This is a genomic window from Prochlorococcus sp. MIT 1223, assembly GCF_034092465.1.
GTDB lineage: Bacteria > Cyanobacteriota > Cyanobacteriia > PCC-6307 > Cyanobiaceae > AG-402-N21.
Window position 1 is genome coordinate 625849 of record NZ_CP139303.1, and the last position, 115343, is coordinate 741191.

The 115343-nt window shown below is 32.7% G+C and carries 104 protein-coding genes and 2 tRNA genes (2 of these 106 only partly in view); 57 read left to right on the forward strand and 49 right to left on the reverse strand.

The genetic code is table 11. The features are described 5' to 3' along the window. A protein-coding gene (locus tag SOI85_RS03440; protein ID WP_320664834.1) for a nucleoside triphosphate pyrophosphatase crosses the window boundary here: on the reverse strand, positions 1-591 show its 5' portion. The gene continues 51 nt to the left of window position 1, outside the view; only the first 591 of its 642 coding nucleotides appear in the window; it begins with the start codon at positions 589-591; its stop codon lies beyond the left edge, outside the window. An 85-nt stretch (positions 592-676) separates the two neighbouring features. Here SOI85_RS03440 and SOI85_RS03445 point away from each other — a divergent pair, with 85 nt between their 5' ends. The 5 genes from SOI85_RS03445 (at position 677) to SOI85_RS03465 (ending at position 5786) form a co-directional block, all read left to right on the forward strand. Further along, positions 677-1057 (forward strand): Npun_F0494 family protein, encoded by a 381-nt coding sequence (locus tag SOI85_RS03445; RefSeq protein ID WP_320664835.1) that lies wholly within the window; start codon positions 677-679, stop codon positions 1055-1057. A 23-nt stretch (positions 1058-1080) separates the two neighbouring features. Then, positions 1081-2562: a cobyric acid synthase gene (locus SOI85_RS03450; protein ID WP_320665106.1), complete on the forward strand. Its 1482-nt coding sequence runs from the start codon at positions 1081-1083 to the stop codon at positions 2560-2562. Between the two features lie 433 nt (positions 2563-2995). Next, on the forward strand, positions 2996-3877 hold the full coding sequence (locus SOI85_RS03455; RefSeq protein WP_320664836.1) for an N-acetylneuraminate synthase family protein: 882 nt from the start codon (positions 2996-2998) through the stop codon (positions 3875-3877). Next, the gene (locus tag SOI85_RS03460) at positions 3874-4773 is read left to right on the forward strand and encodes an SIS domain-containing protein (protein ID WP_320664837.1); all 900 of its coding nucleotides are present in this window, start codon (positions 3874-3876) and stop codon (positions 4771-4773) included. Before SOI85_RS03455 ends, SOI85_RS03460 begins: the two co-directional genes overlap by 4 nt. A 209-nt stretch (positions 4774-4982) precedes the next feature. Continuing rightward, positions 4983-5786 (forward strand): hypothetical protein, encoded by an 804-nt coding sequence (locus SOI85_RS03465; protein WP_320664838.1) that lies wholly within the window; start codon positions 4983-4985, stop codon positions 5784-5786. A gap of 100 nt (positions 5787-5886) precedes the next feature. Here the strand turns inward: SOI85_RS03465 and SOI85_RS03470 are convergent, their stop codons facing one another. The 5 genes from SOI85_RS03470 to SOI85_RS03490 all read right to left on the reverse strand — a co-directional run bounded on the left by SOI85_RS03470 (position 5887) and on the right by SOI85_RS03490 (position 10801). After that, complete coding sequence (locus SOI85_RS03470; protein WP_320664839.1) at positions 5887-7260, reverse strand: hypothetical protein; 1374 nt, start codon at positions 7258-7260, stop codon at positions 5887-5889. Positions 7261-7282: 22 nt separating this feature from the next. Next, positions 7283-8020: a cytidylyltransferase domain-containing protein gene (locus SOI85_RS03475; RefSeq protein ID WP_320664840.1), complete on the reverse strand. Its 738-nt coding sequence runs from the start codon at positions 8018-8020 to the stop codon at positions 7283-7285. Between the two features lie 165 nt (positions 8021-8185). Further along, positions 8186-8941 (reverse strand): SDR family oxidoreductase, encoded by a 756-nt coding sequence (locus SOI85_RS03480; protein ID WP_320664841.1) that lies wholly within the window; start codon positions 8939-8941, stop codon positions 8186-8188. Positions 8942-8967: 26 nt separating this feature from the next. Beyond that, complete coding sequence (locus SOI85_RS03485) at positions 8968-9810, reverse strand: sugar phosphate isomerase/epimerase (RefSeq protein ID WP_320664842.1); 843 nt, start codon at positions 9808-9810, stop codon at positions 8968-8970. Continuing rightward, on the reverse strand, positions 9803-10801 hold the full coding sequence (locus SOI85_RS03490; protein WP_320664843.1) for an aminotransferase class IV: 999 nt from the start codon (positions 10799-10801) through the stop codon (positions 9803-9805). Before SOI85_RS03490 ends, SOI85_RS03485 begins: the two co-directional genes overlap by 8 nt. A gap of 662 nt (positions 10802-11463) precedes the next feature. On the opposite strand from SOI85_RS03490, the gene SOI85_RS03495 reads away from it, so the two are divergent. Both SOI85_RS03495 and SOI85_RS03500 read left to right on the forward strand, forming a co-directional pair. Further along, positions 11464-13251 (forward strand): ABC transporter ATP-binding protein, encoded by a 1788-nt coding sequence (locus SOI85_RS03495; RefSeq protein WP_320664844.1) that lies wholly within the window; start codon positions 11464-11466, stop codon positions 13249-13251. 4 nt (positions 13252-13255) lie between these two features. Next, positions 13256-14104, forward strand: coding sequence for a phytanoyl-CoA dioxygenase family protein (locus SOI85_RS03500; RefSeq protein ID WP_320664845.1), 849 nt, complete (start codon positions 13256-13258; stop codon positions 14102-14104). Between the two features lie 32 nt (positions 14105-14136). Here SOI85_RS03500 and SOI85_RS03505 read toward each other — a convergent pair whose 3' ends face one another. Then, a complete protein-coding gene (locus SOI85_RS03505) occupies positions 14137-14382 on the reverse strand; it encodes a 2Fe-2S iron-sulfur cluster-binding protein (RefSeq protein WP_320664846.1) in 246 nt (81 codons plus the stop codon). Between the two features lie 154 nt (positions 14383-14536). Here SOI85_RS03505 and SOI85_RS03510 point away from each other — a divergent pair, with 154 nt between their 5' ends. After that, positions 14537-15430: a glycosyltransferase gene (locus SOI85_RS03510; protein WP_320664847.1), complete on the forward strand. Its 894-nt coding sequence runs from the start codon at positions 14537-14539 to the stop codon at positions 15428-15430. A 41-nt stretch (positions 15431-15471) separates the two neighbouring features. On the opposite strand, the gene SOI85_RS03515 is transcribed toward SOI85_RS03510, so the two are convergent. Beyond that, positions 15472-16323, reverse strand: coding sequence for a 2OG-Fe(II) oxygenase (locus SOI85_RS03515; RefSeq protein WP_320664848.1), 852 nt, complete (start codon positions 16321-16323; stop codon positions 15472-15474). A gap of 416 nt (positions 16324-16739) precedes the next feature. Here SOI85_RS03515 and pseB point away from each other — a divergent pair, with 416 nt between their 5' ends. Then, positions 16740-17732: a UDP-N-acetylglucosamine 4,6-dehydratase (inverting) gene (gene pseB / locus SOI85_RS03520; RefSeq protein WP_320664849.1), complete on the forward strand. Its 993-nt coding sequence runs from the start codon at positions 16740-16742 to the stop codon at positions 17730-17732. Positions 17733-17739: 7 nt separating this feature from the next. Next, entirely contained in the window at positions 17740-19809 is a 2070-nt protein-coding gene (gene pseC, locus SOI85_RS03525; RefSeq protein WP_320664850.1) for a UDP-4-amino-4,6-dideoxy-N-acetyl-beta-L-altrosamine transaminase, read from the forward strand. Between the two features lie 44 nt (positions 19810-19853). Here the strand turns inward: pseC and SOI85_RS03530 are convergent, their stop codons facing one another. From SOI85_RS03530 to SOI85_RS03540, 3 genes are all read right to left on the reverse strand, one after another. Beyond that, positions 19854-20747, reverse strand: a complete 894-nt coding sequence (locus SOI85_RS03530; protein WP_320664851.1) for an aldo/keto reductase — start codon at positions 20745-20747, stop codon at positions 19854-19856. A gap of 154 nt (positions 20748-20901) precedes the next feature. Continuing rightward, a complete protein-coding gene (locus tag SOI85_RS03535; RefSeq protein WP_320664852.1) occupies positions 20902-22212 on the reverse strand; it encodes an aminotransferase class III-fold pyridoxal phosphate-dependent enzyme in 1311 nt (436 codons plus the stop codon). Positions 22213-22392: 180 nt separating this feature from the next. Beyond that, complete coding sequence (locus SOI85_RS03540; RefSeq protein WP_320664853.1) at positions 22393-23004, reverse strand: 4'-phosphopantetheinyl transferase superfamily protein; 612 nt, start codon at positions 23002-23004, stop codon at positions 22393-22395. Between the two features lie 221 nt (positions 23005-23225). On the opposite strand from SOI85_RS03540, the gene SOI85_RS03545 reads away from it, so the two are divergent. Then, complete coding sequence (locus tag SOI85_RS03545) at positions 23226-24554, forward strand: DUF4910 domain-containing protein (protein ID WP_320664854.1); 1329 nt, start codon at positions 23226-23228, stop codon at positions 24552-24554. Positions 24555-24582: 28 nt separating this feature from the next. On the opposite strand, the gene SOI85_RS03550 is transcribed toward SOI85_RS03545, so the two are convergent. From SOI85_RS03550 to SOI85_RS03565, 4 genes are all read right to left on the reverse strand, one after another. Next, positions 24583-25341, reverse strand: a complete 759-nt coding sequence (locus tag SOI85_RS03550; RefSeq protein WP_320664855.1) for a glycosyltransferase family protein — start codon at positions 25339-25341, stop codon at positions 24583-24585. Positions 25342-25574: 233 nt separating this feature from the next. Further along, on the reverse strand, positions 25575-26297 hold the full coding sequence (locus SOI85_RS03555) for a WbqC family protein (RefSeq protein ID WP_320664856.1): 723 nt from the start codon (positions 26295-26297) through the stop codon (positions 25575-25577). 22 nt (positions 26298-26319) lie between these two features. Continuing rightward, positions 26320-27393 carry a pseudaminic acid synthase gene (gene pseI / locus SOI85_RS03560; RefSeq protein ID WP_320664857.1) on the reverse strand — a complete coding sequence of 358 codons (1074 nt, stop codon included), beginning with the start codon at positions 27391-27393 and terminating at the stop codon, positions 26320-26322. Positions 27394-27403: 10 nt separating this feature from the next. Further along, positions 27404-28444, reverse strand: coding sequence for a hypothetical protein (locus tag SOI85_RS03565; protein WP_320664858.1), 1041 nt, complete (start codon positions 28442-28444; stop codon positions 27404-27406). A gap of 696 nt (positions 28445-29140) precedes the next feature. On the opposite strand from SOI85_RS03565, the gene SOI85_RS03570 reads away from it, so the two are divergent. Next, a complete protein-coding gene (locus SOI85_RS03570; protein ID WP_320664859.1) occupies positions 29141-30073 on the forward strand; it encodes a hypothetical protein in 933 nt (310 codons plus the stop codon). 497 nt (positions 30074-30570) lie between these two features. Here SOI85_RS03570 and SOI85_RS03575 read toward each other — a convergent pair whose 3' ends face one another. The 3 genes from SOI85_RS03575 to kdsB all read right to left on the reverse strand — a co-directional run bounded on the left by SOI85_RS03575 (position 30571) and on the right by kdsB (position 34073). After that, positions 30571-32085 (reverse strand): hypothetical protein, encoded by a 1515-nt coding sequence (locus tag SOI85_RS03575; protein ID WP_320664860.1) that lies wholly within the window; start codon positions 32083-32085, stop codon positions 30571-30573. Between the two features lie 614 nt (positions 32086-32699). Further along, positions 32700-33329, reverse strand: a complete 630-nt coding sequence (locus tag SOI85_RS03580; protein WP_320664861.1) for an HAD-IA family hydrolase — start codon at positions 33327-33329, stop codon at positions 32700-32702. Beyond that, positions 33330-34073, reverse strand: coding sequence for a 3-deoxy-manno-octulosonate cytidylyltransferase (kdsB, locus tag SOI85_RS03585; RefSeq protein ID WP_320664862.1), 744 nt, complete (start codon positions 34071-34073; stop codon positions 33330-33332). It abuts the gene before it with no gap. A 330-nt stretch (positions 34074-34403) separates the two neighbouring features. Between kdsB and SOI85_RS03590 the strand changes: the two genes are divergently transcribed. The 4 genes from SOI85_RS03590 to SOI85_RS03605 all read left to right on the forward strand — a co-directional run bounded on the left by SOI85_RS03590 (position 34404) and on the right by SOI85_RS03605 (position 38188). After that, entirely contained in the window at positions 34404-35237 is an 834-nt protein-coding gene (locus tag SOI85_RS03590) for an SDR family oxidoreductase (RefSeq protein WP_320664863.1), read from the forward strand. 176 nt (positions 35238-35413) lie between these two features. Then, positions 35414-37210: an HAD-IIIC family phosphatase gene (locus SOI85_RS03595; protein WP_320664864.1), complete on the forward strand. Its 1797-nt coding sequence runs from the start codon at positions 35414-35416 to the stop codon at positions 37208-37210. A gap of 107 nt (positions 37211-37317) precedes the next feature. Further along, complete coding sequence (locus tag SOI85_RS03600) at positions 37318-37515, forward strand: acyl carrier protein (protein WP_320664865.1); 198 nt, start codon at positions 37318-37320, stop codon at positions 37513-37515. Positions 37516-37615: 100 nt separating this feature from the next. Then, complete coding sequence (locus SOI85_RS03605; RefSeq protein ID WP_320664866.1) at positions 37616-38188, forward strand: GNAT family N-acetyltransferase; 573 nt, start codon at positions 37616-37618, stop codon at positions 38186-38188. A 13-nt stretch (positions 38189-38201) separates the two neighbouring features. On the opposite strand, the gene SOI85_RS03610 is transcribed toward SOI85_RS03605, so the two are convergent. After that, positions 38202-39647: a MaoC/PaaZ C-terminal domain-containing protein gene (locus SOI85_RS03610; protein ID WP_320664867.1), complete on the reverse strand. Its 1446-nt coding sequence runs from the start codon at positions 39645-39647 to the stop codon at positions 38202-38204. Positions 39648-39995: 348 nt separating this feature from the next. Between SOI85_RS03610 and SOI85_RS03615 the strand changes: the two genes are divergently transcribed. Continuing rightward, entirely contained in the window at positions 39996-41258 is a 1263-nt protein-coding gene (locus SOI85_RS03615; RefSeq protein ID WP_320664868.1) for a DNA methyltransferase, read from the forward strand. Here SOI85_RS03615 and SOI85_RS03620 read toward each other — a convergent pair. Continuing rightward, a complete protein-coding gene (locus SOI85_RS03620) occupies positions 41248-41403 on the reverse strand; it encodes a hypothetical protein (protein WP_320664869.1) in 156 nt (51 codons plus the stop codon). The genes SOI85_RS03615 and SOI85_RS03620 overlap by 11 nt on opposite strands. A 9-nt stretch (positions 41404-41412) precedes the next feature. After that, positions 41413-42351, reverse strand: a complete 939-nt coding sequence (locus SOI85_RS03625) for a hypothetical protein (protein WP_320664870.1) — start codon at positions 42349-42351, stop codon at positions 41413-41415. An 839-nt stretch (positions 42352-43190) separates the two neighbouring features. On the opposite strand from SOI85_RS03625, the gene SOI85_RS03630 reads away from it, so the two are divergent. Together SOI85_RS03630 and SOI85_RS03635 are read left to right on the forward strand one after the other, a co-directional pair. Continuing rightward, positions 43191-43886, forward strand: coding sequence for an acetyltransferase (locus SOI85_RS03630; RefSeq protein ID WP_320664871.1), 696 nt, complete (start codon positions 43191-43193; stop codon positions 43884-43886). Between the two features lies 1 nt (position 43887). Continuing rightward, entirely contained in the window at positions 43888-44853 is a 966-nt protein-coding gene (locus SOI85_RS03635) for a hypothetical protein (protein ID WP_320664872.1), read from the forward strand. A gap of 194 nt (positions 44854-45047) precedes the next feature. On the opposite strand, the gene SOI85_RS03640 is transcribed toward SOI85_RS03635, so the two are convergent. From SOI85_RS03640 to SOI85_RS03650, 3 genes are read right to left on the reverse strand one after another with little or no spacing between them, the layout of a single operon-like run. After that, complete coding sequence (locus SOI85_RS03640) at positions 45048-45875, reverse strand: hypothetical protein (protein WP_320664873.1); 828 nt, start codon at positions 45873-45875, stop codon at positions 45048-45050. After that, positions 45866-46711: a hypothetical protein gene (locus tag SOI85_RS03645; RefSeq protein WP_320664874.1), complete on the reverse strand. Its 846-nt coding sequence runs from the start codon at positions 46709-46711 to the stop codon at positions 45866-45868. Before SOI85_RS03645 ends, SOI85_RS03640 begins: the two co-directional genes overlap by 10 nt. A 1-nt stretch (position 46712) precedes the next feature. Beyond that, complete coding sequence (locus SOI85_RS03650) at positions 46713-47516, reverse strand: FkbM family methyltransferase (protein ID WP_320664875.1); 804 nt, start codon at positions 47514-47516, stop codon at positions 46713-46715. A 371-nt stretch (positions 47517-47887) separates the two neighbouring features. Here SOI85_RS03650 and SOI85_RS03655 point away from each other — a divergent pair, with 371 nt between their 5' ends. After that, a complete protein-coding gene (locus tag SOI85_RS03655; protein ID WP_320664876.1) occupies positions 47888-48250 on the forward strand; it encodes a hypothetical protein in 363 nt (120 codons plus the stop codon). 134 nt (positions 48251-48384) lie between these two features. On the opposite strand, the gene SOI85_RS03660 is transcribed toward SOI85_RS03655, so the two are convergent. The 3 genes from SOI85_RS03660 to SOI85_RS03670 all read right to left on the reverse strand — a co-directional run bounded on the left by SOI85_RS03660 (position 48385) and on the right by SOI85_RS03670 (position 55493). Next, the gene (locus tag SOI85_RS03660; protein ID WP_320664877.1) at positions 48385-49155 is read right to left on the reverse strand and encodes a DUF805 domain-containing protein; all 771 of its coding nucleotides are present in this window, start codon (positions 49153-49155) and stop codon (positions 48385-48387) included. Between the two features lie 372 nt (positions 49156-49527). Next, positions 49528-54219, reverse strand: coding sequence for a tetratricopeptide repeat protein (locus SOI85_RS03665; RefSeq protein ID WP_320664878.1), 4692 nt, complete (start codon positions 54217-54219; stop codon positions 49528-49530). Next, positions 54216-55493, reverse strand: coding sequence for a hypothetical protein (locus SOI85_RS03670; protein WP_320664879.1), 1278 nt, complete (start codon positions 55491-55493; stop codon positions 54216-54218). The genes SOI85_RS03665 and SOI85_RS03670 overlap by 4 nt, the downstream gene beginning before the upstream one ends. 433 nt (positions 55494-55926) lie before the next feature. Between SOI85_RS03670 and SOI85_RS09735 the strand changes: the two genes are divergently transcribed. Together SOI85_RS09735 and SOI85_RS03675 are read left to right on the forward strand one after the other, a co-directional pair. After that, entirely contained in the window at positions 55927-56124 is a 198-nt protein-coding gene (locus tag SOI85_RS09735; RefSeq protein ID WP_414477806.1) for a helix-turn-helix transcriptional regulator, read from the forward strand. Further along, on the forward strand, positions 56121-57416 hold the full coding sequence (locus SOI85_RS03675; protein ID WP_320664880.1) for a tyrosine-type recombinase/integrase: 1296 nt from the start codon (positions 56121-56123) through the stop codon (positions 57414-57416). Before SOI85_RS09735 ends, SOI85_RS03675 begins: the two co-directional genes overlap by 4 nt. A 15-nt stretch (positions 57417-57431) precedes the next feature. Here the strand turns inward: SOI85_RS03675 and SOI85_RS03680 are convergent, their stop codons facing one another. From SOI85_RS03680 to SOI85_RS03695, 4 genes are read right to left on the reverse strand one after another with little or no spacing between them, the layout of a single operon-like run. Continuing rightward, a complete protein-coding gene (locus SOI85_RS03680) occupies positions 57432-58292 on the reverse strand; it encodes a PD-(D/E)XK nuclease family protein (RefSeq protein ID WP_320664881.1) in 861 nt (286 codons plus the stop codon). A 4-nt stretch (positions 58293-58296) separates the two neighbouring features. Beyond that, complete coding sequence (locus tag SOI85_RS03685) at positions 58297-58479, reverse strand: hypothetical protein (RefSeq protein WP_320664882.1); 183 nt, start codon at positions 58477-58479, stop codon at positions 58297-58299. After that, on the reverse strand, positions 58476-60530 hold the full coding sequence (locus SOI85_RS03690) for a tetratricopeptide repeat protein (RefSeq protein ID WP_320664883.1): 2055 nt from the start codon (positions 60528-60530) through the stop codon (positions 58476-58478). Before SOI85_RS03690 ends, SOI85_RS03685 begins: the two co-directional genes overlap by 4 nt. Further along, positions 60527-64252 carry a tetratricopeptide repeat protein gene (locus tag SOI85_RS03695; RefSeq protein WP_320664884.1) on the reverse strand — a complete coding sequence of 1242 codons (3726 nt, stop codon included), beginning with the start codon at positions 64250-64252 and terminating at the stop codon, positions 60527-60529. The genes SOI85_RS03690 and SOI85_RS03695 overlap by 4 nt, the downstream gene beginning before the upstream one ends. 279 nt (positions 64253-64531) lie before the next feature. On the opposite strand from SOI85_RS03695, the gene SOI85_RS03700 reads away from it, so the two are divergent. Beyond that, a complete protein-coding gene (locus tag SOI85_RS03700; protein ID WP_320664885.1) occupies positions 64532-65113 on the forward strand; it encodes a recombinase family protein in 582 nt (193 codons plus the stop codon). Then, entirely contained in the window at positions 65110-65283 is a 174-nt protein-coding gene (locus tag SOI85_RS03705) for a hypothetical protein (protein WP_320664886.1), read from the forward strand. Before SOI85_RS03700 ends, SOI85_RS03705 begins: the two co-directional genes overlap by 4 nt. A gap of 270 nt (positions 65284-65553) precedes the next feature. Here the strand turns inward: SOI85_RS03705 and SOI85_RS03710 are convergent, their stop codons facing one another. The 5 genes from SOI85_RS03710 to SOI85_RS03730 all read right to left on the reverse strand — a co-directional run bounded on the left by SOI85_RS03710 (position 65554) and on the right by SOI85_RS03730 (position 68704). Beyond that, complete coding sequence (locus tag SOI85_RS03710) at positions 65554-65712, reverse strand: hypothetical protein (RefSeq protein ID WP_320664887.1); 159 nt, start codon at positions 65710-65712, stop codon at positions 65554-65556. Then, the gene (locus tag SOI85_RS03715) at positions 65709-66041 is read right to left on the reverse strand and encodes a hypothetical protein (protein WP_320664888.1); all 333 of its coding nucleotides are present in this window, start codon (positions 66039-66041) and stop codon (positions 65709-65711) included. Before SOI85_RS03715 ends, SOI85_RS03710 begins: the two co-directional genes overlap by 4 nt. Next, positions 66038-66313, reverse strand: a complete 276-nt coding sequence (locus SOI85_RS03720) for a hypothetical protein (RefSeq protein ID WP_320664889.1) — start codon at positions 66311-66313, stop codon at positions 66038-66040. The genes SOI85_RS03715 and SOI85_RS03720 overlap by 4 nt, the downstream gene beginning before the upstream one ends. Positions 66314-67520: 1207 nt before the next feature. Next, positions 67521-67605: transfer RNA gene (locus SOI85_RS03725), tRNA-Ser, on the reverse strand. Between the two features lie 70 nt (positions 67606-67675). Next, positions 67676-68704, reverse strand: coding sequence for an extracellular solute-binding protein (locus SOI85_RS03730; protein WP_320664890.1), 1029 nt, complete (start codon positions 68702-68704; stop codon positions 67676-67678). Between the two features lie 146 nt (positions 68705-68850). Between SOI85_RS03730 and SOI85_RS03735 the strand changes: the two genes are divergently transcribed. After that, on the forward strand, positions 68851-69516 hold the full coding sequence (locus tag SOI85_RS03735; RefSeq protein WP_320664891.1) for a Fe2+-dependent dioxygenase: 666 nt from the start codon (positions 68851-68853) through the stop codon (positions 69514-69516). Between the two features lie 93 nt (positions 69517-69609). Beyond that, the gene (locus SOI85_RS03740) at positions 69610-69855 is read left to right on the forward strand and encodes a hypothetical protein (protein ID WP_320664892.1); all 246 of its coding nucleotides are present in this window, start codon (positions 69610-69612) and stop codon (positions 69853-69855) included. 88 nt (positions 69856-69943) lie between these two features. On the opposite strand, the gene SOI85_RS03745 is transcribed toward SOI85_RS03740, so the two are convergent. Continuing rightward, on the reverse strand, positions 69944-71458 hold the full coding sequence (locus SOI85_RS03745; protein ID WP_320664893.1) for an iron uptake porin: 1515 nt from the start codon (positions 71456-71458) through the stop codon (positions 69944-69946). 193 nt (positions 71459-71651) lie between these two features. Next, positions 71652-72527, reverse strand: a complete 876-nt coding sequence (glyQ, locus tag SOI85_RS03750; RefSeq protein ID WP_320664894.1) for a glycine--tRNA ligase subunit alpha — start codon at positions 72525-72527, stop codon at positions 71652-71654. 818 nt (positions 72528-73345) lie between these two features. Here glyQ and SOI85_RS03755 point away from each other — a divergent pair. Then, on the forward strand, positions 73346-73495 hold the full coding sequence (locus SOI85_RS03755) for a hypothetical protein (protein ID WP_320664895.1): 150 nt from the start codon (positions 73346-73348) through the stop codon (positions 73493-73495). A gap of 636 nt (positions 73496-74131) precedes the next feature. Here SOI85_RS03755 and SOI85_RS03760 read toward each other — a convergent pair. Both SOI85_RS03760 and psbF read right to left on the reverse strand, forming a co-directional pair. Continuing rightward, complete coding sequence (locus SOI85_RS03760; protein ID WP_320664896.1) at positions 74132-74728, reverse strand: hypothetical protein; 597 nt, start codon at positions 74726-74728, stop codon at positions 74132-74134. A 104-nt stretch (positions 74729-74832) separates the two neighbouring features. Then, positions 74833-75138: a cytochrome b559 subunit beta, long form gene (psbF, locus tag SOI85_RS03765; RefSeq protein WP_320664897.1), complete on the reverse strand. Its 306-nt coding sequence runs from the start codon at positions 75136-75138 to the stop codon at positions 74833-74835. 177 nt (positions 75139-75315) lie between these two features. Between psbF and SOI85_RS03770 the strand changes: the two genes are divergently transcribed. The 3 genes from SOI85_RS03770 to SOI85_RS03780 all read left to right on the forward strand — a co-directional run bounded on the left by SOI85_RS03770 (position 75316) and on the right by SOI85_RS03780 (position 76955). After that, positions 75316-75717: a hypothetical protein gene (locus SOI85_RS03770; protein ID WP_320664898.1), complete on the forward strand. Its 402-nt coding sequence runs from the start codon at positions 75316-75318 to the stop codon at positions 75715-75717. A gap of 324 nt (positions 75718-76041) precedes the next feature. Beyond that, positions 76042-76563: a flavodoxin FldA gene (gene fldA, locus SOI85_RS03775; RefSeq protein ID WP_320664899.1), complete on the forward strand. Its 522-nt coding sequence runs from the start codon at positions 76042-76044 to the stop codon at positions 76561-76563. Between the two features lie 152 nt (positions 76564-76715). Beyond that, entirely contained in the window at positions 76716-76955 is a 240-nt protein-coding gene (locus tag SOI85_RS03780) for a CopG family transcriptional regulator (RefSeq protein ID WP_320664900.1), read from the forward strand. A gap of 56 nt (positions 76956-77011) precedes the next feature. Here SOI85_RS03780 and SOI85_RS03785 read toward each other — a convergent pair whose 3' ends face one another. From SOI85_RS03785 to SOI85_RS03795, 3 genes are read right to left on the reverse strand one after another with little or no spacing between them, the layout of a single operon-like run. Next, positions 77012-78844 carry a glycosyltransferase family 39 protein gene (locus SOI85_RS03785; protein WP_320664901.1) on the reverse strand — a complete coding sequence of 611 codons (1833 nt, stop codon included), beginning with the start codon at positions 78842-78844 and terminating at the stop codon, positions 77012-77014. Continuing rightward, the gene (locus SOI85_RS03790) at positions 78845-79954 is read right to left on the reverse strand and encodes a glycosyltransferase family 4 protein (protein WP_320664902.1); all 1110 of its coding nucleotides are present in this window, start codon (positions 79952-79954) and stop codon (positions 78845-78847) included. Further along, entirely contained in the window at positions 79954-80913 is a 960-nt protein-coding gene (locus tag SOI85_RS03795; protein ID WP_320664903.1) for a DMT family transporter, read from the reverse strand. Before SOI85_RS03795 ends, SOI85_RS03790 begins: the two co-directional genes overlap by 1 nt. A gap of 53 nt (positions 80914-80966) precedes the next feature. On the opposite strand from SOI85_RS03795, the gene sppA reads away from it, so the two are divergent. From sppA to SOI85_RS03855, 12 genes are all read left to right on the forward strand, one after another. Continuing rightward, complete coding sequence (gene sppA / locus SOI85_RS03800; RefSeq protein WP_320664904.1) at positions 80967-81776, forward strand: signal peptide peptidase SppA; 810 nt, start codon at positions 80967-80969, stop codon at positions 81774-81776. A gap of 3 nt (positions 81777-81779) precedes the next feature. Next, the gene (gene aroH, locus SOI85_RS03805; protein WP_320664905.1) at positions 81780-82154 is read left to right on the forward strand and encodes a chorismate mutase; all 375 of its coding nucleotides are present in this window, start codon (positions 81780-81782) and stop codon (positions 82152-82154) included. Positions 82155-82254: 100 nt separating this feature from the next. Continuing rightward, the gene (locus tag SOI85_RS03810) at positions 82255-82839 is read left to right on the forward strand and encodes a DUF2808 domain-containing protein (protein WP_320664906.1); all 585 of its coding nucleotides are present in this window, start codon (positions 82255-82257) and stop codon (positions 82837-82839) included. A gap of 55 nt (positions 82840-82894) precedes the next feature. Further along, positions 82895-83032 carry a 50S ribosomal protein L34 gene (gene rpmH / locus SOI85_RS03815; RefSeq protein ID WP_320664907.1) on the forward strand — a complete coding sequence of 46 codons (138 nt, stop codon included), beginning with the start codon at positions 82895-82897 and terminating at the stop codon, positions 83030-83032. Between the two features lie 39 nt (positions 83033-83071). Next, positions 83072-83467 (forward strand): ribonuclease P protein component, encoded by a 396-nt coding sequence (gene rnpA, locus SOI85_RS03820; RefSeq protein ID WP_320664908.1) that lies wholly within the window; start codon positions 83072-83074, stop codon positions 83465-83467. Continuing rightward, the gene (locus SOI85_RS03825; protein ID WP_320664909.1) at positions 83464-83871 is read left to right on the forward strand and encodes a PH domain-containing protein; all 408 of its coding nucleotides are present in this window, start codon (positions 83464-83466) and stop codon (positions 83869-83871) included. The genes rnpA and SOI85_RS03825 overlap by 4 nt, the downstream gene beginning before the upstream one ends. Before the next feature lie 84 nt (positions 83872-83955). Further along, positions 83956-85104, forward strand: coding sequence for a membrane protein insertase YidC (gene yidC / locus SOI85_RS03830; protein WP_320664910.1), 1149 nt, complete (start codon positions 83956-83958; stop codon positions 85102-85104). A gap of 61 nt (positions 85105-85165) precedes the next feature. Next, complete coding sequence (locus tag SOI85_RS03835) at positions 85166-86647, forward strand: AAA family ATPase (protein WP_320664911.1); 1482 nt, start codon at positions 85166-85168, stop codon at positions 86645-86647. 127 nt (positions 86648-86774) lie between these two features. Then, positions 86775-88052 (forward strand): serine--tRNA ligase, encoded by a 1278-nt coding sequence (gene serS / locus SOI85_RS03840; RefSeq protein WP_320664912.1) that lies wholly within the window; start codon positions 86775-86777, stop codon positions 88050-88052. A 10-nt stretch (positions 88053-88062) separates the two neighbouring features. After that, on the forward strand, positions 88063-89133 hold the full coding sequence (locus SOI85_RS03845; RefSeq protein WP_320664913.1) for a M50 family metallopeptidase: 1071 nt from the start codon (positions 88063-88065) through the stop codon (positions 89131-89133). 152 nt (positions 89134-89285) lie between these two features. Further along, the gene (gene rpsN / locus SOI85_RS03850; protein ID WP_320665107.1) at positions 89286-89588 is read left to right on the forward strand and encodes a 30S ribosomal protein S14; all 303 of its coding nucleotides are present in this window, start codon (positions 89286-89288) and stop codon (positions 89586-89588) included. 180 nt (positions 89589-89768) lie between these two features. Next, positions 89769-91940, forward strand: a complete 2172-nt coding sequence (locus SOI85_RS03855; RefSeq protein ID WP_320664914.1) for a polyribonucleotide nucleotidyltransferase — start codon at positions 89769-89771, stop codon at positions 91938-91940. On the opposite strand, the gene SOI85_RS03860 is transcribed toward SOI85_RS03855, so the two are convergent. Next, positions 91937-92854: a 3'(2'),5'-bisphosphate nucleotidase CysQ gene (locus SOI85_RS03860; protein ID WP_414477807.1), complete on the reverse strand. Its 918-nt coding sequence runs from the start codon at positions 92852-92854 to the stop codon at positions 91937-91939. The two genes, SOI85_RS03855 and SOI85_RS03860, sit on opposite strands and share 4 nt — an antisense overlap. Here SOI85_RS03860 and rsmI point away from each other — a divergent pair. Next, the gene (gene rsmI / locus SOI85_RS03865; protein ID WP_320664916.1) at positions 92853-93596 is read left to right on the forward strand and encodes a 16S rRNA (cytidine(1402)-2'-O)-methyltransferase; all 744 of its coding nucleotides are present in this window, start codon (positions 92853-92855) and stop codon (positions 93594-93596) included. The two genes, SOI85_RS03860 and rsmI, sit on opposite strands and share 2 nt — an antisense overlap. A gap of 216 nt (positions 93597-93812) precedes the next feature. After that, entirely contained in the window at positions 93813-94034 is a 222-nt protein-coding gene (locus SOI85_RS03870) for a hypothetical protein (protein WP_320664917.1), read from the forward strand. Here the strand turns inward: SOI85_RS03870 and SOI85_RS03875 are convergent. Then, a complete protein-coding gene (locus SOI85_RS03875; protein ID WP_320664918.1) occupies positions 94031-94813 on the reverse strand; it encodes a hypothetical protein in 783 nt (260 codons plus the stop codon). The two genes, SOI85_RS03870 and SOI85_RS03875, sit on opposite strands and share 4 nt — an antisense overlap. Positions 94814-95218: 405 nt before the next feature. Between SOI85_RS03875 and SOI85_RS03880 the strand changes: the two genes are divergently transcribed. The 8 genes from SOI85_RS03880 (at position 95219) to SOI85_RS03915 (ending at position 105844) form a co-directional block, all read left to right on the forward strand. Then, on the forward strand, positions 95219-96763 hold the full coding sequence (locus tag SOI85_RS03880; RefSeq protein WP_320664919.1) for a hypothetical protein: 1545 nt from the start codon (positions 95219-95221) through the stop codon (positions 96761-96763). Between the two features lie 474 nt (positions 96764-97237). Next, a tRNA-Arg gene (locus tag SOI85_RS03885) sits at positions 97238-97311 on the forward strand. A gap of 542 nt (positions 97312-97853) precedes the next feature. Continuing rightward, the gene (locus SOI85_RS03890) at positions 97854-99737 is read left to right on the forward strand and encodes a hypothetical protein (protein WP_320664920.1); all 1884 of its coding nucleotides are present in this window, start codon (positions 97854-97856) and stop codon (positions 99735-99737) included. A 27-nt stretch (positions 99738-99764) separates the two neighbouring features. After that, positions 99765-100901, forward strand: a complete 1137-nt coding sequence (gmd, locus tag SOI85_RS03895) for a GDP-mannose 4,6-dehydratase (protein ID WP_320664921.1) — start codon at positions 99765-99767, stop codon at positions 100899-100901. A 135-nt stretch (positions 100902-101036) separates the two neighbouring features. Next, on the forward strand, positions 101037-102053 hold the full coding sequence (locus SOI85_RS03900) for an NAD-dependent epimerase/dehydratase family protein (RefSeq protein WP_320664922.1): 1017 nt from the start codon (positions 101037-101039) through the stop codon (positions 102051-102053). A 24-nt stretch (positions 102054-102077) separates the two neighbouring features. Further along, positions 102078-103745 carry a methyltransferase, TIGR04325 family gene (locus SOI85_RS03905; RefSeq protein WP_320664923.1) on the forward strand — a complete coding sequence of 556 codons (1668 nt, stop codon included), beginning with the start codon at positions 102078-102080 and terminating at the stop codon, positions 103743-103745. Positions 103746-103751: 6 nt separating this feature from the next. Further along, entirely contained in the window at positions 103752-104717 is a 966-nt protein-coding gene (locus SOI85_RS03910) for an NAD-dependent epimerase/dehydratase family protein (protein WP_320664924.1), read from the forward strand. Next, positions 104714-105844 carry a DegT/DnrJ/EryC1/StrS family aminotransferase gene (locus SOI85_RS03915; RefSeq protein ID WP_320664925.1) on the forward strand — a complete coding sequence of 377 codons (1131 nt, stop codon included), beginning with the start codon at positions 104714-104716 and terminating at the stop codon, positions 105842-105844. The genes SOI85_RS03910 and SOI85_RS03915 overlap by 4 nt, the downstream gene beginning before the upstream one ends. 13 nt (positions 105845-105857) lie before the next feature. On the opposite strand, the gene SOI85_RS03920 is transcribed toward SOI85_RS03915, so the two are convergent. The 4 genes from SOI85_RS03920 to SOI85_RS03935 all read right to left on the reverse strand — a co-directional run bounded on the left by SOI85_RS03920 (position 105858) and on the right by SOI85_RS03935 (position 111129). Further along, entirely contained in the window at positions 105858-106838 is a 981-nt protein-coding gene (locus SOI85_RS03920) for an NAD-dependent epimerase/dehydratase family protein (RefSeq protein WP_320664926.1), read from the reverse strand. Beyond that, positions 106838-108175: a nucleotide sugar dehydrogenase gene (locus tag SOI85_RS03925; RefSeq protein ID WP_320664927.1), complete on the reverse strand. Its 1338-nt coding sequence runs from the start codon at positions 108173-108175 to the stop codon at positions 106838-106840. Before SOI85_RS03925 ends, SOI85_RS03920 begins: the two co-directional genes overlap by 1 nt. Positions 108176-108286: 111 nt before the next feature. Further along, positions 108287-108754 (reverse strand): dual specificity protein phosphatase, encoded by a 468-nt coding sequence (locus SOI85_RS03930; protein WP_320664928.1) that lies wholly within the window; start codon positions 108752-108754, stop codon positions 108287-108289. A gap of 8 nt (positions 108755-108762) precedes the next feature. Then, a complete protein-coding gene (locus SOI85_RS03935; protein ID WP_320664929.1) occupies positions 108763-111129 on the reverse strand; it encodes a polysaccharide biosynthesis tyrosine autokinase in 2367 nt (788 codons plus the stop codon). A 178-nt stretch (positions 111130-111307) separates the two neighbouring features. Between SOI85_RS03935 and SOI85_RS03940 the strand changes: the two genes are divergently transcribed. The 5 genes from SOI85_RS03940 to SOI85_RS03960 form a co-directional block, all read left to right on the forward strand. After that, the gene (locus SOI85_RS03940; RefSeq protein WP_320664930.1) at positions 111308-112384 is read left to right on the forward strand and encodes an SLBB domain-containing protein; all 1077 of its coding nucleotides are present in this window, start codon (positions 111308-111310) and stop codon (positions 112382-112384) included. Positions 112385-112413: 29 nt separating this feature from the next. After that, a complete protein-coding gene (locus tag SOI85_RS03945) occupies positions 112414-113154 on the forward strand; it encodes a glycosyltransferase (RefSeq protein ID WP_320664931.1) in 741 nt (246 codons plus the stop codon). Between the two features lie 262 nt (positions 113155-113416). After that, on the forward strand, positions 113417-114268 hold the full coding sequence (locus tag SOI85_RS03950) for a glycosyltransferase (protein ID WP_320664932.1): 852 nt from the start codon (positions 113417-113419) through the stop codon (positions 114266-114268). 19 nt (positions 114269-114287) lie between these two features. Then, positions 114288-114893: a sugar transferase gene (locus SOI85_RS03955; protein WP_320664933.1), complete on the forward strand. Its 606-nt coding sequence runs from the start codon at positions 114288-114290 to the stop codon at positions 114891-114893. A 21-nt stretch (positions 114894-114914) separates the two neighbouring features. Beyond that, positions 114915-115343 carry the 5' portion of an acetyltransferase gene (locus SOI85_RS03960; protein ID WP_320664934.1) on the forward strand. It continues 207 nt past the right edge of the window, so 429 of the gene's 636 nt are visible here — the first part of the coding sequence; its start codon is at positions 114915-114917; the stop codon falls past the right edge of the window.

The window sequence follows — 115343 nt, forward strand, 5'->3', positions numbered from 1 at the left end:
CCAAGGCAAACTCAATCCAATTACATTGCTATAACAGCCATTTATTCTATTGATAAATAATCCTCCCATCCCTTCAAGATTGAAAGATCCTGCACATTTTATAGGTTCTCCGGAATTAATATATCTCCAAATTTCTTCAGAGCTAATTTCTCCAAATTCAATTTGAGTAGAAACAACCTCTCTAATACATCCATTAAAAAGGATATTTCCCTCATTTTGAGTACAGGCAGATGAATCAGTAAAGAGTAAACAATGACCAGTATGAAGATAACCAATAGAAGAAGACATTTTTTTTAATCTTTCAAATGCCTCTAATGAATTCTTAGGCTTTCCAAAAACTTCACCTCCTAGTTCAAATAAAGAATCACAACCCAGAATGACAGAGACATCCATTGATTCATTATCACCTTTTTCCTTATTTAATAACTTAGAAGATACAGATTTCGCTTTCTCTAGAGATAGTCTTTCAATTAAGCTCTTAACGCTATCTTCCTTAAAACTTTCTTCGTCAACATCACTTATCATAATCTGATAAGAGATACCAGCTTTATCAAGTAATATGCTTCTTGGTTTAGAAGCAGAGGCTAGCATTAGCACGTAAAAGAAAAATGGTTTAAATTGATATAAGATTGACACTTTAAAGTACCTGTAAGCAAATATATTTATAAAAAGGAAAATGCAGCAATCAATTAAAAATCAAATAAAGAGATCAGAAAGAGCTATAAAATGCCTTAATTTCAAGTCAAAGTTTTATAAAGACGCACAATTGTCAGGAATAAGTGCAGAAGAAGTATTTGAAATGAAGAGTGATTATTTATCAACATCATTATCTTCTTTAAGTTTTAAAAGGCCTGAGAAAATAGAATCAGATTTTATATGGTTAATCACAATAGGAATACTCAGGAGAGAAGTTGATGGTCAAGGGCTTACTTCTAAGGTTCGATTAACGCCTCTCGGACGAGAAATAATTGAAAACTTTCCACATTTAGCGGATCAAAAGGCATTGCTAATTGAAAGGATTACTGAATGTATTTTCCGGAAAATAAGGCTTAAGTAATTTTGAATCAATCAAACCCTTTAATGATTCTAGGCACATCCAGTGGGGCTGGAAAATCTCTTATGACAGCTGCAATATGCAGAGTATTGCTTCGAAGGGGGCAAGAGCCTGTTCCATTTAAAGGACAAAACATGAGTAATAACGCTTGGGTAGACAAGAACGGAGGAGAAATGGCCTATTCACAAGTAGTTCAAGCCTGGGCTTCAGGCATCGAACCACTTTCCTCAATGAATCCTGTTCTCTTAAAACCTAAAGGGAATGAAACAAGTGAAGTCATTCACCTTGGTAAAAGTGTAGGAATTGCAAAAGCTGAAAAATATTACGAAGATTGGTTTGATTTAGGATGGGCCGCAATTAAGAACGGGCTAAAACAGCTTAAGGATTTAAATAAAAATGCAAGATTCGTACTAGAAGGAGCTGGAAGTCCGGTAGAGGTTAACCTTCAACATAGAGACTTAACTAATCTACGTCTGGCTAAATTAATTAAGGCAGATTGCTTATTAGTCGCTGATATAGAGAGAGGAGGCGTATTTGCACAAATAATTGGTACCCTTTCACTACTTACGCCATCAGAACGTTCACTCATAAAGGGTATTATTATTAATCGCTTTAGGGGAAACCTATCTCTTTTCAATTCTGGAAAAAAATGGCTAGAGATTAATACAGGCATACCGGTTCTTGGAATCATGCCTTGGTTGAATGAGGTCTTTCCGCCAGAAGACTCTCTGGATTTACTCGAAAGAAAAAATAGTAAGCAATTTGCCGAAATTGAAATAGCAGTATTAAAACTTCCTTCTATTAGTAATTTCTCAGACTTAGATCCACTTGAAAGTGAGGAAAGCGTTAATTTGAAATGGTTAAATCTAAGTCAAGAAATAGGGGCCCCTGATGTATTAATTATTCCAGGAAGTAAGCAAACATTAAAAGATCTAGAACACATAAAGAAAAGTGGAATGGATAAAAAGATAAAAGAATTTACCGAAAGCAATGGGAGTATTTTTGGGATTTGCGGCGGCTTACAGATGCTTGGAAGAAGTCTTAAAGACCCTATGAAAATAGAAGGGCTAAATGAAGAAAGTCAAAGTGAAGTAGAGGGTCTTAATTTATTGCCTATTAAAACTGTATTTTCAAATAAAAAAAATTTATTACAACGAAAAATTAAAAGTTTATGGCCTGTCAAATCCGAAATAGAAGGATTTGAGATACATCATGGGAATAGTTCATTAATTAAAAATTCAGATATAGAATGTGGCAATATTTTTGAAGACAAAAAGATAGGTTGGTTCCTTAACAAGAAAGCAGGTGGTAGCATAGCTGGAACTTACATTCATGGGATTTTTGATAATGGAATTTGGCGTAGAGCATGGATAAATAGATTACGGAAAGATAAAGGTTTAAATGATTTAATTACCATAAAAGAAAACTATATTGTAAAGAGAGAACTAATTATAGATAGACTGGCTGATCAATTTGAAAAGCATATAAATACGGAAATTTTATTTTAAAGCTGTCTTTATTGCTTCAAAATAAAATATATAATCTATTAATTAAATTATAAGTTTATTATTATGTATATAGTTAATACTATAAGTGAATATTTCTATAATTTTGATATATTATTCCATTGATAAAAGAACAAACAAGGAAGGAGTGGATGATCCCAGAAGAAAGCATAATAACAGCATAAGAGTAGTTGATATTTTCAGTCATTTGACAACTACTAAATATGCTCACTTAATTTTTATCAACAAAGCCTAATAGGAAATTCTTTTAAACTGGTAAGAGGGCTCATTTAAGAAGTGACGGATCCAAAATCAGAAAAGTGAATAATTTCCATCCCGACTACCCCTTAGGAACTAAAAATAACTTTAAAACATAAAAAAGTAGATTCCACCCTTTGATACTATTAAAGTGATTAAGTTTTAAGTCATCTTGTTAATGTCAACACTCCGTCCTAAAGACTTCTCTGGGATGAGTAATGAAAGCTATATCTATGTAATTGCAGAAATTGGTATCAACCATAATGGTTCTTTAGATACCGCAAAAGAATTAATTGACTTAGCTGTAGAAGTTGGCTGTGACGCAGTTAAGTTTCAGAAAAGGACAATTAACATTGTTTATTCTGAATCTGTCTTAAATCAACCTAGAGAAAGTCCCTGGGGAAAAACTCAAAGAGAGCAAAAAGAAGGATTGGAGTTCTCTATGGAGCAATATGAGGAAATAAACAGATATTGCAAAAGCAAAAATATCGACTGGTTTGCTTCCTCCTGGGACAAAGAAAGTCAAAGGTTAATGAGGAGATTTGATTTCCCATTTAATAAAATAGCTTCAGCTATGGCAATCAATAAGTCATTTGTCGAATTAGTAGCATCTGAAAAAAAGCCAACATTTGCATCTACAGGCATGACAAAAATCGAAGAGATAGATTGGCTAATCTCTGTATTTAAAAAACATGAATGTCCTTTGATGTTAATGTACACAGTAAGTACTTATCCATCTAAATTAGAGCATTTAAATTTAAAGTGTATAGAAACTCTTAAAGAAAGATACGATTTACCTATTGGATATAGCGGCCATGAAGCATCTGTTTCTCCTTCAGTTGTAGCAGCAACCCTAGGAGCTGGCGCTATAGAAAGGCACATTACTTTAGATAGAGCGATGTATGGAAGTGACCAAGCGGCTTCTCTTGAGGCTGCTGGATTTAGACAATTAACTCAAATTTTAAGAAACATACCAATGATTCTAGGGGATGGTGAAAAAAGAATCTTGCGAGAGGAAGAGCTGATAGCATCTAAATTACGCTATTGGCTTAATGAATGAAAACCTATATATTTGATATAGATGGGACTATTTGTAGTAATACAAATGGCGAATATCAATTAGCAGAACCCTATAAGGAGAGAATAGATTTCATTAATAAACTCTACAATGAAGGTAATACTATTAAATATTTTACAGCTAGAGGTTCTACTACTGGCATTAACTGGTACGAGTTAACTGAGAATCAACTTCTGGGATGGGGGGCATTACACCATGAATTAATACTAAATAAACCAGATGGAGATATTTATATAGATGATAAGGCATTTAATTGTAACCAATGGTTATTTCCATCACAAAATACCCCTAATAATAACTCCGAGAATAAATCCTTCTTCAAAGGATACATACAAAATCACATCGAAGTAATGAATAAGCTTCTTACTGATCAAATAATTAATAAACAAATTGATAGCCTATGTTTAAAAATAAAAGAAACCTTTAAGAAAGGCGGGAAGCTTATATTTGCAGGAAATGGAGGGAGTTTTTCTGATTCGCAGCATCTAGTAGCAGAATTTGTTTGTAGGTTCTCTACAGATAGAATCCCTTTACCAGCAATTGCACTCGGTACAAATAGCAGCAACCTTACTGCAATAGGAAATGATTATGGCTTTGAATATGTCTTCTCTAGAGAACTGGAATCTCTGGGTAATCATAATGACTTGTTAATTGCCTTCACAACAAGTGGCAATAGTGAGAATATTGTAAACCTAATAGAAAAAGCAAAATCTATAAAAATACCTTTTTATATTCTAACCGGGCAATCAGGTGGAAAGTTATCAAGATATAGGGAATCTACAATAAAAGCCCCTTCTGAGGAAACAGCTATTATTCAACAAATTCATATTGTATTAGGTCATATAATATGCCAAAATGTTGAAATACCTTACATATAAAGATAATTTTAATTATGCATTACTTGAAAAAATCATTAAATAATAAAAAGGGAATCATAGTAATTACTCATAAAGAATACAATAAAGTTAAAGAGTTAAGCTCATTTAAGGTTTTATCAAATAATAATTATATCGCTTTGCATGTTGGTTTTAATATTAGGATTCCGTTAGCTTGGTATTTACCCACAAGTAAGATTAGTTTATTTCTAATGCCTTCATTTCACTGGACGCCTACCTGGATTAGAAAAACTGATTTTTGTACACGAAGATTTACTCCAGACTATTTTTTAAATCAACCAGGAGGGGATCGACCAATAGACATAATTTATATTGGAAGAATAAATAAAATGAAGAACTCCTTGAAAATTGCAAGTTTTGTAAAAAAATTAAATTTAAAAACTGTCTTTATTGGCTTTTATCAGGGAGGTGAAGATTCGTATTACCAAGAATTTTTAGATGTAGTTAATAGCAGCGACAATATAAATTATATAAATGGAACTGGAATAAGAAATGCTGACTTCTGGGGAACATCACAAAGAGAAATATCAGAATACCTAAAGCAATCAAAAGTATATATACATGGATGCGTAAATGAAGGTGAATCTCGTTCAATACATGAAGCTTTTCTTTCAGGATGCATATTGTTAATTCCTAAAAATATGAAAGGAGGTGGTTTAGACTATTACAACCAACTTAATTATTCATTATATGAAGATGATACTATTTATGTATCATTAATAGAAGCAATTAATAAGTCAAAATATTTCCGTGATTTACCAGAAAGTCACTCAAAACTTCTAGATTCAAACTCAATTGCGTTATTTAAAGATAAAGTGAAGTCTTTATTGCCAGATATTGATAAAAGTGAAGATGGCTGGGATACAGAGAAACTAAATCTAAAGTTATGCGCACATTACCTTAATATTCCTTGGTATAAAGAAGGTAGCGTTACGGCAGATATATACACTTCAGAATCTCTGCAAACCTTCTTATCATATAATTGTATAGAATAATTTATTTAATTAGATACTTTAGATTAAAGTAAATATAAAAAATCACTTTTATAATGGAAAATTTTTCTTATGGTCAAGAAAGAAATAATATATTAATTATCTATATACTTTCTATAAAATCCATGATTGTTTTTTTTTGATTAAACTCAAATAAATCTTTTTTCACGTTAAGTATTTTACTTCTATAAGAATCCATTAAAGACGAATCTTCTGCTAAATTGCATATTTTATTTATAGCATCAGTTTTATTACTTACACTAATACCTATACCCATCTGATTGAAATCTATAGAATGTCTAAGGCAAGTAGGATTAAAAGAGATAGGTATTGAGTCTAAAAGAACAGACTCTAGTAAAGCGGAAGTTAATATTCCCACTGAAATTATAGAGTCACTTAAATGATGAAATAAATTATCTTCATGATCCAAAGTAATCCGGCTATCCCTTAATGAATTTTCAATCTCTGATGAAATAAATGAAGGATGGCTTCTATATACAATCTCGAAATCTTTCAGTCTTATTGATAGTTCTCTCATGATAAAAATATAGTCATCAAAATTCTGTTGTGTTATATGATCAATAGGGGGCTGAGATAGGAAAATAATCTTATTAGATTTCTTGTATTGGTGCGACATAAATTTTTGATTAGGATAACCAAAAAGCCTGATGTCTAAAGATTTATTTAATGGGGTCAATTGATCTGCAAAATATTTACCCCAAGCTAAAAAATAATCAAACTTCATATTTGAGAAACCTATATCAATTTTATTTGGATAAAATATTCCCCATTGAATACATATACTTTTTATATTATTAACTTTTGATATTGCTGCTATCGCTGAATGGTAAGGCGCATCTCCTTCAACACAAATGATATATCTTGGTTTTATAATTGACAAAAGTGAATATATTTTTGAGGATAAATTAATTATTGGGTCTATTAATGGGTGATAAATATTAGAATCAAGTCCTTTAGGTAAAGAAATAACAGTCTCTTTTTTACCAAGAATCTTTCTGATTTTTTTATTTTGGTTTAAGACTACCCATAATATATTTTTATCTTTAAATCCAGATTCGATTAAATAATATACAAATTTTGGATGGTGTACTATTACCATATATTTGTGCTTATTAACATAAAGTTCTAAATCATTTAGGTTATCGAATTTTATTTCATCTTTCAGCTTGCGTAGCAAACTGAATTTATTAAAAATATTATATTTATATTTAAGATAGGTCTTTAAAGAGTTATCTTCATAATCAAATTTCTCCTTAGAAAGAGAATCTAATAAAATATAAAATAAGGTTGGATTAGTCAGAAATGATATATATAAATGTCTCTCTATTGCTGGAATAAGATCGATATTATTCCAATCTTTAAATAAAAGAAGGGAGGACTGAGTAAAAGACTTTATAAAATCAACACACTCTCTTTCAAATTCACAGTAATTCTTAAACCTTTTACTATAACTCATGAATTTAGTTCCATTATAAAATTTAATGATTTAGGTAAACGTTGTCATACCAGTTTATAATATCAACTATATTAAACATTGGATTTATTGGATATAAATACTCATAAAGCTCTTTCATAAATAAATAATCATTATATGTATTAACATCTAGCACCAAATCAGGCCGTCTAAAAGCTATAGGGCATTTTATAGTATTTATTGGGCACCATTCCTCATCCATTGCCTTTTGATTTTTATAATCAAAGAAATTTAAATGTAAGTGCTCTCTTTTGATTATGTCTAAATCCATTTCTCTTATTTGCTCCAAATAATCAAAGTGAAATATTTCTGTTCCTATGCCATCGGGATAACCAGATCCATTTATTTGAGAAAGATTGCTAGAGAAACCTTTATTATTTAATGACAGATGATATTGAATTATCCTATCAATTTCTGATGGTTCAGGTGTTGCATTATCCGCTGGTAATCTACAAATGAAAGTTGAATTTTCTAATTTAGCAGCTTGATAATATCTTTCAACTAAATCATTTTCTGAACCTGCATATAGCTTAACTTGAAATTTATCAGCTATATCTACTAAAGGTAAATTTTCTTTTGTATCTGGGATTGCAAGGACTATATCATCCAAAAGCTTACATCTAGAAACTCTCTCTAGAATTCTGCCAACTAATGTTTCTCCAGCTAGGTCAAATAAGCTTTTACCAGGAAGACGTTTTGAACCGATCCTAGCTTGAATAATAAGATCTACTTTGTCTTTCATTCTTGATTTTCCCCACATTCCAATAAAGCAAAAGCATTCTCCAAACCCAAAAGCCCTGCTCCTCCAGTTATTAAGGCTGTTCTCCCATAAAACTCAAACCTTTTATTAGCCATTAACTTTTAATATAACTAAAATCATAATAATCACTAAAGGAAAGAAGATCCTTCATCCTCTAATCTGACCTCCATCCAAAGTTATTATAGAACCAGTCATAAAGCTAGAAAAAGGAGAGGCTAGATAACAAACCAGATTTGCAATATCATCAGGCTTACCAAAAGTTTTCATAGGAACCTCATTATTTAGCATTTGTTCGACAATTTTGGGGTCTGACTTTATTTTTAAATCCCATGTAGACCCCTCAAAATATATATTTCCTGGTGAAATAGCATTAATTCTCACACTTTTTTGCGCAAGATTTCTAGAAATTCCTCTTACATATTTATTTAAAGCTGCTTTTGCTGTTGAGTAAGTAATAGGAGCTCCAGGGATAGTCTCATTTCCACATATTGATGAAATGCAAATTATATTTCCTTTGGTTTTCTCAAGATAATTAATAGATGCTTCTACCATATTAGTAGTACTATATAAATTATCATTCATCATAGTCTTCCAATCTTCTAAAGATTCATTGCCAGGTGAAACTGATTTACTATTGCCTACATTACATACAAGAATATCTAGTTTGCCAAAAGCTTTTATTGTCATTTCGGTTAGATATTTAGCCTCTGAGACTTTAGTTACATCTGCTATAACAGAGATAGAACCAGGCAATGAATCAATTGCTATCTTTAATCTATCTGAATCTCTTGAGTTTAATACAATATTGCATCCCTGATTATAAAGTGACCTTGCAATCTGAAGTCCTATGCCCTTAGAGGAACCAGTTATAAGAGCTGTCTTTCCTTTGAGATCAAGATTCATCTTTTGTGAAGTATAAAAATTATATTTCAAGTAGAAATATATTTATGAATATATTTCTTAGTTAATTCATGATAGCTTTTTATCAAATTAGCATGCGATCCATCCATACTTCTGGCTGTCTGCAATATAAAATTACCAGAATAGTTAATTTTGGATAACCCTTTAAAAACAGAATCAAAATCTACGGAACCTTCTTTTAAAGGAACAGTTTGGCCACCTAAAACCCTATCTTTTATATGTACATTAATAATTCTTTTACCATAAGCTGAAAACTCCTCAGAACTATCAAATCCCATTGATGCACTATTACCTGTATCATAATTAATTCCAAATTGATTAACAGGAAATCGATCAATAAAGTGTTTTAATTCATCTGGTTTTAAATCAGATTCAAAGGCAACTTTAATATCTAAAGATTCTAAAAACTTAGTCTTTTGATTTAAGTAATTTACCACTTCATCCTCTTGAACTTTATTTTCTAATGATCCATTATCAACTAGAGGTATAACAATTATTTTTATTTTTAATTTTGAACATGCCTTACATATTTTAATAAATTGATTTTTTAGGATTTCTTTATTGATAGGATTTTCTTTCCAGAATGGGTTTTGCATAAAACAATCACCAGTTAATGAATCTATTCTTAAATTGTATTTTTCAATTAATGAAACTATTCTCCGTTGACCTTCTTTAGTTAATAAAGGGTTTTTATCTAAATCTAAACTATCTAATGTCCATTCCATAAGAGTAATTCCAATACCCTCTGCTGTCTTAAACTCATCTTGCCAATCCTTAATAGGGAAAGCCTGAATTAATCCATTCACCGGATCAGATAAACGACCTTGCATAAAACCAACTTTTTTAATCATCTTGGACAAACTTATAGGGAGTGGGACTTGAAGCTGTTGCTTTACTTTCTAAGCTCCATTCAGTAATTTGATCAATTATGTTTACATTAGTATTATCTCCCCATTTTCTAATCAACCTTAAGAAATGTTCTCCAACTTTTCCATCCTTTATAGGATTTCCATTTAATGAGGTTACAGGGAGCATACAAAAAGGTGTTCCGGTCATAAAAGCTTCATCAGCATTATAAATATCATATTGATCAATATTCTTTTCTTGAACTTTAAGATCTAATTGTTTGCATAATTCTTGCATAACATAATCCCTTGAGATACCTCTTAAAATATTTCTTCCTTCAGGCGTTATTACAATACCATCCTTAATTATAAAAAAATTATCTCCTGTACCTTCCGCAACAAACCCATCTGGATCAAGTAATAATGCCCAATTATTAGACCCTTTAACTTCTGAAACCTCAATATTTGCCATTAAGTAATGAACCCTACTTCTATTTTTTATTTTTGGATCTAAAAGATTTGCAGGAATAGCTCTCTGAGAAGTAATTACTGCATTTATACCAGTTGAAAATAAATTTGCCATAGATGAGACAGTCCAACGAAGTGGAAAATCAGCAATGATGACATTTGTCCCCTTGTGCAAACCCTCTATGCTCTCATAAATACCAAGCAAGCCTCTAGAAACATCAATCATCAAGCGATGTTCATCATTGGGAGCAAATAAATTTTCATTCATTTCTATCGTTTTATAACAAGCAGCCTCTAACTGATCAGGAGAAAGGTCTATTGGTATCCTGAAAATCTTTAGGCCTGAATATAATCTTTCTATATGCTCCTTTAGTTTAAATTGAACCTTATTGAATGATCTGGTCATTTCAAAGACCATATCACCAAACATTAAAGCCGAATCATAAATAGAAATTCTAGCTTCAGATTCAGGAACAAATTTGCCATTAAAGTAAACAACCCTTTGTTGCGAGATCTCAGAAGCCTTCATGAAAGCAAAAAAATTATTCTTTTATCTAAACAATTAATAGCAAGCAAAAGGATAATTGACACATGATCTTGCAATGAAAACAAATTATTTTACTTTGACATATGTTAAGGGTCTGAATGGATTCTATTCTCAAGACAATTTAATACCACTTTACAACTCTATAAAGATTTGATAAACAAGTTGTGATAAGGTATTAATTCAAATGAGGCTAAGGCTTTACCTTCTTACAGAATATTTATGAGTAAGATAAAAAATTAGGTCATAAACATAAAATGCTATGTATCAAATACTTAAATTCTTAACAAGGTTTATTTGTCTTAATTCATATATTGATTTATAATTTAAAACAGTTAATTTAAGTTTTTATTAACTAAAATTTTTAATTAATATTCGAAGGCGAAGATTAAAATACTAAAGTATGGAGATACAAATGTATTTAAAATATATAAAAACACTTTAAAGATAAATTATTTGATTAAAATCAAATAAATGAGTATAGAAGTTTTAATACTAATAATTTCTATATTTATTACCAATGTCTATTTTCGCTATATTCCGTAACAAGATGAATCCAAGATATGATTTTTGATTTGCTTTTGAATCAATTTTTATTTATTATGCTATTAGGCGATTTATCTTCATACTAAACCTAGATGAGACTCTTGAATCCTATTTATAGCAGAACTTTTAATCAAATAAAAGAACTTTGGTCTCACCTTTATTTTCATAGAAAACTTCAAATATTCTGCCTTCTTGGCTTTATGTTAATTAGTGGACTTGCAGAAATAATCTCTTTAGCTTCTGTAATGCCTTTTATCATGGTATTGACAAAACCTGATAACGTAAAAACGATACCATATTTAAAATCAATATTTTTATTTTTTAATATTGAAGGTTCAAATGAAATCTTCATCACTGTAACTATTATATTTGCTTTTACTATAATATTAGCAGCTATTATAAGGGTAATAAACTTATGGCTAAATACAAGGCTCTCTGCATCTATAGGAACTGAGGTAACTAATAAACTATATAAGATAGTCCTTAACGAGCCATATTCTTTGCACGTTAAAAGAAACAGCAACAGTGTGATTAATCTGATTCTAAAGGATGCACAAAGTGCATCAGCTTCTATTGGATATGTTCTGCAATTATCAACTGGTTTGATAGCAGTTCTTGCGATAAGCATTACTATATTTTATATAGATTATATATTCGCTATTTCGTCAATATCTCTATTTGCTCTTTGCTATATTGTAATTGCTTTTACAGTTAGACCAAGGTTAACAAGAAATAGCTCTGAAATAGTAAAGTACACAACAAGAGTTATTGGAGTCGTTCAAGAAAGTATAGGTGCTATTAGGGATGTAATACTCTCTGGCAACCAAAGTATTTATTCTAGTATTCATATAAAAGCAGAGTACAACGTAGCAAAAAGTATTGGTAATAGCATTGTATTAGGTTCGTCACCCAAATTCATAGTTGAAGCAGTTGGTCTAACAGGAATAGCAATTTTTAGTCTCATAATATCTTTACAAAATAAATCAAACTCTAATTTACTTCCATTAATTGGAACAATGGCATTGGCTGCTCAAAGAATCCTACCAGCAATGCAACAAGTTTATTATAATTGGTCAGGAGTGAAGTCAGTAGATAAGGCTCTAGATAATATTCTAACCTTACTGAGAAAGGATTATTTATTTTCAGATAATCAGGTATCAAAATCACTATCTGAAATTAAATTTGACTCTAAGATTGATGTAGATGGCCTATATTTTAGATTTAATGAAAGAAATAAATATATCATTAAAGGTATTAATTTAACCATAAAAAAAGGAGAGATTATTGGGATTATGGGAAAAACCGGCAGTGGTAAAAGCACATTTATGGACTTACTAATGGGACTTCTTGTTCCTGAAAAAGGAAGTATTTCAGTTGATGGTATAAATTTGAATCAAAACATTAATTCCAATCAATTACTTTCATGGCAAAGAAGTATTTCTCATGTACCACAGACAATATTTTTAGGAGATTGTTCAATTATAGAAAATATTGCTTTTGGAATTCCAGAAAATGAAATGTCGTTCAAAAAGGTTATAGAATGTGCAAAACTAGCTAGATTAAATGAATTTATAGAAGGTCTTGAAGAAGGTTATAATACTTATGTAGGAGAAAGAGGTATTAGATTGAGTGGTGGACAAAGGCAAAGGATAGGTATTGCTAGGGCTTTATACAAAGACTCAAAAATATTATTTTTAGATGAAGCAACAAGTGCACTTGACGAAAAAACTGAATCAGAAGTAATGGAAGCAATCAATAATGTTAAGGAAGATATAACTATAATTATAATTGCACATAGACTAAAGAGTCTTTCTATTTGCGACAGAGTTATAAGAATGGATAATGGTATAGTAAAGGAGATTGTTACTCCGGAAGAAATACTTACCTAGACAAATGAAAATTAGAATTATTAAACCCAAATACTTAATAAATATATTAAAAACTATTATCTCATACTTGATTTATAAGTCTAGTCTAAGATTTAGAGAATCATATATTCAAAAAGAATATAAAATAAATAATAATAATATAAATATTAAAATTGACATAAATCAGTTAAAAGAAAAGGGATATATAGTTATACCTAAATACTTTTCAGAAAAAGCTTGTGAAGATATAAGAATAGACATTAAAGATTCAATCGAAAAATATCCAGACTATACACACTCTGGAGAAGATAAAAGAATATTTGGAATAGATTGCTTATCTAAATCATGCAAGATTTTCCATGATGACAGTAATTTTCGAGAGATTTCCAAATTTAATAATAGAGAATTATCATATTGTGCTTTTACTCTAGGTGGCCACTTAAAATCAGGTAACAGTGGTTCTTCAGGAGGAGGATGGCATAGAGATGCTTTCTTTAATCAATTTAAAGCAATGATTTACCTTAGTGACGTAGATTTACATAATGGACCTTTTGAAATACTACCTGGTTCTCATAAGATATTTAATCTGATCTCAAGCTTAAGCTCTGGAAGCTTAAATTATAATCAATACCGTATTCAAAATAGACAAGTAGAGAAGATAGAGAACAACGGTTTAAAAAGAGATACAATCATTGCTAAGGCTGGGACTGTAGTACTATTTAACTCTGCAACAATTCATAGAGGTAGGCCTATAACTACTGGTGAAAGGTTCACATTAACCAACTACTACTATCCGATTTCAAGGGATTATGATGATTTGGTTGAACAATTCTGGCCTGTAATTAAAAACCAAAATATTAGTTATAATAAATAGTTATTTTATATGGCAAATATCAATCAATCTGATTACCAATAGGGATCCTGATAGAAATTAACTTTTAAAATTCCACTCTTTGACTTTTTTATTGTACTAACACATGCCCTAATTACTTCCCCATTAACCTCGATTTCACAGGCTCCACAACTTCCATTTAAGCATCCAACTGGAATTTCATTGCTTGACTCTCTCGCTAGCATTAACCAGTCTTGATCCTCTTCTGCATTTGAGATAACTCCATTAGGCCATTTTATCTGAATAGTATGAGATTTCATATTTAATCTATGTAAGTTTTCCCAATTGATCCTTTCTAATTCTAATTATTTTAAAATTTTTATTGTTTATGTTCATAAAATTTAAATTATAGAGTTAGCAATTTAGTTATTATAAAAATATTTTTTGTCTATAATGGAGTAAAAGAATAATTAAATGCATTTTTTAAGCGATTTAACTATAGTTATTCCTTCTACTATTAATAAAGTTGTCAATAGTTGGATAGATCAAGTTAATAATTATTCTCTGTGTGGAATTAAAATAATTATAGTAATCCCTCCAAACCTAAATCCTCAAGAAATCTATAAGAAGGGATTCTCTAAAGAGATTTTAATAATCAGGTCAGAAAAAAAAGGACAGGTTTGGCAAAGGCAATATGCCTATAAATACTGTAAAACTAAATTTGTAATACTTATGGACGATGATATTTTTTTTAGCAAAGAATATATTGAAATTTTACTAAAAGAGATTTATAAATTGCCAGAAAAATCTTGTATAGCTCCGCGCTTGAATAAAAGGTTAGTTAAGAATCAAAAATCGACAATGCTCGCTAATATAAGAAATATTAGCTTATATTTTTCTTTAAGACCACTTCCAGGAACGATTTCTTTAACAAGTTTCTCAGTTCCACACTACTTAATAGACTATCAAAGGATAGAAACTCTAAAAGAGGTTGATTGGCTTGCCGGAGGTATTATTCTCTTAAGAAAATCTGATCTTATATTAGAAAACTATTTCCCCTTTAATGGAAAAGCATATTGCGAAGACTTGATACATAGCTACTTACTTAAAAAGAGAGGAGTAAGATTATATTTAATAAATAATTGTAGCTATATAACTAATCTAGATTCTTATATAAATTTTAAACCAATTGAATTTCTAGATTATATTTATCATGATTTTATTGCTCGTAATTATTATAGGAATATAATAAGAAATCCAATATTACCATTTCTATTGGCCTATATATCTATTTTATTTAATTTCTTTATAAATAAATCCATAGATTGCTTATGTAATTTGATAGGTTATTTTAACTTTAAGGATTGAATTAGTTTTATATTTATTAAATGTAATCTTATATCATAAAACTATATAAAATTATAAATTTTATTCTTAAGAGATTGTAAATGTCTAACAATTAAAAGCTGAATTAAATATATAATATATACACGAATATACTTTAAGTTGCCCAAATTAAATGTTTTACTTATTTCGATAGAATTCAATCCGAAAGGGATAAAGGGGATAAATGTTGTTCCGTGTCGAGAATGAATTAATTTTACTCTTCTACCTGAGTTTATATTTTTCATTGCGAAATTTATATCTGAATCTAGAACATAGTAATCATGATAAAAGGTTCTTCTTTTTATGCCCGAATTAGAGTAGTATCTTTTAACCCCATGAAATGAATTTGCTGTATGGATAAATAGTATCATTCTATTAGGGATAGGATCAATTAACACTTTTTGAATAAGACCATTATTAGAAAAGAGTATTGTGTGACCTCCCCAAGATTTATCCCATTTACTACTTGCATAAAAAATTGCATTTGCGATATGCCTATAACTTCCACCCTTGATAAAAGAATGGTCTACATGTGTTCCTAAATATCCATTATTATTAGTAATATGAAAAGGAGAATATCCAGAATTACCATTAGTTTCACCCATACTCAATATATTACAGCCACCTATTTGCTCAGATAATAAGTCCTTTATTTTTTTTGAGGACATTATAGATACTAGTTCATTTGAGACAGACTTCCCTTGAAGATCTTTATATATAGTCTTAGATTCTAAAGGGGTTTTAAAGCTACACATTTCCATATTATTAGACTGATCTAATTCAGATACTAATTCCTTGAATTGGTCTACTGGTAGAAAATTATCAATAACTTTAAACGGAAATGGATATTCCAACCATTTTGAATCGGAAGACATACGAAGTTTTAAGCCTATATTTCACGTTAAGATAATTCTTCTAGGTAGTCAATGATAAATATTTAAAGCATACTCAGATATATCTTTTCAAGATAACATTAATAAGTATTATATTAATTTTGACTACTGTATTATTCATTTCAAATTAAGTTTGACTTATTCGTAAATTTACTATTTCTTTCTAGTAACTAGAATAAATAATTTTAATACTCTAATACATATATACATTAACTTAAAGGTATATCTCAATTACTATGGGCACTGATCTGTCCTTAAAGATGAGAATATGATAAAGTTAAGTTTGGTACAGGTGGAATTCTTAATGACTGAGTCATTGACATTGCAAGAAATTATACTAAATGATGGCATTATTTTCTTTATATCATTAGCTGATTAAGCTCGGAGAATAAAATTTTATGGATAATCAGTCAACAATTTTAATTACTGGTGGAACTGGTTCATTTGGTAATGCATTTGTGCCTTTAACACTCGCGAGGTACAACCCTAAAAAAATAATCATTTATTCAAGAGACGAAATGAAGCAATGGGAAATGTCTCAGATGTTTAAAGATGATGAGAGAGTACAGTTTCGGATTGGAGATGTAAGAGATAAAGATAGATTACGCTCATGTCTTAAAGGCATCGACCTTGTTGTGCATGCAGCTGCTACTAAAATAGTTCCCACAGCTGAATATAACCCAATTGAATGTATAAAAACTAACATTAATGGAGCAGCGAACGTAATTGAAGCCTCCATCGAAGAAAAAGTTAAGAAGGTTGTTGCTTTATCTACAGATAAAGCAAGTAATCCAATAAATCTATATGGAGCGACCAAATTGGCTTCAGACAAATTATTTGTAGCGTCAAATTCCTATGAAACCGGTCACTCAACAAGAGCAGCCGTTGTCAGGTATGGAAATGTAATGGGATCAAGAGGTTCTGTAATCCCTTTCTTCATAAAAGAATCAAGTTCTGGAACACTCCCTATAACAGATAAAAGAATGACAAGATTTATGATAACCCTAGAAGAAGGAGTGAGTCTTGTTTGGAAAGCCTTTGATGATATGGCTGGGGGAGAAATATACGTAAAGAAAATTCCCTCAATGAATATTTGTGATATTGCAAAAGCTATATCGCCAAATGCAAAATTAAAAATAATAGGTATTAGGCCAGGGGAAAAGCTGCACGAGCAAATGATTGGGAAAGAGGATGCTCCTCATACATATGAATATTCTAGTTATTATAAAATCCTACCTATGATACATAACTGGCATAAAGACCCTGAGAGGATTAAGGGTGGAACTAAAGTTGTAGAAGATTTTAACTACGTTAGTGATAAGAATCTTGACTGGATGTCAGTTGAAAGTCTTACTAAATGGATAAAGAAAAATAATATTCAATTAAGATGAACCTATTATGATAAAACAAAAAGTATTAATTATCGGTTCATCTGGATTACTTGGTAAACTATGGTATGAGTCTTTATCATACAAATATGATTTCAAATTAGCCTATAACAAAAGAAAGACACCTAATGCTCCTGAGAAAAATTTAACAAGATTAAATATAGAATGCATAGATGAAATCACAAACTATTTAAATATAAATGAAATTGATATTGTAGTAAATTTAGCAAGTTTAACTAATATCGAAATATGTCAACAGAACTTTGAGCTCGCATATAAGATTAACCGAGACTACGCAAGAAACATTGCATTATCTTGCAAGCAATCATCTTCCAAGCTAATTCATATTTCAACAGATCATCTATTTGGTAATGAGAATAGATTATATACTGAAGAAGATAGACCTTTACTATTAAATAACTATGCAAAATCAAAGTATGCTGGTGAATGTGAAACACTTTCTACTTATCCCAATGCATTAATATGTAGAACTAATTTTTTTGGTTTTGGTCCAGTATATAGAAATTCATTTAGCGATTGGATAATCAACTCTCTTAGGAATCAAACAAAGATAACATTATTTAATGATGTTTATTTTACACCAGTTCTAGGTTCGCTTTTAGCGAAATATGCTCATGAGCTTATTGAAAAAGAGGCTTATGGTATATATAATATCTCTTCAGATGATACAATTACAAAATATCAATTCGGAGAATATATATCTGACATATTTGGTTTAAATAAAGAGCTTCTAGAGAAAGGAAGTCTAAGTCAAAGAAGTGATCTAACTAAGCGGCCTTTAGGAATGGCACTTTCAAATCAAAAAGCTAAATCTAAATTAAAAAAATCGTTGGGAAAAATTAAAGAGCAAATATCATTACTTTCTCGAGAAAATAATGATATTTATAATTACAAATATGGGCAGCAATGCATATCAGAAGATGACATTCAAGCAGTTGTTAATGCTCTTAGAGGCGAAAATGTAACACAGGGTCCACTTCTCGTAGAATTCGAGAATAAAATTGCTAAAAAAGTAAAAGCTAATTACGCGACTGCTACAAATAGTGCTACTAGTGCATTGCATTTAGCCTGCTTGGCTCTTGGCCTAAAAAAAGGGCAACGCCTATGGACTTCTTCTATTAGCTTCTTATCATCGGCAAATTGTGGTATTTTCTGTGGGGCAAAAATAGATTTTGTAGATATTGAAACTTCTACCGCACTAATTGATACTCTCTTACTTGAGGAAAAACTTGAAAAAGCAGAAAAGATAGGCAAACTTCCACATATTGTCGTTCCAGTACATCTAGCAGGGACAAGTTGTGACATGAAAAAGATTAGGGAGTTATCTCATAAATATGGATTTAAAGTTATTGAAGATGCTAGCCATGCAATAGGTGGTTCTTATTTAGAAGAACCTATTGGATGTTGTAAATATAGTGATATTAGTGTATTCAGTTTTCATCCGGTAAAGATAATAACAACTCTAGAAGGAGGAATGGCCTTAACCAATGATCAAAGGCTAAATAAAAAAATGGAAAAATTAAGAGGTCATGGAATTGTTAGAGATCAAAAGGAATTTATACTTAAATCACCAGGGCCTTGGTATTACGAGCAGCAAGAATTAGGGTTTAATTATCGTTTCAATGAGATACAAGCAAGCCTAGGTATTAGTCAACTTAATAAACTAGAGGAATTTGTAAATAAAAGGCATAGTTTAATGCGAAGATATAGGGACTGGGCGTCCAAATATAAGAATATTGCCTTCCTATCTCAACCAAAAGACTGCTATAGCTCCTATCACCTGGCAATTATACGTTTAAAGAACTCAACCCAGCAGCAGCATCTGTCTATGTTTGAATTTATGAGAAAACAAGGAGTATTTGTTCAACTACATTATTGGCCAATTCATCTTCACCCTTATTACCTAAATTTGGGCTTTAAGAAGGGAGATTATCCAAATGCAGAATTATATGGAACAACAGCATTTAGTTTACCTCTTTACCCTTCATTAGACTTTATAGATCAAGATAAGATCATCAAAATACTTGAAAAGGGCTTAGAGGAAAATAAACTTAATTGATATGAAAATCATCAAGATTTAATATGATAAAATTATAATTCGTATTACCATCTTCTTGGATCAATAAAACTTGGATCATTATTATCTTTAACCATACTTAGAACAAATTGTTTATTATTTAGTTCAATATATTTTATTAAGTTAACAAGTTCTTTAAGATGAGATAATTTGTTAATACCAACAATATAACCATCTAATTCCTTAATAGACATAATGTATCTTAAGCAAGTCTCGACTTTACCCATATTTAAATCCTCAGAAATTTTAACAAATCGGGCATATTGAGTTATATACTTTCTAAGTAAACATACTTCTGAGATTAAAAAGCCTTGTAAATATATTGATCTAGCAATTACATTAGTATGATTGCCAATAAATGAACTTTTCTTAACTCTTTGGGCAGTATCATCAAATATATTACAAGGGGCTTGGATGCAATCTATTCTGGACTTTAAATTATTACTAATATTTATTATTTCCTCTATATTGTAAATAGAAATACCGGTTCTTATCCTATAACTCTCTTTTATATATTTAAATGCTTCTATTGTGATATCTTCTAAATTTCTTTTCAATAGATCTGGAGTGTGGCATAAAATAGTATTTAGACTATCTCCAAAGAGATTAAAGCTTTGATCTATTTGATATATTATTAAATCCAAATTATGCGAATCAGTAACTACAAACTTACTAGTTATCTCCATATTTCCATCGTACATGCCTCCAATTGCACGTGAAAGGATATCTTCGGAATCACCATATCCGCATGATGTATCAAATTGATAACCTCCATTAATTATAAAATATTTAACTATCTGAGTTGCTTTTTCTTGATCGACATAATCCTGATCATTACATATCCCATATTTATTTCCAAAAGAGGCTGTTCCAAGAGAAAACCTTTCTAAATATTTACTTTCAATTATTTCTTGAACCATGAATTAGAGTAGGATATATTAAATAGTAATCTAGCATGAGAACAATGTGAAATAACTCATTAAATTGTTCAAAATAATTGGTAAATAATGTTTACTTCTAAATTAATTTTACAACTTAATGATCATATAAGATTGCAGGCATATTTATATGAAATTAATTTAGTCTTTGAAAACTACTTCCACAGAGTTCGTTCTCTGGTACTAAAGGTTCTTTTATTTCACCAACCTCTCTAGCATAAATAGCCTTAAATATTTCATCAATCTTTTCGAAATACTCATTAAAATCTAGGGACATATGAGCTGTACTGACGAAAAAAAGATTACTTGCTAGATAACCAATTTTAAGAAATTCACGCGTCATATAAGTTTTATATTCTATTGCATTCTTTGAAATAAAGTTGAATGTTGCTATAGGAGGTAATACTCCAACTTCTATTTTCACCTTATTTCTTTTTGCTAAAGATTCCCATCTTCTTTGAACAGAAGTTCCCAACTCAGTTATTCTTTCCCAAGACTTTATCCTTTCCATTTCCCTAAGTGTTTCCAACGCAGCAACATAACCAATTCGCTCAGTCCAGAAGGTACTGCTAATAAAGCTATCTTTAGCTGACTTCATAATGTCTTTCCTACCTAATACTGCTGAAATAGCATAACCATTGCCTAGCGCCTTACCAAATACAGCTATATCTGGAAATACATTGTATTTGAGATGTATTCCTCCATATGTTTCTCTAAATCCAGAGGTGCATTCATCAAATATTAAAACTATACCTTGCTCATCACATAATTTTCTAACTGAAGACAGGAATTCAAAAGAAGGCAAGATATTTCTAGTAACCTCCATCTTTATTGTCCCTATTTCACCTTTATTCTCTTCAAGAACTTTATTCAAACTAGAAAGATTGTTCCATTCAAATGGAATAGATGTTCCTTTTAGAGAATCTGGAATACCTTCTGTTTTAATATCTTTAAATAAATGATTTGCCAATGCACTTTCTTTTTTCCCTGCTGCCATATACCAATCATGCCAACCATGATATCCGCAGAATGCTACCTTCTCTCTTTTACTAAATGCCCTAGCTATTCTAATTGATATAGCGTTCGCTTCACCTCCACCACGAGCAAATCTAGCCATTCCAGCCCAGGGGTGGATTTCTATCAATTTCTCGGCTAATTGTACTTCTTCAGGACAATTTAAACTACACATATTGCCATTCTTGACAGCTCTAATGACGGCTTCATCAATATTCTCATTGCCATATCCCAATGTGTTTGTACCTATCCCCATGATACTCATATCTACATACTTTCTATTTTCTAAATCCCATATAAAATAACCTTTTGCTTTATCATAGTAAGTTGGCCACAAATTTGGCGCAAATAGATCTGGTCTCTTTGAAATAAGACTATTTCCTCCTGGTATTAATTCCTTGCTTTTTATCCAAAGAGTTTGTCCAGAATTCATAATCAACTTCTTTGCTCTTAAGTTTAAAAAATAATTACCTATTCAATTATAGCCATCATAAGAAGGTAAGTCATTATTTCAAATTAAATTATCAGACTATAGTTATAGATATATTTATCTATTCTATGCCCTTTAGTTTATGTAGAGATCAAACTAAATAAGAATCAAATTATTTAGTAATTAATTACATATTCTAATAATATTACTTGTTTCTATCTTGCTAGCAACAGATAAATACCAATCATTATATCCTAAAGTAGTACTATGTAATTGAATTTGATTCTTTTTATGATACGTAAGTTGACGCCCCAAATCACATTCCCATTGAGTAATATCTCTTGTTATACTTCCCCTTTGCCACTTAATTGCTGCTTCTTTTGTAACAAAATATTTTAAGACTTTTCTTCTAACTGAATCATAGTCTAAAAACATCAACGACTTAATTTCCTTCTTAGTAAAGTAACGATCAGAAAGCTCCTTTGCTTTCATAAGCCTATCCTTTCTCTCTATATCAACTCCTAACTTGAACTTTGACCAACCAATAAAAAGAGCATCGACACAATGACTAAAGCTGATATGCCCCCATCCATCTTCTAGATAGGGGGCTTTGCCAGGCATCGCAGATAACGGGATACTTAAAGGATCAATATTAAAAATGCAAGACAATGAATAACGAACATAACCTCGAGAAAATAGAAATTGAGAAGCCTTAGGAGCAGGAAGACCTAAAGATAATTCCTTTTCAGCTGAAGTAGTCTTTTGACAAAAAGAGTTAATAGGGTATATCCACAAAGCCAGATCAGGCTTTGAAGTGAAAAGATTTTGGTTTTTTCTAGTAATGGCCTTGGTTTCTAAAAATTACTTAATTTAAACGAACTGTCTAGGAGCTAGATTTCTTGTAAGATATATACTAAATATAATCATGCTTTTATTTGATGCAAGCCATTTATTATAATGAATGGAAATTCTAAATATATAATGACTATAAAATAACCTTTTCTAAAATACATTAAATGAACAAATTACAAGTAAGCAACGATGAAGATTTTCCCTCTGGAGAAAGGATGGTAAAACTTGCGAAAAGTTTATATCCGAAAAATAGATCAATAATGGGTCCAGATATAAGAAGCAGTTTCAATTATTTTCTTCAAGAACATATTGAGTTTAAGCCAATTAAGTTCAATACAGGAGATAAGGTTTTTGATTGGGAAGTTCCAGAAGAATGGATAGTTAGAGATGCTTATATAGAGCATGAATCAGGAAAGAGGTTTGCTGAATTCAAGAAGAATAATTTACATTTAGTCGGTTATTCAGTTGCTGTAGAAGATTTCATCAAAAAAGAAGAGTTATTGTCCAAATTGCACAGTATTCCAGATCTACCAACAGCAATACCTTATGTAACCTCTTACTATGAGAAAAATTGGGGCTTTTGTTTAAGTCATGATCAATTATCTAATCTGCCAGAAGGAAATTTTAAAGTTCTAATTGATTCAGAGCATAAATCTGGAGAGTTATGGGTTATAGAGGCTGTAGTGCCTGGGGAATCGAGTCAAGAAATATTCTTTTCTTCCTATCTCTGTCATCCCTCAATGGCAAACAATGAACTGAGTGGTCCTGTTCTTCTGAACGAGCTTATCAACTATGTCAAAGGCCTAAAAAATAGATACTACAGCTATAGATTTGTTTTGCTTCCTGAAACAATTGGATCAATCGCTTATCTTTCAAAAAGATTAACTGATCTAAAAGAGAATATGTTATGTGGATATAATTTAACTTGCGTAGGTGACGAAAGGGCTTATTCTCATGTGCAATCTAGATTAGGGAATAATCTTGCAGATCAAGCCTTAAGAGCATCCTTGAAGAATCTAGATAATGTAAAAGAATATACTTATCTTGATAGAGGATCTGATGAAAGACAATATTGCGCACCTGGAATAGACCTACCTTTATGCACGTTTTGTAGAAGCAAATTTGGCAAATACCCTGAGTATCATACCAATAAAGATGATTTTAATGTTGTAACAGAAAAGGGCCTAATCGGTTCATTCAAGGTAATGAAGAGCATAATAAATTCCTTTGAATTAGGAATCTACCCTAAAGTAAAAGTCCTAGGTGAACCTCAGCTTGGCAAAAGAAATCTATACCCTAATATATCAAATATGCACAAAGATCTACATCCAGTAATAGCAATGAAGAATGTATTTACTTATTGTGATTCTTCACATAATATTTTCGAGATATCAGAAAAAGTAAATATGAATTTAAATAATGTATTGGAAAACTTAAAAGTCTTGAATCACCATAAACTTGTTGAATTTAATCATAAAAAAGAGGTTTTTTAATTTTTCTTTAATAGATATTAAAGGTTACTTAGATTTTAAAATCATTAGCCTTTGATATTTTTAAGCCTTCATTTCGAATGATATTTGCATTTATTTCTAGAAGTTCTGGATTTTCATTTAAATATCTTTTTATATCTTTAAAACTATAATATTTAGAGTTAAATTCTCTATCAAAGTGTTTAGTGATAATTGAGACTAAATCATAGTCTCTTGGCTCATCAACAACTATTCTAATGTTACTATCGTCAGTTGAATTTAACAGAGGAACAATCTTAAATTTATCCTTATTATTATGAATATATTGAGTTATATGTTCTCTCTCGGAATTATAAATAGAATTTTTGAGACATAAACTTAGAGCTTTAAAAGAGATAGCCTCTGCATCTAAACCTTCAGCAAATGATTCATGTACCCAACTATATTCTGCTTTACTGGTATAGTATTTTTCGATTAAATTGTCTACTATACCTACATCAATTAAAGGACAGTCTCCTGTCAGCCTAATTAATGTTAATGGATTATATTTCTTGGAAGCTGCATACACTCGTGCTAAAACATCATTTTCAGAGCCCCGGTAAGTATCAATTCCTAATGAATTAGTATATAGGCTTAATTGGTCATCACTAACTGATGAAGTTGTCGCCACTATTAATTTATTGATTAATCGAGAGGATTTCAATCTATTTATCATATATCCAATCATAGGGATACCTGATAATGGAAGCATTGCTTTACCAGGCAGGCGAGTCGAATCAGTTCTAACCTGAATAACTGCTAAGTTTTTCAAAATTTCTTGGTAAGATTATGTAATATTAACTTTATTATTTTAAACACATTTGCAACATAAAGGTGAATTAATATTATACCATCTAACAAATTGATATTTGCATTTGCGAAAAACAGATCATTGATTTATCAGGAAGATTAAAAGAACTATTAATTAAGATTATATGAACAAGCTAATACTTTATATTTAAGAGAATTTGATAATAAAATAAAATAGTATTTTTTCTATAGAACTTAATACTTATCTAATCCTTTATTGATATAATTGATCCCTTCTTCACCTGTATTGAATAACAAATCAAGGGCTGAAGAATGATCTAAAAAGGCTCCAAATAATTGTTTCCAGGAAGGGTGAGTATATTTAAAATAGACTAATTCTATTTGGTCACTTTTATTTCCAAAGTACTTGCTATCCTGTAAATAAGCTTCTGCCCCATAAGGAGATACATAGGTATTACAATTCAATTCATTACAAAGGTTAAACAGTAACTCATCTTTTTTTCCTATTATTTTAACTTGGCTACTTCTTAATATAGGAGTATTAATATTCCAAATATTGTTCATATATTTAATAAGATTAATATTTAAATCGACGAGTCTAATATCATTTATCTTTATAAGTTCAAATATTTCTTCAGAGTAATTATCAAAATACCTTGATTTAGAATAATTAGAAGTAATGGTTTTGATAGTTTTTTCTGCAAACTTTGCGTGAGAGTCTATCCTTACATCCTTAAGAAGCTGTGAATATTTTCCTTTTGTTAAAACTGGTACTGTTATCCATTCTAGCCCTTTGGGAGTCTTTATTTTATTTCTCTGCTGCCAACTCCTTTTATCAAATTGAACGTTATCTAGAAATACAAATAAATCAACGTATTTTATTAAACCAAAATAACCTATCCAAGGTATAAATGTTGGTTGCATGATTGCAATTTTTTTATAGTCCTTAGAATTCATATATATAAGAACAAGTAAGAAATTAATTGATTAAGTCATCCTTTTTAAGAGGTTGATTTTCTTTTATATCTATTCTGATTCTCCTATTAATAACGTCCTCAAAATCCATTGTTGAAATACCTTTTTCTGAGGAAGGAGCTCTAATACTTTGTACATTAGACCAATTCAGAGTTTCATTAGCCTTAATATATGATTTAGACCATAGTTGTCTTGTAAAAATTGAATCATTCTCAAGATCTCTATCGCCACCATAAACTATTTTTCCATTACTTGCTTCCCATATTTCTTTAGATAAGGTACATAGTTGTTCTAACTCATGAGGTTCTAGAGAGAACTTTGAATCTGGAGAATCATCTTCTCTGGAAATAGTTATATGTTTTTCTATAACAGAAGCTCCCATCGATATACTTGCTAAGGATGCATATATATCCAAACTATGGTCTGAGATACCAACTGGCAGACCAAACTGTTTTTTAATGTCGCTAATTGTATTAAGACTCATCTCAGATAATCTCGCTGGATAGGCACTAATACAATGCAAAATACAAATATTATTAGAGCCTTGTTTTCTCATAAATTCAATTGTTCGAATAAAATCAGCCTTTGTTGAAGTCCCCGTAGAGATTATTATTGGCTTACGTTCTTGTATTATTCTTTGAATTAGAGGCCAGTCATGAGCTTCGTTAGACGCAACCTTATAAGCAAAGGCATTTAAGCCAGAAAGTAAGTCAACTGCTTGGAAGTCGAATGGTGAACTGAAAATATCAATATTTAAATCATTTGCATAATCGAAAAGTGGCTTATGCCATTCCCAAGGAGTATACGTTTTTTTATATAATTCATATAAATTTTGCCCTTCCCAAGCTCCACTTTTAAGTCTAAACCTTGGGTCATCATTTGGTAAGGTTATAGTACTTGGATTAAAAGTCTGAAGTTTAACTGCATCTGCTCCAGAATATTTTGCTATTTCTATAAGCCTCTTTGCTCTATCAAAGCTTCCTAAGTGGTTTCCCGAAATTTCAGCAATAATATATGGTCTGTTTCCTTCTCCAATGACTTGTTTAGATAATTTGAAACTGGAATGATCTTGAGACATTTGTTTACTCTTATTTACTTAGTGCTTCAGAGATTCTCTGAGCTCCCAATAAATCAATTACATTCTCACAATTACTTGATAATTGTCTAAATTTTTCTTCTGAAGTGAAAAACTGCAACAATGAAGGGACATTAACTGTATTAAAAAAAAGGTCTCCTAAGTAAGAGTACTTTAAAACTGAATTAAAGGTAAGTAGTGGTTCATAATTAGGTGAAACACCATAAGTAAAGTAAATAAATGGAATATTAAAACTAAGGCATTCATAACGTGTCATTCCAATAGTTGTAATAACTAGATCTGCCCAAAGATACTGATCATTAAGTGATGTAAGACCTGAAATAAACTCTACATTAAAAGATGTGTATAAAGATTGGATATCAGATATCATTCTATGATCGTAAAAAGGTCCAATTACAACTTTGATTTTGTTATAATTAAGGTTACTTGAATATTTAAATAATAATTTCAAAATCTTTTCAGTAAGAAGGTGAGGATCTGAGCCCCCACAGGTAACAAGAATATTTTCTGGTAATGCGTTAATGATTTTCTTCTCTTTAAGACTATTAATAGAGGTATTGACTGGGGCGTAAGAAGAACCAGCATATATATTTTTAAAATTAAACATAGTTAAATCTAAAACTTCAGAACCTATATATGGAATGAAGTAATTCTCACATTTTGGAAAACACATGAATTTACTTAACCGGTCATCTCCTAAACCATCAATTATAGAGTAAGAGATATTTGAATTAACAAGATAATTACAGTAACTAATTATTTTATAAGGATGATCTATTGATCCTTTATGAGAGAGATCAATTACTACGTGGTCAAACTTTATACTACTTTTAATAATCTCATTTTCATAAGAAGACTCAGTACTTGCTTCAATAATAGATTCATTAAATTCCGTAGAAACAGCTTTAGCCGAATTACATGATATATATGAGTCAATACCTCTTTTATTAAAACAACTCTGAATAGCCTCGACCCTCTTTAAATGCCCTATACCAATCTTAGGGCCTACCTCAACTTTTAATAAGAAAGTCATTTAATAAATCTTATAGAGAGGTTAGGTAAGGAATATAATGTAGATTATAATACTAAATTATAAACTTTCGTATCCTGATATTCATTTAGATAATCCATTTCTATCTTTCTTTTCTTTTCAATTTCTAGGTAGTACATCTACTGTCAATACCTCTTCTGGTTACATCTCAGATAGTAGCTTAAGCTTTATTATACTTTTCTTATCTAACTTTTTAAAAATTTATTGTATTTGCCCCAATACCAATTTCTAAGAAAAGCATAAAACAATGAATTTACAGGAGAATTCTCAAACTTGATGACAGGTAGGGCAGAGTTCATAAAAGGTCATATCCCCAAAGCCTTGTAGCAAGGCCTTCAGCTCTTCATTAAATGAGTCTAGGATGAAAAAACCGTGACTTAGAGTTAATTCGTGTTTAATGAACTTTCTAATGCAGTTACAGTAATAAGATTTAGTTTTTTTTAATCGTAAAATCGCTTCAGATTTATTTGAGATAAATTCCTTGCCAGAGCTCTCTCGTTACGTACGATGCTACGTAAGCTTTAGTAATGCGTAAGACTTCTCATTTAATTAAATTTTGGTTGAATTTCAATGTGTTGATTGCAAGAACAGAGTTCGGCAAAATTGGTATAAAGTAGAAAAAAGACATTTTACTAATTAATATAAGAGAATTAATCTGCTGCAATTAAAGTAGAAAAAATGGAAATCACCAAAGAGAATAAAAAGGAATTACATAAAAATGGCTGGACCATGGTTAAGATGCCATTTAGTAATAGTGAAATTAATAAATATAAATTAGGGGTTCAGAGTCTAAAGAAGAAAGCCTACAAAAATAATTTTGCTTTAACAAGATGCTACTACCCTCATATTTCAAATGCTAATCAAGCAGCAATAGAATCTCCTTTTAATAAACTTATTATAAATGATGTAGTGAAAGAATTTTTTCTTAGGCTAGAACTTGGTAAAGCAATTAAAGAACTTTTAAATTGGGATGATACATACCTTCAATTAGCACGACTATTTACAATGGAGAAATATAAGTATCGTGGAGATTGGCACTTTGATTTTGATGACTGGGACGGAGATATCCCTAACATAGATATAATTCAAGTAGGATTATACTTGCAAGATCAAGAAGGATTTAGAATAGTAAAGCCAAACCTAGATTTATCAAGTAGTAATATTGATTCCTTAAATAAATACTATCCAACACCGCCACTCCCACTGCGTCTACCTGACAAATTTTATTCTGAGATTAGAGGCAAGGCAGGCTCAGTACTATTTTTTGCTCCTGGCCTGTTGCATCAAGGTAATTCTACATGTGAAAGGATGGATTTCCATTTTCGTTTCTCAAATAAAGAAGTCACAACTTCTAAGATGAATTATAGAAATAAAGGTAATTACTTTTTAGATTTCAAGATACCAAATATTTACCAAGAAGATTTTAATATTTCCAATGATCGATATCATGCAAGAACGAGAAGTATTTCAAGAGTAGAGAGAATGAAGAATTCAATTAATTATTATACTGCTGTTTTTAATATACTAAAAAGCTTTAAATATAAAAAGAGTTTAAGAATTGAAGAGCCATGGAAATTAGATTTATTTGCTAATACTATATATCAAGATTAATTATCTTAATGTGTAGACTATTTGGTATGCTTATTGTTATTCATCATAAAACATTTCATTCTAGAGGTATTTTATCATTTATTTTATATCTGTCTTACATAAGTATAATTGAATCTGAGATTTTTAAAGACTTAAAGTATTATTAGGAATTATCTCTATATACCTTTTGGGATAAAATTTATCAGATTTCAGAAGAGAGCCCAATACGATTCTACTTTTACTAAAGTATTACTTTCTAATTGAATTCTAACTGTAAATAAACTCTAAGAATGAAGTACCTATCACAGAGAATTTAATCTAGAGATAGCATTTATTATATTTAGATTTTATCTTTAAGGAATTTGCAGTTGAATTTGGAGATCTAAGCTAATAAATAAATTTGATTAGAATTATTACATATGTAGAATTATTATCCTGTATTTTAAACCATTGAGAGGATATATTTGAAAATATATTGGGTAAACTACGAATAAATGCTGATAAAAGAGAATGTACCTTTATTTCATAAGTGATTTAACTGTAATTTCACTCAATGGCTGTCTTATACGATTGATTTCTAATAGTAGTTTATTATACATTTCATTAATACTTATTTCATTTAACCGATCATATTTATATGTGTTCATGATGCTTCCTAAATCCTTATAAGAAGAGACACTTTTTATTAATCTAGATCTTATTTGCCATAATGGGTCTGAAAGATCATTACTAATTCCACAAAGTAAGCGTATTGGTATACATCCCTCTTGTAAAGCTTCGAATATGGCTGTACTTCCACAGTATATTGCCCATCGTGATTTACTACAGTCTCTAGAGATATGACTATTGCTTAACTTAAAATTACTTAAATGCATAAATCTTTTATTTAGAAATTTATCCCTCATTAAAGGATGAAATCTTATGATTACATCCGAATTAGGGTACATTTTCGCAAAATTATAAGCAAATTCAAAGAAGTATATCGCTTCTTCTTCTTCCCCAGAAGGAAGGAATAGAAATGTATTAGTAGTATTTAGAGCTGCTGATTTAGAATTGTCAGTCTTAACTTTTGGAGATCCAATTGTCTTGATGATTATATTATCATCAAATTTAATCTCTAAATCATCAGAGATTTTAGTTCCAGTAGTTAAGATATAGTCTGGGTCCCATTCAGCCTTTAGATGTCTCATTAATGAATGTTGATGTTTAAAAATTAATGTATGCTGAAAGCCATAACATCTAATTTCTCTTCGAGCCTCTTTTGCGCTGCAATAGTAAAAACGTTCCCAAGAATGACCTTCATAAGTCGTTAATAACATGTTACAGTTTGTTTTATAGACTAATTCTGATATCTGAATACCAGAAATAATATTCGTGTAATTACAGTAAGAGAGAAATGTCTCAGCTGTATACAAATAAAGATTACTTATATATCCTGATGTTTCTTGTGAAAGGGATAGTAATCTACTCCTCTCCTTAAGTAAGCTTATAATGCTTTTAAATTTATCCTTTAAATTAACAAGTTGATCCATCAATATATAACTCTTATATTCTCTTTGTATTGATAAGTATTTTTTTATATCTGATAATGAATAATATCCATGAGGAATAAAAATATGTAAAACTGATTTCTTACTAGAGCAAATAAGATTGATTAAATTTCCATAATAATGGTCAATATCATCCTTTAACTGTATTTTATTATTCAAGTGGCTAACTATCAGAATATCAAATTGATCCTTAAAAAGATTAGTTTTATGTTTAAATAAATATTGCTTATATATCTTTATGCTTGAGAGTACGTCTTTAATGCAATTAAATAAACAAACATAAAACCTGAAGCGAAGTAATACTCTTTTTCTTAATGAGACTAATTTAAGATCTTTCAAGACTTTTAGTGTTCTATCAAGGGGCCTACTCGGATGTAGGAAATAGTGACTTAATGTATATTTATTAGATTCTGAGCTCTTTAAAACAGAGTCGGTAAATTTTGTATATTCATACCACTCAGATGGAAGCGAAATCTTTTTCATTTAATTAATCTAGCACTTTTTAATAGTTATATGTCGAGATTATTATATGTTATTTGGATCCTTTTAATATTTGAAAGTCTCAGCCATTGCTTAATAAGATAGTATTATTAAGCAATGGCTGAGAATTAGCTCGAATTAAGGTTCTAATAATTATCTAATTTTGAGTAGTAAAGTATTTTACTACTGTTGAATAATTCTCTGAATACCCTGCTTTAGATGAATATTATTTAAGAGTTATATAGATAGACCTTCTAGGAATTGATGGAATCAAGAAATATATAAGTGGAATTAAGCTCAATTAAAATAATATATCCAAATCATTTTCTTGTTTTTATTGATAGGTATCTTACATTCGTTGCATCATCTACATAAGCCAAAATATAAAATTCACTACTGCTTTATAGCTTTTGTTTAATAAATGGTGATATTAAGAGTTATCTTTTTGGAAAGCATTTAACAGATATTAATCCATTTTCAGATATATGATTACAAAGAATATAGTCTTTCTTGTTGAATCTATTTTAGTTCTAGTTATATTAAATTACTTAGATACTTAAGATGAGAAGTTAATCAGAGTCAATTAAGAATCTAAGAACTTGACTCTATAGCTCTGATTAGAAATAAGTTATATATTCAATAACCTCAGTCAAGGAATTTATGACTCCACCATATATATTTTCACTTCCTATCTGGTATCCATTTAAATAATGCAAATAGTAGCAATTAGCCTTCATAGCACATTGCATATCTGAAAACATATCTCCTACAAAAACAATCTTGTTAATTTCTAATGACAATTCTTTTGCTGCGTATTGAATGGGTTCTGGGTATGGCTTGCCTCGAGGTGTAAGCTCAGGCGTAACTACAGCTTTTACATCCAACTGGAAAAATTCAATTAATTCCAAAGTTCTGCACTTATCTTTAGAAGTAACGATTCCAGTAGGTATCGATTTATCTTTTAACCAGCGCAATAGCTTCCTTACATAGGGGTTTAATGTAATTAAATCTTTGTTTTCACTTGCTATACGTGAATAATGATTTTCAATTGATTGATGTAAGTTTGAATCTATTTCTAGCTTCCTAAGTATTGATCGAAATGGAATTCCTATATGCTGTTTATATTTCTCAAATCCTGGATATACAGCATAATTTTCCTGAATTGAAAACCATGCTTTTTCCATTACGGGTAATGAATCGATTAGAACTCCGTCAAAGTCAAATAGGACTCCAGTAATCTTTTTCATTTAAGTATTGACATTATTTTTAGTTTTTAAATAAGAAATAACCTCAACCAGATCATTAGGAGTGTCGACTGAGATTGTTTTATTTTCAATTAGACAAGCGAAAATATCTAGGCCATTTTCCAACCATCTAAGAAGCTCGACTCTTTCGGCTTCTTCTAGTTCACCTTTAGGAATAAGTGAAAATTTCTTTAAGGTCTTATAAGGCATTCCATAAACCCCAACTTGTTTGTAATAAGATGGTTTTCCCTTCCCCTTAATGCTATTTAAAAGAGGCTTTCTTGAAAAATATTGTATCTTTGATGAGTTTTTTATTAGAGCACATTTAACATTATTTGGATCAAATGCTTCTTCTGAGTTTATGGCTGCAACACCGGTAATAATAGTATCTCTCTCTGCAAGAGAAGGAAGCATTGATATCATTTTATTTAATGATGCTACATCTACTAGAGGTTCATCTCCCTGTAAGTTAATAATATAGTCAGTTTCAAGATTATCAGCTGCAATAGCGATTCTATCTGTACCTGTCTCACACTCTGGAGTTAGAATGGCATTTACGCCATATAGTTCACATACAGTTTTTATTTCATTTGAGTCCGTACAAACATATACTTCAACTCCAGTCTCTATAGCATTTTTTGCACAGTACACCACCATGGGTATCCCATCAATAGGTGCCAAAGGCTTTCCTGGGAAACGGCTGCTCATCATTCTCGCTGGAATGAAAATAGATGTTTTTTCTTTCATGAGCTATAGATCTTGTTGACAGTCCAATAAATCAATTCTAGTGTTTCTTTGCTTCTCGCACACTTATAGGAACATTAATAAAAGATCAAAAAATAAAACTAATTATTTGTTTTTTTAAGACATCTTACGCAAAATTAGAAATGATTTTCTCAAATAATATTAAGAATAATATATTATAATATATCATAACTAAAGGGTCAAACAATGTCGCACCAAGTATGGGGCTATAGACAAACTGGGATTATCACAAAAGATCTTTCTGAATCAATTAAATTTCACAAAGATATCCTTGGTCTAGAGTTAATTCAAAAAATTATTGAGATTAATTAGATGAATACTAATAATTTCAACCTTAAAGGGAAAACAGCTTTAATAACAGGTTCCTCTGGATTGCTTGGAGTCCAACACGCATCTGCATTACTAGATTGTGGAGCAAATGTAGTTCTAACAGATGTAGACTTAGTAAATTTAAATAAGGCAAAGGATTTACTCTTAAAGCAATTTCCTTCATCCTCTTTGTATTCTTATATTATGGATGTGACATGCGAGGAATCTATCCAAAATGTTAATATAAATCTACTAAGTGATAATTTACCAATCAATATACTGATAAATAATGCTGCAATAAACCCTAAAATAGATAAAGAATCTAACCTTAAATCCTCATCAAGATTAGAAGACTTCTCGATTGACGAATGGAATAGGGAAATAGCTGTAGGATTAACAGGTGCATTTCTTTGCAGTAAAAAATTTGGAACTGAAATGGCAAAACGTAAAAATGGTGGTTGTATTCTAAATATTGCATCTGATCTTTCTGTTATTTCACCTGACCAAAGGATATACATGCAAGAGGGAGTTAAAGATGACTATCAGCCTGTTAAACCCATAACTTATTCTGTTATCAAATCAGGTCTAATTGGGATGACAAAGTATCTAGCAACATATTGGCTTGGATCTAATATTAGATGCAATTCGCTTTCTCCTGGAGGTATATACACAAGTCAACCTGACGATTTTGTTGTAAAACTATCAACACTTATTCCTTTAGGAAGAATGGCAAAAAAAGAAGAATATAAGTCTGCCATCCAATTCCTATGTTCTGAGGCATCTTCGTATATGAATGGTCACAACCTTATAATGGATGGAGGTAGGTCGATTTGGTAAGACAAATCTAAATTTATAGGTTGATTAAAATAATGATAATAGTAGTGAATTTCTTCGAAGCAAAGAAAGTTCAATTTGTTACGATTGAATTGATCCAGCAGTCAATCCTTTACAAAATTTTTAATACTCTAATATAAAATAAATTACACGAATGCTTAATTTCGTAAAATTAGAAAATGTTTTATTCACAACCTGACTCTCCGAAACTAGGGGAGATTCAAGAAGAACTAAGGGATGCTGATATTGCCAAACTTCCTTTGATGAATATCCTGATACTTCGCACAATAATAATTGAACCAATATCCTCTTATTTAAAGTATTATGCTTTTAAGCTTGGATACAATGCAAATATAAACTTTGGAAGTTATGGAACTCTATATCAGGATGCAGTAAGAGATGATAATAATTTATTTAAACTAAAGTATGATTTCATACTTATTTTTTCTCCAATTAATACTCTTTTCCCAAAAATAGATTTCCTTAATCAAGATATTAAAAGAAATGATTTAATAGAAGAAGATAAAAAACTTAAAGTTTTCTTTTCTGACGTAATTAAAGCAATACGTAAGAAGTCAGAAGCTCCTATATTATGGCATTCTTTTGAATCACAACCTTACCCAAGTTTAGGTATATATGATTATCAATGTAGCTACGGATCAACATCATTTATTAGCAAGGTCAATCGAAGTTTGAGAGAAGAGATTGCCTCTAATACCGACGCTTATATTGTCAATATGAATAGTTGTTTACTAAGATTAGGTACAAATAATTTCTATGATTCAAGGTTTTGGCTCTCTTCTAGTGCTCCCTATACAATACAAGCTTGTGCTGAGATAGCTTCTGAGGATTTTAAATTTATTAAGTCTTTAACTGGCAACACAAAAAAGTGTATTATTCTTGATTGCGATAATACTCTTTGGGGAGGGATTATAGGTGAAGATGGTATTGATGGTATTTCTTTAAGTGAAAGTGGTGAAGGTTGCTCATATTATTACTTTCAAAAGGAACTTGTTTGTCTACATAGCAGGGGTTTTCTTTTAGCATTATGTAGTAAAAATAATGAAAAGGATGTATGGGAAGTTTTTGATAACCATCCATCTATGGTGTTAAAGCGTAAGCATATATCATCATCAAAGATCAACTGGTCAGATAAACCTATTAATATAAGAAAAATTTCTAATGAGTTAAATATTAGCACTGATTCATTGATCTTTATTGACGATAATCCTGCCGAGATTGACCTTGTAAAGGCTGAGATTCCAGAAGTTGAAGTCTTACATTTGGAGACATGTAATACTAGCACTAATATTTGGAAACTTAGAGCTTTAAACAGTCTATCTCAACATATAATTACAGAAGATGATAAGATTAGGTCTTCAATAATAACAAGCAATATATTAGTTAATAAAGAAATTGAGCAAACACCAAATATTAATAAATATCTTAAGTCACTCGAGATGTGTATTAATATTGGGAAAGCCGATAATGAATCTAAAAAACGTATATCCCAACTTACGAAGCGTACAAATCAATTTAATTTAACCTCTCGAAGATACACCGAAAAGCAAATACAATACTTGATAGAGGACTCATCATATATTGTCCTTTGGTTAACACTTAAAGATAAATATGGTGCTCACGGTATGGTTGCATGTGCAATCATTAAAGTTAATGTATCTATTGCTATAATAGATACATTCCTTATGTCATGTCGTATATTGGGACGTGGAGTCGAGACAGTATTCTTAAATAGAATTATTAGTTTGCTAAAGGATTTTGGAGTTCAAAAGATATATGGGGAATACCTAGCCTCCGCAAAGAATAGTCAAGTAAAGAATTTCTACCTCGATCATAGATTCACTCAAGAAGATGATAGAGAAGGCAGCAATGGAACTTTTTATAGTATTAAAATATCTTCTTTAGAAGATCATTCAACAAGTAACTTCTTAAGTGTTACAATGGACTATCAATAAATAGTATATAAATATAATAGTCAAGTTTTATTGACTCAGTATTTCTTAAGTTATACAATAAAGAGTAATCTTATTATGTTGTCGTTATGGTTGATAAAGAGGTATTCATGTTAATCGCATCAGTGATAAATGTAGAGGCTAAAGAAATCGGAATTAATAGCAGTCCAGATGATTTTCCTAATTGGGATTCATTTAAACATATGGAATTGATCTTAGCTATAGAAGAAAGATTTTCAATTAAGTTTACTGACAAACAAATTACTAGCATTAAGAATGTGAAGGATATATGCAAAGTATTAAGTTGATATAAAAATATAGCTTTTATTTAACTGTGAACATTCTCACATAATTGAACAAACTAAGGATATAATATTAAGCAAAAGAACAATATGTACCAAATTTTCAATGTATAACCCCTACGTTGTAGGCGATCTTGTTTACCTTAGGCAACCTACTTTAGAGGATGTAGAGGGACCTTGGCATGAATGGTTTAGCGATGAGGAGCTAACAAGATGGCTGGGGAGGCAATTCCCCAACAGCAAAGAAAGTCAATTGGAGTTCTTTAAATCAAATGTAAATAGCGCAGGATCTAATCGGATTGTTCTTTCAATAATTGACAAAAAAAAAGATATCCATATAGGAGTCTGCAATCTAAGTTCTATAAACTGGATAAATCGTAGCTGCGGAATAGCAATAGTTATTGGGAATAAGGATTTTCAGAATGGTCTATACATTACAGAATCTTTTTCCTTACTTCTTAAAATTATTTTCTTAAGGCTGAATCTAAGAATTATAAAAAGTACTTTTCTAGCAGGAAACAAAGCAACTGTATTAATGCACAAACTATTTAAATTTGTTGAAGTTGGAGTTATACCTAATGCGGCTTATGACCCAGTAAGTGGAAATTATGTAGATGAGGTTATTGCTGTATTAAATAGAGATGAATGGCTAAAAGTAAATAATCCTAATCGCGAGTGATATTTTGATATGTTTAAATCATTTTGAAGACAATATCAATTGCAACATCATAAGGGTCCAGTAACTTAGCTGGAATAAGAGTTAATGTTTGATCTGTTTTTACCCTATCAAGTCTTTCCACTAATACCTTGACAGATAATATCCTGCTGATTTCAGAACAAATAAATTCGCCATCTTTCTTTGCCTTTATATATTCATTAAAACCTTTAATATTTTGATTGACATAAACAGAAGATGGGTAAAATATTTTAACGCCACCATTGTTGATAAATTCTATTGCTATATTTTTAAAACTATCACAATAGATATTTTTAAAATTTAAGTATTTTTCTTGATTAAAAGATCTTGATTCTTCTATTTTAGTTGTAGGAAAATAAAATAGATCACTATAATTATTCTCAAAAAGACTTGAATAATTTTGATCTGTGACATCCAATCTACAATATTTAGATACTGAAGATGAAAGATTAGTATTTATATCTTGGCAAACAAGAGAAGCATCTTTTCTCCCCTTTAAATAGGTAATAGTTACTGTGCCGCCCAATAATCCAATTACCTTAGCAACAAAAGAACCAATACCTCTACTTCCTCCAATTATTAAAACGTTTCTTCCCTTGTAACTATTAAGACCATTTAATCTCGTTTTTATATTCTTAGTAATTATCGAAGAAGGAGACTTAGGGGTAGAAAATGCTTCTATTTTGGCACACAAGTTTTTTCCGATATATTCAATCTTTAATAATCTAAAAATAAGATGAAAATCCTTTATTTGATATCTAGGAATCTGTTTATTTTCAGATTTAATAGAAATCTGACAAGACTTAAATAATGAATTAAGTCCAGGTGTTTGCATACCTACTATATTGGAAAGTGTTGAAATCTCATATATTAAATGTTCCCCAATATTTTGGTAGAGCGCAGGAAAAAGATTGTAGCCAGATTCTATTTCTCCTCCATATATACTTTCAATCGTGGGCCTACTTTTAAAAAACTCTTCGTCTTGATCAAGGGGTTCACATAGTTTCTTAGTGTAATTTAGTGGAAATCCTTTATATTTCGAAGATGGATCTAAAATATTTCCATACTCTATTAAAACAAGTATTTCATCATAATCATTAGAAACTATTATATGATTTTTATTTTCATCCCATAGACACCATGTTTTCTGATTTAAAGTCAGTTGCCTCCTAAAAGTAATTTTATAGAATGAGTGAATATATAAATTCTTTATCACAAACAATTCCAAAGCCCATAGGAATGAATGTATTCCATGAACTAAACACTCACCTGCAATTGTTCTACGAGCTTTAATTGGATTTACATGAATAGGGTTTCTATCTCCACTAAAGGAAGCAAAATTTTCTTGATCTGCAATAGAAAATATTTTAGTTCCAAGGACGTTCTGAGAAGGATTATCCTTCGGTCCTAAAATTCTAAAATCTTTTTCTGGTAGTGCCATATTAGATTGACGCTAACACGAAATCATTAGTTGCTTATAGGTTTTAAGACAAATAGAGACGAGGTTATCCATGAAAAGTTCCTATCAACAGAATATAATACTTGCAGAAACTTAGTGATGCGAGTCAAAAACGGAGAAAGAAGACTTCGCTTTCCCTCAAAAAAAGCATGGCAGGGACTAAGGAGAAAAATTTTCTGAAATCTTTCCAAAAATCCCACAACAGCTTTTTGTATAAAATTAAAACTTAATTAAATTAACAACATCTAGAAAAATAAATCTATACATCTTTTTTAAAGACATTCGGGCTAAAAACGGTTATTTTATGATTGTTTAGTTTAATACTTATAAATGGGGGGATTTCAAAAAGAATTAGATTTGAATTTGAAGTTTTTAGATAACGATATCTATCAAAATCTTTTGCCCATTATAAAAACGATACAGACAGGTGAGGTGAAAATAAATATCTGGGATATACCTTACTCTATTGGTAAATTATCTTATTTAGTTCATAGTCATTATAGATACTATGGGAAATTTCCTTCGGTTGTAGCTGGTCAAATATTAAAGCAATATCCTCCTAAAAACCCAAAAAATGATTTTATGCTCGATAACTTCTGCGGTTCTGGTACTAGCTTAGTTGAGTCTAAATTAAGAGGAATAAATTCTATTGGTATAGATATTAGTTGGTTATCGATATTGGCAAGCAAAGTAAAAGTTTCAGAGGTAAATTTCGAATACTTAGAAGATGAGCTGCAAAATCTAATAAGATCATTTAAAGAAAAAAGTCATTTATTCGAAGACCTCCCTATTGATTATTTCTGCTCAAAGTGGTTCTCAAATAAAGTTGCGTTTGAGTTAACTATCATTAAAGATTACTTAATAGGAATGAACTATAGTCCAGAGAGAGATTTTTTAATAGTAGCCTTTATCGCTATAGTAAGAAGAGTTTCATTAGCTTTTGATGGAGAAGTAAGGCCACATATTAATAGGACAAAACGTCCAAGAGATGTCTTGTCTGCCTATATTAAAAAAACTAATGATATGGTCAAGAATCAAAAGAGTTTTAATGATTTATGTCCTAGTAACACAATAGAAAAAACCTTTTTGGGAGATAATTTAAATCTAAGTAAAATCAAGTACTTACATGATAAAAATATTTATTTAGTTATAAGTCATCCCCCATATCTTAATAGTTTTAATTATAGTCCAGTATACAACCTGGAATTTTATTGGGGAAAATATTTTGAGAATGAATATGTTGACAAAGAAAAAATAAGTTTACACAAAACAGAGCTTAAAGCGCATCCAGCTAATGAAATAATTCAAAACAAATACTTTGAACATTTAAAAAAATGTTATGAAGAAACCTATTCTATTCAGGAGAAAGACGGCAAATTAGCAATTGTAATTGGAGATTGTTCTAGAAATAAAAAACATATTCCTGTTATTAATAGATTAATTGATATAGTTAAGTTAATTGGATACGAATTAGTTGAAATCAACTATAGAACCACCCATTATGGATTAGGTAAGTATGCGTACAATCACAGAGCAGATTATCACGGAAATAATGAAGAGAAAAGAGATGCCATAATTATTTTTAAGAAATAATTTTTAATTGTTTATCTTCAAAAGCTATTTTCTTTACTTTTTTATCTAATAAATCCTCAAATATATAACCCCTTTCATCCTGAATTATTCTCCTAATTATTGTTTGTACACTTTTATCATTCTGTAATTTTTCTTTCGTAATCATTTCCAAGAATTAATCCCCAAATATTTCCTCAAATTCTTTAAAAGCTTTTATTAAAAGTTTATCCGAGATTATTAAATTTTTATCAATACAAGCCTTTATCATTTTTTGACTTTTTATTTCCCAATGTGAAAATTCCGTTAAGACAAGTATACTTAACATTTCTTCCTCATTATGTCTTATATCAAAACTATTAAATCTTTTTTTTCTTACATCCAATGCCACGAAAGAAGCTTGTTTAGCTTTCTCAGGCGTTTGAGGGCCAGAGAGACAATCATTTAATAGGCCCAGGCAATATTCATTCTGTTTTATTGAGATATCAAGTATTTTGCAACTTTTCAAATTATCTTTATAAGACCTTAGACTCTGATCATTTTTTAAAACCTTTGACTCATTTTTATCCGAAAGTGTAAATATTATCCTGTGATTATCTACCAGTTTTTCTTTAATTAATAATTTAGTATTTTCTTCGAATATATTAATTCTTTCTTTATCAATTTTTATATGATATTTATATTTTTGAGCAGAATTCCTTGGGCTAAAATTTATTGTAAAATTTTCATCATAAGGAATTTTATAATAGTTGCTTGTGGTATCTTTTGAAAATTGTTTCTTAAATTTTCCATTTATTGTTTGCTCAACGCCAACTTTTTTACACTCAATAAATCCCAGAATCGTTTCTGTATGACTTATTTCTCCTCCATTTAATATTAATGCTTCTCCATTTATATCAAAATTATTATTCTTGGATATGACAAATTCTACTTTATGACCAGCATCTGAAAACCCAAATAGTTTGGGCTCTATATTTAGTCTTGACTTTAAATTATCATCATAAAGTAATGATCCAAAAGTCAATAGTTCCAACATATCTCCCACTTTCCTGCCAATTTGATGACCAGCTTTTCTGTAAAAAGAAATATATTTAAAAACCTCTGATAAATAAGTCATACTTAATTTTTTAAGAAAATATAGCTGTAAATTTAGTACATAGACTATAAATTTAGTTTTATATAAATTTGATAAGTAGATACTACTATATATATGACTTGAATTTTCTCTGACTGCTTCATAAGTAAATTACAAGCTAAGAGTTGCTATCGGGATTGGTGGCAGAAATGCCTGATAGAGCTTATATGAGAACAATTTTGTTAAATATTGCTAATAATCCCATCACAGAATCTTGTACCCGTAGGTCCTCTCAATGGAGATTGATCTAATAGTAAAGGAAATTCGTCTGAAAAACTGAATTAAGAATGCTGCTGATAGTACCATTGGTGGTTTATAAAATTAAACGCACGAGATCGTTATGCATTATTAGAAGCGTTAGAAAGATTGTGCTCCTGTCATTAAGAAGATATTGAATTTGATTGGTTGAATTATCAAGCTAATAGGGGTAATAATGAATAATTCAAGCACTATCGTTTCTATTCAAATGTTAGGAATGGTAGGAATTAATCTAGATTCACTATAAAGCATATTCTTAAGGAAGAAGAGAAGGTTGTCTCGATTCTTTTTGAGAGTACGATAACTGCGACGGGTATTACTGCCATGATAAAAAAGCTTTACCCAGGATATGAAGCGAAGTTAGTTGATAGAGATAAGATAGTGGTGGAAGAAAATAGATTTTAAATTATAAGGATTATTATATTAGTCATAATTTTACTAAAAATATTTGTACTAAACATTCAGAATTAATCACCATTGATTTCCTTACCGCAAGGTTTCTAAATATTAGACTTTTTAATTATGTTATTATTATTTAAATAAGTGGTAATTCAAGTTTGATTATGGAGAAATTAATTATTTTTGGAAATGGCGAAATTGCAGATTTAGCTAATATTTACTTCAGAGCGCATACACAATACGATATATGTGCCCATGTTGTAGATGATGAATTTGCCATAGAGGAAAGTTTTAATGGATTACCCTTAATAGCTCTAAGTGAAATGGTTAAGAATTATCCACCTTCTGATTACCTGATTCATATAGCACTTTCTTATAGCAAACTAAATGAAAATAGAGATCAAAAGTTCAATTTAATTAAATCATATGGATATTCCTTTGCATCCTATATATCACCTTCTGCTATATATATCCCAGGGACTGTATCATTTGGAAAGAACTGTCTGATATTAGAGAATCAAACAATACAGCCCAACGTCAAAATAAATGATAATGTCATGATATGGTCGGGTAATCATATTGGGCACGGTTCGACAATTTCTAAAAGTACATATATAAGTTCTCATGTGGTTATTTGTGGACATGCTCAAGTAGGGGAAAAATGCTTTATAGGTGTTAATTCTTCAATCAGAGATTTTGTGAGAGTTGGAAAAGAATGCTTTGTGGGGATGAACTGTGCAGTAACATCAAATTTAAGCGATCAATCAATAGTTGTGCCTTCTGCAACTAATCAACAAATTTATCCACGAGATCATAAAATTTCCAAAGCAATACTTCGATCCTTCTTTGGTATTAGATAAAATGAATGATGAAAATAGTTCTAATTCAATATGTCCTAAAATTAAATGGGAAAAGTATGGGTTAATAGCTCACCCCCCTAATACAACATATTGGACAAAGACTCATTGTATGGTACCTACTCCAAGTAATCAAACAAATGAAAGTATAGATATCCTATTTGCTAGCAGAGATAACCTGAACAGGTCAACAATCGGATTTTTTAAATTTAAATTTAATGAACCATTTAGAAAATTAAAATTAGAAAGTAAGGATCCACTTTTAAAACCAGGAAGATTAGGCTCATTTGATGACAATGGAGTTTTACCATCTTCAAGTATTATTATTAAAAACAAAGAGTTTCTTTATTATATTGGATTTAAGCCAGGGGGAACAACAAGAATGGATCTTTTTGGAGGACTTGCAATTAAAAATGATATCGGAAACAACTATACTAGGTATTCAGAATCTCCAATTCTAGAGAGGAATAAGATCAATCCTTTCATTAATACTGCTCCATGGGTAATAAGACATAAAAATCAATTTTACATGTACTATGTGTCTGGAATAGAGTGGGTTAGTAAAGATATTCCTAGATATAATATTCAAATAACTACTTCAATAGATGGAATAAATTGGAATAGAAAAAAGAAATTAGTAGCAATAGATTTAATTCATGGAGAAGATGCACTGGCAAGACCTTATGTTTTTTATGATCGAGAGTTTAAAGTATTTAGGATGTGGTTCTCTGCTAAAGGTAGAGGTTTAACATATAAAAATTATAGAATTTGCTATGCGGAGTCTCTGGATGGTTTTAACTGGAAAAGAAAAGAAGTATTAGATGAAGAAAATTTTAAATCATTAATGGGAATTGATGATGAAATCTGCTGCTATCCTATAATTATAAAAAATAGAAATAAGTATTATATGTTTTACAATGGAAATAACTATGGCAAAGATGGTCTTCTTTTAGCGATTGGGCAAGAATAGTTCCAATATGTTAATTGCTCCTAATGGGCAATATTGCGTGCGATTACATAGAGCTCCAAAGATATAATAATCTACAAGTAACTTAAATAACCAGAGATTATGAAAATATAAATTGGTAAATATAGATAAGGCTGCCAAATAAACAATTCATTTAAATTCCTGGCTATAAGAATAGATACCTGTAACTGAAAAAGCTAAGAGTGCAAAACGTCAAAACCCTCTAATTTACTTTTAGTGACATTTTTGAATATGACTGATCTGCAGATTGGCAGTCTTGACTCAAAAGTTAAACTACCTGAATAACCATCTAATCTTAAGCTTTCAGTACCAAGAGAATTTATTTGCATTTTTTTATTTCTTTCTGGTTCATTATTAAATAATATTCGTATTTTTATCTCTGAAGGAGTTGGATTATTAAACACTAAGTCATAAGTATTTTGAGATTCAAATCTATAAGCAGGGGAATAAAGATGTAAAGTTCTTGTTCTAGCAAGCAATTTACCATTCCTTGAGATCGATCCAAAGTTACCATGAATAGATGATCCCACAGATGAGGAGAGGTTCGGATAATAAATGCAATAACCTCTATTCTGTTCACAGACTAAATTATTAATTTGGAACTTTTCTTTTACTAGATCATAAAGACTGTTTTTGGATTCGACGTAGTGAATAAATGAGCTGTAAGATGAAGAGTTTGGAGGTCCACTTAATATTATTCGACTGAAAAAATCATCGCTAGTATATTTCTCCTCCCAAAGGAAATCACCTTTCTCTGAGAAAAATTTAAAACAATGAGTAACCTTTTCTCTGCTTCCTAATAATAATGCCCTAATATTTTCAGCAATGAACTCAGTTTTTGCAATATAAGGGTTCCACGCAAAGAAATCTGAAATACTACTTGGGAGAACTATAGAACTTTTTAGGCTGTAGGGGGCAGATGCTCGATTATAAATATTAGAAATCAAACCTAAAGCAGGGACTGGGAGAATCTGTTTAATAAAAGCCTTGAGGTTTATAGCCATCTTTTCTTCAATAGCTTAACTATGCTATTCCTTTCCCTACCCCATAGTAATTCACTTGGAGGGTGAGTATGCTCAAGAGATAGTTGATTGTTTTTGACATCTACACTCAAAAATACGGGAATAAATGTACAGCTTTTGCATTGAATGAACAATATTTCATAGATTTTTTCTGATCCTAAGGCATTATTTATATCTTTAAGATTTAAAATTGTAAAGCTATTTTGGCGAGCTTTCCAATGCAAAATGTTATCTTTTTTATTAGGGTTATAAATCTCCAAATCAACTTCTGATTGTTTTTCTGAATCGCGATTTAAATTCATAAGTACTAAAAAACTTTCGGTATTTTCATGCTTGTAAAACCTCTCTTTTAGAGCATCGAAAGACCAAAAGCTACCTTTATTGAAATTAGACATAACACATGGATATTCTCCTTGAAATGAAGTTGTTGCTCCTCTGAAATGGTAGTTAAGAGATACTCTCTCAGCTACTGGGGATGAATCAACACGCAATGAGTCTGGTTTAGGCAGATATCGAGCTGATTTTGGGAAAGAATTCTCATATCTAACAAGGGAAATAACCATTTGATCTGGTAATGCCTTTATAGAATTGCGTTCAATATCACAAAATGCTCCATATTTACACTCTTTAATTGAAATTAACTCCCAATTTTCCGCTTGAAGCTTATATGTTCCTATATATGTTGATCTAGCCTGGACTTTCGATTGATTTGCTTCTCTTAAATTATTAGGAAGATTCAATAATGTTGTTGAAGAGTCAATTCTTTTATCGAGTGCATTTGATGTTATTGAGGGGAGCAGTGGGAAATATGATGACATCTCACTTCCTAAAGATATGGTTGTAAGTAGTTGAGAATTTTGAGTCGTCACATAATGCTGAGTGTGTTTTTTTGACAAGGTTAAATCCGCAGTCTTCAATCATTAATATTGAGGACTGATAATCTGATCTTGTTTCGTCTAACTCAATCAGCAATGACTTAAATGTTCCCATCATCAATGTTTTACTTGCTCCTCTCAAGATGCGGTTTTCATTTCCGTCGACATCAATTTTTATATGATTAACATTAGGAGCTAATTCTGAGATGCAATTGTCAAGCGTGTCTCCAAAGCAACCTTGGGAATAAGCAGGTTTGAAAACATTTTCAAACTGGTCTTCCTGATTATCAAAACTACTTAATGCTCCTCCCCATTGCATCTTTTGTAAGTTTAATTCAGAGAAGCCTTTTTTATCATGTAAAGCTATCAAAAAAGCTTTTACTAAGTTTCCAAGTTTATTTATTCTGATGTTCATATTTAATAGTGCAAAATTGAGGGCATCAGGCTCAATACAGATTGTTTGAATGCCTTTGGTAGCTGCATACAAGCTATAAATCCCAATATTTGCTCCTATATCAAGAAAAATATCTTCACTATCGAATGAGTCTATCCAATCAATAGTTTCAGGCTCTTTGAACAAAAAGCTAGAAGCTCTAAATCTACAAATCTCTCCATAATCATAGATTTCGAAAAGTTTACGATTATCTTTACTCAAAACAGCTTTCGTTTTTGATAGACGTTTATCTGTAACTCTTGCCCATTTTCTTTTAAGCCTGCCAATTATTTTACTAATAAGAACATTTGGCATTAGTAAATTATTCAAAGGAAACCTTTTACTACTTACCATTTAAAATATTTATTAGAATAAAAATTAGCGCAGAATCGCTATAGAGTCGACATATCTTTGCAATGAGATGGTCATATTTTAACTATTGGTTTAGCTTCCGGGAGAACTTCAACCAGTAAATATAGTAATGAGCTGGGTTAATGTACCTAAAAAAGAAAGGATCTGTACTGCAAGGGGCAATGATCCGATAGCTATTTAAAGGTACCTGACATTTTTAAATCCCCAACATAATTTTTGATCTATAAAACTAACTCTTAGAAAATTAAGTTTTAAAATCTAAATTCCTCTGCAAATTTGCATTAACTATAATTGTTATAGAGATCATTCAAAAGATGAATTTCAAAGCATTAGTTGGATCAGTTGCTCTTGCAGCCTTGTCAGCTCTCACATTGCCTGTTGCAAAAGCAGATTATTTTGTAAGTCCTGGAAATAGTTATACCAATATCGGAGGAACCACTTATGGCTCTGATGGTTCCACCCAAACAAGAATTGGTGGCACCACTTATCACAGCAATGGAAATAGTTATACCAATATTGGAGGTACCACTTATGGCTCTGATGGTTCAAGTTATACAACTATTGGAGGAACAACTTATGGTTCCGATGGTTCGTCGTCTACCAAAATTGGCGGGACAACTTATTTCAGCGATGGGACAAGCTGTTCAACTATAGGCGGAACTACTTATTGCAATTAGCTATTTCAACGGAGAGGGTGTCCTTAGAACAAGTTCAGTATGACCAGTCCTGAACGTCTATGAACAGTTGTTTTCAGATTCCTTGAATAAAACCTGAACATAAACCAGAAAAATATTTTCTCAGGCGGAAGAATCTATACTTTTTTATCTGATTCTTTCGTAAACAATAAAAGCATGGGGATCAAATTTAAATATGGAATAATCAGGAAAAATACCAAATAAAAGGATTTATTTATATCCCTAAGTCTTCTTATTGAAAGTGATAGATATGCAATCAATGCTCCCAGAATATAAAGCGAACTTAATGCACTAAATCCCTTATTTACAAAACCAGAAAAATAAATTAGTGATGGTATTCCAACCATATTTGATAGCACTATAGGTATAAAACCTAAGAAAAATAAACAAAAATAAATTAAGGTTGATATTAATAGAAAAGACCAGAATTCCTTCCTTTTAGATATTCCTTTGAAATCAAATGCGCGCTTCCAAGAGATAGAAAATGAATCTATTATCTCATTAAATTTAATGTGATTTATAATCTGTCCATCGCTACCTCTTAGTGATGGTTTTATAACCCAATATAAATTAATTAGGGGACCTAGAGGAATCAAGTCTAGTAGGATCCAATATCCTGACCTTCCCATATCACGAAGTCTGCGGACCCCTAAAGATGTTTTTGGAAAAATTCGAGCAATCCAATATATAACACCTATTATCAATAAAGAAGTTGCAAATATATTACCTTTTTCTGAGATTGCTAATGAACCAGTAAAGAGACCTAAGACCAATATAAAAAGCATGACTTCCGCTAAAACAAAATACCAAAAATTCTTTCTGCTTGTAACACCTTTATAATCAAATGAATCTCTCCATCCTGAGATGAATGAAATAAGTATATCCATAAATTAAAAGTAACACTAACTACCAGTATTAATTCTAACTCTGAAATCTTCTAGAAAAGAAATTAACTTCATCCAGAAAACTTGTCGTAACTATCCAGAACACCTAATTTCATATTCTGAACTGTCCTGAATACTTCTGGATTAGTCTTTCCTATAAAAACCTCTTTGTTAGGAGCATTTTTAGGGTCACCATGACTACTCAGGATTATTCCTGATCATTTGAAAATACGGAGAGGGTGTCCGTTGAGTTAGGTCCTAGAGACCAGTGGTGATCACGCCTGAACAACTCTTTTAAGCAAAACGAAGAAATATCCCCATCACATCCCCATCACATTTTTAGGTTTGCAAGCAGCTCTGTCTACTTGATGGCAATCATTCACAATGCTCTTTCAACAATTTAATTGATTCTTCGAATTCTAATTCTGCTGATTTTTTCCAGTCCTTGCAGGCACCCGTAAGGTCTCCCAATGCCTTCTTACATTTACCTGATTTACAAAGGTAAATACGCTTCCAATGAGAAAAACCTAGCTCTATGAGTTGATTGTAATCACTAATTGCACCATTAAAATCCTCTAGAAGTTCCTTTATTTCAGCTCGATTACTTATTTCTGATTCTTCAAATTCGTCAGATTCTGAGATCTTATTATCAACCTCTTTATAGGCAATCATCAGGTCAGAATTAGCTCCTTCTATATCTCCTGCGGCTTTTTTATAGCGACCACGCTGTATATAAAGATCTACATCAAGATAATCTGAAGAATCATCAATTTCTTCATTCAATAGGTCAATTGCTTTTTGATATTCTCCTAGATGGTAATGATCTGAGGCAGCATCGATCATTAAAGAAGGGAATATTGCTTCAGGATCAATTTCATATGCTTTATATGTGTCTGACAATGATCCTTTGAAATCATTAGCTTCTCTTCTGCACTCTGCACGTCTCGAATATGCATTATGCATTGATTCATCTAATTCTATTGCTTTATCTAGATACTTAATTGCTTTGCTATATTCTAATTCTTCTGCATAAATCTCTCCTATAGATGCCATCGCAGTAGCATTTTCAGGCTGTATCTCTATTACTTTTTTAAAGTCATTAATCGCATTCTCGGAGTCATCATAATAAACTGTCAAACCTCTATTCAAGTAAGGGTCAGGATTGCTTGGATCAATCTCTATTGACTTACTCCAGTATTTAATAGCATTTTCATCATCATTTAAAGAATCATATACATTTCCTAGATCAAAATAAGTTTTTGCATTATTTGGATCTACTTCAAGAGATTTTAGATAATCATCCTTCGCTCCTTCATAATCTTCTTCTAAATCATATTTTTTCTCTGCTCTATTCTTATAGAAACCTGCACTTGCCAAGACACCCTCTGAACGACATTCCTTATCAATTAATTGATCAGCATTGTTATTACCCAATTCGGATGCTTTCTTCCAACAAGAGCAAGCACCTTTTAAATCTGAAGAGCGAAACTTTATACTTCCTATATTTTGATGAGCATTAGATAAATTTGGATTTAATTCAATTGTTGTTTCAAAATCTAAAAGTGCTCCAACTTCGTCACCTGAGTCTCTTCTGGCAACACCTCGATTATAGTAAGCATCACAATATTTGGGATCAATTTCCAATGCTAGGGTGTAGTCCTCCATAGCAGAATTAGGGTCACCAGTTAAATCCTTGCAATTACCTCTATTAACATATAAGGAAGCCAAATCCTTATCTTTTTTATTAAGTTCTATTGCTTTGTTATAATCATAGAGAGCTCCCAAATAATGTCCAGAATTGCATCTACTATTAGCTCGGCAAGAATAATCTTCATAATCATTTAGAATTATTTCGTTCCTATCTTTTAATAAATCCCCTAATAATTCTCTGGGGTAGATAGCTCTCTCATATCTAATATCTGACGAATCTCCACCTTCATTGATAAGATCAACGATTATATTCTTTTCCTTATTGTAAGGGTCAATATTCTTACCTTCTGGATCAATCTCAATAGCTTTTCTATAATCCTCAATAGCTCCTAATATATCTCCTGTATTTTGCCTTAATAAACCACGGTACCTATAGATATTAGATAATTTAGGGTTAATTTCCAGTGCTTTTGTATAGTCATTAATAGCATCTAATGGATCATAGTGCTCTTTTAGCAAGCCTCTTTGAACGTAATGCTCTGATGCCTGTGGTTCCTCATCAATCTTTTCTGTTTGATTATCAACTAGTATACCCATATTTTCATAACCACTTTTCAACCTAGTAATAGCTAATTCATACCCTAATCGAGCAGATATGATTAATTCCTCTCTTAAAATACTCCAAGGAGCAAGAATCTCAGTAAGTCTCTCTGCTCTTTGGAACTTATAACAAGACTGCCAATCTATTGCATCTTTATGCTCTACATAAGATTTCTCTTGAGGGTCTAATTCTATGGCTTTATTGATATCATCCAAAGCTGCTTGATTATCATTCAAACGATATTTCGATATAGATCTTTTATAAAGTGTATAAGCTAACCAATTAGGTTTTATATTAGATTCTCCAAGTTTCTCGAGAAACAAATTGAAATCCATCAAAGCATAATAATCTTTCTCAAGATTTAAATAACAGATTCCTCTTGATTGATAAACAGAAGCATTTCCATTATCTAAGTCTATATAGTTATTGAAACATTCTATTGCACCTAAATCGTCATCTCCCGTTTTAATTATTCCTAAAATTCTATAAGCCTCTTTAGATCTTGGATTAATCTCTAATACTTTCTTTAAATCACTAATACACCCTTCTTCATCCTTTAAACGTAGCTTCGCAGAGGAACGCGAAAGATAAAGCTCGTCATTAGTTGGGTTGAGCTCTAGTGCCTTTGTGCAATCATCTATTACTACTTGATAATCAACTGATTCAGTTTCACTTCTGACAGAGTCTATTGAATTATTTTCATCGAAGGAATCTTTACTCTCACTAGTTGCTTCTTCTGTCTGAGAATATTCTGCTAACAATTTAGTAGCCTCTTCACTCCCTAATTCTTCAGCTCTTTTTATATCTTTGATTCCTTCCTCATTGTCATTCAGTCCTAATTTTGCAATCCCTCTAGCGTAATAAGAATGAGCTGTTTGATCATCTACTTTTATATAGTCGTCAAGGTCAGAAATAGCTCCTTCGTAGTCTTCTGATGCAACCTTACAGAGACCTCTTCGGAAAGACACCAAAGGGACAGCCTTTTGCGCTAGTTCTAATGCCTTTGTGAAATCAGAGATAGCTGCATCATCTTCATCTCTATCACTCTTTACTAAACCTCGAGTTATATATGCAAGACAAATATCAGATTTAATGGTTAAAGCTTTCTCTGTAGCAGAGATCGCACCTTCTAAATCATCTAAATAATATTTTGCATACCCAAGGCTTGCTATAGCCTCTGGATCTTCAGGGTTAAGGTCTATTGATTTATTAATATCAATAATTCCACCTTCGGGGTCGCCTGATTCAGTCTTATTGATGCCCAACAAAATATACGAGGCACTTAAGACTGGGTTTGGATCGATCTTTGTTGCATTAGTTAAGTCTGAAATAGAACCTACTAGGTCACCTGTTTCTGCTTTTGTTTTTCCAAGATTGAAATGTGCAACGGCAAGTTCTGGAAAGAGTTCAATTGCTTTTTCGAAATCTGCCATTGCATCTTCGAAATTGCCTAGATCTTTTTGGGCAAGACCGCGATTGTTATAAACACGAGCAAATGTTGGGTCTATCTCTAATGCTTTGTTGTAGTCCTTTAAAGCTTTCACTGCCTCACCTTTCGAGCTTTTCAAATCTCCACTTTTTTTATAGTCCTCAGCAGTTAGTTCTCCTTCGCAGTGTTCTTTCAATAATTCGGATGCTTCTTTAATCTCTTCTTCTCTATCTTCTTCAGATTCATATTTGCTTTTTTCGATATCAAGAACTTCCTGCCAATCCATACAAGCACCTTTCCTATCACCAATCTCTTTCTTGGCAAGACCTCTTTTTGTTTGTGCTTTTCTATTCCAAGGATTCATATCAAGTATTAGGTCATAGTCTTCAATTGCTTCTTTAAATAACTTTTGACGTAAATACAGTTCCGCTCTTTTCTGGTATGCATTACTTAAACCTAAAGTCGCTCCTTTTTGGGGATTAATATCAATAGCCTTTAGGTAGTCATTGATAGATGCTGATATGTCTTCTAGGGAGTCTTCTCTCTCAGGATCTTCCCAAAGTCTTGCAGTAGCTCTGCGGTTGTATAAATCCCAGTCATCAGGGTCTATCTCCAAGGCTTTGGTTAAATCAGCAATAGCGCCTTCTTTATCATCTTCAGTGGATTTATCAAATGCCCTGTATTTATAGGCATCAATATTTTTAGGATCAATTTCAAGGGCTTTTGTAAAGTCTTCAATTGCTGCTACATATTCGTCTATTGCGTCCTTGCAATGACCTCTGTAAATGTAGTAATTAGGGTTACTAGGGTCATTTTCAATTACTTGATCGTAATCAAGAATTGCACCTTGATAGTCGTCCGATAACCATTTTGCTCTAGCTCTCCTTATATAGTCCTTTTGCGATTCTGGTTCGATTTCAAGAATCTTATTTTGATCGATTAGATCTTCTGCTGTTGTCCCATACCAAGAATTGAATAGATCTTGATCTTGATCTTCATCTTCATATTTATTTTGTGCTGCCAAAGCCTGAACCAAGTAGTCATATTGACGAATATGAAAATTTGGAACAAATGAAAGAGCTTCTTGCTCATTAAGTCCAAAGCTTTTAAGAATAGAGTGAGTATTAGAGACGAGATAGGAATACAAGAGAATCAATCGGTCCTTCATTGCACCTTTAGAAGAGTCTTCGCCTTTGATTTGAGAGAGTTGTAGTTGAATAAAGCAATGAGTTGCTAACCATAAGAACCTTGTATCCCAATCATCTTCAATTATTTCTGCTTTAGAAAGGTCAACCCCAGTGGTTTTTTCCCAAGTTTTCGTATAAAACGCACACCAATCAAGCAACTTGCTTTTCGGATCTTCTTTTGTAGGATTTTTATCAATCATTGTTCTTCTCCTAATATTGAGAGACCTCTCCCTCTCTTGTTCCAGATGTCTACGAGAGTTGTGTCATAAAAATCTGACCATTTTTCATTAAGCAGTTCTGAGTTTCGATCGATTTGGGTTAATTGAAATACCAACTCGTCATATGAATACATTCCATAATGAGGTAAAAGTTGTTCCAGAGTGAATTCTTCTGGTGGAAATATATTCCTAGTATGTATTTGTAAGTTTGAGAAGTTAACGCATAGCGGCATATTAGATAAATCCTCTATCGAATTGCCTAATTGATTTTGCTTTAAAATGAAAGTTAGTACATTTATGTATAGAAATTTTTGATGCCATCCTTCTTCCTCTCCTTCTTCTTCTGTATATTTTAAATCTTTAAATGAATCATCATCCAATACATTTTCAATAATATGATTAGTCCAAGACTTAACTGACTGTATGTTTAAATTTCTGACAATTATCTTAGACTTTTCATCGCCAAGTTTAGCTGCTTTTTTCCAATCCTCTATAATACTTTCTTGATCTCCAAAATATCTATTTATCACACCCCTTTGTCTATATAATGAGCCATCTTCTGGATTTATATCTATAGCTCTATCTATATCAACTAATGCACCATCGTGATCCTCTAATGATTGCTTGCAAATACTTCTAAGATAAAATATACCAGCACTAATTCCCTGCTCATAATCACCTTCAGAAATTAGTTCAGAAGCTTTATCAAGTTCTATTATCGCTTCCTTAAAGTTAGACTTTTTTGCATTTTTCCAGGCTTTTTCATAGATTTTGTATACATCTTTTGGTTTATTATTTCTGCACTCTTTAATGAAACGAAAAGGATTATAGCAGAAGCGATATATATTTAATCTATAATTTCTTGGGAAGTAATAAGTTAGACCAAGTAAACTTGCAAGTATATGTATATTAAACCAAATACCAAAAAACTGATATTTCCCTATTCCACCAAAGCTAATTATATAGGCACCAATCGACCAAATTATTAAGCTAAAAACTAATCTTTTAAATAAACTCTTCTCTCTTGAATAAGCAACATCTGAAACAGCCAAAGACTCAAAGTATATTCCGATTAGACTAAGAAATGCTAAGGGAAAACCTTTAAACAAAGCCCTAATTGTAGAGGAAACTATTAACGAACACATCCCATAAAATATCAAATCAATTCCAGTATTCCTAGCGGTTTTCCTACTACCTGATAGTACTAATTTAAGCCCTTGTAGAAATTTATTAATTCGGTTATTTAATTTACTCAACAGCAATCTCCTTAATAAAGTAATGCAAAAGGATTAACTCTTAAATCAAGAGCAGCAGTGCGGCGGCACATCGAAGACATCTTGTCTTATCTAGAAAGTCTAGTCCGAACAAACGATCTCAACAAAATCTCGTAAAGCGACAATCAAGAAAAGGCTTCGATTGGCTACAGGATTAAAGGGATTCTTACTGCTAGCGGCACAGGTCAAATAGCCAGGTAAATGCAATTCGCACTTTTAAGTCCCCAAACCAAATCTTGGTATTAACTTAGTGTGCCCAAAATTATTATGATTAGACTACTTCAGATGGTAGACACATCAATCCTTTTGTGCTATAATTTAAGACATCTGGAAGGCGTGAATAGAACAACGTCCTAGCAAAAGATATAACGTTAACTTGCAATGATTTATTATGCACTCCACAGTCTCTGACTGGATGCCTGGACAGTATTTCGTTACTATCAAAGACGTATCGAAGTTTCTAAATGTCTCCAGATCCACTATCACTAGAAAAGAACAGAAGAATCAGTTTCCGAGAAGACAACAGATCTTAGGGAAAAGGGTTGGGTACAAGAAGGAATACATCCTTCAGTTTGTTGAAGGCACCTGGTCTCCTGAAGGAGGCACGAAATGACCCTCACCATCAGCAAAATCAACAGGATAACTGTCAAAAGCAAGAGGCAAAAACATAGTGTTGCTGAAGGAAGTGCTCTCTACTTAGTTACTGAAAAATCCCCTTTGAATTGCAAAAGATTTGAAGGTGTTACCAGATACCCAAGAGGAAGGGCAGGGAAACTTCAGCACATACCTATGGGTGTCTATGGAAAGACAATCAGAACACCAAAGGATCTAGAACTAATGATCCACAAATGGACTGAACTCAAAACTTGGTGTAAGGAGACAGGCAATTCACCACACTTATTCCTGAATAAAGAGGGGACCGAAGAACCGAAGTCAGAAAAAACCTTGGAGGAAGTCTTTCACTCCTTTTTGCGACTGCATAAGAAAAGAACAAAAGAAGTGACTTGGGTTACCAGCCAAAACAGATTGAATCAAATGCTGGACTTCTTCGGGAAGGACACTCCAATAGTGGATCTTGAATGGGACAACAACGGGAGGAAACGTGTAGTTGATATGGTCAGACTCATCGAGAACAGAGGTTCGCATGACCATGCAAGACGTTGTAGAAGACTTTTAAATAACGTCTTCACTCATGCAATAAAAGAACAGTGGATGAGAAGAGATCAGAACCCTGCCTCAGTTCCAGTAGAGGGAGAAGGAATAGATCACAAATACAAAGGGAATCCAAGTATTTCTTGGAATGAAGTCCCTGATTTGATGACTTCAATCAATGAAAACTCTTGCGATGGAACAAAACTCACTCGACTTGCAGTGAAGTTTTATTTGATGACTTGTATTCGTGTAAGTGCAATAGTTTCTCTCGAATGGGATTGGTTTGATGAGTCGAAAGATCAGTGGGTTCTTCCTCCACAGACCCCTGGACTCAAACGCAAACTGAAAACCACAACGAATGACTATGCACACATCATTCCTGCAACATCTGAAATTCATCTATTGATGGATGAACTCAGGAAGATGACTGGGTATCAGAAATACGTTTTTCTAAGTCCTGAAGGAAAGAAATATCCACACCTCTCACGATCAACAATCAATACCTACTTACGTCGTCTTGGGTGGTTTAGGAAACTAACTGCACACGGGTGGAGACAAGTAGTTGCAACTGCAGGACAAGAAGAAGGTGATTTCAAATTCGATGTGAAGGAGATCATCCGAAGACAGATAGGTCATACAGACAACAAGAAGGGGACTTTCGGTGCGTATGACAACACTCAATTCCTCAAGGAGAGAAGGGAGTTCTTGGAATGGTGGACTGAAGAATTAGTCAACCAAGGGTTAATCATCTAGTGAACTACTTCTAAGTCAAAAGGGAAACAAAGATCTTTGAACACCTTGAGCACCATTGCCACCTACCTGATGAATTGCCTTTGCATACTGTTCTGAATACGCACAGTTTTTACAGCACTCATTAGGTTCTGGTATCTGGTGCTGGTTCATCAGAGCAACCATCTCATCAAGTTGTTCTTCCAGTCCATCAGTAGTCCATTTATAGGGAACGAGGTACTCATCAAAGTTCATCGTCTTATGGAATCCATCATCATCTCTCTTGGCATTGCAGACCAAGAAGTAAGAGGTTGGATGAACATCAAATCCCATTCCTTTCAGTAGGTAGGCATAGAAGTTCATCTGAAGTTTGTATCCCTCATGATATGGATCATCCAAATAATCTTGCTTATCAACTAGTCCATTTTTTGCCTGAGATTTGTAGTCCACAACGATCAATTGCTTAGTTCTTGTGTCTTGCCAAATATCGTCTACACCACCCGTCAAAATGATGCTGGTGTCTTTGTGTCTAAGCATCAATCCACGATGCAGAGAGTTCCTCCAGTTGTCCATTTCTGGATGATCAAAAGGCACGACATGACCTAATCCATTAGAAGCAAATAAACGGTGTGGTGTCTGGGATTCTCTGCACTCATCAAACTCTTTTTTCAGTAGAAGGTCAGTGGTTTCATTGAGCGTCCAACCTGGCGTTCCAGGCGGATCAAGACCCATTACTCGATCTAGATAGAAGCATCTTTTACAAGTCAGGAAGTTTGAAAAACGACCTCTACTGATTTTGAAATCTGCTGTTTGATTAGGGGTATAAGAAGACGATTCTCTACTACGCACTCCAGTTGCTTTTACAGGTTCTTTTTTACCGTTTCTTTTGAGGTCGATCATTTAACTATCCGCTCACGTATTTAAGGATTGAAAGAACAGTGATCGTAATTACTCCATAGGTCCATATGGTCCCACTGTTATCTGATAGTTGTTCCATCCATTGGGGTAGACCTTTGTTCTCGATAATCAAGATGTAGACGAATCCAAGAATTAATAGTGGAACAATCAGCGCTAGAAAAGGATTCATTCGCAATGCTCCTTTAATAATTCTGCTGCCTCTTCATTACCTAATTCTGCTGCTTTCTTCCAGTCTTCACAGGCACCTTTTAGATCATCAATGTTGTATTTGCTAATCCCACGGTCAAAATATGCCCTGACGTAATTAGGATCCAGATTAAGTATTTTCGAGCAATCCTCAATTACTCCTTGATAATCTTTTAGTTGCTTCCTAACAATAATCCTATTTGTATAACCATCTAAATAATTAGGGTTGATGCTAGTTGCTTTATTGAAGTCATCAATTGCTCCTTTTAAATCCCCCGCTTCTCCTCTAGTTGTGCCACGGTCGCCATATATGGTTTCATCATTAGGTTCAAATTCAAGTGCTTTAGTGAAATCTTCAATCGCACTTTTGAAATCCTTAGCATGATCACGATTAAATTCACCTCTGAGAAGATATAGTTCAAGTTCATTAGGGTTAATAGTTATTGCTTGATCAAAATCATTTAGTGCTCCTTTTTCATCTCCAATTGATTGCTTTGTAAGAGCACGAACTTTATATGTCATTATATTAGTTGGATCAAGTTCTAGTGATTTATTAAAGTCAGCAATAGCATTATTATGGTTGCCTATTTTCTCCCATGATCTTCCTCTCATAAAATATGAATCCTCATCAACTGAATTAACATCTATTGCTTGAGTAAAGTAAGAAATTGCCTTCTTGTATAATTCTAAATTCCAAAAAAGAAGACCTATATTATAATAATTATCACATTGATTCTCATCTATCTCTAAGGACTTCTGGTAATCTTCTATTGATCCTTTAATATCATTTTTTTTCTGCTTTAAAACTGCCCTAGCATTATAAAAAACAGGTTCTAATGGTTTGATTTCTATAGATTTATTATAGTCAGATAATGCTCTATCATATAAACCTAACTCCTCCAAACAAATAGCACGATAATAGTAAAGGTTTTGATTCTTCTGTATAATTTTAATTGCTTCATTATAATGCTCTAAAGCACTTTGATGGTCTCCAGATTCCCTGCTCTTAGTCGCAAGATTTTCATAGTCCTTCCAACTCAAATCTGGTAATTCTTGGGAATTTTCCTTTAATAATGCAGTCGCATCTTCATCCCCTAGTTCAGATGCTTTCTGCCAATCTTCTTTGGCACCCTCTAAGTCATTCAAATATTTCCTAGAATAACCTCTATTAAAATAAGCAAGTGAATTTTGTGGTTCGATATTTATTACCTTATTAAAGTCATCAAATGATCCTTGATAATCTTCCAGATTTCCTTTTAGTAAACCTCTATTAATATAAGGACTCGTGAAATTTTCATCTATTTCTATTGCCCTATTATAGTCAGATAATGCTCCTGCATCATCTCCTAACTTAGACTTAATTTCACCACGAAAAAAATACCATTTGGCATTATCGTTCTTAATATCTATTGCAACAGATAAATCATTTATTACTCCTTCATAGTCTCCAAGGTCATATTTAGATTTAGAACGATTAAGCAGAATTAAAGTGTCATTTGGATCGATTTCCAGTGCCTTCGTATAGAAATCAATTGCTTCCCTCTTGTCTCCTTTTTTACTCGTTGCAATTCCAAGACTATTTAAGATGTATTGATTCTTAGGATCAAAAACTAATGCTTTGTGGTAGTCCTGAATTGCACCATCTAAGTCTCCATCTTGTTCTTTCTTTTTACCTCTATCGTAAATAGGATTTGGAGTAACGACAGGATGAAAAAGTCCTTTTAATTCTTCCAGAGGGTCGTTTAATGAACTCATCTTCTTATTAGAATCTCCGACTGATTTTTCTTTTACCTCCTTAATCCACTTCGCTGCTTCTTCATCTCCTAAATCTGCTGCCTTTTGCCAATCAGCAAGTGCACCTTCTTTATCACCTAATTCTTCCTTTGCACATCCACGATTCGCATATGCCTCTGCATAGTTGGGATTAAGTTCAATCGCTTTGTTGTAGTCCTTTATTGCACCTTTCGAGTCTTTTTGATCGTCCTTATCGCATCCACGATCTAGATACTCAGCAGCAGTTAGAAGTTCTGTCATTCGCAATGTTCCTTTAATTTTTCAGCAGCATCTTCATTGCCTAGTTCTGCTGCTTTCTTCCAGTCTTCACAGGCACCTTTAAGGTCACCAAATGATTGCTTAGTATTGCCGCGTAATAGATAACCCCCTTCATACTCTGGTTTAATTTCTATTGCTTTGTTCATATCAGATAGCGCCTCTTCTCTATAACCTAGTTGCTGCTTTGAAAGACCTCGGAAACAATAGGCACGGGCGTCCTGAGGGTCAATTTCTAATGCCTTATCTAAATCAGCAATTGCTCCTTGATCATCTCCTAAGGTGTACTTAGATTGTCCACGCCAGTAATATGCTTCTGAATACTGAGGATCAATTTCTATTAAATTTGTAAAAGATTCAATAACTCCTTCATTATCTCCAAGTTGATAAAAAGCGATTCCAAGTTTGTTATGAATATCTGCGTCATTTGAATTTAATTCTACTGCTTTTTTCCAATCATTAATTGCTCCTTGAATATCTTTTATATGGTTCTTTGATATCCCTCTAAAGTAATAACTATTCCACTCTTCATAACCCATCCCCAATGATTGTGTAAAATCACTAATTGAATCTTCAAATCGTCCAATTTGCCCTTTTGCTAAACCTCTCCAATAATAATGACTTCCTTCTTCAGGTTTGATATCTATTGACTTTGAATAATCATCTATCGCTTCTTGATAACAACCACTTTGAAACTTTGCGTATCCTCTATTTGCATAAAGCAGAGCATCATTAGGGTCAGTTTCTATTGCAGTATCAAAATCCTTAATCGCCTCTTCATAATTTTCTAAATTATATGAGTTTACTGAACCACGACTATTAAGAGCATATTTATTTGAAGGGTTTATTTCTATTGCCAATGCATACTCTTCTATTGCTCCTTCGATATCTCCAGATTCTTCTTTTGCTCTACCAATTTTCCATACATGATTATCTTCTTTAATATATTCTGCTGCCTCAAATTGAGTAACGAAACCAATCTGCTCTTCTAAGGTTAAATCTTTTGGATCTTCTTTTTCTTCTAGTGGACCTTCCCTACATATATAAGCATCAACCCAATCAGAACAGGCACCTTGAAAATCACCTAGTTCGTTTCTTGAATTGCCACGAAGAACATATGAACTGCAATCTTTTCTATTAACACTAATTGCTTTTGTATAATCTTCAATTGCTCCTTGATGATCATTTAATTCTGATTTCTTATAAGCAATTAACTTATGAATTTTCAAAGAATAATCGTCCTCATCTTTAAGCGACTTTGCTATTAACAAATCCTTAAAAAAATCATCTATATTATTATCTCTTGCATGCAATAATCCCCTATTGAAATAAAAAACCGGATCATCATTACTGTTCTCAATACATATATTTAAGTCACTTATAGAACCTTTCAAATCACCTATATCGGACCGGCAAATTGCTCTCTTGTAATAAGCATCATATTGATTTGAATTCAGATCTATCGCCTTATTATAATCTTCGATTGCACCTTTTATGTCAGGAATATCAAAACTATTTTTTGTTATACCTCTAGAAAAATAAGCATTTGGTGAATCAGGATTTAATTCAATTGCCTTAGTAAAATTCTGAATTGCGCTTACATATTGACCCAATTCAAACATTATTTTTCCTCGCCAATAATAAGTAGTCGATTCCTTAAAATCTTCTTTCTCATCCTTCAGTTTAATTATCATATCTATTGCCTTATCTATTTCAGATGCACTTGCTTCACCCCATGAGTCTTTTAAATATATTTCTTTAGCATCATTAAATTCTTTTACTGAACCTTTGTAGTCCCCTAAAGCAAATCTAAAAGTTCCTAGGTCGTGTTTTAACCTTGCTTGAAAACTACTATTGTCTTCCATATGATTTGCCGTCATATCAATTGCCTCTTGATGATTGCCTAACAGTGACTTACATCTAATAACATCGAATGGAATGTCAAAGTCTTCATCTTTTTCGTAATCAGCAATTGCGCCTTCATAATCACCCAACATCTCTTTTAATTGCCCTCTCTTTTCATAAGGTTTTTCACAAAACAAATCAGGGTCAATTTCTATTGTTTTATCAAAGTCCGCAAGTGCATCTTTATAGTCTCCTAAGCGTTGTTTAATGATTGCTCGATTGAAATATGCTTTTGCACAGTTAGGGAAAAGACCTAATACTTTATTGCAATGTTCAACTCCTTTTATATATTCTCCATTATCACAAAAATCATTTGCTAAATCAGCAAAATAATTATCATGATTTTCTATTTTATTTTTTGCTGATTCAACTTGATACTTATCAAACTCGTTTCCAGTCTTATTATATTTTTTTAAGTATAAAGTAGATTCTTGTTCCCAATCAGAAAAAGCACCTTCCAGATCATCTATTTGTTTTCTTGTCTCAGCACGAAGACCGAATAGGTCTGGATCTTCTTGATCTAAATCTATTGCTTTATCAAAGTCTTTGATTGCTCCTTTATTACTACCTAACCTTCTTATCATCAATGCTCTTTCTCTATAAGCAAGTGATCCATCCTCAGGTTTATATTTTGAATCAAGTTGTATTGACTTCGTAAAATCTCTAAGTGCACTTAATGGATCTGTAAACCTATTTTTGTCCGCCCTTGCATAGTAATCAGCGGCAGTTTTCAGATCATTTCCTAATAATATATTATCTTGCGTGCTTGTATCTACAACGTTCTTCAAGTTTTCTGCCAGTAATTTATCGGCATCTTTATTACCCAGTTTTGATGCTTCCTGCCAGTCATCACAAGCACCATTGAGATCACCAGATTCTTTTTTTGCCTTCCCTCTATTTAAGTATGCTTCAGCATATTCTTCATCATCTAGTTCATCTTTTTTTAGAACTCTGCTGAAGTTTATAATTGCTTCTTGATAGTTTTTTAATTCATATTGAATTAACCCTCTCCTGCTATATGCACGACCAATGGATGGATCAATACGTATTGCTCTACTTAATTCATCCAATGCTCCTTGTGTATCTCCCAGTTGGTATTGGATATCAGCAATACTGAGTCTCAAACCATTGTGCTCAGGGTGCAGACCAAGATGTCTACGATAACTTCTTATTGCACCTTTTTTATCTTCTGTGAACCATTGTAGTCGTGCAAGGGAGACGTATACATTATTTTCTGCACAATCATCAGGATCAAGTTCAAGAGATTTTTTATAGTCACTAATTGCACCTTGGTGATCACCTAAAGAATTCTTTGAATCTGCCCTGCATTGATATGCGACCTCATCCTCAGGTCTAAGTTCTATTACTTTGCTCCAATCATTAATTTGTTCTTGATGGTCAACTTCTAAATTCGATTTAATTAATGCTCTGTATTGATAAAAGTCAGGATTCTTGGGGTCAATTGCTATTGCTTGGTTGTAATCATCTAATGCTTCTTTATAATTTTGTGCCATATATTTATCAAAACCACTTTTCGCAAATTCCTCCGCAGTAGATTTTTCTTGCATTTCTGAACCAATTGTTTTCTCATTCAGATCAATTATATTTCGATCAGAATTTTTATCTTTAGGGACATTGTCTGAAGTTATCCTTTCTCGCTTTATAGGTCCATAATCTCTGTAATCAACTTTTGATGAACGAGAGTCAATTCTCGACGAATGAGAACTATTTCCCTGAGTGCCTACCTTGATTAAATACCATATAAACCAAATGATAAAAACTAAGGCGATAAATTCTCCCATGCTTTTTTCTCTTAGGACTCATTGCAACTGATTTACTCATTTTAGTTAAGTCATTTTTTTCTACCAAGACTCAATTTTTACAAGTAACACTTCAGAATGCAGTTCAGGGTTATTGCCACACTTTATAGCGTACTAAAAACTGGAGGGTATATATCACATCATTGATAGCATTTAAAACTAATTGAAAATCCTCAAATTTGCTTCTATCTTTGTATCAATAAGGGTGTTTACTTCATTTAAGGGTTAGAATACTATTAACAGTGATGGTTTCTAGCACAAATGAATAAAATCATCGGTTACTCAAGAGTTTCTACTGGAGGACAGACCACAGATACCCAAGTTGCTGCTCTTAAAGAGGCAGGATGTGAGGTTGTCTTTGAGGAAACCGTAAGCAGTAGAAAAGCAGAGAAAGATAGACCTCAACTTCAGGCAGCACTCACAGCACTTAGATCTGGAGATGAATTAGTCATAACCAAATTGGACAGGTTGGGAAGGTCTCAGGTTGAGGTTGTTAATCGACTTCACGAATTACAGGCACAAGGAATCAATGTTCGGACTTTGGATGGTCTTGTTAATACAGCAGGTCTAGGTCAATTCGCACCAATCCTTATTGGACTCTTGTCTGGTCTTGCTGAGGTTGAAAGATCCCTAATTCAAGAACGCACAAGAGAAAGCGTTGAGTTCAGAAGAAAGACAGGAGGAAATCTTGGAGGAAGACCTAAGACAGCACCTAAGAAAGAAAAGTTGGTATTGCGTCTAAGAGAAGAAGGTGAATCACTCAGGGGTATTAGAGAGCAAACAGGATTAGCAGTTGCAACTATCAGAAAAATCCTTGAGAGGAATAAAGAGGTGGCAGCATGACAAAGGTAATGATCGAATGGTTAGATCACCAAAATCGTTGGAGACATTATTCGAGTAGTCATCACGAACCCACTGCATATAAAACTGCACAGACTCGTGCAGAGAGGACTGGGAAGAGACACAGGATCACTTCTGAAGAAGGGTCTCTGATCGATGTATTTGAACCTTGATTAGACATGTTCAAATTCATTCTTCTTGGACTTCTTTTCTTCAGTCCCTCAGTTGCATCTGCTCATATGTTGACCATTGAGGAGTACTGCGAAGACGTGACTCATAAGAATGTCGATCACACGAATATCTGTTATCGGATCGTTTGGAATTATTGGAAAGAGTTCCACCAACACACACATGAAAAACCCCACCTGTGAAGAAGGTGGGGCATGTGAGTAGTGAGTTTTCTCCTTAATCAAAGTGATTGTTCAACACCTTGAAGTTCCAATTCAAAACCCCTGCATAGGAGTCCAACCAATTCGAACTTTATTGAGTGTTCCTTCCTCACTTTTCCTCCAAAGAATCTCCTCGATTTCTTTTTGGAAAAGTTTGACTTCACTCGAGTCGTTGTATTCAACGATTAGTTGAAACTCAGCAAAGTCACTCATATGTTTTCATCCTCCAGTAGTCCTCTCTCTTCATCCACCCCTTCTAAAGATCCCCAAACATATTCATAGGTTGAACCCCAATGAATGCATTTAGTTTTGAGAATTCTTTTATAGGGAATAATCGAAGAAATTGCATCTATAAATTCTTCAGTACCTGGATATTCATCAAACCAAAGTCTAACCTCGATCACCTGATTCTCTTCTTTAAAGGAGGGGGAAGGTAATTCACATAAAACGTGAAACTCTGGTTTAGAAGCAGCACTTTTCAAAATATCTGGATATCCATTATCCAAATAAAGGTCTGAATCAAATTCTGCACAGTAAGTCATTTGTTTCCCTCTTGAGTTGTTGGATAGAGTTCGTTCATGACAATCCAAAAGGAATCTGTGATGAATCTGACGTGTTTAGTTTCATAAGGAGTAAGTAGTTCAAAGAACACTCTTATCAATTCACTTTTAACCTTCACTTCCTCTAATTTCTTCTCACGATATTTTTGAATAAAGTTATAAGGAGATTGATGTTCGTATGTACGAATCCTAATTGGTTTTGGTCTGAGTTTAGGTACAGGTTTAATCTGTACTTGTTGAGTGGTTGTAGTCATAATAAAAAGTATGGTATACAGTTTCCTGTCTCTTTGAAAGAGGAGTTTAGTGACAGTCAGGCATTGTCAAAAAGAGTAATTAACTAATTAATTTTCTTTACTTATATCGCAGATTGAAATTGTTCGATTCATTCCGTTTCGATGAATATAGTATAGCACAGCAGAACAGGATATGGCGCGTATCTTTAGGATTTCTTTAGTATTAGATCCCTTTTATATCAAAGGATCTAAAGCAGTATTTCTATTTAATTAGTATTAATATCTAATATACATTAATTGTTAATTGTAATCAACCTATAGGAGTAATTTTTATCCTGGAAAATATTTTGATATGGATTATTTCTCTCTTTCGATTTTGGTTCGTTGTAGGTTATGCAATTAATCAATTTAAATACACTTAACCATTCACATATCTGCGATTAATGTTGTCTATAAAGAACACCTGTATCTCTTTTGGATTGAAAGGGCGTTTATCTCTTCTCATCACTTCCTTGAGTTGTTCTAGTTGAACCTTGTTCAGTTTGAGGTTGATATTCATTTGGATGGAAACAGCAGTTGGTGACGTTCTGATCGGAGAGTCTTATACATCTGACTTTTATTCCATCCGTAATGCCGCATTAGTGCCAACTCCTCTCTCTTTGTTCTCTCTTCTTCCCACTCGTGATAGGAGATCGTGGTCTTCCTTCTGGTTCCTTTAGTCCACTTGGGTTGTGTATTGGTCTTCATGGGTTTACTTACTTTGTAGGGGCGTCAAGAGGTCTCTGGCGATCCTTTCTTGAGAGGATGCAGTCTGAGATACATCACTCAACTACATTTCTAAATGTATTTATAATCATTTTTCTCCCCTAAAGTTACTCTAAAGCACCTCTAAGTAATCCTTCAAAGGTTCTAATGGGGTTCCGAAAACCGACAGAGTTATTTATACAGTTACGTACAAATTATGGTCACTAGTTAATAATTATTTACAAAGAGTTTTGCTCTTCAGTTTAACTTAGCAATCAAGTCTTTAGGCACCTGTTATAGGAAATGATTACCCAAGTAAAACCCGAACACATTTGCAAAAAACCCGAACACAACCCGAACACAAATATTCCGAAGTTGAACTATCCTGAATGCTTCGGGATAGTTCTTGTCTCTAAAACGTCTGTCATAGACCCATCTCGGGTCACTATAACTACTCAGGAGTAATCCTGATCAGTTAAAAATACGGAGAGGGTGGGATTCGAACCCACGAACAGTTTCCTGTTAAACGATTTCGAGTCGTTCGCTTTCGACCACTCAGCCACCTCTCCTTAGCCTTAGCCTTAGCTAAGAGTAATTATTATTAATTGAAATTTCAAAAATATATTTTTTTCCTGAAGCTTAATCCCAAGAAGCCTCTGCCATAAGCTTTATAGCTTTCTTATTATTTTCACCTAATTGATTAATCGTTACTTTATCTGGGATCACAGCTCCAAACCTTTTAACTTCCTTAGAGTCATTGAACCCAATTAAGGGATGTTCATAAGTAGGAAAAGCTAAACCTTTACTACCTTTAGGTGAAGCTAAAAATTCCAGTAGTTTAATAGCTTCTTCTTTATTCTCAGCATATTTAGCAATACCTCCAGCACTTACATTTACATGAGCTGGGTTAGGGGTAATTACTTTAACTCTGCTCGCTAATCTTCTATCTTTAAGACCATTAACTCCACCAAGCATTCTTGCTACATAATAATGATTCACTATTCCTATTCCACATTTATTTTGTGCAACTGCTCTAATTACTCCAATATCACCAGGGAAATAAGGTTGAGAAACGTTTGAGATCATACCTTTTAACCATTTTTTCGTCTCTTCTTCACCTCTTATAACCAGTTGATTAGCAACTAAAGATTGATTATATGGACTATTCCGCTTTCTCAAGCAAACTTTTCCTTGCAAAGATGGATCAGCAAGATCCGAATAATCTTTTATTTTTGAAATATCAACTGACTTAGGGTTTGCAACCATAACTCTTACTCTTCTCGTTAGCGCATACCACTTGCCATTAGGGTCTTTATATTGACTAGGAACAGCTTTGTCTAACTTGGCAGAACGATAGCTCTGCAATAAGCCTTCCTTCGCAGCATTGCTGATTCGAGCAGCATCGACAAGCAAGATAACATCAGCTTTCGAGTTAGCGCCTTCTCTCTTCAATCTTTCTACAAGTGATATACCAGTTGCTTCAATTAATCGAACTTTAATACCTGTATCAGCTGCAAATTTTTTATATATTTGTCGGTCTGTATTGTAATGCCGACCAGAATAAACTCGAACTTCGCTAGCAATAGACCTGCTAGAAAAAATTAGTCCTGAACCCATAGCAAAAGAAGTTGCAATAACTGAAGAGGCAAAACGTTGAAATAAAGGCATTCTTAATCAAGCAAAATCAAGTCAATATATAGATTATCTAGCAAAAAAAGAAGTAGAAAAAAGTTGGTACTTTTATACGTGGACTAGTATCAATTGTTTAGGATAAGTAGATAGGATGATTAATTGATGACAGATTTTCTAAAACCATGGATTACTTAATCCATAAACTACTAGACAAAAAAACTGCGCAAAAAATAATTAGAGAGATTCTAAGTAATCAATCGGACTGGAAAGACGGGAAGAGAACGGCTGGATCATTTGCCTCAAAAGTAAAAAACAATTTACAACTTGATCGGAATTCTGAATTATCTATAAATGCAAGCGATGAAATAACATCACATATGCTTAAAGATCCGCTTATAAAAAGTTTTTCTCTGGCAAAAATTATCCATGGGTTGATGTTTAGCAAAGCAGGATTAGGTCAGGGGTATGGAACACACATTGACAATCCATATATGAGCTCTGGAAGAAGCGACCTTTCATTCACTCTTTTCTTAAGTGAGAAGAATAATTATGAAGGAGGTGAACTTTGCATTCAAACCATGCAAGGAAGCAATAGTTTTAAATTAGATATGGGAGAAATAATTATTTATCCTAGTACAAGCCTTCATTCAGTAGAGAAAGTCTCAAGTGGCCAGAGAATTGTTTGCGTAGGTTGGATTGAAAGTTACGTTTCTAGCAATGAAGAAAGAAGTTTTTTATTTGGACTTGAGGCTGGAGCAAAGGGGTTACTTGCAAAATATGGACAGTCACCAGAGTTAGACTTGATATTTCAATCATATGGGAACCTTTTAAGAAGGATGGGGGACTAAAATATCATTTGATACATTGACTAGTCATTTTTTTTGAAGGGTTCAGAAAAATGCCTATTTGATATATAAGATTGGATTAATGATTTTTAAAAAATGGGAAAAAAGTCACCCGTTGCAATATTCATGGCAGCAACTGCATTACTTGCAACAAGCAGCCTAAATGCAAATATCAGTCACTCAGCCCCAAAAGATAAAGATATTGGTGGCTTAAAGGAATGGACAACAGATCAATCTATTGAAGATGAAAGTAAATTAGATGAAGCAGCCAAAAAAGCAAAGAAAAAAGCAAAGAAAAGAAATCTTTGCATACCAGTAGGAGAAGGAGAAAATTGCTGGTAGATAAAGGTTTTTATTTTATTTAAAATATAAAAATTAAAAAAAAAAGCGCTCACTTTGTGAGCGCTTTTCCTTTTTAATTAGGTAGTTGTTAGAACTTTAAAGTTGTCAAAACTACATAACCATTTGCATCGTCGTTAGTTCCAGTGTTTGGATCTGAACTTCCGAAGAAAGCAGGAGTAACTGACACATTGTCATTAACTTGGAATGTGTAGTAAGCCTCCCATGTGCTGTTGTCCTTAGCACCCTCTGATTGAGCAGTTGCTGTCTCATCAAGAGTCGCATGGTAAGTGTTAGCGGTCATTCTTGAACCGATAGCAAAACCAGCTTTGTTACCTTCAGAACCTACGTCATCCCACATTAGGCCGATCATCCAGCCGTCAGCTTCCTTAACGTTGACGTCGTTGTTGTCGATAGTAGTTGTGTCATACCCAATCTGAATAGCTGGGATAGCACCTACTTCTTCAGGCTTCCAGTAAGCTCTTAAACCGTAAGCTGTTTCATGAGCATGAGTAGCTCTTTCTGCAGCTTGATTTGTTGCGAAGTAAGTATCTGTCCAACCACCACTCTTATAAGCAGTAGCTAGAGATACCTGCCATCTTGGAGAACCATACTCAAACTTGACAAGAGTTCCTCTCTTACCTGTTTCACCAAATATTCCGCTGTCAACAGCTGCAGACTCACCACTCTGTTGAGTATAAGCAAGAGATACAGCGAAGCGTGCAGCAGATGGATCATCCTTTTGCTGAGTCCAGGCAACACCTAAACCAGGGTTAGTGCTTGAACCGTAAACAGGACCATTACCACCAAGTGCGAATTGCTTCATCACTGGCTTATAAATAGATGGAGAGCTAGCTAGCATGTAGTAGTTCTCAACCTTTGGACCAATCCAAACTTTGAACTGTTCAGCAACTGGGAATGAATACCATAGCTTGTCTACCTTTAAGTAGTCATAAGCGGTAGCACTGCTACCACCTGCCTCGGCAGAACCTGCACCATGAGCAGATAGGTATGTAGCAGATGTTCTGGTGCCGAAATGACCTTGAACGTTACCAGTCTTGATGCGAACATAAAGATTGTCTCTACCAGAGAAGCTGGAGTTCAAGTTCATCTGATAGCTGTACTCCATAGTTGTGGAGTCAGATGTATCAGCATCACTATCAACCTGACCAACGATGATGTTGGCCTTACCGTCTAGCTTTGTTGTATTAGAGAATTGACCGGCTTCGAATTCGCCAACGCGAGCTTCAAGACCATCAATTCTACCTTTGATTACAGCAAGCTCAGGAGCGAACTCATTGATAAGACGACGCTCTTCCTCGTTAACCTGAGCAACATTGCCAAGGCACTTGTTTAACAAAGAAGCAGCTTCGTAACGAGTGATGCTTCCAGAAGGATTAGCAACAGCACATCCGTGGCGCTCAGCCAAAGAAGTTAGAGCTTGATAAGCCCAATCTGTTGGATAAACATCAGAGAAGCTCTGAACTTCTGAACCAGAAGTGTAGTCAGAGATTCCATCAATGTTTAAATCAGCAGCGTTTGCTGCCAATGGTGCCATTAGGCCCAATGCAGCAGGAGCTACCAGCAATTGCTGGAAAAGTTTCATTTAATTCCTCACACAGAAATACCCAAAACTTGGGCTCGCACATTATAGATGCTAATCAAGCTAAACACCAGTAAAAACCAATTAATTACTTCCACCTATGCATCGAATGTAACAATTCTCACATTCGATGCATAGGTGGAAGTAATTTGGAATCCTATTAAAAACAACCTGGCAGAAAATAATTGTTTTCCTTTTAGTTTCTATCTTTTAAAAGAGGGAAGTTCAATTCCTGCCTTTTTGCAAGCCAACTTTCAGCTACTTCCTTAGCAAGACTCCTAATACGTGAAATAATGCTAGTTCTCTCTGTAACAGATATAACTCCTCTTGCTTCAAGCAAGTTGAACGTATGACTGCACTTTAAAACAAATTCTAAAGCCGGTGCAGCTAAGTTGTTTTGCATTAAAGATTTTGCCTCAGCTTCATATATTTCAAAGAGTTTTTTTAATTTTTGAGGGTCAGATACTTCGAAATTATATTTACATTGATCTTTCTCAAATGGAAGCCAAATATCTCCATAAGTCAAATTTTTATTCCAATTAAGGTCCCAAATACTTTCTACATTTTGAAGATACATCGCTAATCTTTCTATCCCATAAGTAATTTCAATGGAAACTGGGCGGCAATCAATGCCACCACATTGCTGGAAGTAAGTAAATTGAGTCACCTCCATGCCATCAAGCCAAACCTCCCAACCCACTCCCCATGCGCCTAAAGTTGGTGATTCCCAATTATCCTCAACAAATCTAATATCATGTTCTTTCTGGATAATTCCTATGGCTTCCAAGGAGGAAAGATAAGTTTCTTGTATTTCATCGGGAGAGGGCTTTATTAAAACTTGATATTGAAAATAATGTTGAGCTCGATTTGGATTGTCTCCATATCTACCGTCAGTAGGCCTTCTGCATGGTTCTGGGTAGGCAACTGACCATGGTTCTGGCCCTAATGCTCTAAGAACAGTATGTGGACTCATTGTTCCAGCCCCTTTTTCAGTATCAAATGGCTGCAAAATCAAGCACCCTTGTTCACTCCAAAATGAATTAAGGCTAGAGATTATGTCCTGAAAGTACATATGCCTATCCTCTCCAGTCGCAGCAAGTGTTCTTAGCAGTCATATTCATTGATAGGTTATTGATAGGCAGGAAACTGCATATTTCATTATCTCAAAAATTAGTGCTATCAACAGGGTGCATAGGTGAATCGAAACGACAATCTATTCATTCAACATTTAATCCTTTCGCCTTAGGAAAATAAAACTTAAAATCCAACAAAATATATTTATTCAACTTCTTACTACAAGAAGCTATAATTATATTCTTAATCAATGTAATCTAAGCTATATCTAACCATGAAAATTATTGTCATATGATTTAAATTTTAAAGGAGGAGCTATAGGAAATCACTTCGGATAGAAACAAGAAAATTAGATTTGAATCTTGTTAATTTAGCTATTCTTACTCCAAGAGTAAAAGCTCTATTTCTATAGACTTAATCTTTTCTTCATTATTTTTAATTAAATTAAGACTTGCTTTTTAAGTTTGACATATTGGATTAGTAATTACTATTTCATAGCTATTCATAGATGTAAATAGATATTGGATTCGAAAGACCTAGTACTAAAAGTACTTTTAAAACATGTAAGTAATTCGAATCCTCTACTATAATATTTACCAGATAAGGCATCTAAATTACCATTTAAATAGCTTAGAGTATTACTTTTGCCAAGTTCATAACGTACATAACCTCTATCTGTTAAATATCCTCCATCTATTGGCATATATATTATTGATCGAACAACATAACTCTATATGAAAATGCTCTGGTTTTTTTCGGAATAAAAAGTAGCTTTTTCTGATTAAGTAACTATATTTAGAAATATTAGAAAAAATCATGGTTATTTCTACGAATCTAGAGATTGAGTCACTTGGAAATGAAACCAAAGAAACCCTTGGCTTTAAAACTGAAGAAGAAATGGAACTCGCTCTTAAACCTCTAATGGAAAAATCTAATGTTTCATTAGAAAATGTATATGCTATATAATCTATTCTTAAATTCAATTCATCATTTTATTATATAAAAATAATCCAATTAGAATAAACAACCCTGATATCAAAATCAAGCTTATTAAAGAAATAATGTTCTGATTGAATAATAAGTATGTTGCTATAAAAAGTATTGAAGGTGCAAGTATTAAAGTTTTTGAAAATAAATCTTTATTCCATTTTGGAGATTCAGAAAAGTCATCTTCAGTTCTTAACTCTTTGAGACGCTCTTCTAAAGTCTTTTGATCAAAATTCTTCATCAATTGAATTCATATAAGGTATTAAACATAATGCAATAATTTTAGAACTAAATAAAGACTCTAGACCTCAATCAAAAGCATTTTTACAAATCTATCTTTCAGCTGTTTCTTAAAATGAACTCTACGGCCTTAACCGTTAAATATTGTTTTAAAGATATCAGTAAATTAGGTGGTCAATGTAAAAAGTAGTATATTACAAGTATAAATAATCACTAATAGAAATGTCTTCAGAGGAAATTCAATTAATTGGGAATTCTCTTGCAGCTCATCCTCCAATTATCATAGGGGCTCTATGCCTATTCATGTACATAAGAAGACGCTTTCTAGCTACTTAAAGCAGCTTTGCTTTTATTAAATAAATGACTAATTGCCTTTCAGCCAAAAGGATTAGTACCTTTTAAAGGACCTACAAATAAGAATTCCATGAAAGCTCCAGTTATGGCCATTGGGAATACCCAAATCGCCATAAATCTGAATCCAAAAAATCTCATTTTTTCATTTCCTTCAAAGACATTCTTAGTATTGGTATAAATAGTTTCATCACCTTTAATTAAATAAGTAGATTTGTTATTCTCATCTATTGGTTTAACAATCTCATTAGTTTTTCTAGAAGTAAATCTTCTTATTGTATTTATAGCAACTATTGGTAAAACCCATAGAGCAAAGTCTCTCTTGCTAATATTTTTTCTAAATCCTTCCTTGCTAGGAATGGCACTTTCAATTAGAGAGTAAATGTATTCTGGTTCATTCATTTCTTTAATATTAGTTGGATCTAACTCGCCTCCATTATCTAAGCTATCTTGATTTTCTAGTTCTTTATTTTCTGATGTTATAACTGCAACTGAGCTGTTTTCTTGATCATTATTCAAATCAGCTCTATTAGAAGAATCAAATCCTCCTTCATTTAAATCTATATTTTCATTATTACTTACTGAATCAGATGAATCAGTATTTAAGTTTGGATCTTCCATTAAGAAATACTATTCTATTAAAATTATAATGAATCAAACTCTCAATAATCAAAATTAGATTGAATTGTATAAGTTTATATAAAAACTCTTAATAAAAAGTTTACCTAAACTCCTATTACACCCCTACGGATGAACTGCATAGCAAATATTGCTCCTAGAAAAAATACAGTTGGTATTCCTAATGCGTTTACAGCCAGCGTCCTAACTGTAAAAACTGGATAGCCTCTTTCTGGCCTGCCTTGTGTAGCGACTATTGCAGTGTCTTCCCAAACTTGATAGTTCTCTAAAGTAGGAAAACCTGGAGCTACTTTGTTATCCCACTTTAATACTTCCCACTTCGTTAGCCAGAAGACTGTAAATACTAATGAAAAAATGATGGGTGTAAAAACAAGAATTAGTCTGAAGTCCATCAAAAACCAAAAATTTATGTACTAATCGTTGCATTGATAGAGCCAAAAAAGACGATTACATTAAACAGCATGACAATTCTGTAACTAATCTTATTCTGAGGCGTAGTAATTGAAGCTTTTCAGTGGACTATCAATTACATCTGTTAGGCTTAAAAAACTGCAGTTAGCAGGTTATTTATGGAATTCGGTTTCAAAGAAGTTCTTTTTGGGCTTGCTGGGGTCAGCATGATTGCATGGGCCGCAGTCATTGGTCTTTGGCACACTTATATGTTTCCAAGATTTTTCAGCGAAGACTCATCAAGGAATCAAAGCGTCTCAGATTCATCCATCGCTCCACTATCAATCGCCAATGCAAATGGATCTAATTTAGGAAAAGGCGAATTAAGGCCAAGCACCCAAACTATTGGTCTCCCTAGTAGAAATAAATATTCAAGGCAGTCAATTGTTTTAGCTGACTTCAGCCCTGTTGAGCCTGGATATGGAGTAAATAGATTGTATACAATTATTCTACTTGGCCTTGGAATTACCTCTTTTGTATTAATAACCTTTGGCCTTCAAAGTGGCTTTAACTTAATCTAGAATATCAAAAATCCTTTGTTTTTAATGTTTTATGAGGTATTTTATAAATACTTATAGTTTTATTTTGATTGGTAATATATAAATTTATATTTTTTTAAAATAATTAAAATTAATATAGGTAAAACTTTAAATCAAATAAATAATTAACTTTAAATGGCTTTAAAATGATGCTTAATTCGATTAAACCATTGGTTAGAAAGGAGCCATTGTGAATCAACAAAAAAATGAGACCTATAGTTGTATAAAAAAAAATAGCCTAAAGAAGATAATCTCGGTCTAATTGATCAAATTTGGACTAATATATATCTGATTTTCAACCATACAATGACAGTAGGAATCTACTTTGCTACAACAACAGGCAAAACTGAGGATATAGCTGAAAGGCTTCACGGCTTACTTGACTCAGCAGATGCTCCAAAGGATATTTCTGACGTTGATGACCTAAGTGAATTTGGTGGTCACGATGGAATTATTTGCGGAATTCCTACCTGGAACACCGGTGCTGATTCAGAAAGATCTGGCACTGCCTGGGATTCAATTCTTGAAGATATTGGAGAATTAGATCTTGGAGGAAAAAAAGTTGCGATTTTTGGACTAGGTGACTCCTCTACTTACACAGAAAACTACTGTGATGCGATGGAAGAACTTCACAGGTACTTCAAGCAAGCTGGCGCCACAATGGTTGGATATGTCAGTAAAGGTGACTATACATTTGACGAGTCAAAAAGTGTCGTAGGAGAAGATTTCTGCGGCCTGCCTCTAGATGAGGACAGCGAATCAGACATGACTGATTCACGAATTGCTACTTGGGCAGAAAAGTTAAAGCAAGAAATCCCAGGACTTTAAAGGGACATAAAGCTATAAAGGGTATTTAACTTTTATAGCTTCTATCATTCTTGAAAAAATAGTTTCTCTCCTTTAACGCCTTAAGGGAGAGGAACTATTTCATATTTTCAGAAACCAAGACAATTGGACTAAAATGTCTTAAGGTTTTCTTTATGAACTCAAGACAGTCTTCTGGGGATGAGGTTTTATTCCCGGTAACCATTTCGATAAAAGCTGGAACAGCTAAGCTTTTATCGCAAATGGCTATGGATATGGGGATTAGCATCGACGATGTATTGAGCGTCTTAGCCGAAGATGCAGCTATTGACCTCGAAAATGATCTACCATATTTCCATAAAGATTCAATTCCAGATAAATGCAGTAAAGATGACTTACTAAAAGCCCTTGAATAATAAAAAATAAGAAGACAAACTATTAAAATTATTTTGTAGCGAACAACAAAACACTTCTAAAGTCTCTCAGGTCTTGGATTTTGCCAATCTGCATTAACTCCTTGATTCTGCAATTCTTTAGCACGAAGATCTAGATCTCTTCTATTTAATCTCCAAACTTTATATACACTAAACTCCCCAAGCAATTCTGGATTCAGGTCTTTCCAGTGATTATAATCACTCGTTTGCTTATCAATTACCATCAAAAATGTATTTTCATTACCACCTGGTTCTCTAGGAGATCCTTCCCAACTATCCCTTTTCTCAATAGATAATCTTTCAGAAAGATTAACTAATGCCACAACATCATTTGATTCATAAAGAACTACTTTATTAATATAAAAATGAATTGATGGCTTATTAATTCCAACCATTGCTACAGCTTCATAAGTTTTTTTGCTGGACTTTATCAACTCAGAAACTTGACGTAAAGGCAGTTGTCTCAAATAATCTCCGGTTTTCCACATTGGATTTATTATGTATAGTTGAAAAATAAATAATGGTATTTGTATTAAAAGTAATCTGCCATTTTTGAATCTTAATCCTATTAATATTGCAGCAATAGATGAGAAAAAGAGGAGATTAAAAGCCTTTTTCCCAATTGCAATATCAATCAAAGTCTCTCCTAAATTTGGCATTTCTGGGTCATTAATAAATTCCACCCAAATTGGCAGGAGTAAAAGAACTAAAGAAATAAAAATACAAATCGTACATGTCAATATCCAAAGTAGATTTTGAGACTTTGACTTGTTTTCTTTATTTATAGAGTAATGTGCTATTAATATTGAAGCTGCAGGGGTAGCTGGCAACCAATAACTAGGTAACTTAGTAGCGGCAAATGTGAATAATATAAAAACAGAGATAAGCCAACAAAAAGCAAAGTTGGTTAAAGATTCCTCTGGTATAGGAATGGATCTTTTATCTAATCTAATAATATTCTTTAATTCTTTATACAGGCTAAATAGTAAAAAGGAAGAGAAAGGTAATGAACCAATTACAAGAATTAAGCAAAAAAACCACCACGGTTGCTGATGACTATTTACAACAGAAGTAAATCTTTGAAAATTATGATAACCAAAAAAACTTTCTCCAAAAGATTTACCTTCTATTAATAGTTCTAGTAGGTACCAAGGAGAACTTAAAACCAAAGTTAGTAAAATTCCCTTGATAGGTTTTATTCGATTAATTAATCGTCCATAATCATTTTGAAATAATCCAAAGAAAAAAAGCACCATTCCAGTAAGAACTACTGCTACTGGTCCCTTAGCAAGAACTGCCAAAGATAAAAATATCCATGCTGACCACCAATTTTGATTACAGGGATTTGAATATCTTTTCCATTGCAAAAGCAAATTAATTCCAAGAGTGCTACAAAGAAGTGCATCGCTTACAGCAATTCGACTCCAAATTAAAACTAAAGGTGAAAGGGCAAAAGCAAGTGAACCTATAAGAGCAGTTCTACGCGGATAAAGATCAAATTTTAATGGATTTAGTATTAATATTTTGCCTATTGCAAGCATCATCAATAGTGAAGAGAATGCTGAGGGGAATCGAGCAGACCAAGTCCCAAGGGGATCCCATATATCTTGAAAAGGTAGTGCATAAATTATTCCCATCAACCAATAAATTAATGGGGGCTTATCAAAACGAGGCAAGCCATTAACTCTTGGTGTAAGCCAATCCCCAGTGATATGCATAGCCCTTCCCGCTGCTGCAAATAAAGGAGGAGTTTCATCAAATAAGCCTGTAGAACCTAACTCCCAAAAAAATAAAATAATTCCTATGAAAAGAATAAATAGTAATCCTCTTTTTCTTGATTTATTTTCCAAGTAAATTCTTTCTTCTTCCATTTAAGTAGATTGATAGTTATTTAAATCTTCAGACAAGCCTTCTAAAATCCACTTCTCTATTTTCTTTGCGAAAACCTCTTTTGATGCAGATTTTTCTACCCAAAGCCTACAATTTCTCCGATCAATTGAATTAACTTTAGATACTGAAAGTATCATTGAATCAATATCATCAGGTGGAACCAAAAAACCATTAAAACCTTGATCTATTAATTCGCCTGGTCCACCTCTATCATATGAAACCACTGGAACTCCGCAAGCCATAGCCTCAATAAGAACATTTCCATAGGCTTCTTTCCATTTAGGAGTATTTATTAATGCTCTACAAGTACCAATCTCTTTTTGCAAAGAATCAGTTGAAAGAAAACCTCTATAATTAATTATCTTTTTAGGGAATAATGAGTTAACTCTATCCGCATAATTTTTATCCTCCATTAATCCCCAAACTAAAAGTTTTTCACCAAGTGCTTCCGCTACTCGTACCGCATCTTCTAGACCTTTTTCTGGAGCAACTCGCCCAATCCAACCAAGAGGTCCTTCTGTTTTAGATTGAAATTTATATCGAGCTAAATCAAATCCATTACCCACAATGGTTGGATGATCTTCTAGTTCGTAATCTGAAGCTTGACGACTAGAATGAAAAGCCAATCTATGTAAATGAGTTTTTGATAAGTCTTTAATAATATTTTTCATTACATCAGATTCGTTACTCATACTTATTAAATGAAAAATCTTTAGATCTACAAAGCGCGTAATCCACAAAGGAAGCCAATCATATCCAAAATTCAAGATAGCATCTGAATTGTGAGCTATTTCAAAAGTTTTTTCCCACAATTTCGGCAAAACACCACCTAAGGGGATCTCAATTGGTCCTTCTTTTTGTTGATGTTGCCAACTTAATTGATCTCTGCCTATCACATATTTAATTTCGACACCCAAGCAATCTGATGGTAAATAAGATTTTTCAGGTGCTACTAAAGTTACTTTATGGCCTAAGGAAATAAGTCCTCTTATCAATGAGATTAATGTAAGTTCAACTCCTCCTCCTTTGCCACTCCCTATGTAGCCTATTGGAGTACTAACTAAAACTATATTTAAAGACTTTGAGTTCATTAAGTAATACCTTCTTCTAAAGATTTATCCAAAGAAGCTTGTTTTCCCCAAAAACGATTTCTCTGGCTTACTAAAAGAACTGAAATAAATATCATCACGACACCTACCCATTGTAAAAGTTCAAGCCTTTCTCCTAGCCAAATCCCTCCTGTAAAAAGAGCAAATACAGGTGTTAAGAAAGCTAAAGTACTAAAACTAGTAAGCTCTAATTGATTCGCAAACCAGAAAAACAAACCATACGCAAGAGCACTACCAAATAAACTTGCGTAAAGCATCAATAGCCAGTCGAAAGAAGTCCAATCAGGCCAAATAGACCCAACAGTATTAAAAGAATGCCAAGCAATTATTGGCAAACTTCCTAAAGCCATATGCCAACCAGTAACAGCAACTGGATCACTTTCTTTACATGCAAACCTAATTAGAACTGTTCCTAAAGCCATAGCCAATGCCGCAGCAAGCATCCAAAGCTCTCCATGACTCAATAAAATTCCATCCGAAACAGCATTACCTAGCAACAACCAATGATTAAGAAAATTTGCAGGCACTCCTAAGCAAATAATCCCAGCCAAGCCAAGAATTAACCCTATCCATCCAATAGGGTTAATTAAATCACCAAAAATTGCCCTCGCCAAAAGAGCGACCATTAATGGCTGAGAATCAATTAAAACCGATCCAAGGCCAGCACCAGTTTGAGAAAGTCCTTTAGCTAAAAAAATCTGAAATAGACTTGCATCAACGAGAGTAAAAACTAAAAACCAAAACAAATCTCCTTTAGAAATAATTATTTTTCTTTTTAAAATTACAGCGGCAAAAATCACCAATAGACCTGCAGGCAGAAGTCTGAGAAAAGCTACTATTTCTGGGCCTCCGGAATTTACCAATGGGGCCATTGCGGCCATAGAAGTGCCCCATAATGCAAATGGGAGGACCATCAAAAACCAGCGCCAAATTACAAACATGAGGTCATATGGCAAACTCCTTTTTAAGATCAAAATAAATTTGCATAAGTTGAATGATCTGGCCTTTTAGAAGAAAATCAAAAAGAAGGATGGCACGGATCATCATTGAAGGAGCCATCAATGGTGCAACACGTAAGCTAGTCCTTAAAGCTATTAAGCAGGTCGAGGAAAGAGAGTTCCCTGCACTATTGCTTAGAATAGATAGTCCTGGGGGCACTGTTGGGGATAGCCAGGAAATTCACAAGGCTCTGCTAAGGCTTAGAGAAAAAGGCTGTCGAGTGGTAGCAAGTTTTGGGAATATATCAGCTTCTGGAGGCGTTTACGTGGGAGTTGGAGCAGAGAAAATAGTTGCCAATCCTGGAACCATTACTGGCTCAATCGGTGTAATTCTAAGAGGTAATAATCTGTCAAAGTTGCTTGAAAGAATAGGTATCCGCTTTGAAACAATAAAAAGTGGCACTTATAAAGATATTCTCTCGCCAGATCGTCCACTAACAGAAGAAGAAAGGGGATTACTTCAATCCCTAATTGATAGCAGCTATGAACAATTTGTTAATGCAGTCGCCGAAGGTAGAAACCTAAAGCCGGAAGAAGTGAAAAAATTTGCAGATGGAAGAGTTTTCACTGGAAGTCAGGCTAAGGATCTTGGATTAGTTGATGAGATTGGCGATGAAGATCACGCAAGGATTGTCGCTGCCAATCTGGCTGAAATAGACGACAAAATTGAACCTATTACACTTGGTAAACCTAAAAAGAAAATCCTTGGATTTCTTCCAGGAAGTAGTTTTTTATTCAATTTAGCTGAACTAATAAATATGGAACTGTCATCTAATGGACAAATACTTTGGCTTTTTAAGCCTTAACTTATGAACAATAGTGAAACCTTAGTTCTCCAAGCTTTAAGGGGAGCTATTACATGCAGCAAAAACTCAACTGAATCAATAGCAAATGCTGTCAATGAACTTATAGATGAATTAGTCGTCAGAAATAATCTCAAGCCCGAACAAATTGTGTCAATAACCTTTTCAGTAACTAGAGATCTTGATGCATGCTTTCCAGCTTCAATAGCTAGAAAACAACCTGGTTGGGAAAAAATCGCCTTACTAGATTGCCAACAAATGTATGTAAAAAGTGATCTTGAAAATTGTATAAGAATTCTTGCTCATACATGGCTACCATCTGAACAAACTCCAAAACATCCTTATCTAGGAAAAGCAACTACACTTCGTCCAGACAGATAAAAAGTAATCTAAAAATGAATTAACGCTATATGAACTTAATTTTCTTTAAGTCATAGGCTGCATACTAAACTTAATTCAAAACAACCAGAAAAATTTTAAAATGCTTTCCATTAAAAAAATTTTAAGAAGAAAGAATATATTAAAGGTTGGTATAGCAGCTGGTTTACTAGTTTCTTGTTTTTATTTTGAAGCAATAAATAAACAAGAAGCTGCTATTGCCTCAGGAATGGCCGAGTTCCGCTGGGGTGGGAATGATAATTATAAACCTCTCAAATTCCTACAAAGAGGAGATGAAAGATTAGAGCGTGCTACTTATTTTTTCTTTCTAAAAAAGAATCAAAGAAAAACTGCAATATTAAAACTATCCTTAAAGTTTCCAGAACATTTTAAGGCAAGAATAAAACCAAAAAATATTCGAGTTTGTCAGGTTAGAGTTGGAGGCTTTACTGAAAAATCAAAGTGTTTAAAAAACGTTCCTGCCACAATTGAAATTGACAAACAAATGAAAAATATAGATATATTTCCTGATACTCCAATTCCAGCGAATAATAAAGCTTATGCAGTAGTTCTAAAAATCTTCAATCCAAGAAAAAGTGGAATGTATCAAATAAATGCTTTCTCTCAATCTCCTGGCGAACTTCCTGTTTCACTATATTTAGGAAGCTACGTTATTACGATTAAGTGAACTGGTACATTACTCTTATTAACTAGAGTCAACCTAAAGAAGACGAGAACTAAAAATGACAAAAAGAACACTCGGTGGGACAAGCAGAAAAAGAAAAAGAGTTTCAGGATTCCGAGTAAGGATGAGGACTCACACTGGTAAAAGAGTTATTAGGTCTAGGCGTAAAAGAGGAAGGACTCGCATAGCAGTTTGACAGAGTATATATTCAAATAATTTCCTCAAAAGCTATTGAATGGTTCTAACGAAATCCCTAAGGCTTAGTGGCTATAAGTGTTTTGACTATTTGCATCAACAAGGTTTTAGGTTTCATGGAAAGTTAATGACACTTAGAACCGTTACTCCAAAACCAATTTTGCTAAAAAAGAAAAATCGCCAGTCCCAGTCCGCTCAAAGCAAATTTAAATGTGCAATTTCAATAAGTCATAAGGTAAGTAAGAAAGCCGTTACTAGAAATAAGCTAAGGAGACTTTTGCATGATCATTTAAGAAATAAAATTAGTAGAATCAAAAATCAACCTAATGCTTGGGCACTTATTACTCTTAAACCTAGTAGCGCTCCATACGAAAGTCATGAATTTTTGCTAAAAGAGTGCGACAGGCTACTTTCTAAAGCGGGATTGTTTCGATGAAGAATTCTTCAGAAAAGACTTTTTATGAAGGTGGGCCCTCTAAAGCTGATCTAATTATCAACCTTTTAGCGGGATTTACTTTAATAGGTCTTCCTTTTACTGTTGGAGCAATAGTAAGAGCTTTATGGCTTCGTTTTAAAATTACAAATAAAAGGATTTCTGTAACTGGAGGATGGCTAGGAAGAGATAAAACGCAACTTGTTTATAGTCAAATTGCAGAAGTCAGATCAATCCCAAGAGGTCTAGGGTCTTATGGGGACATGGTTTTAGTCCTTAAAGATGGAGCAAGACTAGAAATGAGGTCAATTCCAAATTTTCGTGAAACAGAGGCATTTATTATCGGAAATTTAAAACAACCAATTAGAAAAGCTGAAGAAGAAAATGCAAAAGGCTTCTCGGCCTAATAAAATCACCAAAGAAAATACAGCTTTGGTGATTTTGCTATTTCAAACTGGAATAACCACACCATCAACACTTAATAAATCATCGTGATCGGTTACATCTCAGACAATTTACTAATTCCTATTCTAGATTTCTTCTATGGATTGGTACCAAGCTATGGCTTAGCCATAGTCGCGTTAACAATAGTTATTAGACTGGCATTATTTCCTTTAAGCGCTGGTTCTATAAGAAGTGCTCGTCGTATGAAAATAGCGCAGCCTGTCATGCAAAAGCGTCAGGCTGAAATTAAAAGTCGTTATTCCAATAACCCTCAAAAACAACAGGAAGAACTTGGCAAATTAATGAGTGAATTTGGAAGTCCTCTTGCAGGTTGTCTTCCTCTATTAGTTCAAATGCCGATTCTTTTTGCATTATTTGCAACACTTAGAGGATCGCCCTTCGCAGATGTTCCATATTTAGTAAATTTAAAAATTCTTCCTTCCGATCAAATTGCTGCAGTAGAACCAAAACCTTTTAAGACTGCAAAACACTCCATATTCATAACAGAAAAGGATCATTTCCCAGTTATTGCTTCACTTCCAGGTGGAACAAAAATTGGCACTGGAGATACAGTTAACATAAATCTTCAAACTCTAAGTGGAGAAAGTTACTCAAAAGCCCTTACTAAATATGAAAATGGCAAAAAGTTTCAAGCAAATTGGCGAGTAACCAAAGGAGAGGGTCTAGTAAAAGTAAATTCAGATGGGACAGTAAATGCTATATCACCAGGAGATGCAACCATCGAAGCCAAAATACCTGGATTGGCAGCTAAGAGTGGATTTCTTTTTATAAAAGCGCTAGGTCAAGTTGGGTTTTATGTTAATGGTTCAATTAATTGGGATATTGCAATACTAGTTGGAGGCTTTGGATTAACTCTTTTACTTTCTCAAACCCTTTCAGGGCAAGGGATGCCAGCAAATCCCCAGCAATCAACTGCCAATAAAATTACTCCTATAATGATTACAGGGATGTTTTTATTCTTCCCTCTACCCGCCGGTGTACTTTTGTATATGGTTATTGCAAATATCTTCCAGGCACTTCAAACATTTTTATTAAGCAAAGAAGCTTTACCAGATAACTTGCAGAAGATTCTAGATGAACAAATTGCACAACAAGGTAAAACATCCCTTGCAACTCCTCAAGGAGTTATTCAAGATACAGATAGACTTCCTTTTGAACCAAAAAGTAAAAAATAATCCAATTTAAAATCAAGTTTAATGGTACTTAGTGCTTAAGTATTAAAAAATTGAAACGGTTATGAAAGACTGGGAAAAAAATCTAGATCTTTTAATCAGGTCAAGAACTCCTCTTATTTTTATAAGAAGCAATGAAGAAATAAGGGTACAAAAATTATTAGAAGAATCATCGAAAAGAATGCATCCCCGTCGTTTAGCTATTTGGGACTATATAAAAGGAATCGAAGGATTAATTAACTCTAAAGGGATTGCTGCCAAGCAGCCAATTGCTGTTCTCCAATGGCTTCAGAATGTTGAATCAAATAATCCAACCACACTCTTACTTAAGGATTTTCATCGTTTTTGTGATGATCCTGGAATTTCTCGTATGCTCAAAAATTTGTCCTACGAGCTAAAGCAAACACCGCATAACATTGTCTTATGTTCTGGCAGTTGGACCCCGCCTATTGACTTAGATGATTCATTAACAATTCTAGATTTACCTTTACCTAAACAATCTGAACTAAAAATCTTATTAGCGAATATTGCAAGTTCAAGTGGTTCGCCCTTAGCGAATGAAGTTCTAGAAGAGTTAACAAGAGCTTGCAGTGGTCTTAGCGAATCAAGAGTTAGACAAGTAGCCGCTAGAGCATTAGCCCAGAGAGGCAAAATGGGTAAAGAAGATTTAGTAGAAGTCCTTGCAGAGAAGCGTCAGAACATCGCTAGAAGTGAGGTCCTAGAATATTGCGAAACTACCGCTACTGAGGCTGATATTGGAGGATTAGATGCACTTAAAGGCTGGCTTTCTCAAAGATATATGGCTTTTTCAGAAGAAGCAAAGGCTTTTGGACTTCCTTTGCCAAGGGGAGTTTTACTCTTAGGCCCTCAAGGTACAGGGAAATCATTAACTGCCAAAGCAATCGCAGATAGTTGGTCCATGCCTTTACTTAGACTTGATGTAGGAAGACTTTTTGCTGGGCTAGTAGGTGCAAGTGAGGCCAGGACAAGGGAAACAATACAAAGGGCAGAAGCTATGGCACCATGCATTCTATGGATAGATGAGATTGACAAGGCCTTTGGAGGAGATTCCAGAAGTGATGGAGGAACAAGCCAAAGAGTTCTTGCAAATATCCTTACTTGGATGTCAGAGAAAAAGTCAGCTGTTTTCGTAGTTGCAACGGCAAATGCAATTGATCGATTACCAGGAGAGCTCTTAAGGAAAGGAAGATTTGATGAAATTTTTATGCTTGACCTTCCAACTTCTGAAGAAAGATTCAGCATACTCAATCTTCATATTCAACAAAGACGACCAAGCTTAGAAATTAATCTTCAAGCAATTGTCGATAGAACAAATGGATTCTCCGGAGCTGAACTTGAACAAACTGTTATTGAAGGAATGCATTTTGCATTTGCAGAAAAAAGAGAGCTTCAGGAAACTGATTTAATTCTTGCCTGTTCACAATTGGTTCCCCTTTCCAGAACAGCAAAGGAACAACTTGAATCTCTAAAAGAATGGTCTTCAACTGGCAGAGCAAGACCTGCCTCAATTCATATAAATTTTTAAAAAAGGCCTTAAAGTTTTTCGTAGAAAAAATCTAAAGATTTGCACAAAAAATTATTTGCCGCTCAACAAAGCAATCAAATATTTGGATCAATACCATTTAGGCTTAATTAAACAATAAAATTGCATAGTGCTAGATCAGCGTTTAATAAGACAAAACTCAAAACTCGTTTCTGAGGGTCTGAATCGTCGTGGGACCAAAATTGACCTAACTCAAATTCAAGAAAACAGTCAGAAGCTAAAGGAAATTGAAGAAAAGCGATCTAATCTTCAAGCTGAAGGTAATCATATTGGGAAAGAAGTTGGAAGAAAAATAAAAAGCGGGCTTAATCCAGACGCTAATGAATTAAAAATTCTTCGATCACAGGGAAACGAAATAAAGCAGAAGGTTGGGAAATTAGAAGAGGAAGAAAAAAATATTTCAGAAAATCTAAAGCAACAAATTCTGAACCTTCCAAATATTCCATCAACCTTATGTCCTATTGGGAAAGATGAAAGTGATAATCGGGAAGTTAGGAAATGGGGAACCCCACTAAAAAAAGAAGGCTTGAAAAATCATTGGGAAATAGCAGATGATCTTCAACTCTTCGAAACAGAACGGTCTAACAAAATTGCTAAAAGTAGGTTTGTAACATTGTTCAATCAAGGCGCTCGACTTGAAAGAGCCTTAATTAATTTTATGCTTGATATTCATACTGCAAAAGGATATCAAGAAGTACTGCCACCTATTTTAGTTAATACTTCTAGTCTTACTGGATCTGGTCAGCTACCAAAATTTTCTGATGAAAGTTTTAGATGCTTAGAGGATGATTTATGGCTTTCACCTACTTCAGAAGTTCCTTTGACGGCACTTCATCGAGATGAAATAATTCAATTTCAAAAACTACCTATTAAATATGCTGCATATAGTCCTTGTTTCAGAAGAGAAGCTGGGAGCTATGGTCGAGACACCAAAGGACTAATAAGACTCCATCAATTTAATAAAGTTGAACTTTATTGGTTTACTGACCCAAGTGAATCAGAAGCCGCTCATGAACAAATCACTGCTGATGCAGAATCAATCCTTCAAGCACTTGAATTACCTTATAGAGTTTTAGAACTTTGTACTGGAGACCTTGGTTTTTCAGCTACTCGAACATACGATTTGGAAGTTTGGCTGCCTGGTGCACAAAAATATAGAGAAATCTCAAGTTGTAGCAATTGTGGTGATTTTCAAGCCAGGAGATCTTCTATTAGAACCAAAACAAACCAGACGACTAAACTAGTGCATACTCTAAATGGAAGTGGATTAGCAGTAGGGCGGACCATGGCAGCAATTCTTGAAAATGGTCAACAAGCTGATGGATCTATCAAATTACCAAAAGCTTTAATGCCTTATTTTGGTAAAAATCAATTAATTAAAAAGTAATTCTAAATATATGAACGTTCTGACATCAATATTTGTTCTAGGGTTTCTAATCTTTTTTCATGAAGCAGGTCATTTTTTAGCTGCCAAACTACAAGGAATTAAAGTAAATGGTTTTTCCATCGGTTTCGGACCAGCTCTCATAAAAAAGAAACATCTAGGAGTCACATATTCACTAAGAGCTTTACCCCTAGGAGGGTTTGTTTCTTTCCCTGATGATGAAAGCGACATATCTTCAGATGATCCCGACTTAATGCGCAATAGATCCATTCCACAAAGAGCAATTGTTATTTCAGCTGGAGTGATAGCTAATCTTCTACTGGCTTGGCTTGTATTAATTGGTCAAGCAACTTTTATAGGTTTACCAAGCTCTCCTAATCCAGGTGTTCTAGTAGTGGATGTAAAACAATCAGAAGTTGCTGAATTATCAGGAATAAGAGCTGGTGATCAAATTATTGGAATTAATGGAAAAACCTTAGGGAGTGGTCCAGAAGCCGTTAAGTTTTTGGTATCAGAAATTCAAGCTTCTCCTACAGAGAAGATAGATTTTGAGAGAATTAAAGTAGGTTCGAATGAAAGTCAAATCATAAGTCTTACGCCTGAAAATAATGGAGGGAATGGAAGAATAGGTGCTCAACTTCAACAAAATATTTCTAATACAATTAGGCCTGCAAGTTCAATAGGAGAAGTACTTCAACAATCTGACAAACAATTTATAGATATATTAGTCAAAACAATAAATGGATATAAAGGACTTTTAACTGATTTTAATGCAACCGCAGAACAAATGAGTGGGCCCGTGAAAATAATAGAAATTGGAGCACAACTTTCAAAGCAAGGAAATACAGGACTGTTCTTATTTGCAGCCTTGGTTTCAATAAACTTGGCTGTACTTAATGCCTTGCCATTGCCCCTTCTTGATGGGGGGCAACTATCTCTACTTATTTTAGAAGGTTTAAGAGGTAAGCCAGTTCCTGAAAGATTTCAAATAGCTTTTATGCAATCAGGATTCTTCTTATTAATAGGGCTGAGTCTTGTCCTAATAATTAGAGATACATCTCAATTGGCTTTTTTCCAAAAATAAATAACCTCAATGGTTTGATTGAAATAGATAAAGGCAGAAAAAGGTGCCTAAAAAACCACACAAAAAAAATTTCCTCCAAATTTAAACAAATTTTTGATAAATGAATTAAGCAAAGAGTTAGTATGGCTGAATTGCTACTCCCCTTAGATTGCATGGCCAAGAAGTCGATGATAGCCAGAGATGTAAAACGCAAAAAGCTTGTAGAACGATTCTCAAGCAAGCGTAAGGATCTTCTTCAAGCATTTCATGAAGCAAAAGACCCTATGCAAAGGCTAGAAATTCATAGAAAGATTCAGGCTCTACCAAGGAATAGTGCTCCTAACAGAGTAAGAAATCGTTGTTGGGCCACAGGCAAACCTAGAGGTGTTTATAGAGACTTTGGTCTATGCCGAAATCAGTTACGAGCAAGGGCACATAGAGGGGAGCTACCTGGAGTGGTTAAAGCAAGTTGGTAATTCCTTCTCGATTTTTCCTTTGCAAGAGTTTTTATATAATCCATACATAAATTTTCTGAAGGAGTTTTTTATGCAATATCTCATTAAGTAAATTAGAAAAAAAAGTTCAAATGAGGTTTTTACCCAATTAAGTACCTATTAAGTGCAAGAATATTAAAAGACAAAAAGACATAAGCTCACGTGCAAGGTCAGACAAAGACGATCTCCTTTGACGGTCGGGAAATACGACTTACTACAGGAAGATATGCGCCACAAGCAGGCGGATCAGTAATGATCGAATGCGGAGACACCGCAGTCCTAGTAACTGCAACTCATAATCAGGGAAGAGAAGGAATTGATTTCCTTCCTTTGACTTGTGATTACGAAGAAAAACTTTATGCGGCAGGGAGGATTCCAGGGAGTTTTATGCGACGAGAAGGTCGGCCTCCTGAAAGAGCAACATTAATCTCAAGGCTTATTGACCGACCACTTAGGCCTCTTTTCCCAAGTTGGATGAGAGATGACATTCAGATAGTTGCAACTTGTCTTTCATTAGATGAAAGAGTTCCTTCTGATGTCCTTGCAGTAACTGGTTCATCTATAGCAACTTTGCTTGCCGGAATCCCATTCAATGGTCCAATGGCTGCTGTTAGAGTTGGACTTTTAGGAGATGACTTTGTATTAAACCCTAGTTTCCGAGAAATTGAACGAGGTGATCTTGATCTAATTATTTCAGGGACGCCAGAAGGAGTAGTCATGGTTGAAGCGGGAGCTAATCAACTTACTGAACAAGATGTAATTGAAGCTATAGATTTTGGTATGGAAGCAGTTGGCGAACTAATAAAAGCTCAAGAGGAACTTGTTAAAGAATCAAATATAAAACTCTTAGATATAAAAGAGCCTGAAATTGATGACACTGTTCAAAAATACTTAGAGAAAAACTGTACCAAGGCAATTCAAGAAATCTTAAAAGATTTTGAACAAACAAAAGACGAAAGAGACAAAAAACTAGAAGGAGTTAAATCAAGTTCTTCCGAAAAGATTGATTCTTTAAAAGAAGATCATGCAGTTAAAAAGTCATTAGCCTCCAATAACAAAATACTTGGAAATAGCTTCAAGGCTCTCACAAAGAAATTAATGAGAGATCAAATTCTCAAAGAAGAGAAACGTGTTGATGGAAGAGCACTTGACGAGGTGAGAAAAATTGATGCCGCCGCAGGTGTTTTACCAAATCGCGTTCATGGTTCAGCTTTATTTCAAAGAGGCTTAACTCAGGTACTTTCAACAGCAACTCTTGGAACTCCTAGTGATGCACAAGAAATGGATGATCTAAATCCAAGTACAGATAAAACCTATATTCATCATTATAATTTCCCTCCTTATTCCGTTGGAGAGACTCGTCCAATGCGTACTCCAGGAAGAAGAGAAATAGGTCATGGTGCATTAGCTGAAAGAGCTCTTATTCCTGTTTTACCAGCTAAAGACACATTCCCTTATGTATTAAGAGTAGTTAGTGAGGTACTTAGTTCAAATGGATCAACCTCTATGGGATCAGTATGTGGAAGCTCAATGGCTTTAATGGATGCTGGGGTTCCTTTAAAATCTCCTGTTAGCGGAGCCGCAATGGGGCTAATTAAAGAAGGTAAAGAAGTCAAAATCCTTACAGATATTCAAGGCATAGAAGACTTTCTAGGAGATATGGATTTCAAAGTTGCCGGGACTGAAAAAGGAATAACTGCTCTTCAAATGGATATGAAAATAAATGGATTGCCAATTAAAACAATTTCAGAAGCAATTAATCAGGCAAAGCCAGCAAGAATTCATATTCTTGAAAAAATGAATGAAGTTATTAATCAACCTAGAGAGACTCTTTCTCCACATGCGCCAAGACTATTAAGCTTCAGAATTGATCCAGAACTAATAGGCACAGTAATAGGACCAGGGGGTAGAACTATTAAAGGCATAACTGAAAGAACTAATACAAAGATAGATATAGAGGATGGGGGTATCGTAACGATTGCCTCTCATGATGGAGCAGCTGCAGAAGAAGCACAAAAAATAATAGAAGGCCTAACAAGAAAAGTTCACGAAGGTGAGATATTCTCAGGTTCAATTACAAGAATTATTCCAATCGGCGCCTTTGTAGAAATACTGCCTGGCAAAGAAGGAATGATACATATATCTCAATTGTCTGAAGCAAGAGTAGAGAAAGTAGAAGATGTTGTAAAAGTAGGAGATCAAGTGACCGTAAGAGTTAGAGAAATTGATAATAGGGGTAGAATTAATCTTACTCTGAGAGGCGTTCCGCAAAATGGAGGTATGTCTTATCAAGAGCCAACTCCAACACCTGTAGCACCTTTAAATCTCAATTAAGTTAAGAAACCCGGATCAATATTATCCATAATTTTGATAGCTTGTTTACAAATCACGTCATGCTTAATTCCATTGGTAGCAATTAAACATCCTCTTTGAGAAATATCTCCTGTGTTATATATCAATGGTTTACCATCTGCGTGAGTAAACATTCCACCTGCAGCTATAAGTATTGCCGCAGGTGCAGCCAAATCCCAGTCTTTAGGAGCAGTTTGGCCTGATAGTGAGACATATATATCACTCTCACCTTTTAAAATAGTGGCAATTTTGCAACCAATACTCCCCACAGATTTTTGCTGTCCAATTTTCATTCCATCAATTAAAGCTTCAAGCCGCTTATCTCGATGACTCCTACTAGCAACAAGAACCATCTCATCAAGCTCTGAATTATGGCTAAAAGAAGGATATTTTTTTTGTCCAAGTCTATTTTCATACCATGCAGAATGACCAATAACTCCAAACCAAAGCTCCTCTAGCTCAGGAATTAAGACAACACCTAAGACAACCTCCTGATGATGGGTTAAAGCCAAGTGCACAGCATATTCGCCAGTCCCCAGAAGAAAATCTTTTGTACCATCTAATGGATCAAGAATCCAAACCCACTCTTTATCTAATAAATCATTATTTGTTGATTTACTCTTATAAGTTTCTTCGCTAAGAATCTCCCAATTAACAAATGGATAAGTTGATTCAAATCCCTTAAGTAACCAATTATTTACAGCTAAATCCGCTGCCGAGACTGGACCATCCTCATTATCTTGTACATTCAATGATTGAGAAAATCCATACGGAGGCTTTTCTCCTCTAGCATATGCCATCAAAATATCAGCACATCCCCAACTAAGCTCTCGAAGTTTTTCTAAAAGATTTTTTAAATCAACATCATTAGGAAGAGAAAGCTCAACAGGCAAAATGAATTCAATCAATTCTAAGAATAATAGCTTTCGTGAAGAGCCAGGTCCATCTGTGCTTTATGTAGTTGGTACACCTATTGGTAATCTTTCAGATCTTTCACCTAGAGCAAAAAAAGTCCTTAGCAATGTCTCATATATCGCATGTGAAGATACAAGACATAGCAAACTACTTTTAAAGAGCTTCGGAGCAACAACTCCTGTCTTCAGCTTTCATCAGCACAATACCAAGCAGCAAATACCTAAAGCATTAGATTTACTTAAGTCAGGAGCAAGTTTAGCTTTAATATCTGACGCTGGCTTGCCTGCTGTTAGTGATCCGGGGGAAGAACTTGTCTATGAAGCCAAAAATGAAGGTTTTGAAGTAATTTGCATCCCTGGTCCATGTGCAGCTCTAACAGCATTAGCTTCAAGTGGTTTACCTAGTAAAAGATTTTGTTTTGAAGGGTTCTTACCAAGAAAAAAGTCAGATCGTAAAAAATTAATTGAAACTATTTCCAAAGAAGAAAGAACGGTTTTGCTATATGAATCTCCACATAGACTTATTAAACTTTTAGAAGAGCTAGGAGAAGCATGTGGATATGAACGACCACTTCATTTAGCGAAAGAAATGACTAAACGTTTTGAACAAAGTTTTGGGCCAACTATTTTAGATGCTATAAATTATTTCAAAGAAAATAAGCCTCAAGGTGAATTTACTCTTGTATTAGGAGGATCCCCCCCCCCAATAACAATCAAAATGTAGTTAATAGTGATTTAGTAAACCAGATGTTTTCTCTAATAGACAAAGGTGATACTGCTCGTGATGCAGTGAGAAAAGTTTCTACAGAAAGTGGTTTATCCAAGCGCTTGCTATATTCACTGCTTAATAAAGAGAAGTAGAATATGAATTTATCCATTATTATTGAAATAATGGTATTTATTTTAGGTGAAAATGCTTTTAAGAATTCGCTTATTAACCATGTCTATTTCCATAACTGGTTTATTAGTTTTTGTTCTATGCATTGGATCACAAAATTTAAGAGATCGAAAAAATATAGAGTTAGGAATAACTTCTACAGCTCCTTTCCCAACAGGCTTTATAGTAGGTTCATCTATTGTACTAGGTTTCCTTAGTGGAAGCACAACTGCTATATCTCTTATGCCTAAAGAAGTTAAAATTAATAAAAATTCTCTAGATTAAGATTTATCTAAAGCAATCAATTGCTCATCAAAAATAATTCTTGTAATCCCTTTTGATATCAAGAAAGGTATGGTTCTAAGTAACATTTTTGAATCTGGTATTTTTATTACTTTTTGCCCTCTAGAGCAACTTCTCTTTGCTGATCTCTGATTATCAAATAAAGATATTGAATTACGGTCTTTTTCTTCTGATGGCAAAAAATTCCATTCTGGAAATTCCTTTAATGGTGTAGGCTCTATTTCAATCTTTTGGTTAACGAGCAAATAAACAGTTTCGGGAAGTAATTTATCATCCAAATTCTTTAAAGCAACTTTTTGGACATTATTTTCAAATCCAAAATCTGCTGAGAGAGGAACAACTTCCTTGAATATATTTGAATTCCGAATAGAAAGATCTTCTTCAAAACCAGCTTTTAAATCAAATTCATTATCGCTTTCAATAGGAGTGCATGCTGTTTCTATAGACTCTAGTGATTTAATTTCTGCCTCATTTTTGCTCTGGGATATGGAATCAATAGATTCCTCTCTTGATTGAGATTTATGTTTTAGCTTATCAACTTCTGCTGAAATCTCTGAATTTATTTTTTCTTTAGCGGGAATTTCCTTTCCTCGACTCTTTTTTAAAAGAAGGTATTCATCATTAGCAATCAAACTTTTAACAACTCTACTGACAGTATTTGGACTACATCCAAACTCATTGGACAAAATCAAAACGGATTTCCCCGAACGAAAACCTTCTACTAGTTGAAGTTTTTGACTTTCCGTAAGCCTCCTAGCCACTATAACGATAGATTTAGATATTATAAGACTAGTAGGTTATAGAGCATTTACTCGAATTTATTGCTTAATTAGATATCTTGCAAAAATCATTTCCTTAGAAGTGAAGTGATAGCAAGTAATTAAATTTATTTATCAGTAACTTAATCAAATAGCCATCTGATTTATTTCAAACCATATCATACCTAAACCTTTCACTCACTGAGCAACCAAAAAATCAGATGGCTATTTTAGCAAAAATTTAAAATCGTAAAACCTAACACTTATTGAACTAGAATAGAATAGAAATATCAATTCCATCTCGTGTTAGTTAGTTTTATTGTATATTATGATTATTTATTTAGGTCTTCATCAAAATTAAAAGGCTCTTCTTCTACATAAAATCTACAACAAAAAATATTAATCATAATGAACTATGCGTTTCTTATCGACGAGTCTTCATGGGATACTCTTCTAAAAATACTGTTAAAAGAAGAAGTTGTTGAGCAAGATAAAACAAGATTAGACTTTATTGATTTAACAGATAAGGATATAAATAATCGCTGCAAGGAAATAGCTTATCGAATTGTATTTAAAAAGCTTCCATTCTTAAATCGTAATTCTCTTTCACTGATCAAGGATTCGTCATTAGGAAGAATTTCCCAAATACCGCCAGCCTTGCCAAAAACATGGCGAAAAAGACTAAATAGCGAAATAGATAATATACCTTCAACATGGAAAGTATCAAATCTATTATTTAGAATTTTAATTCTTTTCTATCATTTAAATAATGCAAGTCTTATAAGATTTATATATGTTAACCTATTCAAAAGGAAGAGGCCGAAACCTTGTGCTGATTCTCCAATATTATTAGATTTTCCAAAAGAAGCTCAATATATAAATAATAATAAAAGATCTAAGAAGTATTACTCACTTCTCCAAAACCTTTTAGACCATAAATTAATAGATAAAGATAAAAGGATATTCTCCAGATTAAATACAAGTTTACAAACAAGATATCAGTTCCCATACCATTCAATAAAAGCAAGCAGATTCTGGTTTTTCCTCATTAAAGCAATTCGTTATGAATTACTTTTTTTGATATCGATATTCAAGCCTAAAGAGAATAAAATACTTTTCTTAATAGATGATATCATCGAATATATATACCTAAAGTCCGACAATAAAGCACCCTATAGAAATCTATATAAAACAATCAGTTCGCATCATTGTACAAATACTCTATCTCAATTACCAGCCAGATCAAATAATCAGCCTTTAGCTTATACAAATTTAGTTTATTATTCTCAAAACGATAGATTGATTGCTTTCAATTCAGACAAATCATTTTTGTCTTATGATTATGAGTCATTTCCTTATTACAGTGTAATAACATGGACTAAGGAACATGCCTTATTTCTTAAATCAATTTCAAATTATAAACCTATATTTAAATATAGTTATTTAGGATATTTGGATTTTGTTGACAAGTTAATAGAAATTCCATCTTTTGATAATTTAAAAAATAAAGTATTATTATTTCCAGTTGAACCAAAGCTTATAGACTATAGTTATTACTATGGTTTTCCGATGGGTTCAATACATAATTGCAAATCCCATATTACAAGATTTTTAGAAGATCTATGTCAAGTATCTAAAGACTTCGATTTAAATATTATAGTTAAGAATAAAAGGGACGATTTCCCAAATAAAGAATATCTATCAACAAAGTATAACTTTCTCTTCTTACCTCCAGGGGTATCAGCAAGAAGAGCTATTGAATCAATAAAACCTAAGCTTATAATATCTTCACCATTTACTTCAGCGGCTCTTTATGAGCCCAAAAGATCTATATATTACTATCCTAATACTGAAATAAAACTTGGAGCAGGGTATAATCTAGAATCAATTCCTTTCATTGTTGGAAGAAAAAGTTTATATGCCTATATAAGCTCAATTATAGGGAAAGAGTAATTAATAAAGAAATAAGATTTTTACATAGATGAACATACTTATAGATATAGAAAAGAAATTTGAAAGTTTATTATTTGAAAATTCTATAGATAAATTAATACTTTATTACTTGGCTTAGCTTAGAGATGAAGTATATAAATATGATTTCAAGATCTAGATATAATTAAGATTTATATCTCAAAGTCTATAAAATTAACTTCAAAAAGATATTTAAAATATTCTGCTTTATATGATTTACACAAATCTCAATTATTATTGGCTATGCTTTATCTTTTAAATAAATATCCTAGAAAATTAATCTAAAACAAGCTAGCAAAAGGAAAGATAAGTTATCATTTTTTTGAATAATTATTCACAACTAGATTGAGTCGATAAAACATTATATTGTATATAGCTAAAATTATTTGCAACTTTATTGTTCCGAGTAATCTAGAAGCAACCAATCTGAACGATAGATGTATAATAAAAGTTCGTGCTCCCTTAGCTCAGCTGGATAGAGCAACTGCCTTCTAAGCAGTGGGCCGCAGGTTCGAATCCTGCAGGGAGCGCTATCAGAGGGCGTATCACTAAAGAGTTGAGAGTTTCATCATCAAAGACTGATTGGTTAAGGCTGGGAAGATATAACTCTTTTGATAAATCGGTCCATTACATACTCTGCGACCACTCATACTAATAACTTTAAAAAAATATGTTGCCTTATAAGCTATAGAATAGATATTCGGAGAAAAGCTTATGAGTAATCTTGTCTTATATATAAATACTGACTTTATAAGTATTTACCAAAAGATTCGCAAATAAAAATAGAAAACTATTTGACTCAATTCCGCAAGATTAAAGTATTTACAAAATGGTTATAAATAAAAGTAAATTCTATACAAAGTCTCTATTAAAGAAATTGGGTAATCAATCTTAAAATAAAGATAATAAGTAAATCAAAAAAATTAAAATTGTAATAGATTCAATTAAAAAACTGTCTTATTCAAATCAGATCTTTAGTTTTCTATATTAAAATACTAATGTTTAAAAAGCCAATAGAACATACTTGAAATCTCTTCATTTCTAAAAGTTCATAGAATTCATCTATTAAATTATGAGTCGATTCTTAATCCCTTCACTGCTTATACCAATATTGCCTATCAGCCCACTTATGGCTACGCAAGGATTAGAGAAAAGTTCGGAAATCTCTAAAGATATTAATAAGGGTATTATTTCAAATAACTTTAATAAGGAATCAACAGACGAGAAAGTTAAAGAAAATTATACATTGGAATGGAAGAAGCATGAAAAAGAGAATAAGCTTCCAACGATGAGTATTCAATGGAAGCCTTCTGGTGAAAAGCAAGATTTTAAAATCATAGAAAATCAAAATCCTAAAAAATCATTAAAAGAAAAATTTAAAATATATATAAGAAAAATAAATAAAGAATACCTTGAGGCCAAATTACTAAGACTGGGTAATGCTGTACCTACTGCCAATAGACTTAATGAAGGAGATATACAATTATCAGTTGGCCAAAAATCATCTATTTCAGATGCTGATTATGCAGGAGGTACAGGTAATCAAAATTACATGGCAAAAATAGATCTTGGATTAAATGACGATATGATGCTTGGTTTTTTCTATGCCAATAGTGATGATCCTTTACATGCATCTCTTGATGGATATTCAGAGCATCCTGAAAACAGATGGATAATTTATGGTGCATCATTAAGTTGGCAGCAATATGAGAGTAAAAAGATACGAATTTCTCTAAATACTTCATTAGAGAACTGGAATGTTAAAAGTGGAGGATGTAACCAATATAGATGCACAAGTACTTCACCAAATATCTTTAATTCTAATACAAGTCCGGTAGAAAATAATAATATAGTAGGCTCTATATCATTACCTATCACATGGTATTTAAGTCGCAAATTCGAAATAACTTTTGCACCAAAAGGCGTATTTTTACCTGATAGTCAAGGGAATAAGAATGGAAATGGAAAATTTTATGGCAATAACTTTGGCCTTGGCTTAGGTGTTACTTATAATCCTTTGACAAGAGTTAAAATTTTTAGTTCTGCATTCTTACCAATAGGATCAAGTCAAAATAGTTTTGATAAATATTTAACTTTCAAGAAAGAGCCTATTTTTAGCGGTGGGATAAACTACTCACTAGATTCTAAAATCTCTTTTGAAGGAACTCTTACAAATGGGTTTGGACAATCTCCTGCTACAGGGATTCTCACACTTCCAAGTAGAAATCAAATACTTTATAGTGCAAGATTAATCTATAAACCTACAAATTATTCATATTCTGATGATAATTTTGATAGCAGTAATGTTGACCTGGGTGGGTTAAGTGTGTCAACAGCAAGAATTATCAATAAAAATCAAACAAGAGTACGGAATACAATAACTAGTAATAATACATGGTCAAGCAGAATTGATTGGGGCTCCTCAGAGTTCTTCAACTTCGATATAGCTATAGCAAGAATTAATCAGAATTCAGATTCATCTAATCCATTAATAGATAAATACCATAACCCTGGTGAATTATATATTAGAGGTGGTGGAAAGATAAGTATATTTTCACAAGAAAGAGGGGATCTATTATCAACTAGTTTAAGAGTAAGTGGTGGAAGGCTAATGGGAAACGGTTGGGTCTTTGCAGAAATGTCAAATACATATTCTTTTAATACAAAAACAAGCTTAAATATTAATCCTAAAATGTCATCAAGTGGTAATGGTAATCCAGTTAGTCTTGGTAGCAGTATTATTTGGCAATTAACACCGTCTATTGCATTTATACCAGAAACTAATATTGCATTACAAGAATCTCAAAGTAACTGGACTTTTGCAATTAGATTATCACCTACTTACAATACGTTTATTGACCTTTATACAACCAACAGCCTAAGCTTTGTGGATACAGGACAAATGCAAAAATCCGACTCTCAATCATATGGCTTTAACTTTGGTACTGTTTTTTAAATAATAAATACAAGCTAAACTTTTTACATGCCTCCAAAACTCAAAAAAGCAATTATCACAGGTATTACAGGCCAGGATGGTAGTTACCTTGCAGAACTTCTTTTAGAAAAAGGTTATGAAGTACACGGCATAAAAAGAAGAGCTAGTAGTTTCAACTCTGCTAGAATTGATCATCTATATCAAGACCCACATGTCAATGAGCCAAAGTTAATACTTCATTATGGTGATCTTACAGATAGTACTAATTTAATTAGGGTTATTCAGCAAGTTCAGCCTGACGAAATTTATAATTTAGGTGCTCAAAGTCATGTTGCAGTTAGTTTTGAAACACCCGAATATACGGCCAATAGCGATGCCTTGGGAACCTTAAGAGTTCTTGAAGCTGTAAGGATCCTAGGACTATCTAAAAAGACAAGAATTTATCAAGCTAGTACTAGTGAGCTATATGGAAAAGTTGCTGAAATTCCACAGAATGAATCAACGCCTTTTTATCCAAGAAGTCCATATGGAGTAGCTAAATTATATGCATATTGGATAACTGTTAATTACAGAGAAGCCTACGGAATTTACGCTTGTAATGGCATTCTTTTTAATCACGAAAGTCCTAGACGTGGAGAAACTTTTGTAACAAGAAAAATCACAAGGGGGCTAGCAAGAATTAATTCTGGACTAGATCAATGTCTATACATGGGCAATCTTGATGCCAAACGAGACTGGGGGCACGCTAAAGATTATGTTGAAATGCAATGGCTAATGCTTCAACAGAATGAGCCTGAAGATTTTGTTATTGCTACAGGAAGGACCGAAACAGTAAGGAGATTTATTGAACTATGTGCGACCAAACTTGGTTGGTGTGATAACAAGAATGGTGTTTCTATTATTTGGGAGAATGATGGTATTAATGAAATAGGACGCAGAGCAGACACTAGAGATATTGTTATTCGTATAGATCCCCGCTATTTTCGCCCAACTGAAGTGGAACAGTTATTGGGTGATCCAAGTAAAGCTTTAAAGAAATTGGGTTGGGTACCAAAGACAACATTAGAAGAATTAATAACAGAAATGGTCAACTTTGATAAAGAAGAAGCACTAAAAGAATCCCTATTAAAAAAAGAAGGATTCAAAATAAGTGGTCCTATGGAAAGCCCTCCAATGAATCTATAAAAATCTATTAATTATTTAGAATTAAATTTGTATATACCTAATAGGACTCAAATAATCTATTAATAGAATAGAAACCTTTCGCAATATTTCAAATATTCTAAAATAGTATATGATTAATGTAATGAAGCAAATTTGATGAAAATACTTGTAACTGGTGCTGCTGGTTTTATAGGTTTTCACCTATGTCAAAGACTAATTAATATAGGGAACATTGTTATTGGCTACGATAATCTTAATTCATATTATGATGTTAATCTAAAAAAGGCTAGATTAAAGGTATTAGATAATATCGAGCTTAAAGCAAAAGGCAAATGGATTTTCATTAAAGGTAATCTCGAAGATATAAATCTATTAAAAGATGTTTTCAATGATAAGAAGCCTGATATTGTAATTAATTTAGCGGCTCAAGCGGGCGTTAGGTTCTCTATAAAAAGTCCACATTCATACATTAATTCAAATATTATAGGATTTATGAATATATTAGAATGTTGCAGAGAGTTCAAGATTGAAAAATTAGTTTATGCAAGTAGCAGTTCAGTCTATAGCGGTAATGATAAAGTTCCATTCAAAGAGTCTGACAAAGTTGATAAACCTATAAATTTATATGCTGCAACAAAGAAGTCTAATGAGCTAATGGCTTATAGCTATAGCCATTTATACAATATTTCTTCTATAGGTCTTAGATTCTTTACTGCCTACGGACCTTGGGGAAGACCAGATATGGCACCTATGCTATTTATAAAGGCAATTTTAAACAAAGATCCAATTAGATTATATAACTCAGGGATGATGTATCGGGATTTTACATATATAGATGATATTATTGAAAGTATAATTAGACTTCTAAGTTTAAATAGTAAATCCAATAAAGATAACAATATGAATAAAGACTTCACAAGTGGAGCTCCACATATAGTGCTAAATATAGGGAATAGTAAACCAATTTTAATTTTAGATTTTGTAAGTATTCTAGAAAAAGAATTAGGTTTAAATGCTATAAAAGAATTTCATCCCATGCAACCTGAAGAAGCCAAGATCACAATGGCTGATACAACTGAGATAGAAAAGATTACTAATTTCAAACCAAAAACTTCACTGAAAGATGGTACTAAAGCTTTTGTAAAATGGTATCGATCATTTTATGAAGTATAATTATTTTATAAAAAGTATCTGAGTATGAATTATTCAGAAAATGATACTGCTATTATATGCTTTGCATATAATAGACCATATCACCTAAAGTTATGCTTAAACTCTTTATTAGAAAACGAGGAATCCAAAGACCTTCCATTTATACTCTACCTAGATGGCGTTCGTAATGCATCCGACAAAGAATATAGTGAGTCAATTGTTGGATTAATAAATAAGTTAAGTGGATTTAAAAGTATAAAATTAATTAGAAGGGAAAGGAACTATGGTCTATATAAATCACTAACACTTGGAATTACTGAAGCTTTTAAAGAATACAACTCATTAATTATTTTAGAAGATGATATTGTCGTATGCAAAAACTTTCTGAGGTATATGATACAAGGTTTATCAATTTACGAGAAAAAAAAAGAAGTCGCCTCAATACATGGTTATTTACCTCCTATTAAAGATGAACTGCCAAGTTCATTCTTTTTAAGAGGTGCTGATTGTTGGGGTTGGGCAACATGGAAAGATAGATGGAATTCATTTAGGAGTGATTCAAATGAATTATTTAATGAAATAAAGTCAAAGAATTTAACAAAAGAGTTTAATCTTAACAATTCATATAATTACATGAGAATGTTAAAAGATAAATCAAAAGGTAGAAATAATAGTTGGGCTATTTGTTGGCATGCAAGTTGTTTCCTAAATAATCAATTGACTCTATATCCAGGTAAATCTCTAGTCAAAAATATAGGCTTAGATAATAGTGGTGAAAACTGTGGCAAATCTACAATGATGGTGACAGAATTATCGGATGATTGTATTGAGATTCATAAAATAGAAACTTGTGTCGATAAAGATATTTATAAAATCTACTGTAATTATTTCAAGAAAAAACAATCGTTTTTATTTAGATTAACAAGAATTATCAAGGATAAGTTCTTATCTAGAATTAAAAATAATCTTGTTAAATATAAATATTCATTTAAACGAAGAGGTTTAAGTCTTATTGGTCCATATTCAAGTTATCAAGATGCCCTTAAGAATTCTGTTGGATATGACCATCCAAAGATTATAAAAAAAGTTAGAGAATCGACTATAAAGTTACTTGAAGGGAGTGCAATATATGAGAGAGATGGTACTTCATTTTTTAGAAGACCAGAAAAGCTTAAAATTAGAAGTATTCTAAAAAAGTATGTATTAAAAAATTTTCTAATAATTGATTATGGGGGTGGCTTAGGTAGTAACTATATAAATAATAGAGATATTTTAGATTCTTCTATTAGTTACAGTATAATAGAGCAAAGTAATTTTGCGAAAGAAGGCAAAGAGATATCTAATAAATATAATTTACCAATAAAATTCTTTAATTCTTTAGATCAAATAAAGGAGAGGCCAAATATTATGATCTTTTCTAGTGTACTAACTTATCTTGAGAGCCTTGAAGATATATTTGAATACATAAATAAGATAAAACCTGAATATGTAATTATTGATAGAACAGCCTTCACAAATAGTAATAAGCTAAGATGGTGGGTACAAAATGAACCATTTTATTATGAAACTCCTGTCAGCTATCCAATTAGACCTATAAATGAAAATCAACTTTTTTTAAGTCTGAAGGGTTATAATAAGATTTCCGAATGGGTTAATTCATTTGACGCAAAACAGCCATTGCATAAAGGTATTCTATATCAATTCATTGACTAGGTAATTATGAATATTTTAATAACTGGTGGACTAGGTTTCATCGGAAGCAATTTAGCGAAGAAATTGATAAAAGATAATAATAAAATAACTATTATAGATAACCTAATACCTGAATATGGAGGGAATCTAGCAAATGTAATGGATATTAAGGATGAAGTTAGTATAAATATAAATGATCTAAGGGATACAAATGCCCTAAAGCAATTGCTTAAGGGTATAGACGTTATTTATAACCTTGCGGCACAAACTGGTCATACTGAATCTATGCTAAATCCTATTAATGATTTAAATATAAATTCAAAAGCTCAGTTAAGTTTATTAGAGGTAGTCAGAGAAGTTTGTCCTGAAGCAATAGTAGTATATTCTTCTACAAGGCAAGTATATGGTAAGCCTGATTACCTTCCCGTAGATGAGGCTCACAAGATTAAAGCAGTTGATATAAATGGAATAAATAAGTTTGCAGGAGAACAGTTTCACATACTTTATAACGACGTTTACAAAATAAGATCAACTGTTTTGCGACTTACAAATACTTATGGACCAGGTATGAGAATAAAAGATGCAAGACAAATATTTTTAGGAGTCTGGATTAAAAGTTTATTAACAGATAATCCAATACTTGTTTATGGGGATGGATCTCAAATAAGAGATTTTAATTATGTAGATGACGTAGTCGATGCATTAATTAAAGCATCTAATAATAAAGACTGCTTTGGGAAAGTAATGAATTTAGGAAGCGATCAAATAATAAATCTTGAATCTCTGGCGAAAAAATTAACTAGTTATATTCCTGGATCAAATTGGAAAAAGATTCCATTTCCTAAAGAGCGAAAAGCAATTGATATTGGAGATTATTACAGTAATTATAAATTTGCTAGTAATTTACTAAATTGGCAACCAAAAGTAAATTTAGATAAGGGGCTAAAGGCTACAATTGATTTCTATAAGAAGAATTTGAATTATTATTTATGAATAATAGTATTAATAATCTTATAAAACTGAATGATTTTAAAAGAGAACCATCCAGTTTAATAGAAGATCAAGTCAAGGCTGTAGAAAAGGTTTTGAATTCTGGTTGGTGGATATTAGGTAAAGAAGTAGAAGATTTTGAGAAGTCTTGGTCATCTATATGTAATACGACGCATTCAATTGGAGTAGCAAATGGACTTGATGCTATAGAGATAGGTCTTAGGTCTCTTGATATCGGTATTGGAGATGAAGTAATAACAACTCCCGTTACAGCATTTGCAACTACTCTTGCGATACAAAAAACGGGGGCAATTCCTGTTTTTGCTGATATTGATCCTAAAACAGGATGCTTAGATCCAAACTCAGTAGCGGAATGTATAAGCAGAAAAACCAAAGCTATTTTGGTCGTGCATCTATATGGAAGGAGTGCAGATTTAAATCATTTATTAGATATATCTAAAAAAGAAAATATATATTTGGTTGAGGACTGTGCTCAGGCTCACTTAGGTAAGTATGAAAGCAAAGCCTTAGGTAGTTTTGGAATTTTTGGTGCCTGGAGTTTTTATCCAACAAAAAATCTTGGAGCAATAGGAGATGCTGGAGCTGTAACTACAAATGACAATTTAATTATGGAAAAATCAAAAAGTCTCAGAAATTATGGCCAAACCAACCGTTATACGCATCCAATTCTTGGTTTAAATAGTAGGTTGGATGAGTTACAAGCAGCTTTATTAAATATACGTATTAAGCATCTTCAAGAATGGACCACAAGAAGAAGGGAAATTGCAAAAAGATATTGGGAAGAAATAAATAATAAAAACATAAGTTTATTATCTAAGCCTAGTAATATGTTGAATCATGTGAATCATCTTTTCATAATAATTTGTGCAGAAGGTACAAGGAATAAGATTCAATTTCACCTAGAAGAAAATGGGATTCAAACTTTAATTCATTATCCAATATTAAATAATAATCAAAAAGCAATATTAGAGCACAGAGTAAGCCCAAAAGGAGTTTTCAATGCGGAGAATCATTGTAATAGGTGTTTAAGTTTACCCATACATCCATTTTTAACAGAAGAAGAAGTTAATAGAGTAATTAATGCTTGCAATAGTTTTTCTATTAATTAAATAATTAACACTTTTATCTAAGCCACCAAGGGTTCTCTTTTGCCCAATCCATGCAAAAAATTATTCCTTTATTAATATCAGTCTTAGCTTCCCAATTAAGTAATTCTTTCGCTTTTTCGACTTGAGGAATTCTTCTAGGTATGTCTTCATACGATTTTCCATACCTTTCTTTTGTGTAAAAGGTCTCAGGCTCTAAATTATTTCCAGAAAGATCTATTATATTTTTCACTAAATCTGACATTTTTGTTTCAACATTAGAGCCTATATTAATGACTTCAGAAAGTGTATTTCTACTTCTACTTGCTCTAAATACTCCCTCTATTGCATCACCAACATAAGTAAAACATCTTGTTTGTTTTCCAGAATCATAAATAAGTGGAGGTTTTTTATTCATCGCATTATAAATTGATTTTGAAACAACAAAGATAGGGGCTTGTCCAGGACCATAAACATTAAAAAATCTTACTATTGTAAATTCCAAATTACTGCTTCTCCCTAAGGCAAAAAGCATATGCTCACAGACAGCTTTACTGCTGCTATAACTCCATCGATCAACTGAAGTTGGTCCTAAAACACGATCGAATGATTCTGCCCAAGGTGTATTTGGATTTTTTCCATAAACTTCGCTAGTGCTTGTGAATAACACTCTTGTTTGATTGATAGCAGCTAATTCAAGTAAATTTCGTGTTCCTCCTACGACAATATCAATCAAAGCTAATGGATCATTTATATAGTTCTGAACACCAACGACACTTGCAAGATGAAACAATTGAGAAGCATCTTTCTGATACCAATCTATGATTTTTGATTTATCTCTTAAATCACCCTCAGTGTAATAAAAATTCCTATGGCTTTTGATTTTTTCAAGTCTTAAAGCCTTACTTAAAGGCAGAATATCAAAATTATGTACTTCATATCCTTCGTCAAGTAAGCGACTAATCAGGTGAGAGCCTATGAAACCAGCTCCACCAGTAACCATAATTTTATTACTCATTACCTTCCTACTCCTTTAAAGACAAATCCTAATTCAAGGAAAGCCTCTATCTCCTTTCTTTCAAAATACATTCGACCATCAAAAATAACTGCTCCTGGAGCCAATAGCTCCTTCATCCTTTTATGATCTATCTTCTCAAATTCTTTATGTCCCGCAAAGAAAGCTAATGCATGTGCTCCATCCATTGCTTCATCTATTGAAAATGCTCTCTTAAGAGGATTAAAAAGAGCATAATCCGAATCATTCACGTAAGGATCAAAAGCTTTAATTGAATAGCCCAACTCTAATAAAATTTTAATTGCGGGTAATGAAGGAGTAAACCTACAATCACCTGTATTATTTTTGAAAGCTAAACCTAATATCCCTATCTGAATTTCATTTTTCTCAAGTTTAGGGAACTTCAAAGATAGAGTTTCATCTAAACGATTTGCAGAATAAATTGGACTTTCTTGGTTAACAATTCTTGAAGTGACTGCTGTCTTAAAACTGGAGCCAAAAGATTCAGCGAAAGCATTCATAAACCATGGATCCTTTGTAAGGCAATAACCACCAACACCAATAGAAGGCAAAAGTATATTCACAAAATGTTGTCCCTTAGGTAATGAGTTAGTTGCTTTTATAACAGGTAATACATCAATCTCTAGAAAATCTGCTACTTTCGCTAATTCAAAAGATAAAGCAATATTTAAATCAATCCAAGCATTATCTGCAAGTTTAACTAATTCTGCTGCAGATGAATTTTCAACTCTGATACATTCAACTCCTAAAGATTTAGTCCAAAATTCTTCTGCTAATAATGCACTCTCATCGTCAACTCCTCCTACAACAACAGGTATATTTTTACATTCTTCTATTGCATTACCCTCAGCTAATCTTTCAGGACAAAATGCAACATAAACTTTAGCAATCTTGCTCAGAGGCTTAGCCACCAACTCTTGAGTGGTTGAGGGAGGAACAGTACTTTTTAGAATTATTAATTGATCATCCTTTATATATGGCAACATACTAGAAATTGCAGATTTAATAGCAAAATCATCCGCACTTCCATCTTCTTTTAAAGGTGTACCAACTGTAATTAAGATAACATCTGCTTCAGTAATCTTTGATATATCTGTTGATGCAGTTAGACTATTGTTATTTATTGTTTTGTTAATTAATTCCTGCAATCCAGGTTCATTAAATGGACTATTGGCTGAATTATATATCTTAATTAAAGATTCATTAATATCAATTGCAGTTACATTAAACCCTTTGTCTGCTAAGACAGCAGAGAGAACTGCACCTATATATCCAGCGCCAATTACAGCTATATTTTTAAAGTCATGATTTGATTTCACAAGAAAAATTATTAAAGATTCATTCTAAACTTTATTTTCTAATTTTGCTTATTTATTTTATGAATCAAATCATTAAAATATAGTACTATTAACTAAAAGCTATTGATAGATTTAAGAAATGTTGATCTTATTTAAAATAGATAGTTGGCCAGGGAGCGGATTTGTTCCTGGGTGAACCTGCATCAAATAATCAAGAGACTCTTGTGGAGTTAAACCATGACGTGATACAAGCCATGCCATGCAAACAAGTGGGGATCTTTCCATTGCTGCGACACAATGTACAAATACTGGGCCGGTTTGTTTGATCTCAGAAAGCATATCTAAGGCTTCTCCCAATTCTTCCAATTTAGGCATTCTCCCAGCTTTATGGTCAGGCAATAAGGCCCTTCTACAATTAAACATATTATTCATTTCTTTAGGAGCAGAAGCCTCCGACTCGCTGCATAGACTTAATATTGAGGATATCTTATTTGTTTTAAGAATTTCAAGATGGCCCATATTAATTGGAGCTCGTCCTATAGCCAATTCATCTACAAGTACCCAATGAATTCTAAAATAATTTGATTCAGATTTAATCATAGTAATATTTAATTCTCTATCCAATTAATAAATTTAGCAGCCTTATCTTTAAGTTTTTTTATTAAGTCAATAATTTCTTTTCTAATTAACTGCCTTTTACTAAGCTTTTCTCTGGCTTGTATCCCTGCATCGATATTTTCATTAATCTTAGTTGGTTCATCTATAGCATAACTTGCGTAAACCTGAGAGTAATATGAATTTGTCTCTGATTTAAGCTCAGGCTTAAGAGCATTTGTGACTACTCCTAATAATGTAGCTCCGCTAGAATATATTCTTTCTAACGAAGCAATAGGCATTGATCTATCTACATTATTAAGACTAACAAGTAGAATCATTCCATCTGTATTCGCTGCAACTAAAGCAGCATCAGCTAATCCCAGAATTGGAGGAGTATCATAAAGAACTAAATCATATTTGCCAGATTGTATTAACTCATCATTTATTTCTTTCATTCTATTAGAACTAAGTAGTCTTGTTGGATCAGGAGGTTTTGTTCCAGCTGTAATTACAAACCAATTTTCATTGGCAGGTACTTTTTGAATTACATCTTCTAAAGAATTATTCCTATCTATAAGTACATTACTTAAACCTTTCAAGTTATTTACACCAAGTCTATGGTGGAGTTGTGGCTTTCTCATATCTGCATCTATCAAAACAACTTTTATTCCCATCTCTGCAATTGTTTTTGAAAGTAGAGCATTAAGAAGTGATTTACCTTCCGAGGGAAGACTACTAGTTATAGCAATTGACTTTAGTTGCTTCTCACTATTTAAAAATCTTATTGAAGTGTATAAGTTACGTAAAGATTCTTGATAGAAAAATCTCTCGTATTTCTCTTTTTCTTTGTCTTCTTCAGAGTCAAGAAGATTATCTAGATCATCAAATAAAAATCTATTATCTTCGCGAACACCCTCAAAAAAAGTAACATGGGGTATATGAGCTAACAAAGGAACATCTAACTCTTCAGTTACTTCTGAAGAGTTACGATAAACATAATCTAATTTATCTCTTAAAAGAGAAGCACCTATTCCTCCAACAGCGCTAGTTAGGATACCTAACATTAAATTGATTGGAATTGATGGCTTTATAGGAGAAGATTCCATTTTCGCAGATGAAATAATCCTCCAAGGTATACTTTTTTGAGCCATCTGTAATTGATATCTATCTCTAGCAGACATTAGACTTTGTAAATTCCTTTCTGCTATTTTTAACTGTGTAGTGAGATTAGTGTAAACCTTTATATTATAAGGTTGCTCAAGAAAATCAGTTTTATTGTTTAATCTTTGATTTTTCAACGTATCTAAATTCTTATAATTTATTTCCAAAGCTATGTCTACTGTTTTTAATTGATTCTTAATTACCAAAGGTTCTAATTTATTTAATCTAGACTTAAGTCCTTTAACAACTTCAGAGTTTTCAGTGAATTTTGTTCTCGCCGCAGCTAATTCAGACTCTGCTTTAATTAATTGATCTAATAATCCTTTATCAAATTCTGTTACTTCAAGACCAGAATTAGAATTAAATCCTCCTAAGCTATCACCAAAACCTGATGCTGATATCGTTCTATTTATTATTTGTTTTCTAACATTTTTAAGACTGGCTATCTCTTTCTCTAAAAATAAAATGTCATCTCTAATATCACGCTCTTTTATTTTAATGGCTCTACCTTCATAAGTAGGGTCTATTACTCCATATTTTTCTCTAAATGCTTCTAACTTACTCTGAATCTCAATTGTCTTTAACCTAAGCGATGGTTCCTGATTATTCAAAAATTTCAATCCATCGATTAAACTCTCTGTTTTCTGCTCAAGTGCTGCCTCTAAATATCTTTTGGCCAATGCTTCAAGTATTTTCTGCCCCAATTCTCTATTATTAATCTCTAATTTAACATCTAAGACCCCCCTAGGTCTTCTTCCAGCAAATACGGAAGGATGATCTATAGATAACATTCCAGCCAAAGAACGAGGATTAATATTGAACTCCTTAGCAACATCTGATAGATAAAATGGACTTTTAAGCAAAGAGACCAATGTTGGCACATCAGCGGAAACTCCACTGCGGGCTGCAAGTCCAAAAATTCCTTCGTCAGCCATTAGATTTTTATCTATTTCATTTCTGACAATTGGATCTTGTATCATCAAAGAGAACTGTCCAATATATACAGGTCTAAATATTCTTAAATAGGTTGTAGTTACTCCAAAAGCTATAAAAATCGAACTTGCTGTTACATAAAAGATTTTTTTTCTACGTAATATAGCTTTCCAAATTTCTCCAAATTCTATAAAGTCTTCATTAGAAGCAAATGTTTTACGACTTAAAGCTCTTGTTGTTTCATCGCCCTGTGATAACTGATTTGACTTTGAATCTTCAAGCATATTTCTTATCCCTGTAGTTCTTATCCCTGTAGTTTATATACTACATTAAAATAGGCAGAAATTAGCAGGCAAAGTTCCGGTTCGCTTATGCAAGATCTGAAAAAGCCCATTCTATGCTAATATTAAAAATATTATTGAGAAGAAATTGAGTGCTCGGAAACCTGTGAGCAGCCTGTTGTTGGCTATCTTCCTGCTTTCAGCTGATTTAATAGGTTTGCCTTTAATTCATTCAAAACCTGCCCAAGATAGTCAAGCTAACAATAAAGAGATTGCTTTAAAAAGAACCAACAAAGAGCAAGGCATTAATAATAATGATTATCTAATAGGGCCTGGAGATAGCTTATATTTAACTCTTTACGGTGCAAAAGAATTCAATGGTAACTATAATGTAATGAGAGATGGTTATGTTCGACTACCATTAATAGGCAATGTAAATCTAAACTTTAGTACAATTGATGAAGCCTCATATAAGATAAAAGAATTATATAAATCACAATTACTAAATCCAGAGCTTCACTTAAAAGTATCTAAGACGAGGCCTCCTAGAGTAGCGATTATAGGGGAAATAAATAATCCTGGTATTTACGTATTAGGGAAAGGAGAAAGTTTTGCGAAGGTTCCTACATATTCAGGAGAACTTCCTACCCTTGTTGACGCAATTCAAGTAGCTGGTGGTATTACAGATGAAACAAATCTAACCAATGTAAAACTAATTAGAAGGTTAGCCGGAAACAAGCCTGAATACAAAGAGGCAAGCATTAACTTAATAGAGCTATTAACAGATGGAAATCATGTGCAAAATCCTCTTATTTACGATGGTGACACTATTAAATTAAGTAAAGCAAAGTATATTCCTGACATTGATAGAGATAAAGCATTAGCTAATTTATCACCTAAAACAATTGTAGTGAGCATAATTGGACAAGTTATAGCGCCAGGAAGAATAGAAATACCAAGGAATACCCCTTTATCTCAGGCCATACTCCAAACTGGCGGAGTAATCCCTATGAAGGGAAATAAAAGCAATGTTCAATTAATTAGGGTAAATAGAAATGGATCAGTTTCCAGAAAGAAATACAGGATGAATATAAGTAGAGGAGGATCAGAAAAATATAACCCAATACTTAAAAATGGGGACATTATTAATGTGACAACAAGTACACTAGGGAGCATTACAACAGGAGCAAACGCAATTACTGAACCATTAAGCCCACTAGTAACTGCAATATCGGCATATAGAATATTCACAGATTAAATTAGAATGTAAATTAGCAATCACCAAAAATGAATATAGATATAATCACAGTTAACAAGAACTCTGGTTATCAATTTAAGAAAACAAAAGAAAACATCCTCTCTATTTTAGAAACTGAAAGTAGAGTCTCTTGGTTAATTATAGACTCCAAGTCTTCTGATATAAGTTCAATAATATTATCTTCTATAAGTCCCAGCAATAACATAAGAATAGTCAAAGCAGTTGATAGCGGCATATATAATGCAATGAACAAAGCCATAGAAATTACGAAATCTGATTATGCCTTATTTATAAATAGTGGTGATACTATAAATATTGACGCTTTTAGATTAGCTCTACTAAAACTAAAGATTATCAGGACAAGTCTTATTTGTGGATATAGATTAGAAAATAATAACTTACTGAATAATCTTATAAACTATTTGCAAAATTTGCTAGGTTTATCTATGCCTTCATCACACAATTCTATTATATATGAAGTTAAGGCACTGAAAAGACATAAATTCAAAGAAAGATACTTATGTGCTGCAGATTACGAGCAGTATTTAGCGCTAAAAAAGTCAAATCATAGGTTTGTCTACTCTAAGAGATTTAAAATTACTAACATAAATGCTAATGGTTTTATCGCTAAGAATAAAATTAAAAGTTATATAGAGTATATTGATATAAATTATTTATACCAATATCATATTGTTAGCCAATATTGGCAGTACAGACTATTTATCTTAAAATTATTGAAGAGATTCAATAGCAAGATTATTGCTCAATAAAGATTTGGAAATTCACTTCGCCTACGGAAATATAGCTGTTGACATCTGGCTAAAGCCTATATGTCTTAGCTCGTCAGATAAGACTATGATTTATTATCAATCTTTAACACCTTGCCATACAAAAAGTAAAAATATAATTAGGATGCCAAACTGGTTCAATGTAAAGTTCTCCTACGACAGTAATATTTTACTATTTCTACCAAGTTGTATTTATTTATATCTTATCTTTATTAAGAATAGGCATAGCAAGTGTGTATTTCATATGACTTCTTTTTCATTACTACCGCTAACAATAGCAAAGCTAGCTGGAGTAAAAGAAAGGGTTTATTTTAATCATGGTTTTGCAAATATTGATTCTATCGGGATTGTCAAATATATACTCTATTTCATGGAGTTACTTAATATAGCGCTTTCTACAAGTGTTATCACAGTTTCACCAAAACATTTAGAATATCTAAAAGGTAATCTTCTAACAAAACTTAAACCAATAAAAGTTCCATTACCAGGTTCATGTAGTGGTATACATAAAAGCAGGTATCTCTCTTCTGCAGATTTAAATAATAAGATTTCAAGTTTTTTAGATGAAAGTCAGCCTATAGTTTTAAGTTATATCGGTAGGCCAATTGCAAGAAAAGGATTTCCACTAATTTTAAATATTTTCGAAGAATTGCTTACAGAGATGAAGGAAAGAGAAGTGAAGCTTCAAATAATGGGAATAAATAGGCGTTTAATAGAAAAAAATATAAAAAATCAAGCTAATTTAGCCTTTATAGAATCAATTTCTTTCACATCAAATATTGATAATTATTTAATGAAATCAATTGCAATTATATTACCTAGTATGAGGGAAGGATTTGGGAGCGTGCTACTTGAAGGAGCAGCTAACGGGAATGCAATATTCACTTTTAACATTGAAGGTCCAAATTGCCTTACTAAAGATGGATATAATTCAATTATTATTCCTAAAGGCTATAATGCAAAGGAATTTGCCAAAACTATATCAAAAACACTTAGAGATAAAAATGGAACTATTAAACTTATGAAACAAGCCAGGTTGTCATCAGAGGAATTTGAGCAATCATTAATATTGAAAGAATTAAGAAAAATTTTATAACAAATCAATCCTAATAGTTATGTATTGCTTATTTAAAGAATTTATTGATAGGGTCTCAGCATCAATTTTATTTATTATTTTTATACCTATATACATATTAATTAGTTTAATCGTCTTTATAGATCTTGGAAATCCAATATTCTTCAAGCAATCAAGGCCTGGGCTTAAGGGTAAATTATTTACTCTAATTAAATTTCGAACTATGCAAAGTATAAAAAGTAAAGATGTAGATTTAATTTCAGACTCTAGTAGAACCTCAAAAGTAGGTAAATTCCTCCGAAAGACCTCTCTTGATGAACTACCTGAACTAATAAATATAATAAATGGTAAAATGAGTTTCGTTGGCCCTAGGCCACTTTTAATTGAATATTTAGATCTATACTCACCTGAACAAATGAGGCGACATAATGTAAAACCTGGACTTAGTGGTTGGGCACAAGTAAATGGAAGAAATTCAATATCGTGGGAAAAAAAATTTAAATTAGATCTATGGTATATAAAGAATCAAAGTTTCCTGTTAGATATAAAAATATTGTTTCTGACAATGATAAGAGTTATTAGAATGGACTCAATATATTCAGATGGAGAATCAATTAATACTCACTTCAAAGGTCATTTAAATTAATCTTAATTGTAAATAGAACTCATGAATAGATTACTTATTATTGGAGCTGGAGGACATTCTAGAGTGATACTTGAAACAGCTCAAGCAATCGGCTGTTATTCTGATTATGCTTATCTAGATGATAAATACACTAAGGAAATTGAATCGGAAACTATTAACGGCATTCCTATAATTGGCAAGATATCCTATTTATCTAGTGATTTTTGTAAATCTAATTATAATTCAGCAATAGTTGCAATAGGTGATTCAGCTATGAGAGTTTCTATTTTAAAAAAACTATTAAAATATTATCAAGTACCCTTTCTAATTCACCCCAATGCATATGTTGCAGCGTCAGCCACTTTGGATAATGGTACTGTAGTTTTTGCGCAAGCTGCAGTACAATCCAATGCTGTTGTTGGAGAAGGTTGTATTATTAATACTTGTGCATCTATAGATCATGATGTTGTT

Bases quoted from the DNA above. Each gene is read 5' to 3' on its own strand.
- SOI85_RS03660 (WP_320664877.1), bottom strand. From the start codon at position 49,155: ATGGATATACTTATTTCATTCATCTCAGGATGGAGAGATTCATTTGAT.
- glyQ (WP_320664894.1), bottom strand. From the start codon at position 72,527: ATGTACTTTCAGGACATAATCTCTAGCCTTAATTCATTTTGGAGTGAA.
- SOI85_RS03480 (WP_320664841.1), bottom strand. From the start codon at position 8,941: ATGAATCTTGATCTCAAAGGAAAGACAGCTCTTATAACTGGTTCCTCT.
- SOI85_RS03605 (WP_320664866.1), top strand. From the start codon at position 37,616: ATGTATAACCCCTACGTTGTAGGCGATCTTGTTTACCTTAGGCAACCT.
- pseB (WP_320664849.1), top strand. From the start codon at position 16,740: ATGGATAATCAGTCAACAATTTTAATTACTGGTGGAACTGGTTCATTT.
- SOI85_RS03645 (WP_320664874.1), bottom strand. From the start codon at position 46,711: ATGTCATCATATTTCCCACTGCTCCCCTCAATAACATCAAATGCACTC.
- SOI85_RS03465 (WP_320664838.1), top strand. From the start codon at position 4,983: ATGCCTTCATTTCACTGGACGCCTACCTGGATTAGAAAAACTGATTTT.
- SOI85_RS03565 (WP_320664858.1), bottom strand. From the start codon at position 28,444: ATGACTTTCTTATTAAAAGTTGAGGTAGGCCCTAAGATTGGTATAGGG.
- SOI85_RS03510 (WP_320664847.1), top strand. From the start codon at position 14,537: ATGCATTTTTTAAGCGATTTAACTATAGTTATTCCTTCTACTATTAAT.
- SOI85_RS03545 (WP_320664854.1), top strand. From the start codon at position 23,226: ATGAACAAATTACAAGTAAGCAACGATGAAGATTTTCCCTCTGGAGAA.
- SOI85_RS03795 (WP_320664903.1), bottom strand. From the start codon at position 80,913: ATGTTTGTAATTTGGCGCTGGTTTTTGATGGTCCTCCCATTTGCATTA.
- SOI85_RS03745 (WP_320664893.1), bottom strand. From the start codon at position 71,458: ATGAAACTTTTCCAGCAATTGCTGGTAGCTCCTGCTGCATTGGGCCTA.
- rsmI (WP_320664916.1), top strand. From the start codon at position 92,853: ATGAATTCAATCAATTCTAAGAATAATAGCTTTCGTGAAGAGCCAGGT.
- SOI85_RS03625 (WP_320664870.1), bottom strand. From the start codon at position 42,351: ATGACTTATTTATCAGAGGTTTTTAAATATATTTCTTTTTACAGAAAA.
- kdsB (WP_320664862.1), bottom strand. From the start codon at position 34,073: ATGAAAGAAAAAACATCTATTTTCATTCCAGCGAGAATGATGAGCAGC.
- SOI85_RS03455 (WP_320664836.1), top strand. From the start codon at position 2,996: ATGTCAACACTCCGTCCTAAAGACTTCTCTGGGATGAGTAATGAAAGC.
- SOI85_RS03620 (WP_320664869.1), bottom strand. From the start codon at position 41,403: ATGATTACGAAAGAAAAATTACAGAATGATAAAAGTGTACAAACAATA.
- SOI85_RS03450 (WP_320665106.1), top strand. From the start codon at position 1,081: ATGATTCTAGGCACATCCAGTGGGGCTGGAAAATCTCTTATGACAGCT.
- SOI85_RS03445 (WP_320664835.1), top strand. From the start codon at position 677: ATGCAGCAATCAATTAAAAATCAAATAAAGAGATCAGAAAGAGCTATA.
- SOI85_RS03955 (WP_320664933.1), top strand. From the start codon at position 114,288: ATGTATTGCTTATTTAAAGAATTTATTGATAGGGTCTCAGCATCAATT.
- SOI85_RS03630 (WP_320664871.1), top strand. From the start codon at position 43,191: ATGGAGAAATTAATTATTTTTGGAAATGGCGAAATTGCAGATTTAGCT.
- SOI85_RS03610 (WP_320664867.1), bottom strand. From the start codon at position 39,647: ATGGCACTACCAGAAAAAGATTTTAGAATTTTAGGACCGAAGGATAAT.
- pseC (WP_320664850.1), top strand. From the start codon at position 17,740: ATGATAAAACAAAAAGTATTAATTATCGGTTCATCTGGATTACTTGGT.
- SOI85_RS03695 (WP_320664884.1), bottom strand. From the start codon at position 64,252: ATGGGAGAATTTATCGCCTTAGTTTTTATCATTTGGTTTATATGGTAT.
- SOI85_RS03635 (WP_320664872.1), top strand. From the start codon at position 43,888: ATGAATGATGAAAATAGTTCTAATTCAATATGTCCTAAAATTAAATGG.
- SOI85_RS03535 (WP_320664852.1), bottom strand. From the start codon at position 22,212: ATGAATTCTGGACAAACTCTTTGGATAAAAAGCAAGGAATTAATACCA.
- SOI85_RS03580 (WP_320664861.1), bottom strand. From the start codon at position 33,329: ATGAAAAAGATTACTGGAGTCCTATTTGACTTTGACGGAGTTCTAATC.
- SOI85_RS03910 (WP_320664924.1), top strand. From the start codon at position 103,752: ATGAATATTTTAATAACTGGTGGACTAGGTTTCATCGGAAGCAATTTA.
- SOI85_RS03485 (WP_320664842.1), bottom strand. From the start codon at position 9,810: ATGATTAAAAAAGTTGGTTTTATGCAAGGTCGTTTATCTGATCCGGTG.
- SOI85_RS03845 (WP_320664913.1), top strand. From the start codon at position 88,063: ATGAACGTTCTGACATCAATATTTGTTCTAGGGTTTCTAATCTTTTTT.
- SOI85_RS03595 (WP_320664864.1), top strand. From the start codon at position 35,414: ATGTTTTATTCACAACCTGACTCTCCGAAACTAGGGGAGATTCAAGAA.
- SOI85_RS03505 (WP_320664846.1), bottom strand. From the start codon at position 14,382: ATGAAATCTCATACTATTCAGATAAAATGGCCTAATGGAGTTATCTCA.
- SOI85_RS03870 (WP_320664917.1), top strand. From the start codon at position 93,813: ATGTCTATTTCCATAACTGGTTTATTAGTTTTTGTTCTATGCATTGGA.
- SOI85_RS03790 (WP_320664902.1), bottom strand. From the start codon at position 79,954: ATGAACTCAAAGTCTTTAAATATAGTTTTAGTTAGTACTCCAATAGGC.
- SOI85_RS09735 (WP_414477806.1), top strand. From the start codon at position 55,927: ATGCCTGGACAGTATTTCGTTACTATCAAAGACGTATCGAAGTTTCTA.
- SOI85_RS03680 (WP_320664881.1), bottom strand. From the start codon at position 58,292: ATGATCGACCTCAAAAGAAACGGTAAAAAAGAACCTGTAAAAGCAACT.
- SOI85_RS03920 (WP_320664926.1), bottom strand. From the start codon at position 106,838: ATGAGTAATAAAATTATGGTTACTGGTGGAGCTGGTTTCATAGGCTCT.
- aroH (WP_320664905.1), top strand. From the start codon at position 81,780: ATGAACAATAGTGAAACCTTAGTTCTCCAAGCTTTAAGGGGAGCTATT.
- SOI85_RS03675 (WP_320664880.1), top strand. From the start codon at position 56,121: ATGACCCTCACCATCAGCAAAATCAACAGGATAACTGTCAAAAGCAAG.
- SOI85_RS03705 (WP_320664886.1), top strand. From the start codon at position 65,110: ATGACAAAGGTAATGATCGAATGGTTAGATCACCAAAATCGTTGGAGA.
- SOI85_RS03650 (WP_320664875.1), bottom strand. From the start codon at position 47,516: ATGCCAAATGTTCTTATTAGTAAAATAATTGGCAGGCTTAAAAGAAAA.
- fldA (WP_320664899.1), top strand. From the start codon at position 76,042: ATGACAGTAGGAATCTACTTTGCTACAACAACAGGCAAAACTGAGGAT.
- psbF (WP_320664897.1), bottom strand. From the start codon at position 75,138: ATGGACTTCAGACTAATTCTTGTTTTTACACCCATCATTTTTTCATTA.
- SOI85_RS03945 (WP_320664931.1), top strand. From the start codon at position 112,414: ATGAATATAGATATAATCACAGTTAACAAGAACTCTGGTTATCAATTT.
- SOI85_RS03490 (WP_320664843.1), bottom strand. From the start codon at position 10,801: ATGAAGGCTTCTGAGATCTCGCAACAAAGGGTTGTTTACTTTAATGGC.
- SOI85_RS03720 (WP_320664889.1), bottom strand. From the start codon at position 66,313: ATGACTACAACCACTCAACAAGTACAGATTAAACCTGTACCTAAACTC.
- SOI85_RS03825 (WP_320664909.1), top strand. From the start codon at position 83,464: ATGAAGAATTCTTCAGAAAAGACTTTTTATGAAGGTGGGCCCTCTAAA.
- SOI85_RS03515 (WP_320664848.1), bottom strand. From the start codon at position 16,323: ATGTCTTCCGATTCAAAATGGTTGGAATATCCATTTCCGTTTAAAGTT.
- SOI85_RS03470 (WP_320664839.1), bottom strand. From the start codon at position 7,260: ATGAGTTATAGTAAAAGGTTTAAGAATTACTGTGAATTTGAAAGAGAG.
- SOI85_RS03880 (WP_320664919.1), top strand. From the start codon at position 95,219: ATGAACTATGCGTTTCTTATCGACGAGTCTTCATGGGATACTCTTCTA.
- SOI85_RS03735 (WP_320664891.1), top strand. From the start codon at position 68,851: ATGGATTACTTAATCCATAAACTACTAGACAAAAAAACTGCGCAAAAA.
- SOI85_RS03685 (WP_320664882.1), bottom strand. From the start codon at position 58,479: ATGAATCCTTTTCTAGCGCTGATTGTTCCACTATTAATTCTTGGATTC.
- SOI85_RS03600 (WP_320664865.1), top strand. From the start codon at position 37,318: ATGTTAATCGCATCAGTGATAAATGTAGAGGCTAAAGAAATCGGAATT.
- SOI85_RS03760 (WP_320664896.1), bottom strand. From the start codon at position 74,728: ATGGAAGATCCAAACTTAAATACTGATTCATCTGATTCAGTAAGTAAT.
- SOI85_RS03655 (WP_320664876.1), top strand. From the start codon at position 47,888: ATGAATTTCAAAGCATTAGTTGGATCAGTTGCTCTTGCAGCCTTGTCA.
- SOI85_RS03930 (WP_320664928.1), bottom strand. From the start codon at position 108,754: ATGATTAAATCTGAATCAAATTATTTTAGAATTCATTGGGTACTTGTA.
- SOI85_RS03475 (WP_320664840.1), bottom strand. From the start codon at position 8,020: ATGAAAGACAAAGTAGATCTTATTATTCAAGCTAGGATCGGTTCAAAA.
- gmd (WP_320664921.1), top strand. From the start codon at position 99,765: ATGCCTCCAAAACTCAAAAAAGCAATTATCACAGGTATTACAGGCCAG.
- SOI85_RS03460 (WP_320664837.1), top strand. From the start codon at position 3,874: ATGAAAACCTATATATTTGATATAGATGGGACTATTTGTAGTAATACA.
- SOI85_RS03810 (WP_320664906.1), top strand. From the start codon at position 82,255: ATGCTTTCCATTAAAAAAATTTTAAGAAGAAAGAATATATTAAAGGTT.
- SOI85_RS03590 (WP_320664863.1), top strand. From the start codon at position 34,404: ATGAATACTAATAATTTCAACCTTAAAGGGAAAACAGCTTTAATAACA.
- SOI85_RS03950 (WP_320664932.1), top strand. From the start codon at position 113,417: ATGACTTCTTTTTCATTACTACCGCTAACAATAGCAAAGCTAGCTGGA.
- SOI85_RS03740 (WP_320664892.1), top strand. From the start codon at position 69,610: ATGGGAAAAAAGTCACCCGTTGCAATATTCATGGCAGCAACTGCATTA.
- rnpA (WP_320664908.1), top strand. From the start codon at position 83,072: ATGGTTCTAACGAAATCCCTAAGGCTTAGTGGCTATAAGTGTTTTGAC.
- rpmH (WP_320664907.1), top strand. From the start codon at position 82,895: ATGACAAAAAGAACACTCGGTGGGACAAGCAGAAAAAGAAAAAGAGTT.
- SOI85_RS03570 (WP_320664859.1), top strand. From the start codon at position 29,141: ATGGAAATCACCAAAGAGAATAAAAAGGAATTACATAAAAATGGCTGG.
- SOI85_RS03915 (WP_320664925.1), top strand. From the start codon at position 104,714: ATGAATAATAGTATTAATAATCTTATAAAACTGAATGATTTTAAAAGA.
- SOI85_RS03770 (WP_320664898.1), top strand. From the start codon at position 75,316: ATGGAATTCGGTTTCAAAGAAGTTCTTTTTGGGCTTGCTGGGGTCAGC.
- SOI85_RS03730 (WP_320664890.1), bottom strand. From the start codon at position 68,704: ATGCCTTTATTTCAACGTTTTGCCTCTTCAGTTATTGCAACTTCTTTT.
- SOI85_RS03640 (WP_320664873.1), bottom strand. From the start codon at position 45,875: ATGGCTATAAACCTCAAGGCTTTTATTAAACAGATTCTCCCAGTCCCT.
- SOI85_RS03890 (WP_320664920.1), top strand. From the start codon at position 97,854: ATGAGTCGATTCTTAATCCCTTCACTGCTTATACCAATATTGCCTATC.
- SOI85_RS03780 (WP_320664900.1), top strand. From the start codon at position 76,716: ATGAACTCAAGACAGTCTTCTGGGGATGAGGTTTTATTCCCGGTAACC.
- SOI85_RS03905 (WP_320664923.1), top strand. From the start codon at position 102,078: ATGAATTATTCAGAAAATGATACTGCTATTATATGCTTTGCATATAAT.
- SOI85_RS03615 (WP_320664868.1), top strand. From the start codon at position 39,996: ATGGGGGGATTTCAAAAAGAATTAGATTTGAATTTGAAGTTTTTAGAT.
- SOI85_RS03575 (WP_320664860.1), bottom strand. From the start codon at position 32,085: ATGAAAAAGATTTCGCTTCCATCTGAGTGGTATGAATATACAAAATTT.
- sppA (WP_320664904.1), top strand. From the start codon at position 80,967: ATGATCTGGCCTTTTAGAAGAAAATCAAAAAGAAGGATGGCACGGATC.
- pseI (WP_320664857.1), bottom strand. From the start codon at position 27,393: ATGTCTCAAGATCATTCCAGTTTCAAATTATCTAAACAAGTCATTGGA.
- SOI85_RS03700 (WP_320664885.1), top strand. From the start codon at position 64,532: ATGAATAAAATCATCGGTTACTCAAGAGTTTCTACTGGAGGACAGACC.
- SOI85_RS03690 (WP_320664883.1), bottom strand. From the start codon at position 60,530: ATGACAGAACTTCTAACTGCTGCTGAGTATCTAGATCGTGGATGCGAT.
- SOI85_RS03530 (WP_320664851.1), bottom strand. From the start codon at position 20,747: ATGGTTCAAGAAATAATTGAAAGTAAATATTTAGAAAGGTTTTCTCTT.
- SOI85_RS03710 (WP_320664887.1), bottom strand. From the start codon at position 65,712: ATGAGTGACTTTGCTGAGTTTCAACTAATCGTTGAATACAACGACTCG.
- SOI85_RS03755 (WP_320664895.1), top strand. From the start codon at position 73,346: ATGGTTATTTCTACGAATCTAGAGATTGAGTCACTTGGAAATGAAACC.
- rpsN (WP_320665107.1), top strand. From the start codon at position 89,286: ATGGCCAAGAAGTCGATGATAGCCAGAGATGTAAAACGCAAAAAGCTT.
- SOI85_RS03715 (WP_320664888.1), bottom strand. From the start codon at position 66,041: ATGACTTACTGTGCAGAATTTGATTCAGACCTTTATTTGGATAATGGA.
- SOI85_RS03935 (WP_320664929.1), bottom strand. From the start codon at position 111,129: ATGCTTGAAGATTCAAAGTCAAATCAGTTATCACAGGGCGATGAAACA.
- SOI85_RS03555 (WP_320664856.1), bottom strand. From the start codon at position 26,297: ATGAATTCTAAGGACTATAAAAAAATTGCAATCATGCAACCAACATTT.
- SOI85_RS03900 (WP_320664922.1), top strand. From the start codon at position 101,037: ATGAAAATACTTGTAACTGGTGCTGCTGGTTTTATAGGTTTTCACCTA.
- SOI85_RS03785 (WP_320664901.1), bottom strand. From the start codon at position 78,844: ATGGAAGAAGAAAGAATTTACTTGGAAAATAAATCAAGAAAAAGAGGA.
- SOI85_RS03835 (WP_320664911.1), top strand. From the start codon at position 85,166: ATGAAAGACTGGGAAAAAAATCTAGATCTTTTAATCAGGTCAAGAACT.
- SOI85_RS03500 (WP_320664845.1), top strand. From the start codon at position 13,256: ATGAAAATTAGAATTATTAAACCCAAATACTTAATAAATATATTAAAA.
- SOI85_RS03665 (WP_320664878.1), bottom strand. From the start codon at position 54,219: ATGATTGATAAAAATCCTACAAAAGAAGATCCGAAAAGCAAGTTGCTT.